The following is a 115,343-nucleotide window of genomic DNA, read 5'->3' as shown; positions in this document are numbered from 1 at the left end:
CAAGGCATCGGTAAACAGCGAGAACGCCGTCACCAGCACGGCCATCGCCGTGGCGGCGGCGGTCAGCTGCCACCATTTGCCCAGGATCAGTTCATTTTGTGCCTCGTTGAGCATGCTGCCCCACGAGACGGTACCCACCGGCACGCCAAAGCCGAGGAAGCTCAGGATCACTTCCGCCTTGATGAAGCCCACCACCAGAATCGACATTTGCACCAAGGCAACGTGACTGACGTTCGGGAAGATGTGGGAAAACATCTTGCGCCAGTGCGAGGCGCCGATGGCGTCGGCCGCCATCACGTATTCGCGCGCCTTGTGCTTGATGTATTCGGCGCGTATCAAACGGTATGGCCCTGTCCAGCCCGTCAAGCCCAGAATCAGCACGATGGTCAGCACGCCCTTTTGCTGCAGCACCGCCGCCACCGTCAAGATCATCAGGATCGACGGGATCGAGGTAAAAATGCTGTAGAACCAATTGAAAAAGTCATCGACGACGCCGCCGAAGTAGCCGGACACGGCGCCAAAAATCGTGCCCAGCACCACGGCCAGCAAGGCTGCCACCAGGCCCACGACGATCGACGTTTCGCCGCCCTTGATGGTTTTCTGCAGGATGTCGTGGCCCCACTTGTCGGCGCCGAACGGCAGGGTTGCCGCCTTGTGCGTGACGAGTTTCTTGGCCTTGCCCATGCCGGCGCGCAGGGCCGTCAAGTCGTCGGCCAGCGGATCGGTGACGCCGTACATTTCCACGCCAGCCGATGGATTGCTGCCCATCTGGGCGCGCAGTTCGGCGATGTCGTCGGCCAGCGGATCGAGCACGTTGACGGGTGTCGGCGCGCTGCGCTCATCCGTCACGGGCATCGCGCCATCGGCGGCGACGTCCTTGTCGGCGCCAACGAAGGTCGGCGGCGCGTAGCTGACGGCCACTTCGTCTTCCCAGTTCGAGGCCACCAGGCCGCTGGCGGACGCCAGCACCAGCAGGAAAAAGGCGCCGACCACGGCCAGCGATACCATTGCAATCTTGTCGCCGCGCAAACGGCGCCACGCCAGGGCCCACAGGCCGGGCGATGTATGAGGTTTCGACATCGTCTCTTTCTACTTCAGTTGTACGCGAGGATCGACCGCCTGGTACAGCAGGTCGGTGAGCAGGTTGAAGAGCATGGTGGCGGCGGCAACGTACACGGTGATCGCCTTGATCACCGGAAAGTCGCTGCGCTCGACAGCCAGAATCACTTCACGCCCGATGCCGGGGATGCCGAAAAAGCGCTCGAGCAGGAATGCGCCGATCAGCAGGGCCGGCAAGTTCGACATCACATAGGTAATGATGGGAATGCCGGCATTGCGCAGCACGTGCACCCACATGATGCGGCCTTCCTTGAGGCCCTTGGCGCGCGCCGTGCGCACGTAATCCTGGTTCGCCTCGTCCAGCACGAAGGTGCGGAACAGGCGCAGGGTCGGTGCGATGGAGACGGCCAGGCCGATCAGGATCGGCAAGGTGGAATAGCGCAGCAGGTTTTCCCAGAAGCTGTCGCCCCAGCCCTGCACGGGGAACAGGCCCAGTTTATAGGCGAAGCCGTACTGGAAGACGATGATGTAGACGAGGATGGAAATCGACATGCCCACCGTACAGGCGATCATGACGGCGCGGTCCGTCAGCGAGCCGCGCACGAAGGCGATGGCCAGCGCCAGCGCCACGCCAAAAAACGTTTCCAGCACGGTCAGCGGGATCAAGACCATCATCGACGGCCCCAGGCGCGACGTGATGATGTGCGACACGGATTCCCCCGTGGCCCAGCTCTGGCCGAAGTCGAACGTGACGATCTGCTTGATGAAGATCCACAGCTGCACATAATACGGCTGGTCGACACCAAGCTGGCGGCGGATGTTGGCGATGCTTTCCGCACTAGACATCTTGCCGGCCAGGATGTAAGCAGGGTCGCCGCCCACCCAGTTAAACAGGATAAACACCAGCAGGACCACGCCCAGCATGGTGGGCAGCATCTGCCACAGGCGGCGCAGGATATAAGCAAACATAATGATTCCTTGTCGTTATAAGCTGCGCTTACTTAGCAGCAGGGGCCGGAGTAGCTACCGGCGCACCCGTGCTGTCGATATCCATGTACGCCCATTCCTGGAACAGGATCGGGTGCTTCTTGTAGCCCTGCACCGACTTTTGCGCCAGCATGTTGCGGTAGCGCGCATAGCCGATCAGGGCGCCCGCATTGACTTCCAGGCGGCGCGCCATCTTGTGGAACAGCTCGTCGCGCTCGGGGCTGGCCGGCATGGCCTGGCTGGCCGCGTACCATTTATCGTACTCGGGATCCTGGTAGCAGCCATTGTTGTTCTGGTGCGTGTTCGGGCCGTAGAACAGCTGCATGAAGTTGTCGCCGTCCGGATAGTCGGCCAGCCAGGGCGCCGTGCGCGTCTGCATCTTGCACTGCTTTTCCGTTTTTAAGATGTCGGAAAAGATCATGCGGTCGTTTTCCATGCGGATGCCCAGCGAGTTATACGTCTTGCGCCACATTTCCGCCTGCAGCACGCCATTGGCTTCGTTGCGCGAAGCGTAGCGGATCAGCAGCGGCTTGCCGTCCGGCAAGGTACGCCAGCCATCGGCACCCTTCTTGTAGCCGAATTTATCCAGCAATTTGTTCGCCAGCACGGGATCGTATTGCAGCAGGGATTTGTAGTGGGGATCGTAGCCGACGACGCCGGGCGGTATCGGATAGTCGAGGCGCTTGGCCTGGCCATTCCAGATGATGCGGATTTCCTCGTCGATATTGTGCGCCATCGCGATGGCGCGGCGCAGGGCGATCTTTTCCTTGCTGAAGCCGCCGAGGGTCGGGTCTTCCATATTCCAGTAGTAATAGCTGATTTCCGGATCAAGCAGGCGCGACAGTTGCACGCCCTTCTCGGCCAGTTCGGGACGCAGCTTGCCGTTCAGCAATGCTTTCGGCGCCAGCGGGCCATCGAGCCAGAACACGTCCGTGCCGCCGCTCTGGAAGGACAGCCAGCGCGACTGGTCTTCGATCATCACGGAAATTTCGATGCGGTCGATGGCAGGAATGCGTTTACCCTGCATCTGGCGCACGATGCGCTGGTCGTCCGGGTCGTCGCCGGCCATGAAATTCCACGTTTCCGGCAAGTGCTGCGGATTGCGGTTCAGGACGATGCGGTTGCCGCGCGTCCACTCACCGAGGGTGTAATAGCCTGTGCCGACGGGATTCGAGCCTACCTCGCCCTTCACGTCGCCGTACTTGTACACCACTTCGCGCGCCACGGCGGCCGTCGGCACATAGGCGAGGATCATGGGAAAATTGAAATCGGTCTTGGTCAGCGTGATGCGCAAGGTGTACGGGTCGAGGATTTCCAGGCCGGCCACCTTCTTGTTGAAATCGAGCTTGTTCGACTTGGCCGCTTCCTTGGCCAGATCATCGAGCCCCACTACCTTGCCTTCGAACAGCCAGCTGTGCGGCGAAGCCAGGCGCGGGTCGAACAGCCGCTTCCACGAATACACGTAATCGGCCATCGTCAGTTCGCGGCGCTTGCCGCCAAACGCGGCGTCGGGCGTGAACAGGATGCCTTTTTTCAGGCGGATGGTGTAGGTCTTGCCGTCGGCGGACACTTCCGGCATGGCGGCGGCCGCGCCGGGCACCACCTTCACGGGGCGCGCCAGGTAATCATAGGTGTACAGGGTGTCGAAGACGGCCTGCGTGATGTGGTTCGAATACAGGTCGCGCGCGGTGGCCGGATCGAAGCCCGTCTCGGCGGCCGGCAGGATATAGCGCAAGGTTTTGACCGGCGCGGCCGCGGCAGCAGGGGCGGCATCGGCGGCAACGGCCGCCAGCGGCAGGGTGGCCAGGCAGGCGAGCAGCGCCACGCGCCGCATCCATGGTGACTTCATGTAATACCCTTCATCTCGATTATCTGTCGCACCGCATTGGTGCGCTTGTACTGGCTTCCCCCTGGGATACAGGATTCCACCGCCAAAACCAGTCCATCCACGCAAGATCTATGCCTTGTTCGCAGCCAGCCGCGTCGGTGGGTTGACGAGCTGGAAAACGCGTAACGATAACGCATATTTTGCATGCCGGGCAAAAAGCTGCGGTACTTCTGGCGTGCATGGCAACAACCACCCGCGCCACCGGGGAAATATTCCGCACCGCAACATTCCCTGGATGATGCCGCGCAAAAGCGCATTGGTAGAAACCCTTACGTCCGTGAATGAGCGCACTTTCTATCGGTGGGGCGGAATACGCATAGCGCAGCGCAACATTAAGATAATTGCCAATACTGAAACATTCAGACATTATAAAAAACACTGTTGTTTCCATCCCGAAATGTCACATTTGCGCGTTGACAAGGATTCTCGGCAAGTGGTCTTATCAAGCACGGCAACGCACAGTATGCCGTTCATCCCACAGCGATTGCCGACGCAGCAATCTTTTTTAGACTAGCGACGTTGTGCCTAAAAACAGCCAACCTAGCTTTTTTCGGAGTTTCGAGAATGATGATGGAAACAGTTATGTCCCGCTCCGTACGCCTGATTTTTTCGGGTAGCGTAGCAGCGATCAGCCTTGGCATGATGGCTGCGCCGGCAATGGCGCAAGACGCCAATGTCCAACGTGTGGAAATTACCGGCTCGAGCATCAAACGAGCCACAGCCGAGACCGCGTCACCGGTACAGGTCATCACCCGCGACGACTTGATGAAATCGGGCAAGGCCACCGTCGCCGAATACCTGCAAACCCTGACCGCCGATGGCGCCGGCTCCCTGCCGACGGGCTTCGGCAACGGCTTTGCCGCCGGTTCCACGGCCATCTCGCTGCGCGGCCTGGGCGCCACCTCGACCCTGGTCTTGCTCAATGGCCGCCGCATGGCGCCATTCGCGCGGGCCGATGACGGCCAGAAAAGCTTCACCGACCTGTCCACCGTGCCGATGCAGATCGTCGAGCGCATCGAAATCCTCAAGGATGGCGCCTCTTCCACGTATGGCGCGGACGCCATCGCCGGCGTCGTCAACATCATCCTGCGCAAGGACTTCGAAGGCCTGACCCTGAAGGGCGACACGGGCATCTCCGGCGACAGCGACGCCAAACAGCACCGCGCCTCGCTGACCTTCGGCAAGGGCAACCTCGACACGGATAAATTCAACTTCGTCGTCAACGCCGAATACACCAAATCGGACATGCTGATGAACAACGAGCGGGCCGGGCGAAAATGGATAGGCAAAGCCGACCTGCGTCCGTATGGCTATGCGATCAACACCCAGTTCGCCGGCGGTTACATTAATGGCAACAACGATGCGAATGCCTCGCCAGCGGGCCTGATCCGCGACCCCGTCACCAACAACTATGTTTCGCTGCCCGGTTGCTCCACCTTGTCCGTATCTTCGCCGCAAGATCCGAAGGGTGGCTGCCTGTGGCATCACGACCAGTTCCGTTCGATGCAGCCGAAGATCGAATCGATCAACCTGTACACGCGCGGTACGTGGCAAGTCAATGCCGACACCCAGGTGTATGCGGAAGCGGGCTATTCGAAGCGCGACACGGCCTTTACCCTGATACCACCGTCGATCACGCCCACCATCGCCTTCCCGCCGAACGCCGGCAGCCCGACTGGCGTCATCAACTACGGCTCCGGCGCCGGCACCACCATCGTGCTGGCCGCCAATCACCCGCAAAATCCGTACGGCGTGCCGGTGCGCGTGCGCTACCAGGCTTTCGACGTGGGCGCCAGCACGCGCCAGGCCAACAATGAGTTCAACCGCATCGTGCTCGGCGTCAAGGGCAATGCCATGGGCTGGGACTACGATGCCGGCTATACACATTCGGAATCGAAGCTGCACCTCGATTACAGCAACATGCTGAACATGGCCGTCGTCAAGGACGCCCTGGGCAACCCGAACAGCAAATATTTCCCGTACTATATCGGCGCGCAGGCAAGCAAGAATCCCGCCTCGCTGTACGCGGCCATGGTGACCAACGCTACCTCCGACTCCACGACCAAGCTCGACATCATCGACTTCAAGGCATCGCGCGAGCTGATGCAACTGCCCGGTGGCGCCATGGGCCTGGCCGTCGGTGCGGAACACCGCCGCGACAAGCTCGACAATCCATCGTTGTCGGGCACGGAAAACGGCTCCATCAACTCCAGCTATGTTGCCGCCAAGGGCGACAGCAAGGTCTCGGCCGTATTCCTGGAAGTGCTGGCACCCGTCTTCAAGACGGTGGAACTGTCGGGCGCCTTGCGCTACGACAAATACGACCGTTTCTCGTCGACCACGCCGAAACTGGGCGCCAAGTGGACGCCGCTGAAAACCTTCGCCGTGCGCGGCACGTATTCGGAAGGCTTCCGCGCTCCGGGCCCGGCCGAAAGCAATGCCGATTCGCAATCGACCGGCACTTCGACCGTGAGCGATCCCGTGCGCTGCCCGGGCGGCACCCGCTTGCCGGGCGCCAATGCCAGCGATTGTGAACTGCAAGTGGCGGCAGTCAAGATTGGCGACCCTAGCCTGAAGCCGGAAAAATCCAAGGGCTACACCCTGGGCTTGGTATGGGATCCGTTCAACGATACCAGCCTGTCGCTGGACGGCTGGAAGATCAAGCGTGAAAACGAGATCAATCCGCTGCCGTACAACGAAGCGGCCGCCCTGCCGACCGCCATCCGCGCCGACAACAACCTGACCATCAACGGCGTTGTCACGCCGAATACGGGCACCTTGCTGATCACCAAGGCACCGTACCGCAACTCCAGCTTTACGGAGATCAAGGGTATCGACCTGGACATCAAGCAGCGCGTGCGTCTGGGCGACTATGGCCGCGCCACGTTTGGCCTGACCTGGACCCACATCGCCTCGTGGGTACGCGCCGAGTCATCCACCGTGCGCTACCAGTTCGCTGGCACGCATGGCAATTGCGATACCTCCAACTGCGCCGGCACGCCGAAGGACAAGATCAATCTCACCGGCTCGTGGGACCTGGGCAACTGGAACGTCAGCGGCGTGCTGAACTACCGTTCGGACATGAAGAACATCCTATTTGAAGGCAAGCCTTGCGCCTCCAAACTGGCCGATGGCACGTCCGCGCCAAACGGTTGCAAGATCGCGTCGTTCACCACGCTCGACCTGTCAAGCCGTTGGAATGTCAGCAAACAGCTGCAACTGTTTGCCTCGATCAACAACGTGACCGACAAGATCGCGCCGCTCGATCCGCTGACCTACGGCGGCATGAGCTACAACCCGATGGATGCCAGCGGCGCCATCGGCCGCTACTTCAAACTGGGTGCCAGCTACAAGTTTTTCTAAGCTGACACACGTATCCTGACGCAAGGCGGTGAGTAATCACCGCCTTTTTTTTCGTCTGCGACTGTGGCGCCAGTTCCCTCATCCACATGCCTATTGCGCCAGCGCAAACCTTACCTCCTGCGCGCCTGTAAAACTCCCTTGCAGGCCACTTGGCCAAACCCACGCCACAGGAGTGTCAGATGATGCCAACCCGCAGTCCCTCCCCTACCTTGCGCCTGCTGTGCGCAGCCTTGCTCGGCGCGTATGGCCATGCGGCCATGGCGCAGGACACCGACGCAGCCGGCACGCCCGCCATGCAGCGCGTCGAAGTCACCGGCTCCTCCATCAAGCGCCTCGTCGCGGAAACGGCGACGCCCTTGTCCATCTTCAAGGCCGAGGATTTCGCCAGACAGGGCTTGACGACGGCCCAGGAAGTGCTCAGCAAAATTCCCTCGAATGCATCGAGCATGGGCAGCGGCAATGCCGTTGGCGGCAATACCAGCGGCTTGCCCACGGGCGGCCAGGCCAGCGCCGACTTGCGCGGCCTGGGCGGCGACAAGACCCTGGTGCTGCTCAATGGCCGGCGCATCGCCAACCATCCGTATGACGGCGCCAGCGTCGATCTGAACATCATTCCCATCGCCGCCCTGGAACGGGTCGAAGTGCTGCGCGACGGCGCCTCGGCCATCTACGGCACGGACGCCATCGGCGGTGTCATCAACTTCATCACGAAGCGCTCCGTCAACGTCACGAACATCACCGCCGAAATCATCGCCCCCCAGCACAAGGGCGGCGACGAGCACCGCCTCAACCTGTCGACGGGCTTTGGCGAGCTCGACACGGATGGCTACAATATTTTTGGCGTGCTCGACTATCACAAGCAAAAAGTGCTGACCTCGCAGGACCGCGCCTTCTCGGCCACCGGCATCGTCCCCTCGCGCGGCCTGTCCATTACCAGCGGCACGACCTTTCCCGGCAATTACTTTGATGCGGCAGCCAATGGCGGCGACGGGCTGGCCGGCAATCCCTACGCGGCCAGCGGCTGCTTGCCGCCGCTGTCGGTGCCGGCCGTGCCGGCGAACGGCACTTGCCGCCAGGATTACACGCGCCAGATCGACGACCTGCCGGCGCAGGAACAGCTGGCCTTCTTCGGCAAGGGCGCCTTCAAGCTCGGCGGCGGCCACCTGGCCACGGTGGAATACCTGCATTCGGAAAACAAGGTGAAGGCACGCACGGCGCCGCCGCCGCAAACAGGCTTGATCCTGCCCAACTCCAGCCGATACTATCCGGGCAATGCGGGCGGTGTGCCGGCCCAGCCGGGCTTGTCGGGCCAGCCCCTGAGCGTCAACTGGCGCCCCGTGGAAGCGGGCCAGCGGCAGATCGATTCCACCGGCAAAGCCGACCGCCTGGTGCTGGCGCTGGAAGGGGAACTGGCGGGCTGGGATTACAAGACGGGACTGAGCCATGCGATCAGCAAGTCGTCGGAGAAATTTACCAACGGCTATGTGCAGGATGCGAGCTTTGCCGCTGGCGTGCTCAATGGCATCCTGAACCCGTTTGGCGTGCAGGATGCGGCCGGCAAGGCTTACCTCGACAGCACGGCCCTGCGCGGCGAAGTGCAGAATGCCAAGGTCACCACCACGGGCTTCGACCTCAAGGGCAGCCGCGACCTGATGCAGCTGGCCGGCGGCCCGCTGGCCATCGCTTTGGGCGGCGAAGTGCGGCGCGAAAAGGCCAACTTCAACGTCAACCGCGACATCGCCGGCCAGGCCGCCAGCTCCGGCTTGTCCGGCTCGCTGTCCAAACGGGGCGCGCGCACCATCCAGGCCGTCTTCGGCGAAATCAACTTGCCGCTGATCAAGGACCTGGAAGTGCAGCTGGCTGCCCGTTTCGACCATTACAGCGACGTGGGCAGCACCACCAATCCCAAACTGGCCCTGCGCTACCAGGCCAGCAGCGCGCTGGTGCTGCGCGGCTCGGCCAGCACGGGTTTCCGCGCCCCCACCCTGTTTGAAAAGAATGCGCCGCCGTCGAAGAACGATACCAACGATAGCTATGACGACCCGATTCTGTGCCCCGGCGGCGTGCCGCAACCGGGCGCCAACCCCTTGCGCGATTGCGACTTGCAGCAGTTCAAGCTGCAAGGCGGCAATGCAAACCTGAAACCGGAAAAATCCACCACCTTCGCCTTCGGCCTGGTGCTCGAACCGGTGAAGGAAGTGACCGTCGCCATCGATTACTGGAACATCCATTTGAAAGACAAGATTGCCTCCTTGCCCGAGCAATCGATCTTCGGCAACTACGAGAAATACAAGGCCTTGTTCCTGCGCAATCCCGACGGTTCACCGTACGCCATCCTCGACCTGAACGACAACCTTGGTGAAGTGAAGACTGACGGCGTCGACGTCAGCCTGAATGCGCGCCTGGGACGCGGCGCGTATGGCGATGTCAGCGTCTCGGTCGATGGCACGTGGATCCGCAAGTACGACTACCAGAACGAACGCAACGGCGCCTTCATCGCCAACGTGGGCCGCTATGCGGACAACAATCCCGTATTTCGCTGGAAGCATACGGCCGCGCTGAACTGGCGCAAGGGCAACTGGGGCGCCACCCTGTCGCAATCGTTCAAGTCCCGCTACACGGACCAGAACAATGTTGCCGACCAATACAAACACGATGTGCCGTCGTACAGCCTGCTGGGACTGTCGGGCAGTTATGCGTGGAAGGGCTTGCTCCTGACGGCCGGCGTGAAGAACCTGCTGGACAGGGAGCCACCGTTCTCGAACCAGGGCACCCTGTTCCAGAAAGGCTATGACCCGCGCTACACGGATCCGATCGGGCGCGCGTATTACCTGCGCGGCAGCTATACGTTTTAAGGGGAAAAGTTCAGGTCGACAGATAAAACAGGCAGCGCTGGCAACAGCGTGCCAGCGACAGAAAAGCGGCGCCATCAGCGATGATGTGCGCCGTTTTATTTTACGCATCTGAGCAAGTCTGACAAGGGTTCACGATACTTTATTGCTGAAGGATTATAAAAAAAACAGGAAAATGTTGCATTTCATCCAAAAAGTCCGCGCGAAATTGACAATCTGAATGGTGAATGTTTTGATGAGGGCCTTGAAAATTTACAGAATTTTCATTGGTGGATTTGTAAAAAGGCAAATAAATTGTTGGTGAGCAACAAGTTATTTCAAAATAATTGCCGCCTTTATCACAATAACAAGGAATTTCAGATGATGATAGAAAATGTAATATCGCGGTCGCTGCGCCTGATGTTTGCAGGCGGCATGGCCCTGAGCATGCACACCGCGTATGCGCAAGAAACAACAGATGGCACCATGCAACGCGTGGAAGTCACGGGTTCGAGCATCAAGCGCATCGCTTCCGAAGCGTCGCTGCCGGTGCAGTCGTTCAACCAGAAAGACATCAAGAAAACCGGCGTCACCACGGTGACCGATTTCATTCAGCAAATTCCTGCGATGCAGGGCTTCTCCGTGGCCGCCGATTCGGTTGGCGGCGGCGGCGGCGGCGTCACCACGGCCTCGATTCACGATATCGGCGCAGCCTACACGCTGGTGCTGCTGAACGGCCGCCGCGTGGCGCCATCCAATTCCGGCACCACCATCGACCTGAACTCGATCCCGCTGTCGGCCATCGAGCGCGTGGAAGTGCTGACGGACGGCGCCTCGGCACTGTATGGCGCCGACGCCATCGCCGGCGTGGTCAACTTCATCCTGAAAAAAGGCGCTTCGCCGCTGGAAATCAATGCCAAGTACTCGCGTCCTGAGGAATCGGGCGGCGCCAGCAACTCGATTTCGATCAGCAAGGGCTTCGGCGACATCGACGACGATGGCTACAGCATCTTCGTGTCGGCCAGCCATGACGAACAAAAATCGCTGAAAGCATCGCAACGCAGCTTCGCGAAAAGCGGCATCATCAATTTCAACGATCCGAAGACCGGCAAGGCGCTGCAATTCATCAACGGTTCCTCGCGTTCGGCCCCTGGCAACGCTACTGTCGATTACAACCGCACCGATCCGCTGACTGGCGCCGTGGTCATCAATCCGAAGACCGGCACGCCATTCGTCGATAGCGTCAACCTGAACCCGTACGCATTGGCCCATGGCGGCAAATGCGCCGCCAGCAACATGGATTTCTATGGCGACGGCAACTGCTATTTCGATTCGCCATCGACCATCGAAATCAATCCTGAATCGAAGCGCGACGCCATCTTCAGCTCGGGTACCGTCAAACTGGGCAAAACCGGCTTCCAGGGTTTCTATGACCTCGCTTACACCGAAGCGCGCGTCATCGCCAGCATTGCGCCGTACCCGGCCGATTTCTCCGTCGACGTCGGCTCGCCGCTGTTCAACAAATACCTGGCACCAAACCTGACGCCAGCGCAATTGGCCAACGCCACGGGCGCCGTCGCCAAATATCGCCTGTCGGAAATGGGCAACCGCGTCTACAACTACGGCACCAAAGCCACCCATATCGTTGCCGGCGTCGATGGCAATGCATTCGGCTGGGACATCAATTCCGCCGTGACCTACTCGAAAAACAAGCAGACGCAACAATACGTCAGCGGTTTCCCCCTGTCGGACAAATTCGATGCGCAATTGGCTGATGGCAACATCGACCCGTTCGCCTATCCTGTAGGCTCCATGCCGGACGCCATGCGCCAGGCACTGATGGGCACGGGCTTCAGCGGTACCTACAACACGCAAACCGTGGAAATGAAGGGCATCGATGGCCGCGCTTCGCGTCCTGTGTTCTCACTGCCAGGCGGCACGGCCATGCTGGGCGTGGGCGCCGACTACCGCAACACCTCGTACAAGGTGCAACAGGCGGACGTGGCTAAGCAGGCGCAGATCCTGTTTGACAATGCGCAAGTCGACAGCGAATACGCACGCGACAATGCGGGCGCCTACGCCGAACTGATGCTGCCGATTTCGAAGAAACTGGAAATGACCGGCTCGCTGCGTTATGACCAGATCGGCGCCATCGACAACAAGCTGACGGGCAAGACGGTTGGCAAGAAGGAAAACGCCACCACCTGGAAAATCAGCGGCAAGTATTCCGCGACCAAGAGCCTGATGTTCCGCGCCGCTGCCGGTACCGGCTTCCGCGCCGCCAGCATGCAGGAAATCGCCGGTCCGCTGGAAGACTGGGGTGTAACCGGTGGTAACTATCAATGCCCGCTGACCGCAGCGAACGGCATGGGCGGTCACCCGCTGGCCAACTATTGCGAAGGCGTGGTACGCCAACAGTTCGAAGCCTTCCAGGGCGGCAATCCGGAATTGAAACCGGAAACGTCGAAGCAGTGGAGCATCGGTACCGTGTTCGAGCCGATCGACAGCCTGTCGATGTCGTTCGACCTGTGGAACGTGCAGATCAACGATCAGGTGACCTCGGTCTCCGAAGGCTTGATCTTCAACAATCCAGCCAAGTACGCCGACCTGTTCACCGTCAAGCACATCACCTCGACGGGCAAGGACGTGCTGGCCGTCAAGCTGCTGCCAATCAACATTGGTAAAGTAGAAAACCGCGGTATCGACTACGACTTCACCCACAAGATGAAGCTGCTGGACGGCCGCCTGACGAGCCGCCTGATGGGTACCTACCTGCTGCGCTCGCGCTACACGACGCCAGGCACGAATGATCAATGGGAAACCAGCCTGAATCGTTACGGTTCGAACGACAAGGTCAGCTTCCGCAACATCATCCGCGCCACCACAACGTTTGAGACGGCCAAGTTCACGCATACGCTGAGCGCCAGCTATCGCAATGGCTACACCGATAAGGAACAGACTGAAAAAGGCTGCGCCGTGATCGTCGCCGGCAGCCCAGGCGAATGCTATGGCATCCAGCTGGAAGTGCCGAGCTACACCACCTTCGACTTCCAGACGGCTTACCGTCCGCTGAAGAACGTGGAAGTCACGGCTGGCATCCTGAACCTGTTCGACCGCGATCCGCCGTTCACCCTGCGTAACACGGGTTCGCATCAAGTGGGCTACAACCCATCGTACTCGAGCGCCCTGGGCCGCCAGTTCTACCTGAGCGGTTCCTACAAGTTCTAAGCTCACCTTGAGCTGAAAACTGAAAAGCCCGGAAAGCTAAGCTTTCCGGGCTTTTTTTCATGCTGCGCGGCACTTTATTCCGCGTCGCCCTGCAAGCGGCGCTGCTTGACGGCCGCCGCCAGGTTTTCCAGCACGGCCACGCTGGCGCTCCAGTCGATGCAGCCGTCCGTGACGGACTGGCCATAGATCAATTCCTTGCCTGGAATCAAATCCTGGCGCCCCGCCACCAGATGCGATTCCACCATCACGCCGACGATGCGGCCATCGCCGCCTGCCACCTGGCTGGCGATGTCGGCGCACACGGGGATCTGGTTTTCCGGTTTTTTCGAGCTGTTCGCATGCGAGGCGTCGATCATCAGGCGCGCCGCCAGGCCTTGTGCGGCGATGGCCTTGCACGCCTCGTCCACGCTGGCCGCGTCATAGTTCGGGGTTTTTCCGCCGCGCAAGATGATGTGGCAATCCTCGTTGCCATTGGTCGAGACGATGGCCGAGTGGCCACCCTTCGTGACGGAGAGAAAATGGTGCGGCTGCGAGGCGGCCTTGATGGCTTCCACGGCGATCTTCACATTGCCGTCCGTGCCATTCTTGAAGCCGACGGGACAGGACAATCCCGACGCCAGCTCGCGGTGCACCTGCGACTCCGTCGTGCGCGCGCCGATGGCGCCCCAGCTGATCAGGTCGGCGATGTATTGCGGGCTGATGACGTCGAGGAACTCGGTGCCGGCCGGCAAGCCCAGCTCATTGATATCGCGCAATAGTTCGCGCGCCATGCGCAAGCCGTCGTTGATGCGGAAGCTGTTGTCCATGTACGGGTCGTTGATCAGGCCCTTCCAGCCCACCGTGGTGCGCGGCTTCTCGAAGTAGACGCGCATGACGATTTCCAGTTCACCCGCGAAACGCGCGCGCTCCTTGACCAGCAGGCGCGCATATTCCATCGCCGCCTTGGTGTCGTGGATGGAGCAAGGGCCGATCACGACCATCAGGCGGTCGTCCTGGCCATGCAGGATACGGTGCAGGGCAATGCGGGCGCTGGCGGCGGTCTGTTCGGCTTGCTCCGAGCAGGCGAATTCGCGGATCAGGTGGGACGGCGGGGTCAGTTCCTTCATTTCGCGAATACGCAAATCATCGGTGCGGGGCATCATTTTCTCCAAAATTTAAGGAAGGGTAAAACATCTGGGTAAAAAAAAACCGCCATCAGTGGCGGTTTTTTAGAATTTGCTGGGATCTCGTTTTGCTGCTACGTGAACCGACCGCTACTCCACCGCCTTTGGGTTGGAATTGCTAAAGTAAAAATAAGCGGTAAAAAAGTGGCGAGCGAACATGCGAGTCATCCGTAAGTGATGAACGACTATAAACCTAAATTGCAAGGGTTGGCAAGCATATTTGTCGGCAAAGCCGCATACCGCCGCCGTTTTACACTGCATAAGCCGCAAAAAAGCATAAAAAGTTGCGCGCCGTGAATCTCGCTGTGACGCTGCACCGGGCGCCACCGCTGTGCTCGTCGTGGCAACCACGCCACGCCAGCCATTCTATCGACGACAAGCAGGACACTCCTTGATCTAGATCTACTCCCGGCATCGCCGCACGGACAAAACTCAAGGACGTATCGACGACCTTTGACTGCCTGACCTTTCCGGAGAACCGCATGATCCCTACACCATCCTTGCAATCCGCCGCCTTTTCACCACCCGGACTGGGCCTGGCGCTGGCCAGTGCACTGCTGAGCTTACCCGTCCTGGCGCAGGACGCCGCGCCCATTGCCCGCGTGGAAATCACCGGCTCGAACATCCGCCGCGCTCAGGCGGAAACGGCGTCGGCCGTGCAAACCCTGAGCGCGGCCGACATTGAAAAATCGGGCAAGTCCAGCGTGGCCGAGCTGCTGCAAACCCTGGCTGTCGACAACCAGGGCTCCGTGCCCACCACCTTCGGCAACGGCTTTGCCGCCGGCGCCTCCGGCGTGTCGCTGCGGGGCCTGGGCACGGCCTCGACCCTGGTGCTGCTGAATGGCCGCCGCGTCGCGCCGTATGGACTGGCCGATGATGGCCAGAAAGTGTTTGCCGACCTGAACATCATTCCCCTGGAAGCGGTGGAACGGGTGGAAATCCTCAAGGACGGCGCCTCGGCCATCTACGGTTCGGACGCCATCGCCGGCGTCGTCAACGTGATCCTGCGGCGCGACTACCAGGGCACGGCCATCAAGGGCAATTATGGCAAGACGAAGGAGTGGGACGGGCGCGATGCGCGCGCCGCCATCACGCACGGCTTCGGCGACATCGACAGCGACCGCTACAACGTGCTGCTGAACCTCGAATACAGCGAAAAGGCCGCCATCTGGAACCGCGACCGGGCCGGCCGGGGCGCCGTCAGCCGCAGCGACTTGCGCGACCTGGGCTTCAGCGCGCAGGAGTCGCTCAGCGGCGCGGGCGCCATCACCACCAACAATGCGGCCGGCAGCGCCGTCAACGGCAATGTGCGCAATCCCGACACGCTCGACTACTACAACCGCGGCAACCTCGCCGGTGCGGGCTTTACGCGCACCTTTCCCGGCGCCGCCTGCGGCAACTTCACCACGCATCCGCAGGGCGATCCGGGCGGCGGCTGCCTCACCGATGCTGCCCAGCAATACGGCCAGATCCAGCCAAAGCAGAAGAACATCAATTTCTTCGGCCGCGCCGCCTGGCAACTGACACCGGCCCTGCAGACATATGCCGAACTGAACGTGTATCACAGCGAGTCACACTCGGCCACCACGCCCTCGACGGTCAGCGGCTCGGTCGGCTACCCGGGCGGCCCCGTCAGCAATGCAGGCGTATCGCTGGGCGCCGCCCACCCCGACAATCCGTATTTCGGCACGGCGGCACGGCTGCGCTACCTGGCGGCCGATGTGGGGCCGCGCCTGTCGGAAGTGACCTCCACCTTCACGCGCTTTGTCGCCGGCATCAAGGGCACGCTAGCGGGCTGGGATATCGACAGCGCCTTGCTGTACTCGCAAAACAAGGTGTCGAACGACCTGGACGGCTACCTGCAGCGCGACGTCGCCTTCGCCTTGCTCAATCCCACTGCCGGCAATGTGGCGGCGGCCAGCCTGAACCCCGCGTATGCGGCCCTGCCGGCCGGCAGCCTGTGGCGCATCGCCGAAAACGCGGGTCTCAATTCCGCCGAACTGTACGCGGCCCTGTCGCCGCGCATCTCGAACGATGCCAAGACGCATATCGCGCAAATCGACTTCAAGGCCAGCCGCGAAGTGGCCAAGCTCGACGGCGGCGGCCTGGGCGTGGCCGTGGGCGCGGAATTCCGCCACGAATCGACGGAACTCAAGCCCACCACGGGCACGGAACGGGGCAATATCATTGGCCTCGGCTATTCCGCCTACAAGGGCAGCCGCAATGCCTCGGCCATCTATGCCGAGGTGCTGGCGCCCGTGCTGAAGACCGTGGAACTGTCGGGCGCCCTGCGCGCCGACCATTTCACCGACGTGGGCAATTCCTATACGCCGAAAGTGGGCGTGAAATGGACGCCCGTGCGCGAACTGGCCCTGCGCGGCACCTTCGCCAAGGGTTTCCGCGCACCCAGCGCGGCAGAAAACGGCGTCGGCGGCCTGGCCGCGTTCTCCACCGCCAGCGACCCGCTGCGCTGCGCGCTGGGCGTGGAAGTCGCTTGCGATCCGGCCTCCATCGCCGTCATCACCTCGCCCAATCCGAATCTGTCGCCCGAGCGTTCGCGCAGCTATTCCGTGGGCGCCGTGTGGGATCCACTACCGCGCACCAGCATTTCCGTCGACCTGTGGCAAATCCGCCGCAAGAATGAAATCAACCAGGAGCAAACGGACACGGCCATCGCCGAAGGCCATGTGGCGCGCGACCCGTCGACGGCTACCGGCATCGCCGGCGATCCGGGCGCCATCACGGCCGTGCTGGCCAATTATGTGAATTCGGCGCAAACGACGGTGCGCGGCATCGATATCGACGCGCGCCAGCGCTTCAGCCTGGGCAACGACTATGGCAGCCTGGTGTTCGACCTGAAATGGACGCACTTGTACAAATGGCTGCGCACGGAACAGGATGGCACGCAGCGCGATTTTGCGGGCACGCACGGCAATTGCGACGTGTCCAACTGCATGGGCACGCCGGACGACCGCATCAACCTGGGCGCCACCTGGGAACGCCGGAACTGGCGCGTCACGGCCAACGTCAACTACCGCGCGCCGCTCGATAACGTGCTGTTCAAGAATGACCCGGACGGCTGCGCCACACATTTCGCCGATGGCACGGACGCGCCGCGCGGTTGCCGCATCGCCTCGTTCACCACGGTGGACCTGACGGCCCGCTGGCTGGCCACGCCCAAGCTGGAAGTGTTTGCGACGGTGCAAAACCTGTTCGACAAGATCGCCCCGCTCGACCCGCTGACCTATGGCGCCACGGGCTACAACCCGCTCGACTACGCGGGCGCGGCCGGACGGTATATCAGTGCAGGGGTGAAATACAAGTTCTGATATGCGTCAAAGTACCGGACGTGCCGGGCATTTCAGGAACTGCAGGCTCCTAAAATGCCTGCTTCAGCACTTACGCCGTACCGCCGACGGTAATACCGTCCAGGCGCAGGGTCGGCTGCCCCACGCCCACGGGCACGCTTTGCCCTTCCTTGCCGCACACGCCGACGCCCGAGTCCAGGCGCATGTCGTTGCCGATCATGGAAACGCGGTTGAGCACGTCAGGGCCGTTGCCGATCAGGGTGGCGCCCTTCACAGGGTAGCTGAGCTTGCCGTTTTCGATCATGTACGCTTCGCTGGCCGAAAAGACGAACTTGCCATTCGTGATGTCGACCTGGCCGCCGCCGAAGTTGACGGCATACAAGCCGTTCTTGACGGATGCGAGGATCTCGCCCGGATCCTTGTCGCCGCCCAGCATATACGTGTTCGTCATGCGCGGCATGGGCAGGTGGGCGAACGATTCGCGGCGCGCATTGCCCGTCACGGGCATCTTCATCAGGCGCGCATTCATGGTGTCCTGGATGTACCCCTTCAGGATGCCATCCTCGATCAGGGTCGTGCACTGCGTGGGGTTGCCCTCATCATCGATATTCAGGGAACCGCGCCGGCCAGCCAGCGTGCCGTCGTCGACCACGGTGACGCCCTTGGCGGCAACGCGCTCGCCGATGCACCCGGAAAATGCGGACGAACCCTTGCGGTTGAAATCGCCTTCCAGGCCATGGCCGATCGCTTCGTGCAGCAGGATGCCGGGCCAGCCAGGGCCCAGCACGATGGTCATGGGGCCGGCAGGCGCCGGGCGCGCTTCCAGGTTCACCAGCGCCGAATTGACGGCGTCCGTCGCGTATTGTTCCAGCACGGCATCGCTGAAATAGTCATAGCTGAAACGCCCGCCGCCACCGGCCGAGCCCGTTTCGCGGCGGCCATTCTGTTCCGCGATCACGGTCAGCGAGACGCGCACCAGCGGACGGATGTCGGCCGCCAGCACGCCGTCGCTGCGCAGCACCAGCACTACATCGTATTCACCGGCCAGGCCCGCCATCACTTGCACCACCCGGGGATCTTTCGCCCGCGCCATCTTTTCCACGCGTTCAAGCAATTGCACCTTGGCCGTGGCGTCCAGCGAGGCGAGCGGATCGTTGGGCAGGTACAAGGAACGTCCACCCTGCGGCTGCATCTGGCCCGCAATCTTGATTTTGCCGGCGCCGGCGCGCGCAATCGTGCGCGTGGCCGCCGCCGCTTCCAGCAGGGCCCGCTCGGAAATGTCGTCGGAGTACGCAAACGCCGTCTTGTCGCCAGACACGGCGCGCACGCCCACGCCCTGGTCGATGGAAAAACTGCCCGTCTTGACGATGCCCTCTTCCAGGCTCCAGCCTTCGCTCCTGGTCGACTGGAAGTACAGGTCGGCATAGTCGACCTTGTGCGTAAACATCGTGCCCAGGGCTTTCAACAGCTTGTCTTCGTCCAGGCCAAACGGCGTGAGCAGGATATCGCGCGCCACGGCCAGGCTGGACAGATTGGGTTCAAATGGGATCATGGCTCTTTCTCACAATTCAATTCACATCGTCCGATGCGCCAGAGCCGGCAGCGACTCGCGCACGCCGGCCAAAAACAGCAGGTCGATCTCGCCGCTGACCACGCCCTCGCCTTCGGGCAACACGGCTTTCACTTCGCCCCACGGGTCGATCAGCATACTGTGGCCCCAGGTGCGGCGGCCGTTCGGATGCAGCCCGCCCTGCGCCGAGGCCAGCACATAGCACTGGTTTTCGATGGCGCGCGCGCGCAGCAGCACCTCCCAATGGGCGCTGCCCGTCGTGTGGGTAAACGCGGCCGGCACGACGATCAGTGCGCAATCGCCCATGGCGCGGTACAGTTCGGGAAAACGCAGGTCATAGCAGATGGACAGGCCGACCCGGCCGAACGGCGTCTCGATCGAGCGCACCTGCGCGCCCGGCACGATGGTGCGCGATTCATTGTACGACTCGGCGCCGCGCGTAAAACCGAACAAATGGATCTTGTCGTAGCGGCCCGCCGGTTCGCCTTGCGGGTCGTACACCAGCGTGGTATTGAGGACCTTGCCCTCTTCGCCGGAAATCAGGGGCAAGGTGCCGCCGATCAGCCAGATGCCGTGCTGGCGCGCCATCTGCGCCATGCCATCCTGGATGGGACCGCTGCCGGGCTGTTCCGCATGGGCCAGCTTGTCCGTTTCCTGCTTGCCCATGATGGCCCAGTATTCGGGCAGCACCACCAGTTGCGCGCCAGCGGCGGCGGCCTGCGCCACCAGGCGCCGCGCCGTGGCCAGGTTGTCTTCCACGGAAGGCGAGGAAATCATTTGTACTGCTGCGACTGTATGCATCATTGCCACCTTTTCTCCATTCGAACGCCTCGCCTATTTCGCCACGGCCTCCACCGCTGCGGCGGCAGGCACGGCGACAGGGTCCAATTTACCACCATCGAGCTTGGTCACGACGGGCGCTTTCCACGGGCCGGCGATCTGCATGTGATAGGTGAGCGCCTTCATCACGGGGGCGCGCAGGAACAATTGCGCCAGGAAACTACCCAGGCCGATGACGGGGTTGACGGCCAGCGCGTAGACGAGCGGCCCCGTACCCAGGTTAAATTCCGGGATCACCACCACGTGCAGATTCGTCGTTTCATTGGCGATATCGGCCGTGCCATCCATCAGCACGGTTGCCGCCACGCCGTGCATCTTGAGGTTATCGGTGCTCACCACGCCGCGCTTGATGCTGGCGTTGGCCGTGATGCCGTCGAAGGCCAGGCCTTCGGAAAATACGTCGTGGAAATCGAGTTTCAGCAAGCGGGGCAAGGCTTGCAGGCTGAGCACGCCCAACAGCTTGGCCGCGCCCGGATCCTGCTTGAGGAACTGGCCCGATTCCACGTTCATCTCGATCTGCCCCGACAGGGTGGGAATGTCGAGCGAGTACGGCAAGCCATTCCAGGCGATGTCGCCGCTCAGGCGGCCCTTGCCGCGGCGCACCGTGTCGGCAAAGCCGAAACGGTCGAGCAGCTTGCCCGCATCGACGATATCGAGGCCGAAACGCAGGCTGGTCGTGCTTTGCCCATCCTTGATGACCCATTTGCCATTGCCGCTCAGGGCGCCATCGGGATTCGACAGTTGCAGCTTGCCCACGCGCCACTCGCGCCCGCCCGCCGCCATGGTGTTATATGCTTGCAACTCCAAGCGGCCAATCTTCTTGTTGAACAGCTCGAATTGCTCGGCAACGATATCGAGCGAGGGGATCGACTGGGCGCCACTCTTTCCCTCCAGTAAATTTTTCACGTCGTTGGCAGCCGACTCCGGAATGATCAGGGACGACAGGCGCGCCGTCATCTTGCCCAGGCCGGACGGCGTTTCCAGCCACGTCACATAGCCGGACACTTGTTTCGCATCAATATTGGCTTGCCACACATCCTTCTGGTGCGTGGCGCCCACGACCACGTTTTCCAGCTTGCGCTCGCCCAGCATCAGTTCGCTGGCGCGGGCCGCCATCATGTCCGGCACCACGTATTGGGCAATATCGGGCGCATCGTCGGCGGCGCCGCTGTCGGCAGGGGCCGCGCCGCTGCCGGCGATCTCGCTGCCGGCGGCAATCCAGCTGTCCACGTCCAGGGTTTTCATGTTGACGTTGAACATCATGCCGCTGTCCGGTTCCGGCGCCGGCACGTTCACGCCGATGCCGCCGCGCACCAGTCGCCAGGCATCCTTGCCCTGCTTCTGGCGCTGGTAGCGCGCAGCGATGCCGGAGCCCAGCGCGATGCGGATATCGTCCGTGCGCAAGCCCGCGCCGTTGGCCGCATTGCCCGTCAAGGTGAATTTCACGGGCAGGCTGTCGCCGGCCGGCTTTTTCAGGGGGGCGGGGAAATCCAGCCCCAGGCCCGTCAGCGGCGACTCGACATTGACCACCACCTGGTGGTCGCGCGCCGTGATCAGGCCGCTATAGCGCGCACCGCCATTCAAATGTTTCGCCAGGCGCTGCAGCACGGGCGCCGGATACGTCTTGCGCAAGCCGTCGATGGTCATGTTGCCTGCAATCTTGACCTGGATGGAATTGTCCGCCTGCGTACCGCCCGAGATGGCCAGAGGACCGCCCAGCAGGCTGCCGCTCAAGCCATTCAGGTTGACGCCCTTTTCATTGAATTCGATCTTGCCCTGCGTGCCCAGCACGGGTGGCATGTCGTGGAACAGCACCACGTCGTTGCCCGCCAGCTGCAAGCTGCCCTGCACGGTCGACTCAAGCATGCGTTCTATTGGCAAGTGCAACTTGAGGGCCAGTTTGGCGTTGCCCGTCGCCGTCGTTTCATCCGTGAAATGCTCGATCCAGCCCAGTACGGGGCTGGCCGTTACGTACTTGAGGAATTCCTGCATCGGGCCGGCCGCGTTGCCTTCAATGTCGAGCAGGGTGTCGAACACGGTCAAATCCGGGATCACGGCTTTGACATTCGTCAAGGCCACGCCGCCCGTGGTGGCCGTGTCGCCGCGGATTTCCATGCGCGCCCGTTCGAACACGAAACTGCCCTTGATCTTGTCCGCCTGCGGCCACAGGGGCGCCTTGCCGGCCAGCGGGCCGCTTTCCGCAAATTCGCCGGGCGCGTAGTTCAGGGTCCCATTCTCGAGCTTGCCGGCCACGCGGAAGTCGCCGCGATTGCGCTGGACGGGGGTGTCGGCCTTGAAGGGGAAATGCTCGAGTTCGCCGCGCAGGCGCAGGCTGACATCGCGCGCCACGCCGCCTTCCAGCGCCCCCGTCAACCAGTGGCGCAGGTGCTCGGGCGTTTGCAGCGGCAGGTAGCGGCCGATGGTGTTGATCTGGAAATTGTCGATCGTGCCCGTGAGGTCGATCTGGCCCAGGTTCTTGCCGTCGAGCGGCAGGCGGTGCGTGCCTTGCAAGGCAACGCGCAAGCCTTGCTGGTTGAAATCGAGCTTGTCCAGCTCGACTTGCAGCATATTGGCCGCTTCAAACGTCCAGCGCGCCTGCATGGCGAACTGTTCGAACGGCATGGCCGGTTCACTCAGGTACGATGGAAACTGCAGCACCAGGTCTTGCGCATCGATATTGATGCTGCCGCCCTTGTCGTTGGCGTCGATGCTGCCGCTGAGTTTATCGAAGCCGGGAATGGCCGGTGCGGCCGCCTGCGCGGGGCTGCCCGCCGTCTTCGCCACGGCCAGGCGCGCCGGCTGGGCATTGAGGCCCAGGTCGATGAGCTTGCCGCGCAATCGGTAGCTGGCCGGTGTCGCCATCTCGCCTTCCCACTGCGCCGAAAAATCCTGCAAGCGCCCACGCGGCGCCAGGGCGTCGAGGCGCTGGCGCTGCTGCTCGCCCAGCGGCAGCTTGTCGGCCAGCGCGGCCAGGGTTTGCAAATCAAGCGACTTGGCCGTGATTTCCGTGCGCGCCGGCTTGCGCTTCGTGGCGGCAATGAAACGCTCGGACAAGGTCGTCGGCGGCAGGCTGAGGCCATCGCGTGTTTCCACCGCGAAATTCGTCAGCTCGACCTGGTGACCATTCGCGCCAAACGTCGGCTTGCCGTCCGGCACCTGCGCCGACAGCTCTTCTTTGGCCGAAATGCGCCCGCTGACCGACAGCAGATCGAGCGGCGCGATATGCTCGCCCAGCTGCGCCTGCACATCCGTCAAGCCCACGTCGGCCGTGAAGCCGGCCAAGCGCGCGTGATCCAGGCTCAACCAGGCGCGCAGGGCGCCCTTGCCCTGGCTCAGCTCGAACGGATAGTCGAGGTAGCGACGCCAGGCTGCCAGGTCGGCGTTTTTCAGGTCGGCATACAGCTCGCCTTTCCACATCGACACATCCGAGATACGCGTGCTGAAAGGCGGATGCGTGAAGTGGGCGCGCACATCGATGGGCGCGGCCAGGCTGGCGGGCGGCATGGCTTGCAAGCCCAGCCGGTGGCTGCGCCAGCGGTTGCGCAGCAGCAAGTTGACCTGGGTTAAAGCCAGCTCGGGCGTGCCGCGCGCTTCGTCCGTCCAGCGCACCTTGCCGTCGCGAATGATGATGTCATGCTGCGACAGCAGCCAGTCGGCGCCCTTGCCATCGCTCCCTTGCGTGCTGTCGATCAACACGCCGGCCACATACAGCTTGCCATCCATGCTGCGCCGCACGTCCAGATCGGGCCGCGTAATTTCCAGGGTAGTAAAACGCACGGAACCGAGCACGCTCCACCACGACACGGTGGCCGAAATGCTCGGCAGGCTCAACGCCTGGCGCCCCGCCTGGTCGCGCAGGGTCACGTCGCCGAGGAAGAGATTCGGCCGCACGCCATGCCAGGAAGCATAAATGCGCGCGATACTGACAGGGTTGCCCAGCGCGCGGCTGGCCGCCCGCTCGATATCGCCTTTGTAATAATCGATATTCGGCAAGATGGCGTAGCGCAGGAATAAAAACAGCACGGCGAAGGCAAAATACGCCAGCAGCACCAGTTTGATGGTAAAACCCAATACATGGTGGGTGGCCAGGTTGGCCATGCGATAGGCGGCACGCAGCCGCTGCCAGCGCAGGGCCAATGGCACATGTTCTGTCACGCTTGCTTCTGGCGGTTTTTGCATCAATAAGCTAATAAACTGGCCCGGCGTCAAATAATGGCAAAAATCGTCTGCATTCGTGGTGCGCGCCTGCATCCTCGCGCTTGCGTCTGAGCAAAGCCTCCCTTACCATCGTCCGGAAGAGCACGTACTGCCGGCGGCATTCGGCCAGCGGCACAATTTTACCGCATCCCCCGCCATTCGCAGCCAAGTTAAACAAGAACATGCACGCAGCATCCACGAGACAGTTACCGATACCATGAGTACACAGCCTTTGATCTCCGCCTCCCGTTTCTACCAGCGCTGGCTGGACGCCGCCCCCGAGCGCGCCGCGCAGGTAGCGCAACTGGTGCGCGCGCCGCTGGACAAGCTCGACTTTGCCGCCGAGTTGGCCGCCCAGGCGAACGCCGCCACGCCGCCGCTGCCGCCCGAGCGGGCCATGCGCCGCCTGCGCAACCTGCTCGTCTGCGGCCTGATCGCGCGCGATCTTGACGGCCAGGCCGACTTGAACGAAGTCGTCACGGCCATGACAGACTTTGCCGATTTCGCCATCCGCACGCATGTGGACGCCATCATGGCCGAGATGGTGGCCCTGCACGGCATGCCGGTCGGCGAGGAATCGGGCGAGGAACAGGCCTTGATGGTGTTGGCGATGGGCAAGCAAGGCGGCGGCGAACTCAACGTTTCGTCGGATATCGACCTGATCTTTGTGTATCCGGAAGATGGCGACACGCACGTCACCGTGCCGGGCCAGCGCAGCCTGTCCAACCACGAGTTTTTCATTCGCATGGGCAAGAAACTGATCGCCGCCCTGGCCGAGATCACGCAAGACGGTTTTACTTTCCGCGTGGACATGGCCTTGCGTCCGAACGGCAACTCGGGTCCGCTGGCCGCCAGCCTCAGCATGGTGGAGCAATACCTGATCGTGCAGGGCCGCGAATGGGAGCGCTATGCCTGGGTCAAGGCGCGCGCCGTGACGGGCAAGGCCGAGGACATCGCTTCGCTCGACGCCATCGTGCGCCCGTTCGTCTTCCGCCGCTACCTCGATTTCGGCGTCATCGACGCCATCCGCACCATGCATGGCCAGATCCGCACCGAGGTCAACCGCCAGGAGCGCTTGCACCCGGACCGCAGCAACAACGTCAAGCTGGGCCGCGGCGGCATCCGCGAAATCGAATTCCTCGCGCAAGTGTTTCAGTTGATACGGGGCGGGCGCGACGCCGAACTGCGCGAACGTTCCACGCGCGCCACCCTGCGCACGGTGGCAGACAAGGGTTTGCTGGAACCGGCCATCGTGGAACAACTGCTCGGCTCCTACACTTTCCTGCGCAACCTCGAACATCGGCTGCAGTATCTTGACGATGCGCAAACCCACACCCTGCCCGCCAACGACGCCGACCGCCTCACCGTGGCGCAGATGATGGGCTTGCCCGACACGCCCACCTTGCTGGCCCAGCTGGAAGCGCACCGCGTGTTTGTCGCCGGCCAGTTTGACGAAATGTTCAGCGACAAGAGCAGCGGCACGCCGCCGGCCGACACGGGCATCGACCCGCAGACGTCGAACGACTGCGCCGCCTCGGACCAGCAGGAAGCCATCGAGGCGCGCTTTGCCGCCCTGGGTTTCCATGAACCGGCCGCCTGTGCGCACCGCCTGCTGGCCACGTGGCAGGCGCCCCGTTTGCAATCGTTGCCCGAGGCGAGCCGCACGCGCCTCGTCGCCCTCGTCAATTCCGCCCTGCCCCTGATCACCGATTGCTCCGTGTCCAATGGTAATGCCAGCCAGCTGGCCACCCTGGGCCGGCTGCTCGATTTCCTGGAAGCGATTGCGCGCCGCTCGGCCTATCTGTCATTGTTGACAGAGTATCCACATACGCTCGAGCGCGTCGTGCGCATGGTGTGCGCCAGCGGCTGGGCCGCCACCTTCCTCACGCAACATCCGATTTTGCTCGATGAACTGCTGGACGAACGCATCCGCAACTCGGTGCCGGACCCGGCCGCGCTGGCGCTCGACCTGCAGCGCCAGCTTGACGACGCGCCCGGCGACACGGAGCGGCAGATGGATATCCTGCGCGAAACACACCATGCGCAGCTGTTCCAGTGCCTGGCGCAAGACCTGGCGGGTGACCTGAGCGTGGAAAAGCTGGCCGACTACCTGTCGCAGCTGGCCGACATCATCGTCGCCGCCACCGTGCAAGCCGTCTGGCAAACGTTACCGACGCGCCACCGCGAGGTGCCGAAATTCGCCGTCATCGCGTATGGCAAGCTGGGCGGCAAGGAACTGGGCTATGTCTCGGACCTCGACGTCATCTTCCTCTTTGACGACGACGACCAGGAAGCGCCCGGCCTGTACGCCAAGCTGGCGCAGCGCTTCATTACCTGGATGACCTCGCACACCTCGGCCGGCATCCTGTTCGACATCGACATAGCCCTGCGCCCCGACGGCGCCTCGGGCATGCTGGTCTCCAGCGTGCAGGCCTTCGAGCGCTACCAGGGCAGCGCAGCCTGGGTGTGGGAACACCAGGCGCTCACGCGCGCGCGCTTCTGCGCCGGCGACGTCAGCATCGGCAAGCATTTCGAGCGCATCCGCGACACGATCCTGCGCAAGGAACGGCCGGAAAACGGTCCGCTCCAGGGCGAAGTGGTGGCCATGCGCAAGAAAATGCTGGACGCCCACCCGCCCCGCCCCGGCAGCTTTGATCTGAAACAGGATCCAGGCGGCATGATCGACATCGAGTTCATGGTGCAATATCTGGTGCTGCAGCATGCGGCGCAGTATCCGCAGCTGACGGCCAACTCGGGCAATATCGCCCTGCTGCGCCTGTGCGGCGAGCTGGGGTTGATCGATGCCCAGCTCGCCGCCCTGGTCGCCGACGCCTACCGCGCGCTGCGCAAACTGCAGCACCAGCTGCGCCTGCAGGGGCAAGACCTGGCGCGCGTGGAACCGGAGCGCGTGCGCGCGCATGCGGACAACGTCATGCGCCTGTGGCAAGCCATCTTTGGTGCCACCGCCTGAGGCCGGCCCGAAGATGCCGCTCCATTACCTGTCGCGCCTGAGCGGATCGGCACGCGATACGCAAGCCAATCTGCAGCTGGGCTGTGTGCTGGCGCTGGTGGCCGGCGCCGTGAATGCGGGCGGCTTTCTCGCCATCGGCGGCTATACCTCGCACATGACGGGCATCGTCTCGGGCATGGCGGACGACCTGGCACTGGGCAATATCACGCTGGCGCTGGCTGCGCTGGGCGCGTGGCTGGCCTTTGTCAGCGGCGCGGCCGTGACGGCCATCATGGTGAACTGGGGCAAGCGGCGCCGGCTGCACAGCCAGTTTGCCGCCAGCCTGCTGCTGGAAGCGGCCTTGTTACTGCTGTTCGGCTTGACGGGCAATTACCTGGCCACCATGCCCGACGTGCTGGGTCCCGTCACCATCTTGCTGCTGTGCTTTGTCATGGGTTTGCAAAACGCCATCATCACCAAGATTTCGGGCGCCGTCATCCGCACCACCCACGTAACGGGCCTGTCGACCGACATCGGCATCGAGCTGGGCAAGATGGCGTATTACAACCGGCGCCACCTGCCGGACCGCATGGTGAAGGTCAACCGCGGCAAGCTGAGAACCCACAGCCTGCTGATCGCCTGCTTCTTCATCGGCGGCGTCAGCGGCGCCCTGGCCTTCAAGCACATCGGCTTTCCCGCCGCCACCATCCTGCTTGCCGGCGTACTGACCCTGCTGTCGGGCGTGCCCGTGCTGCGCGACTTGCGCCTGCTGTGGCGCTTCTACCGGCGCCGCCTGTACAGGCAGCGTTAATAAAAATATTTTTCTTAAAAGCAATATAAATCTGGCTTTAATGATAATATTTTCTTGCGCTTGGTTGACACATACTGTCTGCCGTGCGGCCTTTTGATTTGACACCCTACCGTTGTCCAATTGTGAAAGCGAGAAAAATGATTTCCATCAAAAAAGCTCTGTTTGTCTTTGCCGCTGCCGTCGGCATCGCCGCCTCGTTTGCCAGCAACGCGACCGAACATGCACGCAGACCGCCAGATACGTGCAACTATCTCTTGAACAGTTGCTATCAGGGCAATAACAATGACTGCGAACTCTGGTACGCACAGTGCGCCAACGTCGATCCTGAGTAAGCGGACGAAAGCAACAGACGAAAAAAAACGCCCCGAAGGGCGTTTTTTTCTTATGCGGTCAAAAAATTACTTGGCCGACATCAGTGCAACGGTGGTGTCAAGCATGCGGTTCGAGAAACCCCACTCGTTGTCGTACCACGACGATACTTTCACCAGACGGCCCGACACTTTGGTCAGGGTCGAATCGAAGTTCGACGAAGCCGGGTTGTGGTTGAAGTCGATCGACACCAGCGGTTCGGTCTGGTACGTCAGGATGCCTTCCAGGGCGCCTTCCGAAGCGGCCTTCATCAGGGCGTTGACTTCTTCCACGGTGGTGTCGCGCTTGGCGATGAACGACAGGTCGACCAGCGACACGTTGATGGTCGGTACGCGGATGGCGAAACCGTCCAGCTTGCCATTCAGCTCAGGCAGGACCAGGCCCACGGCGGCAGCGGCGCCCGTCTTGGTCGGGATCATGCTCATGGTGGCCGAACGGGCGCGACGCAGGTCTTCATGCATCACGTCGGACAGCACCTGGTCGTTGGTGTAGGCGTGCACGGTGGTCATCAGGCCCGTTTCGATGCCGATGGCGTCGTTGAGTGGCTTGACCAGCGGTGCCAGGCAGTTGGTGGTGCACGAAGCGTTCGAAATGACGGTATCGGTCGATTTCAGCACGGAGTGGTTCACGCCGAACACGACGGTCGCGTCGACGTCCTTGCCGCCTGGTGCCGAAATGATGACTTTTTTCGCGCCGCCCTTCAAGTGAGCCGAAGCTTTCTCTTTGGTGGTGAAGAAACCCGTGCATTCCAGCACGACGTCCACGCCCAGCTCGCCCCATGGAATTTCAGCAGGATTGCGCTGTGCGAATACGCGGATCGGATCGCCATTGACGATCATGTTGTCGCCTTCGACGGTGACCGTGCCCGGGAACTTGCCGTGCGCGGTGTCGTAGCGGGTCAGGTGGGCGTTCGATTTGGCATCGCCCAGGTCGTTGATGGCAACGATCTGGATATCCTGTTTCTTGCCGCCTTCGTAGAAAGCGCGCAATACATTACGGCCGATGCGGCCGTAGCCATTGATTGCAACTTTGATCGTCATACTCTGCTCCTGATTAAAAAAAAGGTATCAGCACAGCCCCCCGGCCAGCACATGGCCAGGGTCTGCTCAAAATCAATATTAGCCAGCGATAACGGCTTTAACCTTGGCTACGACGTTCTCGACCGTGAAGCCGAAGTGCTTGAACAGCACGCCGGCAGGCGCCGATTCGCCAAACGTGTCGATACCGACCACGGCGCCTTCCAGGCCCACGTATTTGTACCAGAAGCTGGTCACGCCCGCTTCGATGGCCACGCGCGGCACGCCGCGGGTCAGCACGCTGGCCTTGTAGGCGGCGTCCTGGCGGTCATACACGTCGGTCGACGGCATCGACACCACGCGCACGTTGATGCCTTCGGCAGCCAGCGCGCTGGCGGCGGCAACGGCCAGTTCCACTTCGGAACCGGTGGCGATCAGGATCGCCTTGGCGTCTGCCACGTCGTTCAGCACATAGCCGCCGCGGTAGATGTTCTCGATCTGTTCGGCGCTACGCTCCTGGTACGGCAGGTTCTGGCGCGAGAAGATCAGGGTCGACGGGCCATCCTTGCGGCGCACGGCGGCGCCCCAGGCAGCAGCCGACTCGACGGTGTCGCATGGACGCCAGTTGTCCAGGTTCGGGATCAGACGCATCGACGAGACATGCTCGACCGATTGGTGCGTCGGGCCGTCTTCGCCCAGGCCGATCGAGTCGTGGGTAAACACGAAGATCGAACGCAGTTTCATCAGGGCGGCCATGCGCAGGGCATTGCGGCTGTAGTCCGAGAACGTCAGGAACGTGGCGCCGAACGGGATGTAGCCGCCGTGCAGGGTGATGCCGTTCATGATGGCGCTCATGCCGAATTCACGCACGCCGTAGTTGATGTGGTTGCCAGGCTGGCCCGAACGCACGGCCACGCATTCTTTCCAGTTGGTCAGGTTCGAACCGGTCAGGTCGGCCGAGCCGCCGAGGAATTCCGGCAGGGACGAAGCCAGCGCCTGGATGGCGTTCTGGCTGGCCTTGCGGGTGGCGATGTTTTCTTTTTTCTCGACGCAGGAAGCGATCGCGGCCGACAGCGCCGTTTCAAATGCAGCAGGCAGCTCACCCTGCATGCGGCGGCTCAGTTCCGCAGCTTGCTGCGGGAATTCACGGCCGTAGGCGGCGAAACGCTCGTTCCAGTCCGCTTCCAGCAGGGCGCCTTGCTTCTTGGCATCCCAGGCAGCGTACACGTCGGCCGGCATCTCGAACGGTGCGGCATCCCAGCCGATGTATTCGCGTACGGCAGCGATTTCCTTGTCGCCCAGCGCGGCGCCGTGGACCTTGTCGCCGCCTTGCAGGTTCGGCGAACCCTTGCCGATGATGGTCTTGCAGCAGATCAGGGTTGGCTTCGATGCGGTCTTGGCGGCGGCGATGGCGGCAGCCACGGCGGCAACATCGTGGCCATCGACGGCGCGGATGACGTTCCAGCCGTACGCTTCGAAGCGCGCCGGGGTGTCGTCCGTGAACCAGCCTTCGACTTTGCCGTCGATGGAAATGCCGTTGTCATCGTACAGGGCGATCAGTTTGTTCAAGCCCAGGGTGCCGGCCAGCGCGCACACTTCGTGCGAAATACCTTCCATCAGGCAACCATCGCCGACGAAGGCGTAGGTGTAGTGGTTGACGATGTCGTAGCCAGGTTTGTTGAATTCAGCAGCCAGCAATTGCTCCGACAGGGCCATGCCGACGGCGTTGGCGATGCCCTGGCCCAGCGGGCCGGTGGTCGTCTCAATGCCCGGCGTGATATCGACTTCCGGGTGGCCCGGGGTTTTCGAATGCATCTGGCGGAACGCCTTGATGTCATCCATCGACAGCTCGTAGCCGGTCAGGTGCAGCAGCGCGTAGTGCAGCATCGAGCCATGGCCGTTCGACAACAGGAAACGGTCGCGGTTCTGCCATTTTGGATTCGCGGGATTGTGGCGGTAGTGACCACTCCACAGAGCAACTGCGATCTCGGCCATGCCCATCGGCATGCCTGGATGGCCGGAGTTGGCCTTTTGTACAGCGTCCATTGCCAGTGCGCGGATCGCATTGGCCATTTTGGTAGTCGGGAGCGTAGTTGTCATGGTGGTGTGGGTCAGTCGCGAGTTTGGGATTCGTTTGCAACAGCACGGACAGGGAAGCCGGCTGCTTTCTGTGGTCAAGTATTTTACCAGACTGGGGGGCCGCAAATTAGAATTGCGGCGTACTGGCCCGCCAAATGGCTATACTTTGACGTCTTTCCACCCCACTTATACCCCCGTTGAGGATTTGCATGCCGCGTTTTTTCTGCCCCCAGCCGCTCGTTGCCGGCACCACCATCGCCCTGCCGGAGGCTGTCGCCCACCATATCCAGGTCGTGCGCCTGGCGCCGGGCGACCTCATCACCCTGTTCAATGGCGAAGGGGGCGAAGTGCAGGCGAGCCTGGTGACGGTTGCCAAGCGCAGCGTGACAGCGGAAATCCAGACGCACGTGGCGCGCGAAGCGGAGCTGCCCTACGCCGTGACCCTGGCGCAGGCCTTACCGGAAGCGTCCAAAATGGACTGGATCATCGAAAAAGCCATCGAACTGGGCGCGGCGGGCATCGTGCCGCTGTCGGCGCAGCGCTGCGTCGTGCGCCTGTCCGCCGAACGGGCCGAGAAAAAACTCGCGCATTGGCAAGGCATTATCGTTTCCGCGTCGGAACAAAGCGGGCGCAACCGCCTGGCGCAGTTGGCGCCATTGCAAGATTTTAATAACTGGAGCCGCCAGCAAGATTTGCATAAACGCATCATTTTGACGCCACGCGCAGAGCAATCGCTGGCCGACTGGGCCCGCCACCAGCCGCCGCAGGCGATCACCGTGATGGTGGGCCCGGAAGGCGGGTTTTCGGAAGCGGAAGAAAAGGCGGCCCTGGCCGCCGGCGCCATCGGCTTGAGCATGGGCCCGCGCATCCTGCGCACGGAAACGGCGGGTCTGACGGCGCTGGCCACGCTGAGTGCCTTGTGGGGCGGGATGTAGAAACAAGCCATGCCTGCGTTTTTCTGGCTGCGGCAAGCATTTGCCTCTTTGCCTCTCTGCCTCATTGACGCATCATCTCCGTACCCCGTCAGCGCGGCACCCATGGCAGGCGGCGGCACAAAGCGCATGCAAAAAAAATACCCCGCAAGTGTCGCCACTTGCGGGGTGTTTTCTTTTGCCAGCGAACCGCTTGCGCAGGACGCTGGCTGAACAGTCAAGCCAACCAAAAGGTCAACTCAAGCTGTCGGGTTGCATCAGAACTTGTGGTTGTACTCGACCGACAATTTGACCGTGCGTGCTGCCTGCAGGGTACGGTATTCGTCGTAGTTAGCCAGAGTGCCGGTACCGGTGCCATCGTCGTAGGTTTCTTGACGAGCCGTTGCCGTTTGCGAGTTGGTCACGTTGAACACGTCAACTTTGAACTCGACACCTTTCAGTATCGATGGCTTGTAGGCCACGTTCATGTCCAGGCGCTTCTCGTATGGCATACGGCCAAGGCTGCCACGTGGGGTCGGTTTGCCGCCGCAGAAGTAGTACTCTGCGCCGTAGCCAGGACCGCCGAATGGATTGTCTTCGCCAGCATCGGCAACCGGGTTGGTGCCCAAGCAAGTTTTCGGACGACCCGATTGGATCAACAGATTGGCGCCAACCGACCACTCGTTAGTGAACTCGTAGTAGCCGAATGCTTTCAACTGATGACGACGATCGTTCGGCAGCAAGCCCATCGAATCCGGAGTGAACTCAGGGAAGTCCCAACCAGCCGAGGTACCAACGTCGGTTTGACCGGTATCGGAACGGGTTTGACCTTCCATGTTGCCGTAGCTACGCGACCACGTGTAGTTGATCTTGCCATACCAGCCATTGCGGAATGGATGTTCGGCAAACACGTCCAGAGCAGCGTACGTACGTTTCACTTTCGGGAAGCCCAGTTCTTCTTTCGACAGGTGCACATAGCGGCCGCTGCCATCGGAACCGTTCAGCCATACCGTTGCATCTTCGCCCGGATTGAAGATGAAGCAAGGAATATCCGTAGCGGAAACAGGAATGCCGTTTTTGGCAGCATACGCGCGCAGCGGACGGGTATCGCAGCTATCATCGATACCGGCGCCCAGTTTACGGTACGTCGCCTTGGCGCCAAAGTTCAGGCTAGGGTTGTAAGCCTTTTCAAAGCCCAGCGTGATTTCATCCTGGTAGTTAGGCTTGAGATCTTTGACAACAACACTGCGCACGTCCTTGCGTTGGCCGTATTCATTGTCTGGCGAGATCGGGGTATTGATGGCAACCAGGCCGGTAGGCTGGCCTTGAGCGTCGATACCGGTATAGGTAAAGTCTTGCGTAATCAAGGTCGAACGGCTGGCGGCACGTGCAGCTACCTGGGTAGGCAATTGCAGGTGATAACGACCGGCGCTACCAAATACCTTCATCGAAGCGTCGCCAAAGACGTCCCACGATGCGGCCAGACGCGGAGCGATCTGGTTTTTCACATCGATGAACTTCTCGCCGTCGCCGTTTTTGTTGGTGTATTGCTCATTACGCAAACCAGCCGTGATCAGCAAATTCTTGGTGACTTGATAACGATCTTCCAGGTATTGCGCCGATTGGGTTGCCGAAGCATCCGTCACGCTGGAGAAGTCCGACAGGCGTGCGTAGAAACCGCGCGTGCCGTAACCACCGAAATCACCGACCACGCCAGGACGACCGCCCGACAGGTTGACCGGTTTATTGGCATTTGCCAAGCCTACGGTACGATAGCTCCACGAACCGCCACCAGCACGGAACTGGCCAGCGTTAACGGAATCGATTTCGTTGTGATCGACACCGACACGCAGGGTATGGCTACCCAGCTTGTATTCCAAGTCGGCACGGAAGGATTTCACCTTATCGCTACCAGGCTTGGTGATGTTACCGGTCGCACCCGAATATTTTTGGTAGTTGCGGTACAGGTTCTGTGCGTCAAGCTCTGGTACACGACCAGCCACGGTGGAAGTGACCGAACGCAAGATGCCGTTCACGTCATAGTCTTCGTACGTGGTGCTGCGCGGTGCCTTGGAGATACCGTACAAGGTCGTGAAGACCAGATCGTCGGTGAGTTGGCCCGTGTACTTCAGCGCATTCGACTCGGCACCGTTACCGCCGCCGTTCTTGTCGTTCTGTTCCGAGTACTTGACGCCGGTCGACTTGAACGTGTCGGTGTCCAAACCATACGCACGCTGGCGGTCTTTGGTGGTATCGCCGATCGAAGTCCATTCCAGGCGATGGTTATCGGTGATATTCCAGTCAAATTTGGCCAGGTAGCGGGTTTGCTCGACACGGCGGTCGGCCCAGCCATCGCGCGCCAGGGTGGTGCTGGCAGTGCTGTTGGCGATGCCGGTCTTGGTCGCGGTTTGATCCACGGCGACAAACATGAACAGTTTATCTTCCACGATCGGGCCACCCACATACGCGCCGTAGTAGTTCTGCGTGCTCTGGCTGGTGTCACGGCGGAAATGCAGCTTGCCATCCGTATCCGGATTCACGCCCGTGTTTGGATAGTAGATATTCTTGGAATCCGAACGCATCGAGTTTGGCGTAATGGCAGCTGTTGCGCCAAACTCCCAATTATTGGTACCGCTCTTGGTCGTGACGTTGAGCACGCCACCGATGGAGCGGCCGAATTCCGCACCGAAACCACCGGTCAGCACTTGCGCTTGAGCAATCGCACCAAACGGCAATTCCGACGAGCCAAGCTGAGTCAGCGGGTTGGTGACGGGGAAACCGTTGACATAGAACGCATTTTCCGATGCGCCGCCGCCGCCGATACTCGTGCCGCCATAAGCGGAATCAGCACGCGTGGTGTTCGGCGCCAGCAAAATGATCGAACTCAAGTTCGTAGCAACTGGCAACTTATCCAGTTCCTTCGCGGTGAAGATCGCGCCATTATTGGTATTCGAGACATCGATACGATTACGGCGGCCAGTCACTTGCACGGCCTGTACTTTGGAACCAAAGGATGCATCCACACCCTGGCCAATCACAACATCCGTTTCCTTCGATTCGATAACTTTGCCGTCGCGAATCAACTCAACTTTGTAGTGACCGATAGGCAATGCCGTGACCGTGTAGCGACCACTGGCCTCTACCGCAACGGTACGCTTCAGTCCGGTATCCAGATTTTGCAGCGACACGGTCGTGCCGGCAGGCGCTTCAACCGTACCGTAAATCGTACCGGATGCGTTCGACTGTGCCATGACAGGCGCAACGACCATCGTGGACATGGCTCCTGCGCTGAACGCCAGCGCCAGCGCACGTACTAAAACAGTTTTTCTCAACATGTGGTTTCCTAATTATTAGATTAAGCGTCTCTGGTAGAGCTGCTTGGTAAATTTAAGCACTAAATCATGTTTAATACGTTTTTATTTCCGGTTTTAGTTTTTTGATGACTTGACACTCCCCCGCCACTGATAGGACAGGCTTCAGACAAAACAGGAAAAACCTACTTGCCTAAGCGATACATAAAACCATATGCGATTGTTCACTGTCAACATAGTAGAAAAATATGATGCAAAGATACAACAAAATGAATAGAGCCGAAAAATGGCAAAGGCGTCCAAGATTGTGCGGCAATGCACCAATTTGATGCGCTGCAAAAAAAATGCATATTAATATGCGAAAAATCATTGTTTAAAAACCCAAGCTGTTGTGTGTCCCTCGCGCGCATGCCCGACACCTTAAATCTTTGCGATGGCGCAGCTGTAGCCCTTGAAATGGCCTGTTTCGAGCATGCGGGATGGTCGCAGGCCTGTTGCAGATTGACAACACCACATGGAATTGAACTATTCAAATTTGAAGTTTTCAATTACATTGTATGCTCACATTTCAAGAGTATCTACATGTTTGAATATAAGTTATTACATACATCAATTACTACTAAACTCTTGAAGAAAAGTTTTTATATTCAATACCAAAATAAAGAATAAATAGAAACACAGTCCGCATTCAATTTCCACGAAATAAAAAAGTCAGCACCATCAAAAAAACCATATCTGAACAATCAAAAAAAATAACTCAAAAATGCAATGACCTCATCAATCGATGAGAATCGCATCAAATAACATCTACAGTTATTACACGCAATAATTTGAAATAAAAATCAGGCTTTGATGAAGGCTGCCAGTTCGCAGGCTCCTGCCCGTGCGCCAAGGTAAAATGTGGCAGTGCCGGCAACACGTTGCCCCGCCACGCCACGATGGCATCCCTCCCGAAGCTGCGGAAAATCCCCCCTCCCCGCATGGCTGCAGCGCTCCTTGTCCATTCAACTTGGCAAGAAAAGCCAGAATTTGCCTATACATTTATATTCAGTTTCTTCTGGCTGCTTCAACAATCTTCCGATCAGCTAGAGCACGGACGTATGTAATTTGATCTTTCAAAAATCACCCCATGCGCAAAATGAGCAATATTTAAAAACAGGCAAGAAACCCGGCCATCAATCGTTCAGACAGAGTCAGCCTATCGCATTGAAAATGCCAGCCTTGGCGGCGCAACGACAGGCTGGCGCACCCAAATGGTGCGCTGCGGGACCTCACCGTCATGCCGTGCCAGCAAGTCATGTAGCGGTGCTAACGGGGCGTCAGGGGAGGCGCCACTTCGTGCGCCGAATCCGGCCGCCGACAACATCCAGGGGACAGAAAAATGGCCCGACATCCGCCCAGGCCGCGATGCAATGCGTGCAAGAAGGAGTAAAATGCCGCCTTGCGCCGCGCCACGCGGCTGCCCACTCTCCGCTAGATACGGAGCCCTGCACTTTTCGGATAGACACCATGTTGCGACTCAACGAAGTAAAACTCCCCCTCGAACACGACGAAGCGGCCCTGCCCGCCGCCATCCTGGCGCGCCTGGGCATAGCCGCCGCCGATTTGCTCGGCTTTACCGTCTTCAAACGCAGCTATGACGCGCGCAAGCGCAGCGCCGTGGTGTTGATTTACTCGCTGCATGTGGACGTCAGGAATGAAGCGGCCGTGCTGGCGCGCCTGCAGCACGATGTGCACCTGATGCCCGCGCCCGACACCGACTATAAATTCGTCGCTGGCGGCGAACAGCTGGCCGGCCACAGCACTGAACCGCGTCCCATCGTCATCGGCACAGGCCCCTGCGGCCTGTTCGTGGCGCTGATCCTGGCGCAGATGGGCTTGCGTCCCCTCATCCTGGAACGGGGCAAGCAGGTACGCGAACGCACGGTCGACACCTTCGGCTTCTGGCGCAAGCGCGAGCTCAATCCCGAATCTAACGTGCAGTTCGGCGAAGGCGGTGCCGGCACCTTCTCGGACGGCAAGCTGTACAGCCAGATCAAGGATCCCAAGCATTACGGCCGCAAGGTGCTGACGGAATTCGTCAAGGCCGGCGCGCCAGAGGAAATCATGTATGTGAGCAAGCCGCACATCGGCACCTTCCGCCTGGTCAAGATGGTGGAAGAAATGCGCGCGAACATCGAGCAGCTGGGCGGCGAATACCGTTTCAGCAGCAAGGTGGTCGACCTCGACATCGTCCCCGGTGCCGACGGTGGCCAGGTGCGCGGCGTGGTGCTGGACAATGGCGAAACCATCGCCAGCAACCACGTCGTGCTGGCCATCGGCCACAGCGCGCGTGACACCTTCGAGATGCTGCACAAGCGCGGCGTGTACATCGAAGCGAAACCGTTCTCGATCGGCTTCCGCGTGGAACACCCGCAATCGCTGATCGACAGCTGCCGCTTCGGCCCCAGCGCCGGCCACCCGATCCTGGGCGCAGCCGACTACAAGCTGGTGCACCACGCCAGCAATGGCCGTTCCGTCTACAGCTTCTGCATGTGCCCGGGCGGCACCGTGGTGGCGGCCGCCTCGGAACCGGGCCGCCTGGTGACGAACGGCATGAGCCAGTATTCGCGCAACGAACGCAACGCCAACAGCGCCATCGTCGTCGGCATCACGCCAGCCGACTATCCGGGCGACCCGCTGGCCGGCATCGCCCTGCAGCGCGAACTGGAAGAACGCGCGTTTGCCCTGGGCGGCGGCAACTACGATGCCCCAGGGCAATTGGTCGGCGACTTCGTCGCTGGCCGCGCCTCGACGGAATTTGGCAGCGTGGTACCGTCCTACAAGCCGGCCGTGCACTTGACGGACCTGGCCCCGTCCTTGCCCGAATACGCGATCACGGCCCTGCGTGAAGCGTTTCCGGCGTTCAACAAGCAGATCAAGGGCTACTACAAGGCCGACGCCGTGCTGACGGGCGTGGAAACACGCACGTCCTCGCCGATCCGCATCAAGCGCCGCGACGACGACCTGCAAAGCCTGAATACGCGGGGACTGTTCCCCGCCGGCGAAGGCGCCGGCTATGCGGGCGGCATCCTGTCGGCAGCCGTCGACGGCATCAAGGTGGCCGAAGCGGTGGCGCTGTCGATGGCGACGCGCGGCTAGGTAGTCGCGCCCATGCGCACGCGGGGCAAGCCCTAAAAAAATGCCGGGCCCCGTGACGGGCCCGGCCGGTTTTCCAGCGTAGTCGATGGCGCCCCAAGGGGCGCCATCGTACGCTTAGAAGGTGTATTTCAAGCCTCCCGAGAAGTAACGACCCACGGCGCCAGCAAAGTCCAGCGGATTGTAGGAAACCGCACCATAGGTCAGCGGATCGAGCGGAGCACGTTTGTCGAACAAGTTCTGCACCGTGCCGAACAGCTCCAACTTCTCGTTGATCTTGTAGCGGGCATTCAGGTCGACGCTGGTGAACGAAGCGAGCTCGCAACCTGCCGGCGCATCGTCGCCATTGGCGTAATGGAAAGCGCAACCATCGGGATCGTTCTTGAAGTTAGTGTTTTTCAAGGCGCCGCGGTAGTTGGCCGTGGCCGAGACACGCAGCTTGCTGAGCTCCCAGGTCAAGCCCAGGTTGACACGGTTGTCCGGCGTTCCCATGCAGTTGCTCACATCGCAATTGCCGTGGGTACCAGCAAAGTCACGCGAGCTGCCGTCCTTTTCCGTGCGCGTGAAAGTGAACAGGTGTGTCCACTTCGCATCGAAAGTCAGCTTGCCATAACCTGCGCCCAGGTCGAAGCCTTGACGGAAGTCCAGGTCGACGCCCCGTACCTTGGTCTGGGCCGAGTTCACGTAGTTTGCCAGCACTGCCGTGATGGCGCCCGGGTCGCCAGCAATACCTGCCTGCGCGGTCGAGGGATCGCGCGCCACGTGGCCGGCGGCAATCGCCGCGTCCGTCTGTTCTTGGTTGATCTCGTTGGTACGCTTGATCTGCCAGAAGTCCACCGTCAGATTTGTCTTAGGCAATGGATCCCACACGAAGCCGATATTCGAGCTTTTCGATTTTTCCGGCGACAAAGCGGGGTTCGGCGAGGTAATGATGGCAATGGAAGCGGCCGAGCAAGCGGTGGTGACGCCGAGGGCGCAACGCAACGGATCGCTGGCCGACGAAAATGCCGCCAGGCCACCCTTGCCGTTTTCCGCAGCGCTCGGTGCACGGAAGCCCTTGGCGAACGAACCGCGCACGGCGAATTCCTTGACCGGATTCCATTTCAATCCTACCTTCGGCGTATAGGCATTGCCGACATCGGAAAAATGGTCGGCGCGAATGGCGCCCGACAGCTCGACGCCCTTCCATACCGGCGCCACCAGCTCCGTGTAGGCGGCCGTCACACTGCGGCTGCCTTCGTAAGCCGAATACCCCAGGCCGACAATATTGCCCTTGTCGGTGCCCGCTGTTGGCGCCAGTTCTGTCGATTCGTGACGATACTCCGCACCGACGGCGATACCGAGAGCGCCGCCTGGCAGCGCCATCAGCTCGCGCGATGCCTTGAAGTCGATCTGCGACATTTTGGTCGTCGCATCGTTGGAGATCGTCGGTGCCAGCGCAGCGTACAAGGCAGCCGAATTCAAGCCCGCATTTTCGCCAATGCGCCAGTAGCTGCCTGCTGGCAAAGCTGCGTAGGCCGGGTTGCTCCCTGCGGCAGCCACATTCGCGGCCGTCGGGTTCAGCAGCGCAAACATCACGTCACGCTGCAGATAGCCGGAGCGGTCATTGGACACCTTGTTTTGCGAGTACAGCAAGGCCGTATCGAAATCCCATCCGGCGACGCTGCCTTTCAGGCCCGTGACAAAGCGGGTGAACGTCGAATCGATATTGCTGACGCGAGGACCGACATCGGCCGCCAGGTAGCGAAAGCGCGCGGCTGTCCCAAAATACGGATTGTCAGGATGGCTGGCGCCCAAGGCCACGGCCGCATTGCTGACCGGACCGCCCGGGTAGCCGACGCTGCCGCTGATGCCCGACGGCGTCGTGGACGAAGACGATTTGCTGGTGAAATAGTTCGCTTCGGCATACGCCTGCACGCCCTGATTGAGCTGGAAGGTCCCGCGCAAGAAGACATTGCCAGTTTCCTGGCTCGGCTGCATCTGGCTGTACAGTTGCGCCGCATCGATCAGGCAACCGCCACCTGGATCGCCTTGTGGATGGTTGGTGAAGGTGGAGCACGCAGCACCGGGAAAGGTCCGCGTAAAGCCGACGCCATTCAAGGCACCGCGGTTGTAGTAATCAAGCGTTGTCGGATTGCGCACGTTGCCGTTGATGGCACTGCCCGCAGCATTGTTGCCCGTAATGGCTCCCGTACCGCCGAGCGCCTGTTGCGCATCAAATCCGTAATTGCGTAAATCCGAAGCGCCAATATAGCCACGGCCGGAGCGGTCACGGTTCCAGACGGCATTTTTCTTGCCATACTCAGCACTCATGACCACGTTGTACCTGTCAGTGACGATATCACCAAAGCCATGCGTCACGGCCAGGCGCACATCGGCACCATCGCTATAACCAGTCTGTCCATAGCTGGCTTTCAGGGTCGTTCCCTGAAAATCACTGCGCAGAATGATATTCACCACGCCAGCGATGGCATCGGAACCGTAAATAGCCGAAGCCCCGTCCTTCAGAATCTCGACGCGTTCGACAGCATCGGCGGGAATGATATTCAGATCAGAAAAGACCTTTTGGCCATCGTCGGCCAGCCCGTATGGCGCGATACGGCGACCATTGAGCAAAACCAGCGTGGAAGCGGTACCCAGGCCGCGCAGGGAAATACCCGATGCGCCGGCAGCAAAGCCATTGCCGAAGCTGGTAGGAACCGACCCTTGGTTATCGACTGCCAGCGTCTGGAGCAATTCCGCTACTGTCGATTTGCCCGATTTTTCAATATCTGCCCGGCTCAGGGTTTGAACAGGAGAGACACCTTCCGCCTGCGCACGACGAATATTCGACCCGGTGATCTCCACCCGTTGTACGGTAGGAGAGGCAGGTGCGGTCTCTTGTGCAAGTGCTGGCTGAGCCAGCACGCCAATGGCAATCCCTGAAAACATCAGGCGCACAGAGCGAGATAATACGGTTTCGTTAAGCATTGTTGTATCCTTGAATAAAGCAAATTTAAGAAAACCGTCATCGTTTGGATGAGGTTAATACATTGCAAATCCAACTATCCGTCTAGCTCAGCCTTCAAAACTGCATACCCGGCGACAGGCACCAAAACAGCTCGGGCGTGGCCTGCGACATCCTGCCAACCCCGCTACAAATTTACTAATACTTTGTTACAAGCTGAGAAATTTCATCAAAACATGACGTAAATTCAGTGTCAATATTTGAATTTCCAATTCATACATAGAAACAACACTCGCGACCGTTTTCACAAACATGCCTGCGCATCTTTGACGAACAATGCCTTTTGATAATAAATTTAAGAGAAGGGAAGGATGGCGGACCAGACGACGCAGGCGCGGTTAGCTGGCCAGCGGCAGCCTGATCTGTATATGACAGCCGGGCGTGCTGTCGATGGCACACACTTGGCCGCCCAGCTGCTGCACGATGGTGTAGACGATGTGCATGCCCAGGCCGGAGCCGCCCTGGCCACGCTTGGTGGTGAAAAACGGTTCAAACATGTGTTCGCGCACGGCCGGCGCCAGGCCGATGCCGTCGTCGGAAAATTCCAGCAGCAGCCAGCGCAAGGCCGCGTCCGTGTCATCCGCCTCGATGCGCGCGCGTATCGTGATGCGCCCTGGCCCGCCCTGCGGATAGCCATGGCGGGCGCTGTTCATCAGCAGGTTCGACAGGATTTGCGACAGCTTGCCGGCCGCCAGGCGCACCTGGCAATCGGGCGCAATATCGAGTTCCACACCCAGCGCCGCCTTGCGCAGTTCCGGGCTGTGCGCCGACACCAGGCCGTGCACATAGTCGTGCAGGGCCAGGTCGGCCACGTATTCGCTGACCTGATCCACGGCCAGCTGCTTGAAATTGCCGATCAGGTCGGCAGCGCGCGCCAGGTTGCGCTCGATCAAGGCGGCCGCACCTTTCAAGGATTCGGCAATGTCGATCAGTTCGGCGCGGCTGACCTTGGCACCGCCCAGCAGCTGCACCAGCTGGTCGGCATAGCTGCCCATGCTCGACGCCGCCGTCAGCGCCACGCCGATGGGCGTGTTGACCTCATGCGAGACCCCGGCCACCAGCGAACCGAGGGCCGCCATCTGCTCCTGCTCGATCAGGTTGGCTTGCGCCGCCAGCAGCGATTCGGTGCGCACGCGCACGATTTCTTCCAGCTGCTGGGTGCGTTCCTGATGCTGCAGCTCGGCCGCGCCGCGCGCCGAAAAGATCGACAGCAGCAACAGCGCCAGCAAGCGCTTGTTTTCATCGATGGGACGCGTGTCGATGGCCGACAGGATGCCCAGGGTCTTGCCGTCGGTATCGATCAGCGGCATGCCGACATAGCTTTCCGCCCGCATGTCGACGAGGAGGGTATCGAATGGAAAGCGACGCTGGATGTCGCTGCCATGAAAACACATGCTCTGGCAGGTCACGTCCTGGCAAGGCGTGTGCTGCAGGCTGTATTCGATATTCGGCTGGTAGCCGTCGCCGCCCCACAGGGCCAGGGTGCGGATGCCTTCGCTGCCATCTTCCAGGCGCACCAGGCGCCCGGCGATCACATAGTGCACGTCGAGCGCTTCGGCCAGGTCCTTGACGAGGATGCGCAGGAAGTCGTCACCCCGGGCGTGCGCCGTCGAGGCGGTAATCGAGCGCAGGGCCGCTTCCGCCAGGGTGCGCCGCTGCTCGGCATCGAACAGGGGTTCTTGCGAATTCACATCAAACAACGGAATACTCATGAATGCTCCTGCACGGCACCGGAAGCGCAGGCACACCTGCCGGCGCGGCGACTCTCAGCCATGGCCCGCCCCAGCGGACCTGCCGCGATTGTACCCCTGGCTATTGCTTAATAATACAGATACACAGGAATTTTTTACAGCCAGCCGGAACGCTTGAACAAGTAATACATATAACCGCAGACACAGCTCATCACTGCCACGGCGGCCGGATAACCGTAATGCCAGTCCAGCTCCGGCATGAACTTGAAATTCATGCCCCAGATGCCCGCAAACGCCGTAAATACGGCGAAAATAGCGGCCCAGGCCGCCAACTGCTTGTTCACTTCACTCTCGTCGATGGCCACCATCGACAGATTCACCTGGATGGCCGTGCTGATCGTGTCGCGGATGGTGTCGAGCGTGCCGTTGATGCGCGCCAGATGGTCGTGCACGTCGCGGAAATACTCCTGGGTATCGTGGCACAGCGGCGGCACCCTCCCGCCGTGCAGCTTGCCCACTGCTTCCATCAGGGGCGCCACCACGTGGCGCAAGACCATGACCTTGCGTTTCAACTGGTACAGCCGTTCGATATTGTCGCGCTCGGTGCCACGGTCGAAGATGCGGTCCTCGATCAGTTCCAGCTCCGATTCCAGCGCGTCGAGGACAGGAAAATAACGGTCGACGACGGCGTCCATCAGCGCGTACAGCACGAAGGCCGAGCCCTGGCGCAGCAAGTGCGGTTCGCGCTCGGCACGCGCGCGGACACCGAGGAAACCTTGCGAGCTGTTGCTGCGCGACGAGAGCACGTAATTGGCGCCGACAAAAATGTCGACTTCGCCCAGCACCAGTTCGTTCTCGACCATTTCCACGGTTTTCACGACGGCAAACAGGGAATCGCCATATTCCTCGATCTTCGGCCGCTGGTGGCCCCGCTGCGCGTCTTCCACCGCCAGTTCATGCAGGCAAAACTCGTGCTGCATCTGTTTCAGTTCGTCCGGCGTGGCGTCGAGCAGGGCGACCCAGACGAAACAATCGGGGCGCTCGACGTAATCGCTGATGTCGTCGATCGGCAAGTCGGCCAGTTTTTTGCCATCCTGGTAGGCCACGCAGTTAATCAGCATACAGTTCCACAATGAAAGTTAAGACCGGACGAAACAGTCCGGCAGGCGCCAGCTTACCTTATCGCCTGCAGTGTGTGTTGTGGCGTGCAAGGGACGCCGTGCGGAAAAGCGGACGGAGCGGACGCTCCGTCCGGAAGACAGATCAATCGTCCTTGGCGCCGTCGATGCCCAGTTCGGAGATCTTGCGGGTGATGGTGTTGCGGCCGATACCCAGACGCACGGCGGCGTCGTTCTTGCGTCCGTGCGTATGCTTGAGCGCCGTCTTGATCAGGGCCGACTCGAATTGCCGCCCCAGCACGGCCATGACTTCCTGCTGCCCTGCGCCCAGCATGCCAGCCGCCTGCAATTCCAGCAAGCCGATCCAGCCCGGCGGCGCGCCGTTGGCAGGCGCGGCCGCTTCGAACACCTGGCCGCCATGCGCATGAGCAACATTTGCTGGCGCCACGTCAGCGGATGCCACCGTGGCAGCGCCATCGCCCTGCCCCTGCGTCAATTCCAGCGGCAAGTCCTTGATTTCCACCGTCTGGCCCGGCGCCATGACCGTGATCCAGTTGCACAGGTTTTCCAGCTGGCGCACATTGCCGGGCAAATCGAGGCTGCTGAGGAATTGCATCGTCGGCTCGCTCATGCGTTTGGCTTCCACGCCCAGCTGACGCGCGCTTTGCACCAGGAAGTGGCGCACCAGAATGGGGATATCCTCGCGCCGCTCCCTCAAACTGGGCAAACGCAGCCGGATCACGTTCAGGCGGTGATACAAGTCTTCGCGGAACAGGCCGTCGCGCACGCGTTGCTCGAGGTTCTGGTGCGTGGCCGTAATGACGCGCACGTTCGCCTTCATGGGCTGATGGCCGCCGACACGATAGAAATGGCCATCGGACAATACGCGCAGCAAGCGCGTCTGCAAGTCGAACGGCATGTCGCCGATTTCATCGAGGAACAAAGTGCCGTTCTCGGCTTGCTCGAAACGGCCGCGGCGCGTCGTCTGGGCGCCCGTAAACGCCCCCCGTTCGTGGCCAAACAGTTCGGACTCGAGCAAATCCTTGGGGATCGCCGCCGTGTTGAGGGCGATGAAAGGCTGCGCCGCGCGCGGGCTGTGCTTGTGCAGCGCGCGCGCCACAAGTTCCTTGCCGGAACCGGATTCGCCCGTGATGAGCACGGTGACATTCGATTGCGACAGCCGGCCGATGGCGCGGAAGACTTCCTGCATGGCCGGCGCCTGGCCGAGGATTTCCGGCGTTTCGGACGGGCCTGACTCCACACTGGTCTCGCGCAGGCTTTCTTCCAGCGCGCGGCGGATCAGCTCGACAGCCTTGTCGATATCGAACGGTTTGGCCAGGTACTCGAAGGCGCCGCCCTGGAAGGCTGCGACGGCCGAATCGAGGTCGGAAAAGGCCGTGATGATGATGACCGGCAAGCCGGGAAAGCGCGACTTGACCGTCTGCAGCAATTCCAGGCCGGACGCGCCCGGCATGCGGATATCGGACACGAGCACTTGCGGCGTGTCAAATTCCAGTGCGGCGATGGCGTCGCGCGCATTGGCAAAACTCTTGGTGGCGAGATTTTCCCGCGCCAGGGCTTTTTCCAGCACCCAGCGGATTGATTCGTCGTCGTCAACTATCCAGATTGGCTTCATTAGTGTGTGCGTCCCGCAATGGATTTCATGGGTGGGATACCGCCTCGCTTATGGCAAGGGTAGAACGATCCTGAAATCGGTGTATCCAGGCCGGCTTTCGCACTCGATCACGCCCAGGTGCTGTTGCACGAAGGTTTGCGCCAAGGTCAGTCCCAGTCCGCTGCCGCCTTCCCTGCCCGACACCAGCGGGTAGAAAATCCGGTCGCGGATCTGGGGTGCGATGCCCGGTCCATTGTCAATGATATGCAAGTCTAATGCCAGGCCGTAACGGACCTTGGCCAGGGTTACCTGGCGCGCCACGCGCGTCTTGAAAATCAGCTCCGCGTCGCCCGCCTCGATGCGCTCGGCCAGGGCTTGCGCCGCGTTGTGCGCGATATTGAGCACGGTTTGTATCAATTGCTCCTTGTCGCCGCGAAACTCGGGAATCGACGCGTCGTAATCGCGCGAAATGGTCAGGCCGCTGGGGAATTCGGCCAGGATCAGGCTGCGGACCCGTTCGCACACTTCGTGGATATTCACGTCGCCCACGATATGCGGGCGGCGGTGCGGCGCCAGCAGGCGGTCGACCAGGGTTTGCAGACGGTCCGCTTCCTTGATGATGACTTGCGTGTATTCACGCAGCTCGCTCAAGTGCAGGGCCGGCAATTCCAGCTCCAGCAGCTGGGCCGCGCCGCGGATGCCGCCCAGCGGGTTCTTGATTTCATGCGCCAGATTGCGGATCAGCTCCTTGTTGACCTGGCTCTGGTCGAGGATGCGCTCCTCGCGGTCGAGTTTTAATTGCTGCACGTTTTCGCGCAGTTCGATCAGCACGCCGTCGCGCGGCGCGTCGAGCGCGCTGACGATGCTGTGCACGCGCAGCGGCTCGCGTCCCAGGCGCTCCAGGCTCAGGTCCTGGCGCAGGTCGGAAAACTTGTGTTCGAGCGCCTGCGCGCAAATGCCGGCCAGCTCCTCGGGATTCAAGAACAGCGCCGTCAGCTTTTGCCGCGACAAGGCCTTCAATGAGCTTTCCAGCAGGTTTTCCGCCGCCGCGTTGGCATAGCTGATGCGGCCGTCGCCATCGAGCAGGATCACGGCCGAGGCCAGCAAATCAAGGCCGGCCAGGTGGGCGGGACGGCTGGAATGGTTGTCTAGTGTCATGTGCTTTACCGAATATTCGCGATCTCGCGTTTCAGGGCCTCGACGTTCTGCTGTGTCCGGCCAATGTTGTCCTTCAACTGCGCCACCCGTTCCTGGTATTTCGCATAGTTACGCTCATTGCCCTGACGTTCGGGCTGGCCGCCATTGAATTCCAGCCGCTGCGCCGCCAGTTTCTGCTCTTCGCTGCGCAATTCGTCCTGCAGGATCTGGCGCCGGTCCAGGTCGCGCGCGCGCTGTTCGGCGCCATCGACCTTGGGAAACGCGCCAGCGACAGGCGCCGCCGTGGCCGCCGCCTGCGTGGCGGGCCGGGCCGGCGCGCCGGCCAGCGGCGCCGTCCTGCGTGGCGGCTCCGTCATGGCGCCCGGCAAATCGAGCAGCTGGCAATGCGCGCCAGCCCGCTTGTCCGTGTACGTCTTGTGTCCTTGCGCATCGGCGCAGACATACAGCTGCCCGTGCGCCTGTGCCGCCGCGCCCAGCAATCCTGCCATCAGCGCCATTCTGTAATGCTTGGTCAATCTTCACTCCTGTCGGCTCGTGCCGTATCAATCCTTGGCCGACTATACAACACGGTACTGGCGCCGCATTGGTACTGCATAAAAAAACGCGGGCGAGACCATCGCCTCACCCGCGTTTTTTATTCACTACCGGCATGTTGCCGGCGTGGCGCCATTACAGCGAGTAGTACATGTCGAACTCGGCAGGATGCGTGGTCATGCGCATGCGCTGTACGTCCTGCATTTTCAGTTCCAGGTAAGCGTCGATCATCGAATCGCTGAACACGCCGCCACGGGTCAGGAACTCGCGGTCCTTGTCCAGTGCGTCCAGAGCTTCTTCCAGCGAAGCGCACACGGTCGGGATCAGTGCGTCTTCTTCTGGCGGCAGATGGTACAGATCTTTCGAGGCGGCTTCGCCCGGATGGATCTTGTTGGCAACGCCATCCAGGCCAGCCATCAGCAGTGCGGCGAAGCACAGGTACGGGTTCGCCAGTGGATCCGGGAAGCGCGCTTCGACGCGGCGGCCTTTTGGATTGGCCACGTGCGGGATACGGATCGAGGCGGAACGGTTTTTCGCCGAGTACGCCAGTTTCACTGGGGCTTCGTAGCCTGGTACCAGACGCTTGTACGAGTTGGTGCCCGGGTTGGTGATCGCGTTCAGTGCCTTGGCGTGCTTGATGATGCCGCCGATGTAGTACAGGGCGAAATCGGACAGGCCGGCATAGCCGTCGCCAGCGAACAGGTTTTTGCCATCTTTCCATACGGATTGATGCACGTGCATGCCCGAACCGTTGTCGCCAACGATAGGTTTCGGCATGAAGGTAGCGGTCTTGCCGTAGCTGTGCGCCACGTTCCACACCACATATTTCAGGTTTTGCGTCCAGTCGGCGCGCTCGACCAGGGTCGAGAACTTGGTGCCGATTTCATTCTGACCGGCGCCGGCGACTTCGTGATGATGTACCTCAACCGGGATGCCCAGCGATTCCAGAATCAGGCACATTTCCGAACGCATGTCCTGGAAGCTGTCCACTGGTGGCACGGGGAAGTAACCGCCCTTGACGGTAGGACGGTGGCCGCTGTTGCCGCCTTCGATATCCTTGCCGGTCGACCACGAACCTTCGTCCGAACCGATCTTGACGAAGCAGCCCGACATGTCGATCTTCCAGCGCACGCTGTCAAAGATGAAGAATTCTGGCTCAGGGCCGAAGTAGGCGGTGTCGCCCATGCCCGACGATTTCAGGTAGGCTTCGGCGCGTTTCGCGATCGAGCGCGGGTCGCGGTCATAGCCCTTGCCGTCCGACGGTTCGATCACGTCGCACTGCATGAACAGGGTCGTTTCTTCCATGAACGGGTCGATATTGGCCGTGTTTGGATCCGGCAGCAAGATCATGTCGGACGCTTCAATGCCTTTCCAGCCAGCAATCGAAGAACCGTCAAAGGCGTGGCCCGACTCGAATTTGTCCATGTCGAAGTGCGACACGGGAACCGTCACGTGCTGCTCTTTACCACGGGTATCAGCAAAGCGGAAATCAACGAATTTGACTTCGTTTTCTTCTACCATCTTCAAGACTTCTGCGGCTGTCATTGCCATGCGTATCTCCTAAATGAATGTGGGGTGAGCCGACCTTAGTGCGTCTGGGCTGATGAAGCGAAGCAAACATTGCGTGCCACCAAAACTCATAGGGATCATAGCAGATTCCATGCCAGCTTCAGGAGCCCCCAGGTGCCAGCAATAAAATTACTGCCATCCCAGTGAAAGTTTTCATGCCCGCGATTTTCCTGCTGCGTTTGCGTCAAATCAAGAATGCACTAAGCAAGTGCAAAAAACGAATAACGCACCATTATCGTGCATTTTGTGCGAATTCCTGAAAAATGCCTCGTTGTGGTGCGTCAACTGTGCACCATCGTTTCCCGTTTGCGGGGCGCGAACGGCGCACTATAATCGACCATACCTGCCCACTTTCATCGAGGACGCCATGACCACCGCCGCCGACATCCTGACCACCGCCCGCAGCCGGGCCAACGAAGGTACGCCGTATGCCGGCGCCGTCACGCCGCAGGAAGCGTACGACCTGCTGCAGGGCGATGCCGCCGCCAAGCTCATCGACGTGCGCACGAATGCCGAGCGCGACTGGGTGGGCCGGGTCGACATCGCCGATACCCAGCATGGTGCGGTGCAGTGGGCCATCTACCCCGGTGGCGTGCCGAATCCCGACTTTCTCGCCCAGCTGGCCGCCCAGGCCGGCAAGGACGAGGTACTGCTGTTCCTGTGCCGCTCCGGCGTGCGTTCGCGCCATGCAGCCAAGCTGGCTACAGAGCACGGCTATATCAACTGCTTCGACATCCTCGAAGGCTTCGAGGGCGACAAGGATGCCGACGGCCATCGCAAGCAGATCGGCGGCTGGTGCAAGGCCGGACTGCCGTGGTTGGGCGCCTGACGCTGGCCGCATGACTATCTGAACAGTGTTTGATCTGGCGGGCCACCCTGCGGCCCGCCATCGGCTACAACCATCCATGCGCGCCCGATTTTTTCAACTGCGGCGCAAATTCTCCTTGCGAACATGTACCTTATATAGTACAACGTAGAGGTGCGTCATGGATGCTTCCGGCTTGCGGCAGATTACCCTGCTGTTCTATGCGAACGGCAATGGCGGCGAACCCGTGCGCGACTGACTCAAGTCCTTGCCAGTTGAAGAGTGCCATATGATCGGGCAGGACTTGATGCATGCGCAATGGCGCTGGCCCGTCGGCATGCCCTTGTGCCGCCATTTGGGGCAAGGATTGTCGGAAGTACGCAGCAGCCTGCCCGGCAACCGCATCGCGCGCGTGCTGATCTGCCATCACGGCGACTGCCTGGTGGCGCTGCACGGCTTTATCAAGAAAACCCGCGCCACGCCCGATGACGACCTGGCGCTGGCCCGCAAACGCTACAAGGAACTGACATGAACGCCACCGCACCCCACCTCGGCAGCAGTCTCGACGACTTCCTCAAGGAAGAAGGCATCTTCGAGCAAACGCAAAACCGCGCCATCAAGGAAGTAATCGCCTGGCAACTGACGCAGGCGATGCAGGAACAAGCGATGTCGAAGACGCGCATGGCGGCCCTGCTGCAGACGAGCCGCTCGCAGCTCGACCGCCTGCTCGACCCCAGCAGCGACGTGACGCTCTCGACCCTGGAACGGGCCGCCGCGCTGGTCGGGCGCAAGCTGTCGATCACCCTCGTTTAAGTCCTCAGGCCGGCTCGCCCACCTCGGCGGCAGGATGCTCGCCCATCAAGGTCAGGATGCGCTTGCGCACGAAATTGATGTGGCTGCGCAAGCCATACAAACCATCGGCAAACGACAGGGGAATCGAGATCTGGTTGACCATCTCCTCGATCTGGTCCAGCCGTTTCAATTGCGCCGCATACACATGCGCACGCTGCTCTGGCGGCACATCTTCCAGCGCCTGCTCCACCGTGCGCAGCTGGCCATACCAGCGGTACACGCGCGAACGGATGCGCCACACGTACAAGGGCGGCACCACGCGCGACAGCGGTAAAATCAGCGCGCCCAAGGCCACCACCAGCACCCACATGCGGTCAAAGAAATTGGCCAGCCAGAAACTCATGTAGCGCTGCAGCACGGGTGCGCCATCCTTGTAGAATTTCAGCGCTTCGGGCGCCACGGGAATTTCCGTGTAGCGCGCAGACGGGAACTGCCCCTGCTGCTGGAACCAGCCCGTGCCGCCATGGATGCCGGCCGCCGCCTGCACGAACAGGTCGATCAGGGCCGGATGCAAGTCTTCGCGCGCCACCAGGGTAGCCGTCGGTGCGATCAAATGATAATCCTGCGCGGGAATGTTCTGCCCCAGGTCGACGATGCCACGCGGCAAGACAACATGCGTGAGGAAAGGCAAGCGCCGCGTGTAGGCTTCCGCTTGCGAAAAATCAAACAGCTTGATGCCCGGCGTTTGCAGCAGCATCTGGATCAACGGCGCTTCCGGCGCCGAGCTGAACACGAGTCCGTCGATGCGCCCTTCCAGCAACTCCACCGTGGCGGGCGTGTTCTGCAAGTCGCTCACCGTCAATTCCTTCGCTTCGACGCCATTCACAGACAGCAACTGCCGGAACAGACCAGGCACGCCCGTGCCTTCCGGTCCCAGGTTGATCTTCAGGCCCTTCAATTGCGTCAGCTCCGTCACGGCCTTGTCTTCGCGCATGAACAGCCAGACGGGTTCCGTAAACAGGCTACCCAGGGAAATCAAGCCGTGGCGCTCGGCATCGTCGTGTTCCGTCGAGCCGCTTTGCACGAAAGCAATATCGGTCTTGCCCGCGTTCAGGCGCTGCAGGTTTTCCTGCGAGCCCAGCGACGGCTGCAAGGTCACCTTGATGCCGTGTTTGGCCAGGGTGGCCGCATATTTCTTTCCGAACTCTTCATAGGCGCTATTGTCCTGCCCCGTCGACAGGCTCACCTGGCGTGGCGGCGCCGGGTCGACCAGCCAGTAAGCGAGCGCGCAAAATGCGCCGACCAGCAGCAAGGTGGGACCGGCGGTGGCGAGGAAATCGCGCACGGAAAAGCGGCTGAACGCGAGGATTTTGGACATGTGGTGGCGCATAGGTTTCATGGGTGGCTACGATGCCAAGAAAACCTCAACTATGCAAGGCACTTTCGCAGGCGCGGCGTGGCCAAATCCGCTACAGTGGCAGATCAACCACCTGCCTTCTGGAGCCCCGTATGCTGAAAATTCTTGGAAAAGCCGCCTCGATCAATGTCCGCAAAGTCCTGTGGACGTGCGAGGAACTCGACCTGCCCTACGAACGCGAAGACTGGGGCAGCGGCTTTCGCGCCACGGACGACCCGGCCTTCCTGGCCCTGAACCCGAACGCCATGGTGCCCGTGCTGCTCGATGGCGACCTGGTGCTGTGGGAGTCGAACACGATATGCCGCTACCTGTGCGCCCAGGCGGGCCGCGACGACTTGCTGCCAAGCACGCCCCGCGCCCGCGCGGAAGTGGAAAAATGGATGGATTGGCAAATGGGTGACCTCAACAACAGTTGGCGCTACGCCTTCATGTCGCTGGTGCGCCACAGCCCGGCGCACCAGGATGCGGCCCAGTTGGTGGCCGGTATTGCCGGATGGAACAAGATGATGGGCGTGCTGGAACAGCAGCTGCAGCGCACGGGCGCCTTCGTCTGCGGCGAAACGTTCACCCTGGCCGATATCGTGCTGGGCCTGTCCATCAAGCGCTGGCTGATGGCGCCGATGCAGCGCCCCGACTATCCGGCCATCGCCGCCTACCACGCGCGCCTGGAAGATAAAACCGCCGTGTTTGCCGGTTAGTCCAGTTCGATTGCCTCGACCGTGCCGCCGATGACGTAGCAATCGCCATCGCGGCGCACCTCATCCAGGGTCGCCGGGTCATCGTGCGTGTAGGTGCCGTCGATATCCACGCACCACACATCGCCGAAACGCAGCAGCTTCACGCCGCAGCAGATACGGTTGATGAAGTTGCCCGGCGTCCTGACCAGCACTTCGCGCACCGCGCCCACCGTGATGGCGACCTGGCGCCAGACATTGCCTTCCAGCCCATGATTTCTCGCATGCAACACGATGCGCACGGCCTGCACGCCCCGTGGCTGGTACAGTTGCTCGATGGAAACAAGCTCGCCATCGTCGAAACGGTGGTATTGCGCAAAGATTTGCTGCGTTTGTTCCATAGGTGCTTTCTCCTCAGCAAAAAAAAACCGGCCCGCGAAGGCCGGCTTTTAGTTGCAGCAACGATTTAATTCGTACATTGCTTTGCCACGCCTTCGGCCGGCGCGGGCGGCTCGATCAGCGGCATCAGGCTCGGCGCCAGCGACACCAGCAGTTGCACGGGCAAGGCGCTGGTGAAATCGTAGTTTTTCGATTCAGGCCCGCGCACATACGCCGTCATGCTGCCATAGAAGCGCTCGCCGATATTGAAGACGAACGTGGCCGAACGGTTCACATAGCGTGACTCGATCAGGCGGCCACCGGCGCCATACACGTCGAAACGCTGGTCGCCCGTGCCCGTCTTGCCGCCCATGGGGATCGGCACGCCGTCGGCGCCGACAAATGCCGTCTTCGCCCGTTTCGCCGTGCCATCCGACACCACTTCGCGGATGGCCTTGGCGACGGCGCGTGCCACGTCCGGCGACAGCACCTGCTCCGCTTCCACCTTCGTGCCCCGCTTGACCATGGTGTCATACGGCGTGTTGGCGGCAAAATGCATGGAATCGATGCGCACGCTCGGTTTGCGCACGCCATCGTTGATGATGATGCCCATCAACTCGGCCAGCGCGGCGGGACGGTCGGCCGAGGCGCCCAAGGTCGTCGCGTAAGACGGCACGAGCGAGTCGAACGGATAGCCCATCTTCTTCCACTGGCGGTGGATTTCCAGGAAACCTTCCACTTCCAGCAAGTTGGCAATGCGGCGGTCCTGCGCGTGCTTGCGGTGCGTATTGAACAGCCATTTATAGACTTCCTGGCGTTCCTTCTCGCTGGCCGCCACCATCTGCGACAGGGTGGAGCCTTCATGCTGGCGCAGGTACGCCACCATCCACAGTTCCAGCGGATGCACGTTGGCCAGATAGCCGCGATCAGCCAGCGACCAGTTTTCCATCGCGTACTGCTGGTACATCTTGGCGACGCGCTCGGGCGGTACCTCGTTTTGCGACGTCAAGTTGGCATTGAGGAAATCGCCGAATTCCGCGACGGTTCCCTTCGGATTGACGGTGCGGAAGATATTTGCCAGGCGCACGGGCGTCGGGCGGATGCTGGCCAACAGGATTTTTTCCTGCTCGTCAACGCTCTTGCCGCGGTACTTCTGATAGAAGCGGTGCAGGAATTCGCGCCCTTCCTTGTCAGCAAAACGGCTCAGGTACTGGGCGCGGCGCGGATCGTCCGCGTCCGCCAGCAGCGAGGCCGAGGAATCGGGACGCGAAAACATGTAGTAGCGGGCCACGTCGCGCATCAGGCGCACGAACACCAGGTTGGTCGACTGGCGCAGCGCCTGCTGCACCGTCATGATGCGGCTGTCGTCGAGCTTGGAGAAGTTGCCGAAATGATGCAAGCCGCCGCCCGTGAAGAAGCCTTCGCCCGGGTTGCCCGAATATTTGCGTTCCATGGCGGCCGCCAGCATGGCGGGCAGGTTGCGCGCCTCGCCGAGTGCCAACGGTTTCAGGTAGGCAATCGCCCACTGCGACAGCAGATCCTTCGGATCGACGGCAATCTTGCCCAGCTCGGCGGCGCCCATGCCGCTGTAGCGCTGGTGCAGCTGGTCGATGATGTCCATGTACGTCACCAGGGTGCGCAGCTTGGCCGTGGAACCGAGGTCCAGCTTGGCGCCTTCGTTGATGTCGAGCGGCTGGTCGTAGTTATCGGTCTGCACGCGCAGCAAGTTGGCCTGGTCGCCCTTTTGCAGCAAGGTAAAGCTGTAGACCACGTTGGCCGGGTCGCCATTGCCCAGCATACCCTTGCCCGTCAGGCCGGCCGCTTTCGCCACTTCCGGGTCGCGCAGCTCGCGCAAGACCTTGGTGACGGCGTTTTGCGCCTGCGCGTCGAGCGTGCTGACCACTTTCAGGTCCAGGCGGTCGAGGTTGTACAAGCGCGGATCACCGAGCATGCTGGCCAGATGGTTGCGCACGGCATTCGAGGCCTTGCGCGTGACGAACGAGGTCGATGCCTCCGATTGCACGCCAGACGCCGTCGACGGGCGCAGCTTCTCGGCGATGGCCGCATTGCGCAGCTGCGGCGAGATCACGCCCGCTTGCGCCAGCAGGCGCAGATGGCTGTTGGTCAATTCTTCCAGGTCGGCGCCGCCGGCCACCAGGTAATGCGAGGGACGGCGCTGCGCGATCAGCAGGCTCAGCGCCTGCTTGTAGGCCAGCGCACTACCCGGCTGGTCCATATTACCATTGAGCAAAGTTTTCACTTCGGCAAACGGACGGCCATACCAGACCCACATGCCGTCGCCAATGCCGTTGACTTCGCCAAAACCGCTCTTTGCCGACAGCGGCACGGTATTGAGGTAATTGACGACGATCTTGCGCCGCGCTTCCATGGTGTTTTCGCCATCCTGGTAGGAGCGCAGGCTGGCCGAAATCATTTGCATCAGCTTGTCCTGCATGGAACTGGTGCGCCCGTCTTCCGAATGGCGGTACTTTTCGATCTGCGTGGCCAGGGTGCTGCCGCCGCCGCCGCGGTGGCCGCCAAACAGGTTCAGCGCCTTGTCGAGAACGGCCTTGCTCAGGCGGTCCCACTCCACGGCCGGATTGCGCTCGGGCGTGCCCGGGTCCAGCAATTCACGGTTTTCGATGAACAGCAGGCTTTGCACGAGCGCGGGCGGCGCTTCGGCGAAGCCATCGAACATGCGCTCGGGATAACTGGCCGCGAACAGCGGTGCGGCGCGGCAATCGAGGATGGTCAGACCGGCGCGGTTTTTCTCGTGATACGTGGCAAAGATGCCCCGGTCGACCAGTTGCACCATTTTCGGCGACATGCGCGCCTGCGCCGTCACGGCATAATCGCGCGCATTCAGCTTGCTAATAAAATCTGGCAAGCTGGCATAGCCGAGCCGCTCGTCATAGGGGCCGTGCTGCGGATAGCGGATGGCGCCCGCCGGTGCCGGGCCAGGCTCGACCTTGAACGCCAGCTGGCGATCCAGGCGCGTGAAAAACTCTGCCTGCAGGGCCGAGGTGCGCACTTCGCGCATGACGAACCACGCCACGCCGGCGATCAGCGCCAGCAGAATAATGGCAAAGATGGGCCAGATGCGCGAACGGCGCTTCTTCGGCGGGGTCGCCGGCGGCGGCGCCTCGGCAGCTGGATCAGAAGGGGGCCGCTCTTGCGCGGCCAGATTGACGCCTGTGTCTTTCATGGGATGCTGGGATAAGGTTGGGTTTGGACGGCGCGGGAAATGCGGTAGCGATACCGCTCCGCGCGGGATAAGACGAGGGCCAGCCAGGGCCGGTCACAACAAAGCTTGCTTAACATGATGTCCATACCGGTGAATCAAAAGAACACGTTACTGCACAGGCAGGCGACCCCGCAATGACACGCAAGGCCCCTGTTCACCATTCCACCACATCGGCATGAGAACGACTGACGAGCGCACACAAAAATCTTGCTTCATTGAAGATTTTCGCAAAAAAACAACGTCTTGGAATGTACGCTTGCGTACATAGATGCATGGCGGGCTGGACGCCGGCGAAAAAGCCGCCGGCGCCGCGCTGGCGGCAGCTCAGATGGTGGTGTATTCAGCCTGCAAGGTATCGAGTGCGGCGCACATCTGCGCGAAGGCGGCTTCAGCCTGCGCAGGCTCGCCCTTGACACCCAGTTCGATATGCCGGCGCGTCTGCGCATCGCCCACGCTGGGCAGGCTGAATACCTTGATCAGCGGAAACTCTGCCTCCAGGCGCACCATCAGCGGCGTCAGCAGGGATTCGGCCGTTTCATACACGAGCAAGGCATGTTCCGCATGCGGCACCTGGTTGAACAAATGGCTGTAATGCGTGTCGAGCACCCACTCGATCATGGGCCAGGACATGACGGGAAAGCCCGGCACGAAGTAATGCTCGCGCACGGCAAAGCCGGCAATCTTGTTGTACGGATTCGGAATCAGCTCGGCGCCTTCGACAAATTCCGCCATTTTCAGGCGGTGCAGGTTTTCCGGCGAGTTCAAATCGGCCGGCATGCCCGCCTCTGCTCCCATTTCCGTGATGCGCTGCTGGATATTCTTCTTGCCCTGCGGATGCAGCACCAGCGGCAAGCCCAGCGCATCGGCCGCCGCCTGGCGCGTATGGTCGTCCGGCGTGGCGCCGATGCCGCCAAAGCTGAAGACGATGTCGCCGCTGGCAAAGCTGCGCTTGAGCAAGGCAACCAGGCGGGCCGGCTCGTCGCCCACGTATTCCGCCCAGCTCAGCTGCAAGCCGCGTTGCTTGAGCATTTGTACTACTTTCGGGAAATGCTGGTCCGTGCGCTTGCCCGACAGGATTTCGTCGCCGATGATGATCAATCCGATAGCCATGAAGCTCCCTCGTAGAATTCGATAAAAATACTCATGCGTCCGCCGGCGCCACGTCGGTCATGCCGCGTACGCCCCGCAAACGCGACAGTGCTTCCAGGCAGTAATACTGGAACCACAGGCCCGTAAAGATAAAGATCAGCACATACAGCCAGATGGCGAACGCCGCGAGGAAGGGGAAGAACACCACCGACATCACGCCGCCCATCCACAGCATGCCCGGCACGGCGCCGGCGACGCCGGACACCATGCCGATGGCCAGCAAGGGCCAGCGCTGTTCGCGCATGATGGCGTGGCGCTCTTCCACGCTGGCGTAGTCAGCCATGGCGTCGTAGGCCATCACGCGGTACGTCAGCCAGCCCCACAGCACGGCCTGCCCTACCAGCGCGGCGGGCGGAAACGCGTACAGAGGCAGCATGAGCACCCAAACCAGGATAAACAGCAAAAACGTGGCCAGCGAGGTGGTGACGCTGCCGAGCAGGCTGCCGCCATGCTTCTTGTCCAGTTGCGGAAAATGCCGTCCGCCAATATGGCGGCCGATGGCCGGCATGGCGAACAGGCCCATGAAAATCAGCGCCGTCAAGATCATCAGCGGCAGCAGCATGAACATGGCGATCAGGGGCACGATCACGGCTTTCAGCACGCCCAGGCCAAAGGTGGACAGCACCTGGCCGCTGGTGCGGAAGAAGTCGTACTGCGTGAACAGCGCATGCAGGCTGTCGATCAGCGGCTGCAAGCCCACATACAGCAATCCGCCCCAGAGCACCAACGAGAGGATGAAGGGCGCCACGCTCAGCAGCAATATCCTGCCATGCAATTGCGACAGGAAAGCACGGCCATACGAATTCAACACATTGCGCATCAACGACGTCCTTTTCGTTTAACTCTTGCAAATTCCACCATGCGGCGCAGGCCCAGCCATTGCTGCTGCCAGAAACCGCGGCCATAGTGGCGTCCCGGCCGACCCACGCCATTGCTGTCGATGCGGGCCAGCTGGTCGCGCACGCCCGTGCGCGCATAGCCCGCCGAGAAATTCGCGGTGCCCAGCAGCATATCCCAAATCGGCAAGACGACGCCGAAGTTGCAACCACCCATGCTGCCCTTGCCCTTCGACTCGTGCCCCACGCCGATGGCGTGGTGCGTGCGATGGAAACGGGGCGAGATCAAGAGCCGCTCGCCGATGCGGCCGAAGTGTATCCTCACATTCGCGTGCTGCAAGCTTTGCAGAATGCGCGAAATCGACACCAGCAGCACGTATTGTCCCGGCGGCACGCCGATACCGAGGGCCACCAGGGCCATCACCACGTCGCGCAGGAAGTCATCGAGCAGGTGGTTGCGGTCATCGCTCCACAAGTTCATGTTTTGCTGGCTGTGATGCAGGCTGTGCAAGCCCCACCACCAGCCGAAATGGTGCGAGGCCCGGTGGTAGCAATAGTCGACAAAATCCAGAATGACAAAATAAATGATAAAACTAAGCAAGGGACTGATGCCGGGCAACAGCGATTCCAGGTTCAAGGGATGAACATTGTCGAAACGCAAGGCGCCCGCCAATGCATCCATCAGCGGATCGAGCGTGAAGAAGACCACGACAGAAAACAGGCCGATGCGGTGCAGCACCGTGTAAATGAAATCGTTCCAGCGCGCGCGCGGATCCGTCATCTTTTGCGCGGGAATCAAGGCTTCAAGCGGACGCAGCACGAGAAACAGCAGCACCAGTTCGCACAGGCCGATCAGCAGCCACTCCGTGCCCTCGAACGCTTCTTCCGTGAATTCGCCAAAGCCCAGGTGATACACGAGCGGATTGACGATGGTCTGGAACAGCCAGCCTTGCGCCGCGCCAAAAGCGTCGACCACCGTGTCGATGACGGGCGTGACGTAGCCGAGGATATCGGCGGCGATCATGGCTGGCCCTTCTTCTGCGCGTAGGCAGGATGCTCGCGCAGGGTGGCAAAGCAGAACCCCTTGTCTTGCAGGCCGGAAATCAAGGCGTCCAGGTTGGCCGGAGCCCACGGCTCCTTGCGCGACCAGATGCCCATGTGCGCAATGAAAATGTCGCCGCTGCGCAAGTTCGCCAGGGCTTTTTTCAGCAGCATGGCGTTCGGATACTTGTCGCTGGGCAGTTCATCGCCAGAATACCCGGCCGGCGCCCAACCCGCATGCTGGTAGCCGCAGGCGCTGCCGGCCGCCAGGGTGCGCGGCGACGTGTAGCCGCCCGGCGCGCGCCAGAACGGGTCAAGCTTGTGCCCGGTCAACTCCTGGAAGCGCGTATCGACGCGTCGCAATTCCTCGCAGAACTGCTTATCGGTGAAGGAAGCCAGCTTGCCGCCATCCTTGCCGAACTGGGGCTTGACCTGAATCAAGCCGTTGGCCAGATCCTTCTTCCAGTACACGTGGTCAAACGTATGCGTGCCAAATGCGTGGCCTTCGGCGACACGGGCTTTCCAGTACGGCGCCCACGAGGCATCGAGCGAATAGTCGCCGCGCGTGGTCTTTTCATTGGCCAGGAAGAAAGTTGCCTTCACATGGCGCTGATTCAGCACGTCGGCGATCAGCTGCGCTTGCGACTGGCTGCCCGTGTCGAAGGTCATGTAGATGGCGCCCTTGCAAGCGGCCGGGGTCGAAGATGCGGCCGGGGTCGATGCAGCTTGCACCGGTGCGGCGGCATGGGCGGACGACAGCATGGCGCCGGCGCACAGCAGCATGGCGGGCACGTGACCCACGAAAGTGAGGCGTTTCATCATCACACCCGCCATCACATGCGTGGCGAGTGGGTGGCGAAATACACGCCATGGGGCGAGCGGCCCACCGGTATGGTCTTGATCACCTTGCGCGTGGTCAAATCGATCACGGCTACTTTCTTGATCCAGCGCAAGGTCACCCACATGGTCTTGCCATCGGGCGTGATTTCCATGCAATCCGGACCGCCCGGCACATTGATGGTGCCCACGTTTTCCAGGGTTTGCTGGTCGATGATGTTGATCGTGTTCGACACGCGGTTCGAGACGAACGTCATGCGGTTGTCACCGAGCGCGCGGAAATTATGCGTGCCGGCGCCCGCCTTGATGCGCTTGACGGTCTTTTGCGTGCGCCAGTCGATCACTTCCACGTAATCGCTGCCCATGATGCCGACCAGCAAATACTTGCCATCGGGCGTCATCGTGATACCGGCCGGCGCGGGGCCGACAGGCATGGTCCATTTGACGGTTTGCGTGGCCAGATCGATGGCGCTGACCTGGTTGCTGCCCTGCTGCGTGATAAAAGCCATGGTGCTGTCGGCCGTGAACGCCATGTGGCTGGGCAACTTTGGCAGCGGGATGCGCTTGGCCAGGGTCAGGTTCTTGCCGTCGTAGCGGTACAGGTCGATGCGGTCCAGGCGCAGCGAGTTCGAGATGAACCACTTCTGGTCCGGCGAAAAGCCGATCTGATACGGGTCGAGGATATTGCTGATACGGCGCTGGATCTGGCCCGACACAGGGTCGAGGAAGATCAGTTCGTTGCCGACAGAACTGGCGACGATCAGCGACTTGCCGTCCGGCGTTTCCATCAAATGGTGCGGTTCCTTGCCGACGGCAAAGGTGGACAGGGGAGCATACGTTTTCTGGTCCAGCAGTTGCACCGTGGCATCACGGGAATTGAGCACCACCACCACTTCGGCTTGCGCCGTCGATATTGCGGAAACCAGGCACAGCGAGGAAAAAACAAGGCGGCGTAGACTGCGGAACATGGAAGAAATCACTGTTAAATACAAAACATGCATTTTACGTGGAACACTGTATTTATTGTGTGAAATCCCCCCTTAAATGCTGCCGGCAGCCACACATCACCATAATTTCCGTTTTTTCCCTGTGCCGGGCCTGGAATGGCGCTTTGCAACTCATTGCTCTACAATCTGAAGCTTTCATCGCCTACACAAGGATTATCATGACCACCACCACTACCGCTTCCGGCCTGCAATACATCGATACCGTCGTTGGCGAAGGCGCTGAAGCGCAAGCCGGCAACAATGTTGTCGTGCATTACACGGGCTGGCTGCAGAACGACGACGGCAGCGCCGGTTCGAAATTTGACTCGAGCAAGGACCGCAACGACCCATTCGAATTCCCGCTGGGCGCCGGCCGCGTCATTCAAGGCTGGGACGAAGGCGTACAAGGCATGAAAGTGGGCGGCAAGCGCCAGCTGATCATCCCTGCAGCACTGGGCTATGGCGCACGCGGCGCCGGCGGCGTGATTCCACCGAACGCCACCCTGATTTTCGACGTCGAACTGCTGGGCGTATAAGCACCGACTGCGCAGCGCTGAAGCGACTGTACCGGCGCCGCCCCTGTTCACGCAGCGGCGGCGTTTTTGTTTTGAGTGTGTCCTCTAATGCACGGCACGCTTTTTTCACTATGATGTCAGGCACTGCAGCACGCACGGTGGCCACTCCGCCGGGCCTGCCGCACTTTTCCAGCGATTCCATCAGCACACAGGAGCCATCATGAGTTTACAAGAGCAATTCGAACAAGCGCAGCTCGATTCCAAGACCCTGTCCGAGCGTCCGGACAATATGACCTTGTTGAAAATCTACGCCTTGTTCAAGCAAGCGTCGAGCGGCGACGCCACGGGCGAGCGTCCTGGCATGACCGACTTCGTCAACCGCGCCAAGTTCGACGCCTGGGCGGCCCTGGCCGGCACCTCGAAGGAAGATGCGCAACAGCAATACATCGACCTGATCGAAGACTTGAAGGACTGATCGTCCCTCCCCTGCCCCGGCGCCTGTCGGGGCAGTATAATTTCTGCATGACACCATCACTGATTTCCCAGGTTTCGCTGGCGCATGCCGACGACCTGCCCCGCTTGTTCGACGTCTGGCACCTGTCCGTACGCGCCACCCACGATTTCCTCGCCGATAGCGATATCGCCTTCCTGATGCCCTTCGTACGCGAAGAGCTGGCCAGAGTGACGGCCGAACGCCTGCTGCACGTGCTGCGCGCGGATGACGGCGTCGCCTATGCATTCCTGTGCGTCGAGCACGCCAAGATCGAAATGCTGTTCGTGCATCCGGACCGGCGTGGCAGCGGCGCCGGCCGCGCGCTGGTCCAGCATGCCCTCGCGGCCTTGGGCGCCACGGCAGTCGATGTCAACGAACACAACACGCAGGCGCATGGCTTTTACCGCCACCTGGGCTTTATCGTGGAAAACCGCTCGCCGCTTGACCCGTTCGGCAAGCCTTTCCCCATTTTGCACCTGAAACTGGCCGAAAACGGCTAAAAACTCACCAAAAACCACAAAAACAGGCCGTAAATGCAAAAGTGGCTACCGAATCGGTAGCCACTTTTTTTACGCCTGCATCAGCCGCAATTTACTTTTTTGCCGCCGCCAGCGCCTGCGCGATCCAGCCGTCAAATGTTTGCTGGTGGAACTTGATCCAGCCAGCCGTATGGCGGGCGATATCGGCTTGCGTGTTTTCGCCGCGGCGCATGCGCTCGTTCTGCGCATTGATGTCCGCCACCGGCAACTGCATCACTTCGAACAGCTTGGCCGCGGCCGGGTTGCTCTCCGCCCAGGCCTTGTTCGACACGATGCGCGCCGTGTTGACGGCAAAACCGTAATCGCTGCCATCGTCGAGGCGGGTATTCACCTTGTCCGGATTGGCCGAGAACGGCACTTTCAGCCAGACCACGTCCTTGCCCGGCACCAGCACGCCGCTGACCCAGTATGGCGTCCACGTGTAATACAGGATCGGTTCGCCACGCTTGTAGCGGCCCAGGGTGTCGGCGATCAGGGCCGCATAGCTGCCCTGCACGTGCGTCACCGTCTTGCGCAATTTGTATGCATCCATGTGGTTCTCGATCAGCGCTTCGCAGCCCCAGCCAGGGTTGCAACCCGTCAAGTCGGCCTTGCCATCGCCGTCATGGTCGAACAGCTTGGCCAGGGTGGGATCGCGCAACTGGTCGATATTCGTGATGTTGTACTTTTCCGCCGTAGCCTTATCGATCAGATAACCTTGCGCGGCAGGCCCCGCATACTGGCCGGTGCGCAACAGCTTGGCGTCGCCGCCCGCATTGTTATAGAAATCCTTGTGCATCGGGTCCCAGTGCACGGCCATGAAGGTGGCGTCACCGTTGGCAATGGCGATATGCGCCGTCGGATATTCCACTTCCTTGATCGGCTGCACTTCATAGCCGAGCTTTTCCAGCGCCTTGTCGACCAGCATGGTCTGGAAGGTCTCTTCCGCGATCGAGCTTTGCAGCGGCTGCACCTTGACGCCCTTGCCGGGCAATGCGTCGGCGGCCACGGCCGGCGTCTGCGCCATGGCCAGGCTGGTGGTCAGGGCCATGGCGGCGATCGCCAGGGCGGAAAACAGCTGGAACTTGCGTTGCGATTTTTGCGTCACTTTAAAATTGTCAATTTGATGCATGTGGTTCCTTTATTGTGCGTTGGCCAGCGTGGCTTGCTGTTCAACATTATTTTTCTCTGCATTGCCGCGCACCAGGCGCAGCACGAAACCGGCAGGGCCCGTCTGGTACCAGTGGCGCACGCCACGGCGTGGCTGGCCCATCGCTTGCGTCAAACGGTCCAGGGTGATGGCCAGCAGCACGATGCCCAGGCCGCCGACGGTTGCCAGGCCCATGTCCAGGCGACCAATGCCGCGCAATACCATCTGGCCCAGGCCACCAACGGCGATCATCGAGGCGATCACGACCATCGACAGCGACAGCATCAGCGACTGGTTGATACCGGCCATGATGGACGGCATGGCCAGCGGAAATTGCACGCGGGTCAGCAACTGCCACGGCGAGGCGCCATAGGCGCGCGCCGCTTCGATCAGGTCGGGACGCACCTGGCGGATACCGAGGTTGGTCAGACGCACCAGCGGCGGCAGGGCAAAGATGATCGTCACGATCACGCCTGGCGCATTACCGATACCAAACAGCATCACCACCGGCACCAGGTAGACGAAGGCAGGCGTCGTCTGCATGGCGTCGAGCAGGGGGCGCAGGATATTCTGCGCGCGGTCGCTGCTGGCAAGGAAAATACCCAGCGGCAAGCCGATGGCCAGACAGAAAGCCAGCGACGTCAATACCAGCGACAGGGTGGTCATGGCTTCGGGCCAGATGCCCAGCATCGACACGACGAGCAGCGCCAGCACGGTGCCGACGGCCAGGGTGCGGCTGGTAAATTGCCACGCCAGCAAGCCGATGATGGCGATCACCGTCAGCGACGGGGCCGCCAGCAGCACGCCTTCCACGCCGTTCAGGGTGCTATCGATCGGCGCGCGCACTGCCTGGAAGAAAGGGCGGAAATGGGCGACAACCCAGCCCAGGCCCTGGTTGATCCAGCTTTCCAGCGGCAGCGAGCCGTCGAAAATCTGCGTCAGGTGAAAGCCGGTCGCATGTTCCGGCTGCATGGCAGGCGCGGCGGCGTCCAGCCAGGCAGTGCTGGCGTCGGTCGGCGGCGTCAGCGCCCAGGGATTGATTTGCGCGGCTGGCTGTTCAACAACAGCTTCTACTGTGGAAACGGTGCTTGGGTTCATGCTTGTCCTTTCTGTTGTTGTTCGGCTATGGCTGGCGTGTCGCGGTCGAGGAACTTCAGCAAGGTTGTCTTGCTGATGGCGCCGCGGAAGCTGCCGTCATTGGCCACCACAGGGACGGCGTAAGGCAGTTGCGCCACCTGGCCGAACAGGCCGGCGACTGGCTCATCTGCATTGATGGTCTGCACGTCGGGCAGATAGGCATGCGCCAGGCCCAGCGGGCCGACATGGCCGTCGAGCGCACTGCGCAGCGAATCGGCCGAAACGACACCGAGGAACTTGCGCTGCGGATTGACGACGTAGGCAAAGGCGCGATCCTGCTCTTCCAGCATCGACAGCGCGGCGCGCGAACCGCGGCTCGGGGACTCGGACACGACGATCTGGCTCTTGCGGGCGATATCGCTGGCCTTGAATACGGCCGCCGCATCGACGCCGCGCACGAAGTTGCGCACGTAATCGTTGGCTGGTTTGCGCAGGATTTCTTCCGGCGTGCCCACTTGCACCACGTGGCCGTCTTTCATGATGGCAACGCGGTCGCCGATGCGCATGGCTTCGTCGAGGTCATGCGAAATGAAGACGATGGTGCGGCGCTTGATTTGCTGCAAGCGCAGCAGTTCCGATTGCATTTCCGTACGGATAATCGGATCGAGCGCGGAAAACGCTTCATCCATCAGCAAAATCGATGGATCGCACGCCAGCGCACGGGCCAGGCCCACGCGCTGCTGCATGCCGCCCGACAATTCGTCGGGATAGCTGGCGCCGTAGCCGTCCAGGCCCACCTGTTCCAGCGCTTGCTGAGCCAGCGCATGGCGCTCGGCCTTGGGCATGCCGGCCAGTTCCATGCCGAAAGCAGTGTTGTCGAGCACGGTAATTTGCGGCAACAGCGCGAACGACTGGAACACCATGCTGATGTCCTTGCGGCGCAGGGCGCGCAGCTGGGCGTCAGGCAAGGTATTGATGTCATTGCCGTCGATCAGGATGCGGCCGGCGGTTGGCTCGATCAAACGGTTCAGCATGCGCACCAGGGTCGACTTGCCCGAACCGGACAGGCCCATGATGACGAAAATCTCGCCCGCTTCAATGGTAAAGGTGGCGTCGAAAACGCCGATGGTGCAGTCGGTCTTGGCCAGGATATCCTGCTTGCTGGCGCCCTGATGGACGAGTTCAAGTGCTTCTTCTGGCTTGTCGCCGAACACTTTGAACACATGGTCGATAATAATTTGTTTTGCCACGATGTGGTTCTCCCTCGATTTGACGAATGGAATGAAACCCAGCAAGCTGCTAGCTTGCGGCGGGAATCAGCAAACCCTGTTGCGTCGGCTACGCCACGGCGCAAAAAGCGCACGGGAGCGACAGGTAACAGGGGGTGACACGCAATGACCAGCGGATGGCCAAAGCCGGTGCCGGGGTGCCGTGTGCGTGCTAAAAGAGGCTGTGGTTCAGGACTTTTAACAACGCTAGCGCCATGCAAATACATGGCACCAAATGTATTTGACCGAAAAAATCGACCAAGCTACTTTTAACTGGATGCGGGTGTAAAACCCGAAGAATTATTCACCACTCAGCGAGCGGAGAGTACTGCGAAGCAGAAGGTGAAACGCGGTGTAGCTGTTGTAAATATTGTAGCTGTTGTAAATATTGTAGCTGTTGTAAATATTGTAGCTGTTGTAAATATTGTAGCTGTTGTAAATATTGTAGCTGTTGTAAATATGACTCAAGTATAACGCAAAAAGCCACCAAAGTCCAATGGCTTTCCAAATAGAAATGTGCTAGCAATGTTCGCCAGCGTACAGTCAGACGTGAAAAAGGCGAAAAGCGATGTGTTTTCATCGTCTTTTCGCCCATCACTGCGACACGTTCCTAGCACCAAACATGGCGCCAGACAAGCGGGGGAAATGCCATCAAACTGACTCGGCAAACACCTTGCGCATCTTTTCGGCAATCTTGCCTTCAATGGTGGAGGCGAAGGCGCTGAGCATGAAGCCCAGCTTGATTTGCAGTTGCGCCTGCTCTTTTTCCAGGGTCAACGCCCCATCGACGCCGCTGCGCTCGAAACGCAGCACATCGCCATCCCAGGCGCACGCCAGGTCATATTCCTGGGCCAGCTTGTCGGCCACTTGCTGCGCCGCTTCGCGGGCCTTTGCTGCTGTCAGCTTATGTTGCTGAACTATATTTATATCCGCCATCAAACAATCCTTTTATTATTAAAACGGGTGCCGTACGGCCAGCATCATACCAGCCGCCACGCGGCAGCCGCAGCCATGGGGAACGCCGGTACATGGAAAAAACCGCGCTTTCCTGCGCGGCGCTTGCGCCACATCAAACCGAAATCAGCGAAGCAGGCCGACTATCTCCATTCCAGTTGCGAGTGTGTTGGAGAGCTACCATGGACCAGAAAGTCATCGTGCCGGTCGAAGCCGTGCTGACCAAATGCGTGTCCTTGCCCGTCGGCTATGTCCCTACCCCCTCGGCGCCCTACCGCGTGCACCGCAAGAATGCGCAACTGACCCTGCAGCCGGGTCGGCCGCGCCTGACCGAGGCAACGGCCCGCGACTTGGCCGCCGTGCCCGTCGGTTCGCGCGTGCTGATCTGGAAACAAGACCCGTCCGTCAGCGAACTGGGCACGCGCAAGACCTTCTTGCCCGGCCTGACTTTGCAAGGCCCGCGCGACGCGCGCATCACGTTTGGAGAGCCGGGCATCGCCCAGGTCAGCCCGAACGCCTTTGGCGACTTCATCGTCTCGCCCAACACCGACCAGTTCGACGCCGTGCACACGTTTGCCATCGTGCGCATGACGCTCACCATGTACCAGCGCGCGATGGCCAGTAACGACACGGCGCCGCCCCTGCCCTGGCAATGGAATAGCGCCAGCAATACGGCACCGCTGCGCGTGTTCCCGCACGGCTTGCCCAATGTCATGAATGCCTATTACAGCCGCAGCGACAAGGCCCTCAAGTTCGGCGACTTCATTCCCAGCGGCGCCACCGAGCGCGTCTACACCTGCCGTTCGCTCGACATCGTCTCGCATGAAACAGGACACGCCATCCTCGACGGCCTCAAGCCGAATTGGCTGCTCAACAATAATCCACCGCAGACGGGCGGCTTGCACGAATCGTTCGGCGACCTGACGGCCATCTTCCTGGCCCTGTCGCAGCTGGACCAGGTCGAAGCCGTCATCGCGCAAACCAAGTCCGACCTGCACGATAAAACCTTCCTGGCCGACCTGGCGGAACAGTTCGGCCTGGCGCTGGGCCGGCCGAACGGTTTGCGCAATGCCGACAATGACATCAAATTGTCGGAGGCTGGCACGGAAGTGCACGCCATCTCGCAAGTGTTTACCGGCGCCATCTACGACATCCTGGCCGACATCTTTGCGCATGAACGCCAGCCCCAGCTGGAAGACGACGCGGCCGTGCTGCACCGCTGCGGCGACTACCTGCGCAGCCTGGTCTTGCGCGCCCTGGTGGCGTCTCCCGACCATGCTGCCACGTACGCCGACGTGGCCGGTCAGATGCTGACCCTGGCGCAGGCCGACGGCTTTACCAGCTACCTCGATTTCATCCGCAACAGTTTTACCGTGCGCGAAGTGCTCAAGGACAATGCCATGACGGAGGATGGGCAAATGACCTTTGCCGCAGGCATCGTCGATGACGAGGGCGCCGTGCAAGACAGGCGCGCCTGCTGCGGTACCATGAACCATGCGGAATACAGCGAATCGGATCAATTGCTGGAAGCGGAGCGCGAAGCGCTGGCAGCCTGGTGCCGCAGTTACGCGCCCCGATAGATACACCTTACGCCCTACGCCGCAGGCCCGCCAGCAGTCAGCCGCAGGCGACGGCTGCCGCATCACGTTCCCAACACCGTCCTCAAGAAGGAGCAGCATGAAAATTTCAGCCCGCAGCAGCGGCGGCTTTGCCGGCCTCAGCGAACAGTACGACATTGATACGCAGGCGCACCCGGCCGGCCCCGGACTGGAAGCAGCACTGGCCAGCAGCGGCTTCTTTACGCACCCGCAGGGCACGGGCGAACAGGTGGGCGCCGATATCCCCCATTGGCAGATCACCGTCGAGGCACCCACTACGCGCCGCACCATCACGTTTGCCGAGGATGGCAGTGCTGAAAATGCACGTTGGCAACAGTTGCTGACGCAAATACGCGCCAGCGCCTGATTGTTCTGGCACTTATTTTTACCGATCTTGATTTGGGTAAAACAAAAACACCACACGACAAGCCCCTGCCTCGCCCGTCCTGCACCTTGCAGTATCGGGCGACTGTCGCTTTCTTGCCGCGTTCTTCATGCCAACGTCCCGGATAGTCGCTGAATTGCCCGCTCTGCGCGGCAACGGCACTGCCAAAAAATGAATTTGCTTATATGTATTGTATATAAGCGGGATTTGTGAGAAATAGCGAATTGCCTTAAAATACAATGCTTTGCTTTAGTATGCGCCGCCGAGGTTCCTGCAGGCGCTACAGCACCTCCCCCCAAATTGATAGGACTGTTATGACCCACGTTGTCACCGAATCCTGCATCGCCTGTCGCTATACCGACTGCGTCGATGTCTGCCCGGTAGATTGTTTCCGGGAAGGCCCGAACTTCCTGGCGATCGATCCGGACGAATGTATTGACTGCGCAGTCTGCGTGGCAGAGTGCCCGGTGAACGCGATTTTCGCGGAAGAAGACGTGCCGGGCGACCAGCAAGCCTTCATCAAGATCAACGTCGACCTGGCCCGTAACTGGCCGTCGATCACCAAGACGAAGGCGGCCTTGCCGGAAGCCGAGCAATTCAAGGACGTCAAGGACAAGCTCGACATGCTGGTGCGCTAAACGCACGGCAATGCCGCGACCGTTCCGGCGGGGAGACTCTTCTCCGTAGGGCGTGGCGGCAAAAAAACAGACAAAAAGCAGCGGAAACGCTGCTTTTTTTGCTTTTAAAGCATCGTTGCAGGTCTATCCACGCAAGTGTGGCGCGCTGTCACACCAAAGCGCAAACTGTGGACCTATGCGCGGTAATGCACATTTTGTCCTCAACAAATATCGTAGAATTGGATTATGATATTTGAGCCGATATTGGCGCTTGGAATTAAACAAGGACTATATATGCTTTACCAACTGCACGAACTGCAACGCTCCTTCCTCACTCCGGTGATGCAATGGGCAGACATGTCCTCCAAGTTATTTACCAACCCGGTTTCTCCACTGGCCCACACCCCGTTTTCGCAACGCATCGCAGCCGGCTACGAGCTGATGTACCGCCTTGGCAAAGACTACGAAAAACCACAATTCGACATCCAATCCGTTCTCGTCCAAGGCGAGAGCGTCGACATCCGCGAACACGTTGTCGTGACAAAACCGTTTTGCCGCCTGATTCACTTCAAAAAAGAAGCCACTGGCTTGCAACAGCCCAAAGTTTTGCTGGTTGCCCCCCTGTCCGGTCACCACTCGACCCTGCTGCGCGATACCGTGCGCGGCTTGCTGGCCGAGCACGATGTCTACATCACCGACTGGACGGACGCGCGCATGGTACCGCTGACGGAAGGCCCGTTCCACCTGGACGACTACATTTATTATGTACAAGAGTTCATCCGCCTGCTGGCGCCTGACTTGCACGTCATTTCCGTCTGCCAACCGACCGTGCCCGTGCTGGCCGCCATCTCGCTGATGGCGACGGCCAAAGATCCGCACATGCCGAAAACCATGACGATGATGGGCGGCCCGATCGACCCGCGCCGTTCGCCCACGCAAGTGAACAACCTGGCGACGGAAAAGAAATTCTCGTGGTTTGAAAACACCGTGATCTACGCGGTGCCGCCGAACTACCCGGGCTTTGGCCGCAAGGTGTATCCGGGCTTCCTGCAGCACGCCGGCTTCATCGCCATGAACCCGGGCCGCCACGCGCAAAGCCACCGCGAGTTCTATATGCACCTGGTGACGGGCGACGACGAGCCGGCGGAAGGCCACCGCCAGTTCTACAACGAGTACAACGCCGTGCTGGACATGCCGGCCGAGTACTACCTGGAAACCATTAAAACGGTTTTCCAGGAATTCAGCCTGCCGATGGGCACGTGGAAAGTGGGTGGCCAGCTGGTGCGGCCGCAAGACATCACGAATGTGGCGCTGTTCACGGTGGAAGGTGAGCTGGACGATATTTCCGGCGCTGGCCAGACGCAGGCGGCGCATGACCTGTGCTCGGGCATCCCTGCCGAGATGCAACAAGATTTCGTGGCGCCAAAATGTGGCCATTACGGCATCTTCTCGGGCCGCCGCTGGCGCGAGATCATTTGCCCGAAAATCGGTGAATTCATCCAGAAACACGGCTAATACACGGCATATCCATCAAAACGCCACGCCAGCTCACGCTGGCGTGGCGTTTTTTTATGCCCAGCTCATGCCCGTTCGATTTTCACCGTCGGGCGCGTATTGACAAAGATCTGCTCGACCCTCGGCTCGCCCGGCCCCGGTTTCTTCATCGCATAGCCATTCACGGGTTGCGAACGGTTCACCCACAGCGCGTAATACAGGTGGTCGGCACGCGGATCTTCCGTGTTCGGGTGGATCAGTATCGTCAGGCCCAGGCTATTGAGCTGCAGCCACGGCACGATCACAGGCAATAAATCATTCGTGAAGCCAAAGTAAAACGACGGCGTCACGTGCGGGCCGCGCGGCTCCAGATTCCAGTCGCCCAGCTCGATCTGGAAACGCTCGGCAGCCCATCGACGTATCAGCGCCGCCTTTTGATAGCTGTCTTCGTCAAAATAGATATGCGCGTGATAGCTCTCGATATCCGTGTAGGCGCGCGGTTTTGACGGCAAGGTTTCCTCGCCGGGCCGCACGCTGGCGGGGCGCGGCGTGGGCGCCGTGTCCGTATGCTCGCCCCACGGACTCTTGCCGGGTGCCGGTTTTACGCGCGCCGTTTTTACCTCCTGCGCCAGGGCTGTGCCAGCCAGGCCCGATGCGGCCAATGCCGCCACCAGGCCGCCGCCGCGCAAGACCGTGCGGCGCTGCGGCGAGAGGAGATTGGCCCATTCCAGGTCGATGGCCGCGTGTTGATTGTTGTCAGGCATAGCATTTCCTGTTGTTGATGATCAATAGAGGGATACGGAAAATCAGAACGACACCGTGGCGCGCGCGTAGTAATAGCCGCCCAGCACGCCTAATGGTCCCGAGTTATCGTAGGCGCCCGTGTATTGCGCCAGATTCGCGGCGCTGCGCGCTGCGCGCGGCACCTGGCTCGGTTTCTGGTCGAAGACATTGTTGGCGCCCACCGTCACGTTGATGCGCTTGCTGACGTCGTAGCCGAGGCTGACATCGGTCACGAAGGAGGCTTTCAACTGGTAATCGCCGCCCGTGATGGCGTTCAGGCGCTTGAGCTTGCCGTAGCGCGTCTCGCGCAGGTTGAATGTCCAGCCGGCTTTTTCATACGCTAGGGTGACGATTTCCTTGTCGCGCGGCGCCCGGTACAGCAGGTCGTACTCGGCCGACTTGCTCAGGGTGCCGATATTCGGCAAGCCTTGCAGCACGGCCGGCAGGGCCGCCTTGCCGACCAGGCTCGTGTGGTTGAGATTCGCGGCCGCCGTCCAGCGCAGCTTGCCCTCGGCCACGTGCAGCACATCTTCGGCCGTCAAGTCGATACCACGCGTGCGCGTGTCGCCCACGTTGGCAAAGTAATGCGCGACGAGGCCATTGCCTACCGTCAAACCCGCCGAACGCAGCAGGTTTTCAATGACGGTTGCTTGCGCCCCCGTCAGCGGCCGGCCGCTGCCGTCGAGCGCCACGCCCGAACTGCGGTCGATGCCGATGTTCGACGACACACCCAGACGGTCGCTGACCTTGATTTGATACGCGTCAACGGCCAGGCGCAAGGTGGGCGTAGGATTGAAGGTCAGCCCGGCCGACAGATTCGTCGATTTTTCCGGTTTTAATGCTTGCGCACCCAGTGCCCGCGCAGCGGCCGAGTTCGGCTGCGCCAGGGTATACGGCACGCCCGCATGGTCGGACGTGTTCGAATACGATTGCGTCACCAGGCTCGGTGCATGGAAACCATTGCTGACGGTGCCGCGCACGGCGACCGTGGGCGTGACGTCATAGCGGGCGGACAAACGGCCCGTCGTCTTGCTGCCGAAATCTGAATATTTCTCGGCACGCAAGGCCGTGTCGAGCAGTAATTGCGGCGTCAGTTTCGCGCCCAGGCCGATGTACGCCGCATAGCTGTGGCGCGCCGTGTCGGACGCGTCGACGGGCAGGTAGCCGGCCAGCGCCGATGAGCCGCTGCCCTGCCAGGAAGCGGGTTCGCCCGGGCTGCGCTGCTGCGTTTCATGCGAATACTCGAGACCCAGGCTCAGGTCGGCCGGCTCGCTCAAGCCCAGCGGCACGGGACGGCGCACATCGGCGTTGGTGGTCGAGCGGCTGTAGCGCTGATTGCCGATGTCAAAATCCGTCTTGCCGCCAGGATAAGTGAGCGAGTAATTGGCCGAGTGCTCCACGCCCACGTCGATATCGTCGCGGCCATACGTCGTGCTCAGGTCCCAGGACCAGCCCGCCGTCTCGCCCTTGATGCCGCCCGTCAAGGAAAAGTCGTTTTCACTCGTCGTTTCATACGGCGTGAAGCCGTCGGGATACACGGACAGCAAGCCTTTGTTGTTATTGAAAATGGTATTGGGCAGGCGGAAATTCTGCGCCGAGCGGGCATTGCGGTGCGCATACGTGCCGAAGCCGTACAGTTGCACCTCGTTCGACAGGTCATAGCCGAGGTTGGCGCTGAGCGAGGCGGTCGTGCTTTGCGGCACGCCCGTATTGCGCCACGGATTGCTGTTGCGGTTCGCTTCTGCCGGGTTGGGCGAGGCGCCGGCCGGCAGGCTGTTGTTACTTCCCAGTTTCACCGGCTGGCCATCGCTGTTGCGCACGGCCGGATACGACAGATACGCGGGATTCAGTCCGAAATTGCGCACGGCGATGCCCTGGCGCTGGACTTCGGCGCCGAAGTGGGCAAAGCCGTGTTCGCCCAGGCGCGTGCCGCCATTGATGCGCACGGAACCGTTCGTGCCGTCACCCGCGTAGGTGGAACCGAGTTGCGTGCTGAAGCTGCCCTTGTCATCCGCTTTCAGGATGATGTTGATGACGCCGGCGATGGCGTCGGAACCGTAAATGGCCGAGGCGCCGTCGCGCAGGATTTCCACGCGGGCAATGGCGCCCGTGGGAATCAGGGCCAGGTCCGTGGCGACGGAACCGGGAAAGCCATCCTCATTGACGATGGCCGTCGTATGGCGGCGCTTGCCATTCACCAGCACCAGGGTATGCGAGGGGTCGAGGTTGCGCAGCTGCCCCGCGCGCACGATGCTGCCCAGGTCGGGCTGCACGCGGGCCGGCAAGTTGAACGATGGCAAGGCCGTATCGAGCGCATCGAGCAAGTTCAACTTGCCCGTGGCTTGCAATTGCTGCGCGCTGATCACGTCGATAGGCGCTGCGCTGTTGGCCACCGTGCGGCCCGTGCCGCGCGCGCCCGTGACGATGACGGTGTCAAACGGCGCGGCGACCAACGCGCCAGCGCCATCCGGCGCCGCTTGCGCATGCGCCACGCCAGGAGCTCCCAGCACGAGCACGGCCGCCGAGACGGCGTGTGCCAGTTGCCGCAAACGGGGGACGGGGTCTTGCTTGTGAATCAATTCCAGCATACGAAAACATCCTTTCAAAGTCGTCAACACAGTGGCTGCAGACTAAAGGATGGACAAACAAACAAGAACGAATGGTTTCGTATTTAGATATTTCGTTTTGGCAACTAACAACAGCGACGCGCCGTGTCAGGGAGCGGCCGGGGCAGTCGCCAGGCTCTGGTCGAGGCGCTTCCAGTAATCGCGTTCCAGCCGGGCCGTATCGATATCGCGTGCCGCGTCGTTGAAGCGTTTTTGCTGCGCAGCACCTTCAGCATCACGCTGGAAGCACACATGCACGGGGCGCTCCTTGAAGACGGTATCGATGATGGCGATACGTTCCCGATCGGCCTTGCTGAAGTTGCGTCCCATCAGCAAGTGCTGCAGCACATGGCGCTCGATGACGATCACACGGTAACGCTTGATGAACAGTTTCTTCAGATTCGTCGCGTCGTTCAAGCCCTCTTCCGTCTTCAGCTCGCCGCGCGCCACCATGCCATCGAACTGTTCCCCATTCGAGTAGCCGGCCACGGTGCCGATGCGCAGCGGGCCCAGGTCGGCCAGGCTGGCGCCCGGCACGCCATCTTCCTTCAGGTAGGCCAGCACACCTTGCGTGCCGCCAACCGGCACAGAAAAGTGGCAGAGTTTTTCCCGTTCGGGCGTGCGCCAGACGGCCAGGAACCCGGCATAGCGGGAACTGGCCAGGCCAAACTGCATGGCGCGCTTCCAGGGGAAATATTCATATCTGACCGCATAGCCGAGACGCTCGAAGACGGCGCTGACCATGGCGCCCGACATGCCATCGGCCGGCAGGCTGCGGGAAATAAAGGGCGGCCAGTCTTCCGCCGCGAAGCGGACGATGCGCGAGCTGGCAGCGCCCGACGCCGCCATGGGCGCTGCAGCCTGCCCGTGTGCAAGGGCAAGTGCAGAGTGCATGAACAAACAGAAGGGCAAACCAACTGTCCGGAGGAAACGCATGTTTGGCTCCTATGGCCTGGCGCACCATGCAATGCAGGCGGCAACAGGACTGGCGGTCGGCTTTTTTATCACTGGCTTGATAAAAATCATGCTCCCACAAAAAAAAGAAATTGCAAAGTTGTTTATTTGCACTTTGACATTCCTAGAGGAAATAAAATACGATTGCGGCGCGCCTGCAACAGGCCTGTCATGGCGCTGGTTATCCCCTCTCACGAAACAGGTTTTTACTTGTGCACGCGCCGGATGGCCGATAATGGCGTTTTACCGTGGAAGATGACCGTGCCGTACCCTGCCCCTCCCTCACTTGCCGACCAGATCGAAGACTTGCTGCCGCAAACGCAATGCACCAAATGCGGCTACAACGGCTGCCGCCCGTATGCGGAAGCGATTGCCGCCGGCAGCGCCGACATCAACCAGTGCCCGCCGGGCGGCGCGCAAGGCATCGTGCGCCTGGCCGGCTTGCTGGGCAAAAAAGTCATCCCGCTCAATCCCGTCAACGGCCTCGAACGTCCGCGATCTGTCGCCTATATCGATGAATCGCTGTGTATTGGCTGTACCCTGTGCATCCAGGCTTGTCCGGTGGACGCCATCGTCGGCGCCGCCAAGCAGATGCATACGGTGGTCACCGATCTGTGCACGGGCTGCGACCTGTGCGTGGCGCCCTGCCCCGTCGACTGCATCGTCATGTACCCGGTCAGCGGCGACGCCACGGGCTGGGATGCCTGGAGCCAGATGGACGCCGACGATGCGCGCGCGCGCCATGATTTTCGCACGCAGCGCCTGCGCCGCGAAACAGAGGAAAACGAAGCGCGCCTGGCCGCCAAGGCCGTCGCCAAGATGCGCGAAGTGACGCAGGAAGTGCCCGTCACGCCCGATGAACAGGCGGAAAAGGAGCGCAAGCGCGCCATCATCGCCGCCGCCATGGAGCGCGCGCGCGCCAAGGCTGCTGCCGCCAGCACGGATACTGCCCAGCCAGCCCCCACCACCCTGAAAAAAGACGCATGAACGCAGCCAAACGCCTGGAAATCTTTACGCGCTTTCGCGCCGCCAATCCCTCCCCGAAAACGGAACTCGACTACACGACGCCGTTCGAGCTGCTGATCGCCGTGCTGCTGTCGGCACAGGCGACGGACGTGTCCGTCAACAAGGCGACCCGCTTGCTGTATCCGGTCGCCAATACGCCGGCCACGATACTGGCGCTGGGCGTCGACGAGCTGGCCAGCTACATCCGCACCATCGGCCTGTTCCGCACCAAGGCGAAGAACGTCATCGCCACCTGCCAGATCCTGCTGGAGCAGCACGGCGGCGAAGTGCCGCGCGACCGCGCCTCGCTGGAAGCCTTGCCCGGCGTGGGCCGCAAGACGGCGAACGTGGTCATGAACACGGCGTTTGGCGAACCGACGATGGCTGTCGACACGCATATCTTCCGCGTCTCAAACCGCACCGGCATCGCGCCAGGCAAAAATGTCGATATCGTCGAGCAAAAGCTGCTCAAATTCATACCCAAGGAATTCCTGCACGATGCCCACCACTGGCTCATCCTGCATGGCCGCTACACATGCACGGCGCGCAAGCCGCAATGCTGGAACTGCATGATTGCCGACCTGTGCGATTACAAGGACAAGTCGCCGATGCCGGCCGTGGTCTGACAACACACCTAGAGGAACGGCGACACCATGTTGCAAACGACCTTGGCTGCCCTGGCTTGCCCCGCCTGCCGACAGCCCCTGCACAGCAATATGCCAGCCGGGGCGTCGGCAGCATTGCTGGAAGCGCTATTGCGCTGTCCGGCGTGCGCGATCGACATTCCCGTCGTGCAAGGCTTTGTGCTCTTTACGGAAGCGCGGCAAGGTTGCGATGACCGGATGCTGTCGGCGTTGCGTGCCCAGCTGACACCCAGCGCCGAATATCTGTCCTTCATGCATCGCCGCCATGTGCGCCGCATTCCCGACCGTTACGCCGCATTTCAACCGTTCAATGAATCCACGCGCGCCTTTTATGCCTTGCTGGACCTGATCCGGGAGCAGTTGCAGCCTGGCGACCTCATTCTCGACACCTGGGGCCGCACGGGCTGGAGTGGCGAAATGCTGGCTGCGGCGTTTCCCGAGCAGCATGTCATTTCTGTATGGGAAGGCAATTTCGATGTGCTCGCTTACATGGGATACGCGCACTGGCTGCCCGCGGAACAGCGCGCGCCCAACCACGATATCGTTTTCTTGCCTCCTGGCAGTCCCATGCCTTTTCGCGATGGCACGTTCGCGCTGATTCATGGCCTCGATTCACTGCATCGCTATGCGCCACTGACCTTTGCCGGCGAGATGCTGCGCATCGCCTGCAGCGATGCGCCTATCCTCTTCCCGCACGTCCACCTGGCCAACAGCCAGCCCGCGCCGTACTTCGAGCGCGGCGGCAACATCGTTCACGGCCGCTGCTATCAGCAGCGCTTTGATGCTGCGCAAGCACGCGGCGCACGCAAGACGCTGGTGATGTCGGAAATGACCCTGTTCGACGCAAGCGGACCGTTGCATGGCGAACCGGACACGGCACACTACAATGGCGTGGTGGCGCTGGTGCCGCCCGCATGGGAAGGGGCGCCCCTGCGCCGGGCTGATCTCGACCTGGCCTTGCCCGCATCGCGCGCTGTCGTGAATGCCTTGCTGCGGCTCGACAGCCTGAACGGCCGCGCCATACCCGATACCGATGCGCTGGGCGGCCTGATGCAGGATTTGCTGGTGCGTCATCCTTGTTATGCGGAACGCCTGGCGCGCCTGGGGCAACAACAACTGAGCGCCGAGCAATTGCAGATCCTGTTCCAGCTGGGCCAGTTGCGCACGCTGGAACAAGTGGCGCAGCGCCTGCGCCTGCCAGTGGAATATGTTTGCCAGCAAGCCAGGAACATGGTCGATATGGAACTGCTGCAGATGGCGCCCATCAGCGGCGCCATGGCCCGTTTGCAATCCTACTATGCCAGCCAGATCGTGCGTCCACTGCCACAGGAAGAAACCTTCGAATATCTGTGGCAATTACTGCCCACGCTGTACCAGCAACGCCCGCTATTGCTGTGTGGAATGGACGAAAGCGCCTTTGGCTGGACGGAAATCGGGCTGCTCGTGCCGGCGTTGCAACGGGGCTTGCTGGCGCTGGGCGTCCGCGCTGGCGACCGCGTCGCCATGCTGTGCGCGCAGCACCCTGAAGCAGTATTGCTCAGCTGGGCCTGCTGGCGCATCGGCGCTGTCGTGGTTCCCTTGCGCAAGGAATTGACGGACACGCCCGCCTTGCTGCAACCCTTGCTGGAACGCATTGCTCCCGCCTTGCTGGTGCTCGATCATCCCCGCTATCGCGCCGCCGCATTGACGACGTGTCCGGCGCTGCTGCTCGACGATATCCGGTCTGAAGCCACGGCGATCCTGCCGCCAGACTGCGCATTGCCTGAATTGTCCGCCTTGCTGGAGGACTGGATGGACCTGCCAGCGACGCCGGCACTATCCGCACAGGCCGTCCACCCCGACGCTCCGGCCGTGATCCTGTTTACCTCTGGCAGTACTGGCGTCCCCAAGGGCGTCGTCCACAGCCAGCGTGCCCTCATGCAGAGCGGCCAGCTGGCGGCCACTGAATTTGGCTGGCACGACGGCGACATCCTGCTGTCGCTGGGCGACTGCCACACCATGAGCGGCTTGCGCAATCCCATGGTCGCCGCCCTGTTTGCCGGTGCCGGCGTGTATCTGGCCGATGAAAGCGAACGGGGGAATGTCGGCAAGACCCTGCAGGCAGCCCAACGCCATGGTGTGACCGTGCTGGCGACCGGCCCCGCCTGGCTAGCCATGCTGCAGCGGCTGCCGGCACACCTGACCCAGCACCCGGCCAGCTTGCGGCAGATCATTTCCACGGGCGCCCCCTTGCTATCGTCGCTGCACACGGCCTTGAGCCAGCGCATGCGGCTCGCCATCATCGACTATTATGGACTGACGGAGACGGGCGGCCTGTGCATGCTGTTTCAGCACCTGCCCGCTGCCACGCAGGCCAGTGGCCGCGCCGTCGGTGCCGTGGTGCAAATCTGCGATGGCAAGGACTTGCCGCTCGGGCCGGGGCAGGCAGGAGAGTTGCGCGTGCACAGCAACCAGCTGATGCTGGAATACTGGGGCGATCCCGCGCAAACGGCGTCCATCGCCCGCGATGGCTGGATCTACACGGGCGATATTGCCAGCCACGATGGCCTGGGCAACATCACCTTGCTGGGCAGACACGATGACCAGTTGAAGAACGAGTATGGCGACATCGTCCATCCCGCCCCGCTCGAACTAGCCATGTGCAGCTACCCGCTGGTACGGCAAGCGGCCGTCACTGCCGGACCGCAAGGCTTGATCGGCATGCTGGTGGTCGACGAAGGCTTCGACTTACCCGCATTTGTCGTCTTTTGCCGCCAACACGCGCAAATCGACGCCTTTCCCCGCGAATTGCGCCTGCAGGCAGCCTTGCCTTACACGGCGGCAGGAAAGCTCGACCGTCGCGCGCTGGCCCATTCAATTTCTCCATGACAGACACGCACACCATGTTCCAGACTCGTCCCACGCCGGCGCATACGCCCTTCCTGATCGGCCCCAAGTCATTGTCGCATAGCCACCTGGAGGAACAAATCCTGCAAGTGGCTGCCCGGCTGATCAACATGGAACTGCACAATAAACGCGTGCTGCTGATGGTGCGCGACGATCTGGCCTTTGCCCCTTTGCTGCTCGGTTGCATGCGGACCGGCGCGATCCCCCTGTTGCTTGATCCGGGCACCGCCGTGCGGCAGGTCACGGATTTGCTGCACCATACGCGCATCGATGCCGTCATTGCCGATACGGACCTCATCGACCTGTGGCACGCCCAGGAGGTGCCGCTGCCCACGCAGCAGATCCGCGTCGGCGCCGTCCAGGCCAAGGGAGCGCTGTTGAGCAAGTTGCTGGGCAGGCGCGCGCCCGCCGACCTGGACAACTGGCCCGGCCTGCTGGCAACGCCAGTACCAGCGTCCTTGCCGCCCGCGCGGCAGGAGGGTCCGGCCTATGTCGTCTTCACCTCCGGCAGCACGGCCCGCCCGAAAGGCGTGGAAATGCACTGGCCCGCCCTGCTCGCGCATTTGCATACCATCGGCGACCATTACGCATTGACGCCCGCTTCGCGCCTGCTGAACCTGATGCCGCTGTCGCACGCCGACGGCCTGGTGCAAGGCGTGCTGCTGGCTTACCAACGGGGCTGCACCCTGGTGCGTCCCGCGCCCTTCAGCCTCGTCGCCATCGAAGCCATTTTGATTGCCGTCTACCGCGAACAGGTAAGCCATCTGATCGCCGCGCCGACGGCGCTGGCCCTGCTGCAGCAATATGGCGCCCACCTGGCGGAAAACTTCGAGAATGGCCATTTCCGCTTCGCCATCTCCTGCAGCGCGCCGCTGAGCACTGCCACCTGGACCGGCTTCAGCCAGTGTTTCAATGTAAAACTCATCAATACCTATGGCTTGAGCGAAACGGGTGCCTGCGGCTTGTATGCAGGACCGGATGCCGCCAGCCACAAGGTCGGCAGCGTGGGCGTGCCGCGCGACATGCTGGCCAAAATCGTGCGCGACGATGGCGGCGAGGCTGGCTGCGATGAAATTGGCGAACTGTGCCTGCAAGGGGCCAACCTGATGCAGGGCTATCTGGACAATCCGCAAGCAACTGCGGCCGTGCTGCGCGACGGCTGGCTGCATACGGGCGACCTGGCGCGACGCGACAGTGATGGCATGTACTGGATCACGGGACGCCTCAAGGATGTGATCATTTGCGGCGGCTACAACCTGTCGCCGGAAGCCATCAATGGCGTACTGCTGCAGCACCCGGCCGTGCTGGAAGCCGCCACCGTCGCCTTGCCGGACCCGACCTGGGGCGAAATCCCCGTTGCCTGCGTCGTATTGCGTCCTGGCATGGAGGCGGACAGCCAGCAACTGCTGCAGCATTGCGCCCGGCATCTGGGGGCAAATGAATTGCCAAAACGCATCAGCTTTACGGGCCAATTGCCGCGCACGCCATCGGGCAAGGTCATCACGGCCCAGTTGCAGCACGCGCTTGCGCTCAGTCCGATGGAGGCAAGTGCACACGGCAACCAGCAGGAAGACATTTTTGCTCTGGCAACAGAACTCTTCCATCTCCCGGCCGGCGCCCTGAAGGGTGACTCCGGTCCCGCGAATACGCCAGGCTGGGATTCGCTGGCGCATATCAACTTCGTAATCGGCCTGGAAACCCTGTTCAAGGTACGCCTGAGTCCATCGGACGTGGTGCACATGGAAACGATGGACGCCACCGTGCAACTGATCCAGCGGTTGACGCGCTGAGATGACAAGCTCCCCGCCCCTGCGCGTCTGGCTGTACAGCGCACTCCTGGCCACGTCCATCACTGCCCTGGTTACGCTGCAATACTGGTCGCCGTGGCGCAAGCCTGACCATGCCGTTGCCGATCATACACGCGAGTTTCTCGACGCACCGGCCGATGGCAAGGTGCGCGTGCTGGGCCTGGGCTCGTCCCTGCTCTGGGCCGCCACGCCGCCCGGGCTGACACCGGCGGCACTGCCCGGCATCGACTGGATGCGCATGACCAAGCCCGGCACCGGCGTGGGTTATCTGGAACCCAGCCTCGACCTCATAGACCGCCATCCGCCGGATGTTCTGATCGTTGAAGAAAACATTCTGTTGCAGGATCCAGACAACGTGATCATGGATCAACTGCGACAAAATTTCATCTCGGCAAGCAAGGGACTGGTCTTCCAGCTTACCGGAAACGCACGCCTGGCACCGCCACAGGCCTATGTCGCACTGGTCGACCAACGCGAGTCTTTTGCGTGCGCCACCGTCCCGTCCCATATTCGACGGCGTGAAATGCTCAAAAATGCCGCCGCGATACAACTCATTTTTAACGACGCGATCGTCAACCTGCAGCTAACTGAGCGCCTGCAGCGCCTGGCGCAACGGGACGTGCACATCGTGCTGCTGGAGCTGCGCCGCGCCGAACTGGTCGAGCAAATGATCGCGCCAGAAAAACACCGCTGGTTATTACAATTACGGCAAGCACTCCCCCCTGGTAGCCATATCCGCTACCTCCGCTCACCGATTTACGCGCAGCAAGACCTGCATTGCGACGGCAGCCACATGAATGCAGCTGGCGCCCGCCTGTTTTCTCCCTGGTGGCAAGCGCAATTGCAGCAACTGCGGGACGGCCGCTAACATGGTGTGGCTGACAATTTTCGGCATGCTGTGCATGCCTGTGCTGGTCGCGCTTTACTGGCGCTTGCCGCCCGCCTGGCGGCCGTGGCTGCTGGTGGCAGGAGGCAGCGCACTGCTATGGCATGATGGCTGGATCAGCGTAGCGGCCTGGGCCGCCTTGCTGGCCTGGCTGGCCTTCATTTGCGGCCCGCAATGGCGCCGCCCGGCCCTGATGCAGACGCTGGGGCTGGCTGGCGTGTTGCTCGCCTTTATCGCCTACCAGTACGCCAAAGCCAGCCATGGCCTGGCTGCCTACCTGGGCTACGCCTTCGTGTCGCTGAAAGCCTGGCACCTGATCGCCGAACATGGCGGCGGCAGTGCGCGCGACGGCCGTGCCGGTACGACCCTCGCTTATCTGCTATTCCCGCCCACCCTGGCTGTCGGCCCGATTCAGCGCCATGACGCCTTCCGCCTGGAATTGCTGCGCGCGCGCTGGGACGGGCAACTCGCCTCGCAAGCCCTGCAACGCATGCTGTATGGTTACTGCAAGGTGGTTTTACTGGCCGGCTATCTCCTCAACTTCAAGCTCAATGGCCTGCAACTGACGACGGGGTACACCTGGCTCGATGCCTACCTGCCCTTGCTGGGCTATGGTTTGAACCTGTACTGGCAATTCTCGGGCTATTGCGATATCGCCATCAGCTTTGCCGCGCTGCTAGGCATGCGCGTACCGGAAAATTTCCATTTCCCCTTTGCTGCCCGCAATCTGCCCGATTTCTGGCGCCGCTGGCACATCACGGTGTCCGAATGGTGCCGCGATTTCGTGTTCCGGCCCATCCTGACACGCACGCGGCAATACCTGCTTGCCAGCCTGGGTAGCATGATCGTGCTTGGCTTGTGGCATGAGTTGTCGCCGCGCTACCTGGCCTGGGGCTTGCTCCATGGCGCCGGCCTGGCCATCGTCCACCTGTGGGGCAAGCATATGCCCTGGGCGGAGCCATTGCGCCGCTACGCCCTGTGGCGCGCCGTCAGCTGGTTCCTGACCTTGCAATTTGTCATACTGAGCTTCGCGCTGACGTCGACGCCGGACCTGCAGACCGCCTGGTCTTGCCTGACGGTGCTGTTCGCACCACTGTTACCTGGGAGTTAAGGTGTACCAATTTTTCTTGCGCTACCTGCCAGCACCGCTCGTGCACGGGCTCTTCACGCTATGGTATGGGGGACTGTTGCTGCTGTTGTGGCTGAAATGGCCGCTGGCCCTGGGGGTGGGGTTCCGTTACGGACAACTGTAGGCGGGGACCGATGCAGGCATCGGCCCCGTTGCCGCTTACAGCAAGACCATATTGTCGCGATGGATCAGTTCATGGCCTTCCATGTAGCCGAGGATGGACTCGATCTCGGTGGACGGCTTGCGCATGATGCGGCGCGCTTCGCCGCTCGTGTAATTGGAAAGGCCGCGCGCCACTGACACGCCATCCGCATCGACGCAGGTGATCACGGCGCCGCGGCCGAATTCGCCGTTCACGCCCGTCACGCCGATCGGCAACAGCGACTTGCCTTCCTGGCGCAGCTTTTGCACGGCGCCCGCGTCCAGCACGACGGCACCGGCCGTGTGCAGATGATCGGCCATCCACTGCTTACGCGCTGTCAATTGCCCTGTTTGTGCCCGCAACTCCGTGCCGATCGCTTCGCCCTGGGCGAGGCGGCTGAGCACGTCGCTGTCGCGGCCCCAGGCGATGATCGTGTGGGCGCCCGACTTGGCGGCGCGCTTGGCGGCGAGGATTTTCGTCAGCATGCCGCCACGTCCCAGGCTGCTGCCGGCGCCGCCGGCCATCGCTTCCAGGGCCGGATCGCCGGCGATGCCCTGCGTGATCAGGTAGGCGTTCGGGTCCTTGCGCGGGTCGGCCGAGAACAGACCGTGCTGGTCCGTCAGGATGACGAGCGCGTCGGCCTCGATCAGATTGGCCACCAGCGCGCCCAGGGTATCGTTGTCACCGAACTTGATTTCATCGGTGACAACGGTGTCGTTTTCATTGATGATCGGCACCACGCCCAGGCGCAGCAGGGTCGTCAGGGTGGAGCGGGCATTCAGGTAGCGTTCGCGGTCGGCCAGGTCGGCGTGCGTCAGCAGCACTTGCGCCGTGCCGAGGCTGTGGGCGCGGAAGCTGCTTTCATAGATTTGCGCCAGGCCCATCTGGCCGACGGCGGCGCATGCCTGCAATTCGTGGATATCGGTGGGGCGCTGCTCGAAACCGAGGCGCAGCATGCCTTCGGCGATGGCGCCGGAGCTGACGAGCACGACTTCCTTGCCCAGGGCGCGCAAGCCTGAAATCTGCGCGGCCCAGCGCGCGATGGCGGCATGGTCGAGTCCGCGGCCATCGTTGGTGACCAGCGAAGAGCCGACTTTGATGATGATACGGGTAGCTTTTTGAATCACGGAATCCATGGGGCGGCGCTCTTCACTTAATAGACGTCAGCGCGCAGGACGCAGCAGCAGCAAGGCCAGCCCCGCCGTCAACTCCATTGCGCACATGAACAACACAAAACCCTGGGGCAAGCCAAAGCTGATGGCCGCGAACAGACGGCCGGCGGGCTGCGCCAGGAGCAACATTGCTGTGATATCGCCGAGGACAGGCGGTTCGCCCTGCCGTGCCGCGAACAGCGCCAGGAGCGCGGTAGCGCCCCAGACACCGACATGCGTGGCGTAGAACTGGCTGTAGCCATTGACGCCATTGAGGAAGATGCCCATGCCGGCCGCCATTTCATCGGCGAACAACAGGCAGGCGACCGCGCTCAGCCCGTAAGCATACGCGATCAGATGCAATACACGGCGCTGCCACGCTTGCTTGCGCGCTGGCGCGGCAGCGGCCGTCTGTACCGACATCAGGGTAAAGCCTTAGTCGAGGATCTTGAAACGCGGATCATCCGGGTCGATCGACGAGATACCGCGTGCTTCTTCGGTCATCTGCGTCTCTTCGGCACGGCTTTCGCTGTGTTTCTTCTCTTCCAGATGCTGGTAAATCGCATTCACCAGTTCCGGGCAACCCTGATGGTTCAGCGCGGAAATCTCGAAGACGGGACCTTTCCAGGCAAAACGCTTGAGGAAGTCCTTGACGATCTTCTTGCGCTCTTCTTCCGGCACCATGTCGAGCTTGTTCAACACCAGCCAGCGCGGCTTGTCGACCAGCGACTCGTCGTACTTCTTCAATTCCTTGACCAGCGCCTTGGCTTCCTTGACAGGATCGACGTTGGTTTCAAACGGCGCCAGGTCGACGATGTGCAACAGCAGACCCGTGCGCTGCAAGTGGCGCAGGAATTGATGGCCCAGGCCCGCGCCTTCGGAAGCGCCTTCGATCAAGCCGGGAATATCGGCGATCACAAAGCTTTTCTCGTGCGATACGCGCACCACGCCCAGGTTCGGGTGCAGGGTAGTAAATGGATAATCGGCAATTTTCGGACGCGCATTCGAGACGGCCGAAATGAAGGTCGACTTGCCGGCGTTCGGCATGCCAAGCAGGCCAACATCGGCCAGGACTTTCAATTCCAGGCGCAGTTCGCGGCGTTCGCCTTCCTTGCCCTCGCCCTTTTGGCGTGGTGCGCGGTTGGTCGAGGACTTGAAGTGGATATTGCCCCAGCCGCCTTCGCCGCCCTTGGCCAGCATTTCGATCTGGCCGTGCTCGGTCAGATCAGCCAGGATTTCGCCGCTCGCGTTGTCGATGATCAAGGTGCCAACCGGCATGCGCAGGTGGATATCATCGGCGCCCTTGCCATAGCAATCTGCGCCACGGCCAGGCTCGCCATTGCGAGCCTTGTGCATTTTGGAGAAGCGGAAATCGACGAGCGTGTTGATATTGCGGTCGGCGACTGCCCAAATGGTGCCGCCCTTGCCGCCATCGCCGCCATCGGGACCGCCAAAAGGCCGGAATTTTTCACGGCAGAAAGAGGCGCAGCCGTTGCCGCCATCGCCCGCGATGACTTCGATTTTTGCTTCGTCGATAAACTTCATAATTTTGCCGCCATAAAACTAAAAAGGCTCTACCTTGGGCAGAGCCTTTCGATTGAAGGCTTGCGCCTTACATCATGCGATCATTGCGGAGCGAACTGGCGCCCCGCGATGAATTACGCTGGTACTGCTGCGTTAGGTACAACGGTCACGAATTGCTTCGAGCCAGCACCTTTGACAACGAACTTCACTTTGCCCGCGATCAGCGCGAACAACGTGTGGTCCTTGCCCATGCCTACGCCTTCGCCGGCGCGCACTGGCGTGCCGCGTTGACGAATGATGATGCCGCCAGCATTGATAGCTTGGCCGCCGTAGACTTTAACGCCCAGACGTTTTGATTCTGAATCACGGCCGTTTCGCGTTGTGCCGCCGCCTTTTTTATGTGCCATTTAAGACTCCTTGATAGCTGATTAATTCAAACAGCGGCGATTAGCCGTTGATCGAAACGATTTGGATTTCGGTAAAATTCTGGCGATGGCCTTGATGCTTTTGGTAGTGCTTACGACGACGCATCTTGAAAATTTTGACCTTATCATGGCGACCATGCGCCACAACCGTAACCAGTACCGTTGCACCTTCGACCAATGGAGCACCAAACTTGATGCTATCGCCCGCGCCTACTGCGAGAACTTGATCGATGGTGATTTCGGAACCAATGTCTGCCGGTATCTGTTCTACTTTAAGTTTTTCGCCAGCGACAACTTTGTATTGTTTGCCACCGGTTTTTATGACCGCGTACATGATTTGAAACCTCATCAAATGTTGAAAGAATTTGTCCCACTGCCATGAAAAGCAAGCCATGCACAACAGGGGGAACCAGCGATTATACACGGACTGATAAATTGCGTCAAAAAGTATTCACAAAGCTTGACGATCGTGGTATGTCGACAACCTGACCATCATGTCAGGCTTGCGCCGGGCAGACAGCAAAACGCGCGCCAGTGCCAACAAGATCAATCAATTGCTCTACAGTCATAGGCAAACGTCACGCACGCGCAAGCCTTGTCGTATAATCGCGGCACCCACAATCTAATGCAGGTTCGCCTTGTCTGACGCTAACAAACACGTTAACCAAAACACCATCGTGCAAACGATTGCCGCCGATATGGACGCAGTCAATACGGTGATCCGCCAAAAGTTGCACTCCGATGTGATTCTGATCAACCAGATCGCTGAATACATCATCAGCGCAGGCGGCAAACGCATCCGTCCCGTGCTGATCTTGCTGGTGGCCAATGCCCACGCCTATCGCGGCACGGCGCACCATGAACTGGCCGCCGTGGTCGAATTCATCCACACGGCCACCCTGCTGCACGACGACGTCGTCGATGAATCGTCGATGCGCCGCGGACGCCAGACGGCCAACGCCCTGTTCGGCAATGCCGCCTCCGTGCTGGTGGGCGACTTCCTGCACTCGCGCTCGTTCCAGCTGATGGTGTCGCTGAATAATATGCGCGTCATGCAAATCCTCTCCGACGCCACCAACGTGATCGCCGAAGGCGAAGTGCTGCAGTTGCTGAACATGCACGATCCGGACGTGACGCAAGAGAGCTACCTGAACGTCATCCGCTCGAAAACGGCCAAGCTGTTCGAAGCGTCGGCGCAACTGGGCGCCCTGATCGCCGGCGCCAGCGAAGACGACATCGAAGCGGCTGCCGAATACGGCCGCTCGCTGGGCACGGCCTTCCAGCTGATCGACGACGTGCTCGACTATGCAGGCGACGCCGCCGAAATCGGCAAGAACGTGGGCGACGACTTGCGCGAAGGCAAACCGACCATGCCGCTGATCTGGCTGATGGAAAACGGTACGCCGGAGCAACGCGAACTGGTGCGCAGCTGCATCGAGCAAGGCGACGAACAACATTTCGACGCCATCCTGGCCGCCATCACCAATAGTGGCGCCCTCGACTACACGCGCAAGCAGGCGGAAATCGCCGGCCAGCGCGCCGGCGATGCCATCGCCGGCTGGCCGGACAGCGTCTACAAGCAATCCATGCTGCAACTGTGCTCGTTTGCCGTGGACCGCAATCACTGATCGCGTTTAGGTTAGAGCGAAGACAACGGCGCCAATGGCGCCGTTTTTTTATTGCTTTGCTACTTGCGCTCATGCTCCATCGCCGCGCCCGCCAACTCCTGCACGATGGCCGGCGCCGCTTCCAGCCGTTCGCTGTAGCGGCTGCCCAGATACTCGCGGCGGTCGCGCACCAGCAGGGTGAATTTATACAGCTCTTCCATCACGTCGACCAGGCGCGCGTAATACGGCGACGGCTTCATGCGGCCGTCATCGTCGAATTCCTGATACGCCTTGGCCACCGAAGACTGGTTCGGAATCGTTACCATGCGCATCCAGCGTCCCAGCACGCGCAAGCCATTGACGGCATTGAACGATTGCGAGCCGCCCGATACTTGCATCACGGCAAGGGTCCGCCCCTGCGTGGGCCGCACGCTGCCCGTTTCCAGCGGCAGCCAGTCGATCTGCGATTTAAACACGCCCGTGACAGCGCCATGCCGCTCGGGGCTGCACCACACTTGCCCTTCCGACCACAGCGACAGTTCACGCAACTCCTGCACCTTCGGATGCTCGGGCGACACACTGTCGACCATGGGCAAGCCATGCGGGTCGAACACCCGCGTGTCGGCGCCAAAGTGGCGCAGGATGCGCTCCGCTTCCAGGGTCAGCAACTTGCTGTACGAACGCTCGCGCAAGGAACCGTACAGCAACAGGATACGCGGTGCATGCGTGGACACATTGACCGGCGCCAATTTATCCAGGCTGGGCACGTCCAGGTGGGCGGCACTGATATTCGGCAACTCTTCCATTTATGCCACCGGCTTGCCGTCGGCGCCGACCACGGCCTGGCCGTCTTCCTTGGCAAACGCGCCTTGCTGCGGCAGCGGCAGGATCTCCAGCACTTTTTCCGATGGCCGGCACAGGCGCACGCCCAGTTCCGTGACGACGATGGGGCGGTTGATCAAGATAGGATGGGCTTGCATGGCGTCGAGCAGGGTTGCGTCCGGCAAATCCGGATTGGCCAAGCCCAGCTCGTCGTACAGGGCGCCCTTGTCGCGCATCACCGCGCGCACGGACAGGCCCGCACGCTGGATCAGGTCGACCAGTTCCTCGCGCGATGGCGGATGCTTGACGTAATCGATGATGACGGGTTCGACACCCGTGTTGCGGATCAGGGCCAGGGTATTGCGCGAGGTGCCGCACGCCGTGTTGTGGTAAATCGTGATCGTCATGTCGTGATGTCCTTCGGTAAAGTAGATTCAGTGACGCAGCAAGGTGCGCCAGCGCAGCAGTTCTCGGTCAAGAAAGCCAGCAAGCCGTTCATGCCCGCATAGTTGGCCGCATAGATGATGGAACGGCCCGCCTTGCTTGCCGTCACCAGATTGGCGTGCGCCAGTTCTTTCAAGTGAAACGACAGGGACGAAGGCGCAATCGCCAGCGCTTCGGCAATTTTCGTCGCGGCCATGCCTTGCGGCCCCGCTTGCACCAGCAGGCGGAACACGGCCAGCCGCGATTCCTGTGCCAGCGCAGCCAGGGCCGCGATGGCGGCAACATTCGTCAGCGGCGCCGCCCCGCTCGCTATTGTCTGTGTATTTTCCATATTTCAATAATAGTCGAATTATTGAATCATTTCAAGCGACACGTCTTGGCTACCCATCTTACGTAACCTAGCGCACCGACTGTCATGATCAATCGGTCTACCTTGATGAAAAAATCACTGCGATTGGCATTCCCATGACACGCTCGACACCCCTGAAAATCCTCGGCTGGAGCCTGGCCGCCCTGCTGGCCCTGGTCGCCATTGTGGTCATCTTGGTGCTGACCTTCGACTGGAACCGCGCCCGCCCCTACATCAACGAAAAGGTGTCGGAAAGCACGGGCCGTACCTTCGTCATCGGCGGCGATTTACAGGTGAAATGGAAGCAAGGGTTGAAAACGGAGCCGGGCTGGCGCCGCTACGTGCCGCGCCCCATCATCAGCGCGCAGGACGTGCACATGAGCAACCCTGAGTGGGCGACGGCCGGCCCGCAACTGGCCAGCGCGAAACGCATCGACGTGGCCATCCATCCGCTGCCCCTGCTGCAGCACAGGCTGGTGCTGACGGATCTGGCCCTAGCCTCTCCCAACATTGCCTTGCAGCGGCGCGCCGATGGCAGCAATAGCTGGACCTTGAAGGACAATGGCCCTTCGGCATGGGACGTGGAAATCCAGCGCATGGCCTTCGGTGACGGCGTCATCCGCTACCTCGACGAGGGCATCGCGCTGGACATGCACGCCAAGGTCAGCTCGACGGCACCCGACGCCACGCCGGGCGATGCACCAGGCAATGCGCCCGTGCAGAAATACGGCATCGCCTTCACCCTGGGCGGCACCTACCGCAAGGCGCCCGTGACGGGTGGCGGCAAGGCGGGCGCCGTGCTGACATTGACTGATAACAACACCGTGTATCCCGTGCAGGCGCATGCCGTGCTGGGCAAGAACAAGGCCAGTATCGATGGCACCCTGACGGACCCGCGCTCGCTGTCGGGCATCGATTTGCAGCTGAGCCTGGCCGGCGCCAGCATGGCGGATCTGTATCCGCTGACGGGCGTGCTGCTGCCGGAAACGCCGGACTACGCCACAAAGGGTCGCCTGCTGGGCAAGAAAGACGGCGCCACCTGGAACTGGATCTATCAAAACTTCAAGGGCACGGTGGGCCAGAGCGACCTGGGCGGCACCCTGCAATACCTGCCGCGCCAGCCGCGTCCCCTGCTGCGCGGCGAAGTGACGTCGCAGCAATTGCGCCTGGAAGACCTGGGTCCCACCATCGGCGCCGACAGCAATGCCCAAAAACAGGCGCGCGGCAAGGCGCCCGTGCAACCGGACAACAAAGCCTTGCCCGTGGAACAGTTCAACACGGCCAAATGGAATGCGCTCGATGCCGACGTCAAATTCACGGGCAAAAAACTGGTGCGCACGCACGATATCCCGCTCAACGACATCGTCGCCAACATCCACATGAAAGACAAGGTGCTGAGTTTGACGCCGCTCAACTTCGGCATGGCCGGCGGCGACATCACCTCGAACATCACGCTCGACGGCCGCCAAAAGACCATCGCCGCGCAAGCCAAGGTAGCGGCGCGCCACCTCAAGATACGCGAACTGTTTCCCAAGCTGCAATCGATGCAAGCGAGTTTCGGTGAAGTGTATGGCGACGCGGCACTGACGGGCCACGGCAATTCCGTCTCGGCCATGCTGGCCAGCGCGAATGGCGAACTGGCGGCCACCGTCAGCGAAGGCTCCGTCAGCCAATTCATGCTGGAACTGGCGGGCTTGAACCTGGCCAACGCCGTCTTCGTGAAAATCTTTGGCGACAAGCAAGTCCACCTGAATTGCCTGGCCAGCGACTTCGCCGTCACGAATGGCCAGGCCAACGTGCGCCGCTTCGTGCTCGACACGGACACGGCCGTGGTCAATGTCACGGGCAACGTCAACCTGGCCCACGAAACCCTGGACCTGGACGTGCGCCCCCGTACCAAGGGTGCCCGCATCATCACCTTGCGCACGCCGCTGTACGCGAAAGGCACGTTCAAGAACCCGGACGTTGGCCCGCAAAAAGGCCCGCTGGCCCTGAAAGCCGGCGCCGCCGTGGCCCTGGCCACCGTCGTCACGCCGCTGGCCGCCCTGCTGCCGCTGGTCAACGTCGACAAAGCCCCCGACACGGACTGCGCCGCCGTCATGGCGCAAGCCAACGCCACCCGCAAAGCCCCGACTTCGCCGGCAACAAATGCGCCCGCCAAGAAAGTGAGCGAGGCGGAGATCAAGAAAGCCCAGCAGGAAAAGAAATAAGCAGGCTTGCAACGAACAGGCTTGATACAGCCGCTTGAAAGCCGCTCCGCCATCTGCTGTAATGAAGGAGCGGGGTGTGGCTCAGCCTGGTAGAGCGCTGCGTTCGGGACGCAGAGGCCGGAGGTTCGAATCCTCTCACCCCGACCAGCCTTTTTCCCTCACTGGGCCGGCTTGAACTGCTTGCACCTTGACCTGCGCGTTGGCGTGCCGCCAGGAAATATGATATTAATTACATCATTAATTTCCTAGTCACTTCTCGCGCAAGGGCTTGACCGATGTCTTTCCTGATAGTTCTGGCCGCACTGGCCTTCCTCATGCTGGCCGCCTACCGCGGCTACAGCGTGATCCTGTTTGCGCCTGTCGCTGCACTGGGCGCCGTGCTGCTTACCGATCCGTCCGCCGTGCCGGCTGTCTTCAGCGGCATCTTCATGGAAAAGATGGTCGGCTTTATCAAGCTGTATTTCCCCGTCTTTTTGCTGGGCGCCGTGTTCGGCAAGCTGATTGAGCTGTCCGGCTTTTCCCAGTCCATCGTCGTGGCCGCCATCCGCTATATCGGCAGTGCGCGCGCGAATGCCGTCATCGTTGCCGTGTGCGCAGCCCTGACTTACGGCGGCGTGTCGCTGTTCGTGGTGGTGTTTGCCGTGTACCCGTTTGCGGCTGAACTGTACCGCCAGAGCAATATCCCCAAGCGGCTGATGCCGGGCGCCATCGCCCTGGGCGCGTTTTCCTTCACCATGGATACCTTGCCCGGCACGCCGCAAATCCAGAACATCATCCCCACCACCTTTTTCAATACGACCGGCTGGGCCGCGCCGTGGCTGGGCACTATCGGCGCCGTGCTGACGGTGATCATGGGACTGGCTTTCCTCGAATGGCGCCGGCGTTCCGTCATGGCGACGGGCGAGGGCTATGGGGCCGAGGCCGACAAGGCCACAGCCGACGAGGGCGACTTGCCCCATCCGCTGCTGTCGGTAGCGCCTCTGGTGCTGGTCGGCGTGGCCAACTTTGCGCTGACCAAGCTGATCCCGCACTGGTATGGCGACAGCTATATGCTCACCGCCGAGGCGTTGCCAGGACTGCACGCGCCCGTGTCGACGTCGATCGCCTCAGTGACAGGCATCTGGGCCGTGGAAGGCGCCTTGCTGCTGGGTATCTTGCTCGTCTGCGCGACGGCCTTCGGGCGCATCCGCGCCGCCTTTGCCGAAGGCACCAAGGCGGCCGTGGGCGGCGCCTTGCTGGCGGCCATGAATACGGCGTCCGAATATGGCTTTGGCGGCGTCATCGCGGCCCTGCCCGGCTTCCTTGCCGTCAGCAACACCTTGCGCAGCGTGCCCGATCCGCTCGTCAACGCGGCCGTGTCCGTGACGACCCTGGCCGGCATCACGGGATCGGCCTCGGGCGGCATGAGCATCGCGCTGGCGGCCATGTCAGACAGTTTTATCCAGGCCGCGCAGCAGGCGCACATCCCGCTGGAAGTGATGCACCGCGTGGTGGCCATGGCCAGCGGCGGCATGGATACCTTGCCGCACAATGGCGCCGTGATCACCCTGCTGGCCGTCACAGGCCTCACGCACCGCCAGTCCTACCGCGACATTTTCGGCATCACCGTCATCAAGACGGTGGCCGTGTTTTTAGTGATCGGTATTTACTACCTGACAGGGCTGGTATGATCGCGTCTTCGCCGACGCTCACTCGCACCGCTCCATGAATCATTTCCAGGTATTGATCGCTGCGGTCTCGGCCGTGGTGCTGTTTTTGTACAGCTTGCAAGCTTTCAGCCGTGAACTGCAAGCGATGGGCGGCGCCGGCATGCAAGCCTGGCTGGCGCGAGTCACCACCAACCGCTGGTACGGCTTTCTCGTCGGCGCCATCGCCACGGCGCTGGTGCAGTCGAGCAGCGCCACGACGGCGCTGGCCATCGCCCTCGTCGATGCACAAGTGATCAGCTTTGCGGGCAGTTTGGCAATCCTCTTGGGTGCGAATGTCGGCACGACGGCCACGGCCTGGCTGGTGTCGATGAAGCTGACGGGCATCGGCCCGCTGTTCATCATTGCCGGCGCCCTCGTCTCCAGCCTGCCCAGCAAGATACAGGCGCTGGGCAAGGCGGCGTTTTACTTTGGCTTGATCTTCTTCGCCCTGGACCTGATCTCGAGCGAACTCAAGCCGCTGCAGGCGCAACCGTGGTTTGTCGATACCCTGGCGCAGGCGCGCGAACCGTGGATCGCCTTGCTGATGGGCGCGCTATTTACGGCGCTGGTGCAATCGAGCAGCGTATCCACCGGCCTGGCCATCGTGCTGACGCAGCACCAGCTGATCCCGGCCGAAGCGGCCATCGCCATCGTCGTGGGCGCGAATGTCGGCTCTACCTCGACGGCGCTGCTGTCAAGCCTGCAGATGAGCGCCAACGCGCAAGCCACGGCCAAGGCCAACTTCCTGTTCAACCTGGCCGGCGCGTTGGCCTTCTTCCCCTTCATTCCCGCCCTGTCGAACGCCTTGCTGCCGCTGGCCGGCACAGCCGTGGCGGCCGCGCACCTGATTTTCAACCTGTGCGTTGGACTGTGTTTCCTCGTGTTCCTGCCCTACCTCCAGCCGCGCCTGATGCGCTGGCTGAAGGCGGCTCCCGCCTGAGTCTATTTCACGGCCGGCGCGGTACCCACCGGCTGCGCCGGCTTGAACACATGGCTGATGCCCATGGTCAGCAGCGGACCGGCCAGTGCCAGATAAGAACTGTCCACCCCGTACGGATTACCTGCCAGGAACCAGCCGATGGTGGCGATCACGGAGACGATCACGCCGACAAAGGCACCGCGCGGCGTGCCGAATTTCGGCGCATAAAAAGCCATCAGCACCAGCACGGCCAGGGTGGCGCGCAGGGCCTTGCCGAGGAAGGCGATCATCAGCAATTTTTCCGCATACAGCGCCAGCACCAGCGGCAGCAATCCCGCCACGACGATGGCGATGCGCAGGAACATCAGCGATTTCGCGTCATTCTTCGCCTTGTTGTACCAGGGATCGTAAAAATCCTTCATGGCCAGGGTGGCCGATGCCAGGGTGGTGGCGGAAATGCCGCCGAACAGGGCGCCGGCCAGGCCGACGATCATGATGCTGGCGGAAAATGCCGGCATGTGGGCGATCAGGGTCGGGAAGGCATCGATCGACTTCATGCCCGGATACAGCACGGCGCTGCACATGCCGATCAGGGCCGCCATCAGGCCGAACGGGATCATCAGCGACGACACGTAATAGCAGGCGCGCTTGGCCACGGCCGGATTGTCCGTGCTGACCAGGGCCTGGATCACGTATTGCGTGGCGAAGATGGAACCGATGCCGCCGATCATCCAGGCGATGATCTGGCCCCAGCCGATCTCGACCCAGTTGAACATCTTGGCCGGCAGTTGCGCCTGCAGTGCGCCGATGCCGCCTGTCGCTTCCAGCGCATACGCCAGCGCCAGGATCACGCCCAGATACTTGACGATGGAGTGGGCGAAATTGGTGTACACCACCGAGCGCATGCCGCCCAGGCTGACATAGATCACGGTGATGGCGCCCACCAGCAAGATGGCCACCGTCTTGTTGATATGCAGCACGGCTGCCAGCACGGCGCCGCCACTCGCGTACAGGGCCACGGCAACGATGCTCAGCGCAACGATGGTGAGGATGGAGGCCGCATAGCGCACGGGTTCGCCGTAGGTTTGCGCAAGGATGCCGGAAATCGTCGACTGCCCGCTTTCCTTGTATTTTTTCACCAGCACGATGGCCAGCAGCAAGAAGCCCAGCGACAGCGCCACCAGATTCCAGGCGGCGGAAATGCCCAGTTCATAACCCTTCTGGGCCGTGCCGATGCTGACGGAGCTGCCGATGAATTCCGACAGCAGCAGCGCGCCGATCAGGTAGGCGGGATAGTTGCGCCCGCCCGCCGTCATGCCCTCGGCGCTGTTGGCATGCTTGCGCACGCTATAGGTAATGTACGACATGAGGGCGAAATAGCCCACCGTGACCGCGGCGATAATGATCAATCTGTTTTCCATCCGTCTACTCCAAGTCTGCTTTTCTTATTATTATTTTTCAAGAAAGCTTCCCCTGCCGCATGCCGGTCTTGCCGGCAGCGGTGCTCAGGAAAAACTACATTCCTGCCGTACCGATACGGTACAGCAAGCCTCACACTAAAAAATTCCGCAACTGCGCTGTAAACAGGTCTGCCGCCTCGATGTTCGAAATATGCGAGGCGGGCAGGCTTGCCAGGCGGGCGCCCGCGATCTGCTGCTGCAGCCAGCGCGCGTCGTCGATGGTGGTCACGGGATCGTGTTCGCCCGCGATGATCAGGGTCGGCACGGTGATCGTGCCGACGCCAGCGTGCAAGTCCGCCTGGGCCAGCACGTCGCAGCAGGCCGCGTAGCCGCCCGCATCCTGGCCGCGCAAGGTGCCGACCAGGCGCGCCACCGTGTCCGCTTCACGCGCGATAAACTGCGGCGTGAACCAGCGCGCGGCGGCGCTATCGGCCACCGCGGCCATGCCGTCGCGGCGCACTTGCTCCGCCCGCAACTGCCATGGCGCGGCGCCGCCGATGCGCGCCGCCGTATTCGCCAGCACGAGCTGCGTCAAACGTCGCGGCTGGTGAACGCCCAGCCACTGGCCCGTCAAGCCGCCCATGGAAATGCCGCAGAATGCAGCGCGTTCGATATCGAGGTGGTCGAGCAGCGCCACCACGTCCAGCCCCAACCGCTCGATGCCGAACGGCGCGCCGCCGCTCGCCGACTGGCCATGGCCGCGCGTGTCGTAGCGCACGACAAAAAAGTCGCCGGCCAGCGCGGCCGCCTGCGCATCCCACATGGACAGGTCCGTGCCAAGGGAATTCGACAGGACCAGGCAAGGCTTGCGGCGCTCGCCATCCGTGCGGTAATGCAGGCCGATACCATCCACCGCGCACGTTTTCCCGACAATGTCGTTGCCTATCATTAGATGTCTCCTCAGGAATCGTCGTCGCGCACGGACGAAGGATGGCGGCACAGCGGCATCACGTCGATCTGCATGTAGGGGAACAAAGGCAGGGAGGTGAGCAAGTTGTGCAACTCGTCCACGCTGTCCACATCGAAAACGCTGATGTTGGCGTACTGGCCGGCGATGCGCCACAGGTGGCGCCACTTGCCCTCGTGCTGCAGGCGCTGCGCCAGTTCCTTTTCCGTCTGCTTGAGCTGCGCCGCCTGCTCGGTGGGCATGCTCAATGGCAGGCTTACGTTCATGCGTACATGGAATAACATGGTTTCTCCCTTATTGACGCTGCATGGAACGCAGCTTGTCGGTATCGATCTCGACGCCCAGGCCCGGACCCGTCGGCACCTGCAGCATGAAGTCGCGGTACACGAGCGGCTCGCGCAAGACTTCCTGCGTCAGCAGCAGTGGCCCGAACAGTTCCGTACCCCAGGCCAGTTCGGCAAACGTGGAGCAGACGTGGGCCGTGGCGGCCGTGCCGACGCCGCCTTCGAGCATAGTGCCGCCGTACAGGCCGACGCCGGCCAGGCGCGCCACGGTGGCCACTTCCAGCGCGGGCAGCAAGCCACCCGACTGGGTGATTTTCACCGCAAACACGTCGGCCGCGTCGGCCTGGGCCAGCGCCAGCGCATCGGCGGGACCATGCAAGGCTTCGTCAGCCATGATGGCCACGTCGAAGCGCTGCTTCAGGCGCGCCAGCGCGGCGCGGTTGCCCGCCTTGACCGGTTGTTCGATCAAGTCGATGCCGCCCGCTTCCAGCGCGGCGATGCCGCGCACGGCGTCCGTCTCGCTCCAGGCCTGGTTGACGTCAACGCGCACGCTGGCCCGTTCGCCCAGCGCCCGCTTGATCTCCAGTACGTGGGCCACGTCATCCATCACGTCGCGCAAGCCGATCTTCAGCTTGAAGATGCGGTGACGGCGCAGTTCCAGCATTTTTTCCCCTTCGGCGATATCGCGCGCCGTGTCGCCGCTGGCCAGCACCCAGGCCACGGGCAGCGCATCGCGCACGCGGCCGCCCAGCAATTCCGACAGCGGCACATTCAGGCGGCGCGCCTGGGCGTCCAGCAGGGCCGTTTCGATCGCGCACTTGGCGAAGCGGTTGCCCTGGATGAGCTTGCGCACCCTGGCCATGGCCTTGGCCACTTCGCTCGCTTCCATGCCGACCAGCAGCGGCGCGATATAGGTGTCGATATTCGTCTTGATGCTTTCCGGGCTTTCGCCGCCGTAGCCCAAGCCGCCGATGGTGGTCGCTTCGCCCCAGCCCGTGATGCCATCGGCGCAGCGCAGCCGCACCAGCACCAGGGTTTGCGTATTCATGGTCGCGACGGACATGCGGTGCGGGCGAATGGTTGGCACATCGACCAGGTAGGTCTCGATATTTTGAATCATATTTATTCCGTATAATTCTGTGGAGTGGTTACACGATATTCCCCGAATCTCCCCACGTCCAACACCGAGTTGGTATCAAACCTATACCTGAAAGGTATGAAGATGGAATTACGGCACTTGCGCTACTTCGTTGCGGTCGCGGAGGAAAGGAACTTCACGCGGGCCGCCGCGCGCCTGCACATCGCGCAGCCGCCGCTGAGCCGACAGATGCAGCAGCTGGAAGAAATCCTGGGCGTGGTGCTGATCGAAAAGGGGTCACGGCCCTTGCGGCTGACGGAAGCGGGCGAGTTTTTCCTCGCCCATGCGCGGCCCCTGCTCGATCAGGTACGCGACCTGCAGGCGATGACGCAGCGCGTGGGCAAGCTGGAACGCACGCTGTCGATCGGCTTCGTCGCCTCGACCCTGTATGGGGAATTGCCCGACATCGTGCACCGCTTTTGCGAGCGCCATCCCGAAGTCGACGTGAGCCTGCATGAAATGACGACGGTGCAGCAGTTGAAGGCCCTGAAGGAAGGCCGCATCGACGTGGGATTCGGACGATTGAAAAGCGAAGATCCCAGTATCCGCCGCATCCTGCTGCGCGAAGAGCGCCTGGTGGTGGCGCTGCCGCCCGGCCACCGGCTGGCCAGGGGGGAAGGCGGATTGCGCCTGACTGACCTGGTGCACGAAACCCTGCTCGTGTATCCGAAAGCACCCCGTCCCAGCTTTGCCGACCAGGTGCTGGCCATGTTCAGCGAAGGCAATGTCACGCCAGGCCCCGTCACGGAAGTGCGCGAGCTGCAGATTTCCATGGGACTGGTGGCGGCCGGCCAGGGTATTTCCATCGTGCCGGAAAGCGTGCAAGCCATGCACCACCGGAACGTCGTGTACCGCAAGCTGGACGACAAGCATGCGTTCTCGCCCATTTTATTCAGCATGCGGCATATGGACCGCTCGCCGGAACTGGAAAACCTCCTCGCCGCCGTATACTCGATCTACGATGAACACGGCATCGCGCACGTCAAGGAAAGCCTGTAGCAGTGACTACGCCGCGTCGGCCAGCAATGTCGGGCGCAGCGCGCGAATGCGCAGTTCCGTGAAATAGCCGCCCGCCTCGTTGTAGCGCAGGTAGTAACGGCCGCAGTTCAGGCAGCGGGCCACCTGGCTCAGATTGGCGGGATAGTAGCGCGGGGCGATGGGTGCATCCGCACTGTCGTAGCGCGTGCCGTGCGGGTGGTACTCGGCAAACGTCGGTTCCTCGTACGGGTCTTCGCGCAGGGTGCCGACTTCTTCAAAGCGGTCCAGCTCCAGCGAAGTGGGAAGGCGCTGCCAGGCGTCCAGCGGGACGGCGCAGCAGCTGCATTTTTTTGTCACCAGCGCCGACGCGGCGGCCAGTGCGGACAAAGCGGGAAAGTCGATGAATACCATGGTTCAGCCTATGCAAAGGGGCGGCCCATGGCAACGAGCCTGGCCGCGCCCTTTCATTCTAGCCCAGCAAGCGATTTGCCATGTGCCCCGTCATCTTGCCGCCCGGCGCCAGCGGCCGTGCCGCACCAGGATCAGCTCGAGCAGCATCAGCATGCCGCCGGAGACGAGCAGCAGCGGCATCAGCGCGCACATGCCGGCCGCCACCAGCCAGGCCAGCGCAGAAGGCGAGGTCCAGGCGCCAGGTAGCAGCCTGGGCAAGCCCAGCGAGCCAGGCAAGCGCCGCTTGAAAAACATCAACCAGCCCGACACCAGCGAGAACAGCACGCTGGCGCCGAACAGCAGCAGCAAGGCCTGGTTCCACCAGCCGAATTCGCCGCGGTGGAATGGAATGCCGATGGCCGTCGCCTTGCCGAACGCCGTCTGCGCCTCCCACCCTGCATAGTACAAAGGCTTGCCGCTGTAGGCATCGAATTGCAGGTCGAAGCGCAAGGTGGGCTGGCTGCGGTCGGCCATGGTGGCGCGCCACACATCGTCCTGGCTGGCCGGCGCCGTCAATTGCACGGCGATGGCGGGCGCATGACTGCGCGCCACTTGCCACGCATCCTGCCAGTCGAGCGGCGCGCCCGCCTCGGTCGAATGCAGACCGCGCGGCACGGGCGGCGGCGCCTGGCCGCTGACGTCGCGCAGCGCGCGGATGCGCCCGCCCGCCTGCTGGCTCCACGTCAGCCCTGTCGTCAGGATCACGGCGCTGACGATGCCGAGCGCCACGCCAAGAAAAGCATGCCACTGGCGCCAGCCATTGCGGCCCCGCGCGCCCCGCTTCGGCAAGCCCGATTGCGCGCCGCGCGGCCACCACAGGGCCACACCCGTCACCAGCATCACCATCAGCCAGCTGGCCGCCAGCTCGATCATCCAGCGCCAGCCATCATTCTGCAGCAGGCGCGAATGCAGCTTTTTCGCCCAGTTGCCAAAGCGCTCGCTGCTGGCCAGGCTGCCCAGCACGCGCGCGTCATACGGATTCACATACACGATGATGGCTTGCGCGGGCAGGCCAAACTTCGGCATGGCCGGCGCGGCATGTCCGCCATGGCCCGCATGTTCATCCTGCGCGCCGCCGGGCGGCGCAAAAGCCACCTGCACCGCGTCATCCGGTTGAAACGGCGGCACCACGTGCTGCACCGTCCAGCCGCGCGGCGCGGCCCGCTCCGCTGCCGCCACGGCGGCGTCCAGCGGCAGCATCGAGTCCTGCGGCGCCACATGATCGAGGTGCTGGTACAGCCTTGCCTCGATCTGCGGCGTGAACACATACAACATGCCCGTCAGGGTGGCCACCAGGGCAAACGGCGAGGCGATCAGCGCGGCCCAGAAGTGGATGCGCCAGTACAGGCTTTTGCGCCGCGCGATAAGAAAGGTGTGATCGTCCATGGCTATCCTCACAGTGCGTTGAAGGTATAGCCCAGGCCCAGCATCACGCTGCGCGGCGCGCCGGGCGTGTACTGGTTCTGCGTATTGGCCGCGTAGCTGCCCGTGCCCGCGTAACTGCTGCTGGCCGAATCGGCATAGCGTTTATCTGCCAAGTTGCGCACCTGCGCCCACGCTTCCAGCCCGCGCGCGAGCTGATAGCTGGCGCGCAGGTTCAGCAAGGCGTGGCCCTGGTACTCCACCGTGTTGGCATTGTTCATCCAGTAGCGGCCCTGGTGCACGGCTTCGAGCGCGATACGGGCGCCGGCCACGGGCTTGTAGCCGATCTCGATCGAAGTGATGTCGCGCGGCGCCTGCGGCATGGTGCGGCCGCTGTAATCGAGGGTGGACGACACCTGGTAGCGCAGGTAGCGGTGGCGCGCGATGGCCGTGGCGAAGCGCGCGTCGAACGGGCCGCTGTCGTAGTTCAGGCCCAGCTCCAGGCCTTCGCTGCGCGTGCGCCCCGCATTGCGGTTTTCGCTGTTGCCCGGCGAGAGCGTGTAGCTGACGATGGTGTCGCGCCCGTCGAGCCGGTACAGGGCCGTGTCGAGTTTCAAGCGGCCCTGCAAAAAGGCCCAGCGCAAGCCCAGTTCATAGTTGTTGTAGACGGACGGCTGCAAGTCGGCGATGCCCGTCTTGCCATACAGTTGGCTCACCTCGGGCGGCGTGAAGCCCTGGCTGACGTTCGCATACGCGCTGCCCGCATGGCCAATGGCGTAGGTAGCGCCCAGCTTCGGGCTCACATGCGAAAAGCTGCGCGACTCGTCGGGCGCACCGTAATTGACGCTGCCGCCAGGCGCCAGCTTGTTATGGTAGTCGTAGCGGATGGCGTCCGAGCGCCCGCCCAGCACCACGCGCGTACCGGCCAGCGGCGTAAATTCCCATTGCGCGAAGACGGCCGTATTGAGGATATCCGTCTGGTAGTCGCGCACGCCCTGCGGGTTGCTCGCATTGGCCAGCGAATAGCGCAGGTAGCGGCCCGTGGCCGCATCGCGCACGATGGACAGGTTATCGCTGACAAAGGGATTGTCGCTCTTGTCGACATACACGCCGGCAATCAGGCGCGAACGCAGCCACGCGAATTCCTGCTGGTGTTTCACGTCCAGCCCCAGCGAATCGACGTGGTTGTTGTTGATGACGCCCTTGCACAGCATGCCCGCGCAGCTGCCGATGGAGTACGCGGGAATCTGCCCATGGTCGTTCTTGCGCGTAAACACGGTGACGGTGCTCGTGCCATTGGCCGTCGTCGCGCCTTCCCACGCCAGATTCATGCGCGTGGTCTTGTCCTTGCGGTAGGTGAACGTGTTCAGGCTCTTGCCAGGATTGCTGCGGTAATCATTCTCGAACAGGCTGCCCGTCATGGCCGCATCGAGATCCGTGTGGACGATGGTGGCGCGCAGCTGCGAGGTGGGGCTGAGCGCATAGTCGGCGCGCAGCGAGAACGAATCCTTGTCGCCATAGCTGTACTCTTGCCAGTTGTCGCGCGAGCGGCGCGAACTGTAGTGGGAAAAGCGCAATCCCAGCGGGGCCCAGGTATCGCTGGCGGACGTATCGTAGCGGGTGTAGCCGGCCACGTTATCGCGTCGCACACCCACCTTGGCCGTCGGCGTCGCGCTGGCGCCGGCCGTGAGAAAATTGACGGCGCCACCGACGGCATTGCTGCCATACAGCGAGGATGCGGCGCCCTTCACCACTTCCACGCCGCTGGCGCCCGCCATGTTCATCTCGTTGAGCGAGTTATGGTTGAAGACACCCAGCGGGCGGATGGGAATGCCGTCTTCCAGGTACTGATAGACGGCATTCGTGCCGATGGGCTGGCGGATGCTCATGCTGTGCTGCTCGTTGCCCAGGTCATTCCAGTACACGCCGGCAATGCGGTTGAGGATATCGCCCATGGTCTTGGGCTTGTCGCGTTCCAGGTTTTTGGCGTTGACCACGCCGATGGCCTGCGGCGTCTCGGACAGCCACGATTGCGCGCGCGAGCCGGAAACGACGACGGTGTCGATGCCGTGGTCTGCTTGATCAGTTTGCTGCGCCCGCGCGCAGGGGTAAGCCACGGTGATGGCGACGGCCAGCACCAATAATGTCTTGTTCATGTGATTCTCGTTTAAGTGTGCGGATGCGGCGCGTCACACCGCAAGGTGGACAGCGCCAACATTGAAAATGCAAAAACTTAAACGAGGGCGGGCGGCGCGCGCGATTGCGCGGTGGACCAGATGAACAGGGGGGATGGGGACTGGTAGTACAGTGCCGGGAAAATGGCCGTGCCGCTGGCCACAGGCAGCGGCAGCACGGGGTTCGTCGGCGGCAGGCCGACGGAACCCGCATGCGTGGAACAGAAGGCGCAATGCTCCATCTGCATGGCCTTGCCGCCGGATTTTTCGTCGGCGGCGCCGTCATCATCGGCCTGCACAAGCTGAACGAAGCGGATGCCGGCCACCGAGCAGATTTCGGCCCAGCCGGAGCCGGACTCCTGCTTGGCGTTGGCGACGGCCTGGGAAATCGATGGCGCGAGCGCCGCCAGCAGGATCGCAAAGCAGGCGATCCAGGCGGCGAAGCGGCGCGTGAACAAGGTCATTCCCATGGCCGCATTTTACCAGCGGCCGCCGGGACTGGATAGCGGAAAGCGGCTCAGGCGGCCGGACAGGCGGCGTTGCCGTTGTCAAAAGCGCGCACCACGCTCGCCGTATCGGCGGCGATGCGGCTCACGGCGCGGCGATGGCCGAGCACCAGTTCATCGTAGCCGGCACCCACTTTTTCATTGGCTATCGTGCGGCAAGTGACTACCTTGCTGCTGGCCAGCTGGCGCACGCTCCACACGGCGTCGATCAGCGCGTACTGTCCCATCACCGATTCAAAACGCTGCACGTTGGTACTGATGCGGTACACGGGCAAGTTGTCCGGATGCGGCGTGCGGAATACATCGATGGCGCCCAGATCGTTCGTCACCGCCGTCGACAGGGCCTGGCCGATCTCGCCGGCCAGCGGCCCCGCCCAGCGCTGCTGCTCCAGCAATTCGATGCGGCCCGATGGCGCCGTCACAACAAACTGGTTGCGGCTCACCTGCTGCGGCACGCTGACGGCCAGCACCTCGACATAGTATTTGACGGGTTTGGCCGGCTGCGCGTCGGCGCCGCCACTGAGCGTATAGAAATGCTCGGGCCGTGGCGTGGAGCAGGCGCCCAGCAGGCTGGCCGCCAGCAGCGCGGAAAAAATTGGCTTCATCATTTTTTTTCATCTCCTTTTTTACCGCGGATCAAGGACTCGGGATGACGTTCCAGGTAGTCCGACAGCGCGTTCAGCGATTGCAGGGTTTGCGTCAACTGCTGCAAGGCCTGGCGCACGTCCGACTGCAGCGGCGAATCCTTTTGCAGCACCTGTTCGGCCGTACCGAAGGTCTGTTTCGCCGCCGTCAGGGTATCGCGCATCTCCGGCACCACCTGGCCATCGAGCTGCTTGAACAGGGTATTGGCTTGCTTGATCGTGGCGTTCAGGTTGCTGCCGATTTCCGCGTACGGCACCTGGTCCAGCTTGCGGGCGATGCTGGCGATCTGCGTCTGCAGTTCATCGAGGGTATTCGGCACGGTCGGCACTTCCAGCGGATACTTGTTCAACTCCAGCGTCACCTTCGGCGCTTTCGGGAAGAAGTCCAGCGCGATATACAACTGGCTGGTCAGCAGGTTGCCCGTGCGTAGCTGCGCGCGCAAGCCACGGCTGACCATGCGTTCGAGCAGCTGGTGACCGGCCGAGCCTTCCTCATCGTCGACAGCGGCCTTGAAGCGCATGCCCAGGCGAGCCGGATACAGATTGACGGTGACGGGCATGCGGAAGTTCTTCTTCACAGGATCGAACTCGATGCCCACCGAACGCACCTCGCCCAGCACGATCCCGCGGAAGTCCACCGTGGCGCCAGGCTGCAAGCCGCGCAGCGACTGGTCGAAATAGAACACGGTGGTGATCGCCTCGCCATCGGGTTCGCGCATGGCGCTGGCCTCGTCGGCCGCCAGGCGGAAATTGGTATTGGCCGGCGCCGGCTCCTCCGGCTTGCGGCCATTTTCCGCCTCGAAGGCAATGCCGCCCACCAGCATCGCCGCCAGCGACTGCGTATTCAATTTGAAGCCGTTGGAATCCAAGCGCACGTCGACGCCGCTGGCATGCCACCAGCGCGCATTCTTGCCGACGAACTGGTCGTACGGCGCATTCACGAAGACGGACATGGTGATGCCGTTGCCATCCTTGTCCAGCGCGAAGCTGACCACCTTGCCCACGCGCAGGCGGTGGAAGAACAGGGGCGAGCCCACGTCGACGGAGCCGAGACTGTCCGCATGCAGGGTGTACAGCTTGCCCTTCTGGTCACCGGCCACGGCGGGCGGACTCTCCATGCCGAGGAAATTCTCCTTTTTGGCTTCCGACTTGCCCGTATCGACGCCGATGTAGGCACCCGACAGCAAGGTGCCCAGGCCCGTCACGCCGCTGGCGCCGATCTGCGGGCGCACCACCCAGAAGCGCGAATCGGCGGTGGCGAACCGGCGCGCTTCCTTGCTCATGTCGATCGTGACCAGCACCTTGCTCAAGTCCTCGCCCAGAGTGATGGCGCGCACCTGGCCGATATCGACATCCTTGTATTTGACCTTGGTCTTGCCCGGCTCCAGTCCTTCGGCGCTCTTGAAGCTGACCGTCACCGTGGGTCCCTGGTCGAGGATGGACTTGGCGGCCAGGCCGGCGCCGATCAGCGCGGCCAGCAGCGGAATGAGCCATACCAGCGACGGCAGCCAGCGGCTGGCCGGATCCACATCGGGTTCGGGCAGAGGCCGCGCGCCGGTTTCGGCAAGGTCGCCCGTTTCTTTGTCAGCCATGCTGTTCTCCAATCACTGTATTGTTTCCGGTATTTGCTGCACTGCTGCGTTTTTCATCCTCGGCCGCCTTGTCGTCGACGGGGTCCCAGATCAGGCGCGGGTCGAACTGCATCGCCGCCAGCATGGTCAGCACCACCACGGCGCCAAAGGCCAGCGCGCCGGGGCCGGCCGTGATCACGGCCAGCGACTTGAAGCGCACCAGCGCCACCGTCAGGGTGACGACAAAGATGTCGAGCATGGACCAGCGGCCGATGAATTCGACCATGCGGTACAAGATGGTGCGCTGGCGCGGCCGCCACCGCGAGCGCCGCTGCGCCGTAAACGCCAGCAGCGCCAGCACGCCCAGTTTCAGCATCGGCACGACCACGCTGGCGATGAAAATGATGATGGCCAGGCCTTTCGAGCCGCTGGTCCAGAACAGCACCACACCGCTCATGATGGTGTCGTCCTGCGCGCCGAACAGCGATTGCGTCACCATCACGGGCAGCAGGTTGGCGGGAATGTAGAGGATCATGGCGGCGATCAGCAGGGCCCAAGTGCGGTTGATGCTGTCCGGTTTGCGCACGTGCAGGGCCGTGCCGCAGCGCACGCACGCCAGGTGCTTGCCCTTGCTCCGGGGCGGTGCCACCAGCCCGCAGGCATGGCAGGGCAACACTTTCTCGCCCGGTGCGAAGGCCTTGTAGCGGATGCCGGGCAGCGCTTGGCGGGTCAGGTCGTCGCCCAGGTTCCACAGGGCCTTGGGGTCGAACGAGACGACGATGGCCAGCATCAGGGTCAGCGCGCCAAACGCGAACAAGCCCGGTTGCGGCAGCACCGTGGCCAGGCTGGTCATCTTGACGACGGTGATCAGGATGCCAATCATCAGCACCTCCGTCATGCCCCACTCGCGCGCCGTCTGCACGGCGCGCAGCACGCGGTTGAAGCCCGGTACCTTGACGCCGCCGCGCAGGCCCAGAGCCACATACAGCAGGGAACCGAGTTCGATGGCGGGAAAGAGGATGGTAAACAGGAAGACCATCGTCGCGACGATGTGCATCTGCTCGGACCACAGCACGCGGATGGAACCGAGCAAGGTGGCGCTGGAAGTGAGACCATTGACGTCGAGTTCGACGATGGGGAAAAACTGGGCGATCAGGAAGACAAAGGCGGCGCCCAGGGTCAGTGCCACCACCTTGGTCAATTCGGCCGATGCGCCGCGCGCGTGCGCGCCCCGGTATAGCACCGAGCGGCAACGGATGCAGCGCGCCTTTTCGCGTGGACGCAGCGGACGTTTGCGGTACAGCACGCCGCAGTCATGACAGCTAATCAGGTCGTATCGGTGCACAGTATGAAGTTTGCCGGCGCCCGAAGCGCGACTTTCCCATGTTAATACCAGCCATCATGACAGAGTTGGCATTTTCCTGCACTACGGCACTATTCTTTTTCACTCCCCCGCAACAGCGCCTCCACGGCGCGGCCGATTTGCAGTACCCGATCGTCGGCGCCCGCCAGGCCGCAGATGCCCAGGCCCACGGGCAGCTCACCCTCTGCATGGCATGGCAGCGACAGCGCGCAGCCGTCGAGGAAGTTGATCACGCTGGCGTTGCGCAGCACCAGGCCATTCGTGGCAAAGAAGGTGGCGTCATCCGCTTCCAGCGGCGCGACTTCCGGCGCGAGAATCGCCACGCTGGGCATCAGCCAGGAGTCGAATGGCGCCAGACGCTGCTTCGCGATGGCGATCAGGCGCGCGCGCGCATCGAGCAAGTCGATGTAGTCAGCCGCGCCCTGCTGCTGGCCACGGCGGATGCGCGCCGCCACGCGCTGGTCGTATTGCGCGCCCTTCTCTTCCAGCAGCGCCCTGTGCCAGTGCCAGGCTTCCGCCGCCACCAGTCCACCGCCGCCATTGATCGTCGGTAGCTCCAGCAATTCGGGAAAGTCGAACTGCTCCACCAGGGCCCCGGCTTGCCGCAGTTTGTCCAGCGCGGCATCGAAAGCCTGCTGCACCTGCGGCGCCACATGCGTGCCGACGTAGTCAAGGGTAAAGCCGAAGCGCAAGCCTTTCAGTGCTGGCGCCTGCGCGCCGATGTCATTGCCCGACAAGGCCGCGTACAACATGGCGCAGCAGTCGACGCTGTGTGCGATGGGGCCGGCCGAATCGAGGGAGCGCGACAGAGGCACCGTGCCGGCCAGCGACACGGAAGCCGCCGTCGGCTTGAAACCCGTCAGGCCGCAAAAGGCGGACGGGATGCGGATCGAGCCGCCCGTGTCCGTGCCCAGCGCACCGGCCGCCATCGCCAACGCCACCGTCACGGCACCGCCCGAGGTGGAGCCGCCCGCGACCCGTTCGCGGTCGTGCGGATTGCGCGGCGTGCCGTAATGGGGATTCAATCCCAGGCCGGAAAACGCGAATTCGCTCATGTTGGTGCGGCCCAGCAGGATGGCGCCGGCCGCGCGCAGGCGCGCCACGGCAAGCGCATCGGCAGCGGCGGGCGGGGCGTCAGCCAGCGCCAGCGAGGTGGCGCTGCTGACCTGCCCCCTGACGTCAAACAGATCCTTGATAGAGATGGGCACGCCGGCCAGTGGCGAAGGCACCAGGCCTGCGGCGCGTGCCGCATCACTGGCACGGGCCTCGGCCAGCGCCTGCTCTCCATCAAGGCTGACATAGGCATGGCCGCCCTGCGCCTGATGCGCCTCGGCGCGTGCCAGCATGCGTTGCGTCAGTTCCACGCTGGTGATGCGGCCGGCGGCCAGGTCGGCGGCCAGTTCACGGATGGTCTTGGTCATTGCATTTATCCTTCCACGGGCAGGGTTTGCACGGCATAGCGGTGCTGCAGGCGGCGCTGCAAAGCTGGATCATACAGCTCCAGTTCGAAGGCGTCGCCATGGCCCATTTCGCCGATGATGGGCTGCGTGCCGCAGAACATGGCGCTGCCCACCGGCAGGGTCGCCTGCCCCGTGTAGCGCAAGATCAGGTCCTCCGGCGACAGCATGCGCGTCACGGGACCATCCTGGTACAGGGCCGGCACGCCGGCGCGCTCGCGCCAGGAGCGCATCTGCAACTGGTCCCAGTGGCCGGCCACGTCGGCATAGCGCCACAGGGTGTCGCCTACGGGCTTGCCGCACATCTGCTTGGACACCGTCACGCCATAGCTTTCCACCTTGCGGTCCGTATGATCGGAGCCGATGCCCACCAGCAGGCCGTATGCCGTGGAAAACAGCACGAATTCCGCCTCGCCGGACGAATCGCTGCCCGGCACTTCGATGGCGGCGTCGCTGGAGAGCAGGGCCGCAGAGACCCGGTAAAACGTCGGCACGCTTTTCGGACGCGCCACGCCGATGGCTTCCAGTTCGGCGATATGGTGCTCCACCATCGCCATGTCGCGGCCCGTCCAGCCGGCGATGATGAGGTGATCGATGTCGAAGGTGACGGGGCCGTGGCCGGCCAGGTTGAAGGTATGGGTGGTCATGATTTTCTTATTCCTCAAGGGGGCCGCGGCCCGTTTCTCTGGCCGCAAAGACGGCGGCGCCGGTGATCAGCAAGGCGGCCGCCACATACAGCGAGACGGCCATGGTGCTGTTGTACGAGCGATACAGGCTGGCGATGACGAGCGGCGCGAAACCGCCGCCGATGACGCCGGCCAGGGTGTAGGCCAGCGAAGACCCCGCATAGCGTACCTTGGTAGGGAACTGCTCGATGACGAAGGCGGCCTGCGGACCGTACATGATGGCGTGGATGACCAGGCCCACGACGACGGCCGTGACGATGGCGGCCGGGCTGGCCGTGTCTAACAAGGTAAAGAAGGCAAACGCCCACACGAGACCCAGGATGGCGCCCAGCGCATACACGGGACGGCGGCCGATCTTGTCCGACAGCGCGCCAAACACGGGCACCGCCAATGCATTGCAGGCCGTGCCGATCATGATGGCGGTCAGTGCCAGCGTCGACGACAGGTGCAGCACCGTCGTCACGTACGTCAGGGTGAACACCACCACCAGTGCATACAGCACGTCCGAGCCGATGCGCACGCCGCCGGCGATCAGCAAACGGCGCCAATAGAGGCGCAGCACGTCACCGATCGGCGCTTCCGCCTTCGCATCCTGCTGATCGAGTTCCTTGAACAGCGGAGTTTCCTCGATGCCGCTGCGTATCCACATGCCGAACGCCACCAGCAGCAGGCTGGCGATGAATGGCATGCGCCAGCCCCAGTCCATGAATGCTTCATGCGGCAGCAGGTAGGTGATCAGGCCAATGCAGCCGGTCGCCAGCAAGGTGCCAAACGAGGGACCCACCTGCGTCCACGAAGCGTTGCGGCCCCGCTTGTCCGGCGCGCCGTGTTCGACGGAGATCAGCACGGCGCCCGCCCATTCGCCGCCGAGCGCGATGCCCTGCACGAAGCGCAGCGCCACCAGCAGGACCGGGCTCCAGATGCCGGCCGTCGCATAAGTCGGCAAGAGGCCCATCAGGCCCGTTGTCACGCCCATCAGCATCAGGGTCACCACCAGCACCCAGCGACGTCCCAGCTTGTCGCCCAGGTGACCGAAGATCACGCCGCCGATGGGACGCGAGATATAGCCGACGGCATACGTGGAAAAGGCCAGGATGGTGCCCGTCAGCGGGTCGAACGAGGGAAAGAACAGGTGGTTGAAGATCAGTGCGGCCATGGTGTTGTAGACGGTGAAGTCATACCATTCCAGGGTCGTTCCGACCATGCTGGCCGTGGCCAGGCGGCCCGTCTTGGCCGTCGTAGCCTTCTCGCCCGGTGCCTGGGCCGCCGGATGCGCAGCGTTCGTATATGTGCTCATTGCCTACCTCTCTCGTCAGTTTTATTGCAGGCCCGGCGCAGGATGCTTTGCCCTGCGCCGTGGCCCGTGTCTCGTGTTATCCGTGCCGGCAAGATGCGCGCGGCAATGTCAGGCCGCGTGCAGGTCGGCCTCGCGCAGTTGCCAGGACAGTTGCAGGATGGCTGCCTCGGCGCCATCAAGGCCCAGCGCCGCGCTGGCGGCATCGGCGGCCGCCGCGGCGGCGCTTTCCGACGAGGCGTCGATCAGGAAAATCGGATCGAGCACGCGGCCCTCCTTCTGCTCCGCAGGCAGGGGGCCGGACAGCTTCGCGTCAGGTGTCAGCAGGCGCGTGGCAATGACGCCGTCGATCTGCAACAGCTTTGTTCCCAGCGTCGCCAAGCCTGCCACGGCTTGCGCATCCTGGCCAATGGCGGGCGCGCCCAGGCGCAGCACGGCCAGCCAGGCGCCCGTGCCCATGCCCGTTTCCGCCTCGATGGCGCAGACGCGGCGCATCGGATCGACCATACGCTGCAAGTTCGTCACCGACCATGGCGTCTGCTGGCCGAAAGCCTTGAAGTAGTCAGTAGTCTGGAAGGCGCCCAGCGAATCGGTGCGGTACAGGCCCAGGTACTTGCGGGGACCGCGCACACTCTGGTAGCGCGTACCGCTGACAAAGCCGGGAATGCGCACGCGCTCTTCCACGTGTTCGCGGTCGTACCAGCGGTTGAAATCGCGTTCGTGTTCGGGGTCGGCGCTGGTCCAGACAAACAGGATGCCTGGCAAGGTGGGGGACGTCGTCATGATGGTTCCGTTCTGCGTTATGGATGGTGTGCCAACCCAGAATAGGTGGCGCGCCATCACTTGGCAAACGGGTTATTCTGAACGCGACTGATAAGTTTTTCTTGTGGATCGCCGAGGTGGCAGCAACTTATAACAGCAATTTAATTGTCACGCCCGAACACCGGCGCCATATTCCTCACCCAGTCCCAGAGTGAACCTGGCCGCCTCCTCGCACGCCAGCATGGCCACCAACTGGATCGCTTCCGTCGTGAGGTCTTCACTGTAGCTGATGACGATGCGCTGCGGCGCAAGGCTGCTGGTGCAGGGAATCAGGGCAATGTGGCCCTGCTCGATTTCCTCGCGCAGGGGCGCCAGCGGCAGCACGGCGATGCCGAAACCCGCTTTGACCAGGCGCACGATGGCGGAGATCGAGCTGACGCAGTGGACGCGGCCCAACTGCACGCCCTCATCCTGGCACAACGCCTTCAAGGCGGAATGCGGCTGCGAGCCCCGGTTCATGGTGATGATCGGGTGCTGCGCCAGTTGCGCCACCGTGAAGGGCTTGCCCGTGTCGGGCCAGTCGGCAGCCCTGCCGGCCCAGCCCATGGCGATGGCGCCGCTGCCCGTACTGCGGATATGGTCGCCCGTCAGCATGTCCGTCTGCAGCGCAATATCGAGCTCGCCCTGTTGCAGCTGTTCGTGCAGGCGGCGCGTCGATTCCGACGTCAATTGAATTTCGATGCCCGGATAGCGCTCCTGCACGCGCTGCAGGAACGGGATCAGCCAGGTATGCACGATGGTTTCGATGACCCCGATGCGCACTTCGCCCGTGATCAGCGCGGGCGAGGAATTGGCTGCGTACATGTCGCGGCACAGTTCCAGCATGCGCTCGGCGTACACGAGCAGGTTACGCCCGGCGAAGGTCAGGCGGATTTCACGCGCGTCGCGGTCGAACAAACGCGTGCCGAAATCCTGCTCCAGCGAGGCGATGCGATTGGAAATGGCCGCCTGCGTGATGTGCAGCTTGTCGGCCGCCGTGCGAAAACTGCCCAACCGTGCAGCCCAGACAAACGCTTCGAGAAAACGGGTATTCAATGGCGCTCTTCTTCACATAAGGTGTGGTCGCCCCATTGTAAGCCAAAGCGCCCCGTCCTATTTCTCCGCCAGGAAGTCCAGCAAGGTCAGGGCGACGATCTTGCTGGCCTTGCGCAAGTCGTCCAATGCCAGGCGTTCATCGGCCTTCTTCGCATTCGATTCTGGCACCGTGCGCGGGCCGGCGCCATACAGCACGGCGGGGATGCCCCGCTCGCCATACAGGCGCGCATCCGCATACAGGGGCGTGCCGACGGCGGGAATCGTCTCGCCCAGAATCGCCTGCGCATTCCTTTGCAGACTGCCGACCAGCTGCTCGGAACCGGGCAAGGGGCGCAGCGCGTGCGACAGCAGCAGGCGGCGGATCTCGATGCGGATGCCCGGCTCGCCGTGCACGGCGTCCTCGATCAGCGCGCGCACCTGCGCTTCCACCGCCACCGGATCTTCTTCCGGAATCATGCGGCGATCCATCTTCATGACGACCTTGCCCGGCACCACATTGGTATTCGTGCCGCCGTCGATGCGCCCCACCAGCATGGTGGGCGAGTCGATGCCGACCACTTTCGATTTGATCTTTTTCAGCTCCGGCAGCTGTCCATAGATCGCATTGAGTATCTTGTTGGCCGCCTGCAGCGCGTCGTGCCCCGTCTCCGGCATGGAGCCGTGGCCGGACTTGCCGTGCACGGTGATTTCCAGCTGCAGGCAGGCGTTGTGCGCCGTGACGATACCGTAGCTGAAACCGGCGGCGATGACGAAATCGGGCTTCGTCAGCTGCTGTTCCAGCAGCCAGCCCGGTCCCAGCAAGCCGCCGAATTCCTCGTCGTACGTAAAATGCAGTTCCAGCTGGCCTTTGAGTGGGATACCCAGCGCCTCCAGGGCGCGCGCGGCAAACACATAGGTGGCGAAATCGCCCTTCGACACGGCCGTCGCGCGGCCGTAGATATAGCCGCCGTCGATCTGGCCGCCATACGGCGGATACGTCCAGTTGTCGCCGGGCGGCACCACGTCGCCATGCGCATTCAGGGCCACGGTCGGCCCGCCTGCACCATAAGGCCGGCGCACGATCAGATTGGTGATGCTCTGCATGCCGTAGGCCTCGACCTGGTCGGCAGGCACAGCGTGCTTTTCAGCGTGCCAGCCATATGCCTGCAGCAATTGGGCCACCAGATCCGCATGCGGCGCGTTATTGCCGGGCGGCGTATCCGTCGGCTGCTGCACCACCTGCTGTAAAAAGGCGACTTCCTCGTCGAAGTGCTCGTCGATCCAGGCCGTGATTTTTTCTGCGTGCGTAGTC

The 115,343-nt window shown here is 61.7% G+C and carries 91 protein-coding genes and 1 tRNA gene (3 of these 92 running past the window's edge); 34 read left to right on the top strand and 58 right to left on the bottom strand.

Annotated elements, in window-relative coordinates; translation table 11 throughout:
• The 3 genes in view from AC3IQ7_RS06630 to AC3IQ7_RS06620 are tightly spaced (at most 28 nt apart) and all read right to left on the bottom strand, a layout consistent with a single transcriptional unit that may run on beyond the window.
• Positions 1-1,080 carry the 5' portion of an ABC transporter permease gene (locus AC3IQ7_RS06630; RefSeq protein ID WP_035825181.1) on the bottom strand. The gene continues 30 nt to the left of window position 1, outside the view, so 1,080 of the gene's 1,110 nt are visible here — the first part of the coding sequence; the start codon lies at positions 1,078-1,080; its stop codon lies off the left edge, out of view.
• Between the two features lie 9 nt (positions 1,081-1,089).
• A complete protein-coding gene (locus tag AC3IQ7_RS06625) occupies positions 1,090-2,028 on the bottom strand; it encodes an ABC transporter permease (RefSeq protein ID WP_034782513.1) in 939 nt (312 codons plus the stop codon).
• 28 nt (positions 2,029-2,056) lie between these two features.
• Positions 2,057-3,895: an ABC transporter substrate-binding protein gene (locus tag AC3IQ7_RS06620; RefSeq protein WP_489208665.1), complete on the bottom strand. Its 1,839-nt coding sequence runs from the start codon at positions 3,893-3,895 to the stop codon at positions 2,057-2,059.
• Between the two features lie 621 nt (positions 3,896-4,516).
• Between AC3IQ7_RS06620 and AC3IQ7_RS06615 the strand changes: the two genes are divergently transcribed.
• From AC3IQ7_RS06615 to AC3IQ7_RS06605, 3 genes are all read left to right on the top strand, one after another.
• A complete protein-coding gene (locus tag AC3IQ7_RS06615; RefSeq protein ID WP_322427406.1) occupies positions 4,517-7,297 on the top strand; it encodes a TonB-dependent receptor in 2,781 nt (926 codons plus the stop codon).
• Between the two features lie 179 nt (positions 7,298-7,476).
• On the top strand, positions 7,477-10,152 hold the full coding sequence (locus AC3IQ7_RS06610; RefSeq protein ID WP_489208664.1) for a TonB-dependent receptor: 2,676 nt from the start codon (positions 7,477-7,479) through the stop codon (positions 10,150-10,152).
• 357 nt (positions 10,153-10,509) lie between these two features.
• Positions 10,510-13,356, top strand: coding sequence for a TonB-dependent receptor (locus AC3IQ7_RS06605; RefSeq protein WP_489208663.1), 2,847 nt, complete (start codon positions 10,510-10,512; stop codon positions 13,354-13,356).
• Positions 13,357-13,430: 74 nt separating this feature from the next.
• Here AC3IQ7_RS06605 and aroG read toward each other — a convergent pair whose 3' ends face one another.
• A complete protein-coding gene (aroG, locus tag AC3IQ7_RS06600; RefSeq protein ID WP_086146852.1) occupies positions 13,431-14,495 on the bottom strand; it encodes a 3-deoxy-7-phosphoheptulonate synthase AroG in 1,065 nt (354 codons plus the stop codon).
• A gap of 506 nt (positions 14,496-15,001) precedes the next feature.
• Between aroG and AC3IQ7_RS06595 the strand changes: the two genes are divergently transcribed.
• Positions 15,002-17,848 carry a TonB-dependent receptor gene (locus AC3IQ7_RS06595; RefSeq protein WP_489208662.1) on the top strand — a complete coding sequence of 949 codons (2,847 nt, stop codon included), beginning with the start codon at positions 15,002-15,004 and terminating at the stop codon, positions 17,846-17,848.
• Between the two features lie 70 nt (positions 17,849-17,918).
• Here AC3IQ7_RS06595 and tldD read toward each other — a convergent pair whose 3' ends face one another.
• From tldD to AC3IQ7_RS06580, 3 genes are read right to left on the bottom strand one after another with little or no spacing between them, the layout of a single operon-like run.
• Entirely contained in the window at positions 17,919-19,379 is a 1,461-nt protein-coding gene (gene tldD / locus AC3IQ7_RS06590; RefSeq protein WP_099379395.1) for a metalloprotease TldD, read from the bottom strand.
• A 21-nt stretch (positions 19,380-19,400) separates the two neighbouring features.
• Positions 19,401-20,201 carry a carbon-nitrogen hydrolase family protein gene (locus AC3IQ7_RS06585; RefSeq protein WP_099379394.1) on the bottom strand — a complete coding sequence of 267 codons (801 nt, stop codon included), beginning with the start codon at positions 20,199-20,201 and terminating at the stop codon, positions 19,401-19,403.
• A 30-nt stretch (positions 20,202-20,231) separates the two neighbouring features.
• Positions 20,232-24,392, bottom strand: a complete 4,161-nt coding sequence (locus AC3IQ7_RS06580; RefSeq protein ID WP_489208661.1) for a YhdP family protein — start codon at positions 24,390-24,392, stop codon at positions 20,232-20,234.
• 259 nt (positions 24,393-24,651) lie between these two features.
• Here AC3IQ7_RS06580 and glnE point away from each other — a divergent pair, with 259 nt between their 5' ends.
• The 3 genes from glnE to AC3IQ7_RS06565 all read left to right on the top strand — a co-directional run bounded on the left by glnE (position 24,652) and on the right by AC3IQ7_RS06565 (position 28,527).
• Positions 24,652-27,405, top strand: coding sequence for a bifunctional [glutamate--ammonia ligase]-adenylyl-L-tyrosine phosphorylase/[glutamate--ammonia-ligase] adenylyltransferase (glnE, locus tag AC3IQ7_RS06575; RefSeq protein WP_489208660.1), 2,754 nt, complete (start codon positions 24,652-24,654; stop codon positions 27,403-27,405).
• A 13-nt stretch (positions 27,406-27,418) separates the two neighbouring features.
• Positions 27,419-28,195, top strand: coding sequence for a YoaK family protein (locus tag AC3IQ7_RS06570; protein ID WP_099379392.1), 777 nt, complete (start codon positions 27,419-27,421; stop codon positions 28,193-28,195).
• Positions 28,196-28,332: 137 nt separating this feature from the next.
• Positions 28,333-28,527: a hypothetical protein gene (locus AC3IQ7_RS06565; protein WP_099379391.1), complete on the top strand. Its 195-nt coding sequence runs from the start codon at positions 28,333-28,335 to the stop codon at positions 28,525-28,527.
• 66 nt (positions 28,528-28,593) lie between these two features.
• Here the strand turns inward: AC3IQ7_RS06565 and gap are convergent, their stop codons facing one another.
• Complete coding sequence (gap, locus tag AC3IQ7_RS06560) at positions 28,594-29,604, bottom strand: type I glyceraldehyde-3-phosphate dehydrogenase (RefSeq protein WP_010395244.1); 1,011 nt, start codon at positions 29,602-29,604, stop codon at positions 28,594-28,596.
• Positions 29,605-29,682: 78 nt separating this feature from the next.
• The gene (gene tkt / locus AC3IQ7_RS06555) at positions 29,683-31,680 is read right to left on the bottom strand and encodes a transketolase (RefSeq protein ID WP_099379390.1); all 1,998 of its coding nucleotides are present in this window, start codon (positions 31,678-31,680) and stop codon (positions 29,683-29,685) included.
• A 188-nt stretch (positions 31,681-31,868) separates the two neighbouring features.
• Here tkt and AC3IQ7_RS06550 point away from each other — a divergent pair, with 188 nt between their 5' ends.
• Positions 31,869-32,594 (top strand): 16S rRNA (uracil(1498)-N(3))-methyltransferase, encoded by a 726-nt coding sequence (locus tag AC3IQ7_RS06550; RefSeq protein ID WP_489208659.1) that lies wholly within the window; start codon positions 31,869-31,871, stop codon positions 32,592-32,594.
• Positions 32,595-32,848: 254 nt separating this feature from the next.
• Here AC3IQ7_RS06550 and AC3IQ7_RS06545 read toward each other — a convergent pair whose 3' ends face one another.
• Complete coding sequence (locus AC3IQ7_RS06545; protein ID WP_489208658.1) at positions 32,849-35,905, bottom strand: TonB-dependent receptor; 3,057 nt, start codon at positions 35,903-35,905, stop codon at positions 32,849-32,851.
• Positions 35,906-37,390: 1,485 nt separating this feature from the next.
• Here AC3IQ7_RS06545 and AC3IQ7_RS06540 point away from each other — a divergent pair.
• Positions 37,391-39,022, top strand: a complete 1,632-nt coding sequence (locus tag AC3IQ7_RS06540) for an NAD(P)/FAD-dependent oxidoreductase (protein WP_489208657.1) — start codon at positions 37,391-37,393, stop codon at positions 39,020-39,022.
• 114 nt (positions 39,023-39,136) lie between these two features.
• On the opposite strand, the gene AC3IQ7_RS06535 is transcribed toward AC3IQ7_RS06540, so the two are convergent.
• The 7 genes from AC3IQ7_RS06535 to glnA all read right to left on the bottom strand — a co-directional run bounded on the left by AC3IQ7_RS06535 (position 39,137) and on the right by glnA (position 49,693).
• Positions 39,137-41,989 carry a TonB-dependent receptor gene (locus tag AC3IQ7_RS06535; RefSeq protein WP_099379386.1) on the bottom strand — a complete coding sequence of 951 codons (2,853 nt, stop codon included), beginning with the start codon at positions 41,987-41,989 and terminating at the stop codon, positions 39,137-39,139.
• A gap of 375 nt (positions 41,990-42,364) precedes the next feature.
• Entirely contained in the window at positions 42,365-43,738 is a 1,374-nt protein-coding gene (locus AC3IQ7_RS06530; protein ID WP_322427394.1) for a GAF domain-containing sensor histidine kinase, read from the bottom strand.
• 134 nt (positions 43,739-43,872) lie between these two features.
• Positions 43,873-44,838: a magnesium/cobalt transporter CorA gene (corA, locus tag AC3IQ7_RS06525; protein ID WP_034760218.1), complete on the bottom strand. Its 966-nt coding sequence runs from the start codon at positions 44,836-44,838 to the stop codon at positions 43,873-43,875.
• A gap of 142 nt (positions 44,839-44,980) precedes the next feature.
• Positions 44,981-46,471, bottom strand: a complete 1,491-nt coding sequence (gene ntrC / locus AC3IQ7_RS06520) for a nitrogen regulation protein NR(I) (protein WP_099379384.1) — start codon at positions 46,469-46,471, stop codon at positions 44,981-44,983.
• Positions 46,472-46,519: 48 nt separating this feature from the next.
• On the bottom strand, positions 46,520-47,608 hold the full coding sequence (glnL, locus tag AC3IQ7_RS06515; RefSeq protein WP_035825143.1) for a nitrogen regulation protein NR(II): 1,089 nt from the start codon (positions 47,606-47,608) through the stop codon (positions 46,520-46,522).
• Between the two features lie 5 nt (positions 47,609-47,613).
• Positions 47,614-48,096, bottom strand: a complete 483-nt coding sequence (locus tag AC3IQ7_RS06510) for a DUF4124 domain-containing protein (protein WP_489210398.1) — start codon at positions 48,094-48,096, stop codon at positions 47,614-47,616.
• A gap of 181 nt (positions 48,097-48,277) precedes the next feature.
• Positions 48,278-49,693 (bottom strand): type I glutamate--ammonia ligase, encoded by a 1,416-nt coding sequence (gene glnA / locus AC3IQ7_RS06505; protein WP_029496182.1) that lies wholly within the window; start codon positions 49,691-49,693, stop codon positions 48,278-48,280.
• A 385-nt stretch (positions 49,694-50,078) separates the two neighbouring features.
• On the opposite strand from glnA, the gene AC3IQ7_RS06500 reads away from it, so the two are divergent.
• The 3 genes from AC3IQ7_RS06500 to AC3IQ7_RS06490 all read left to right on the top strand — a co-directional run bounded on the left by AC3IQ7_RS06500 (position 50,079) and on the right by AC3IQ7_RS06490 (position 51,329).
• Positions 50,079-50,540 (top strand): rhodanese-like domain-containing protein, encoded by a 462-nt coding sequence (locus tag AC3IQ7_RS06500; protein WP_099379382.1) that lies wholly within the window; start codon positions 50,079-50,081, stop codon positions 50,538-50,540.
• Between the two features lie 244 nt (positions 50,541-50,784).
• Positions 50,785-51,048 (top strand): type II toxin-antitoxin system RelE/ParE family toxin, encoded by a 264-nt coding sequence (locus AC3IQ7_RS06495; RefSeq protein WP_489208656.1) that lies wholly within the window; start codon positions 50,785-50,787, stop codon positions 51,046-51,048.
• Positions 51,045-51,329 carry an XRE family transcriptional regulator gene (locus tag AC3IQ7_RS06490; RefSeq protein ID WP_099760471.1) on the top strand — a complete coding sequence of 95 codons (285 nt, stop codon included), beginning with the start codon at positions 51,045-51,047 and terminating at the stop codon, positions 51,327-51,329. The genes AC3IQ7_RS06495 and AC3IQ7_RS06490 overlap by 4 nt, the downstream gene beginning before the upstream one ends.
• A gap of 4 nt (positions 51,330-51,333) precedes the next feature.
• Here AC3IQ7_RS06490 and AC3IQ7_RS06485 read toward each other — a convergent pair whose 3' ends face one another.
• Complete coding sequence (locus AC3IQ7_RS06485) at positions 51,334-52,686, bottom strand: TAXI family TRAP transporter solute-binding subunit (protein ID WP_489208655.1); 1,353 nt, start codon at positions 52,684-52,686, stop codon at positions 51,334-51,336.
• A gap of 131 nt (positions 52,687-52,817) precedes the next feature.
• Here AC3IQ7_RS06485 and AC3IQ7_RS06480 point away from each other — a divergent pair, with 131 nt between their 5' ends.
• Positions 52,818-53,423: a glutathione S-transferase family protein gene (locus tag AC3IQ7_RS06480; protein ID WP_099379379.1), complete on the top strand. Its 606-nt coding sequence runs from the start codon at positions 52,818-52,820 to the stop codon at positions 53,421-53,423.
• Here AC3IQ7_RS06480 and AC3IQ7_RS06475 read toward each other — a convergent pair.
• From AC3IQ7_RS06475 to AC3IQ7_RS06445, 7 genes are all read right to left on the bottom strand, one after another.
• On the bottom strand, positions 53,420-53,800 hold the full coding sequence (locus tag AC3IQ7_RS06475) for a hypothetical protein (RefSeq protein ID WP_489208654.1): 381 nt from the start codon (positions 53,798-53,800) through the stop codon (positions 53,420-53,422). The genes AC3IQ7_RS06480 and AC3IQ7_RS06475 overlap by 4 nt on opposite strands.
• Positions 53,801-53,865: 65 nt before the next feature.
• Positions 53,866-56,982: a transglycosylase domain-containing protein gene (locus AC3IQ7_RS06470; RefSeq protein ID WP_489208653.1), complete on the bottom strand. Its 3,117-nt coding sequence runs from the start codon at positions 56,980-56,982 to the stop codon at positions 53,866-53,868.
• A 363-nt stretch (positions 56,983-57,345) separates the two neighbouring features.
• Positions 57,346-58,131 carry a competence/damage-inducible protein A gene (locus AC3IQ7_RS06465; protein ID WP_489208652.1) on the bottom strand — a complete coding sequence of 262 codons (786 nt, stop codon included), beginning with the start codon at positions 58,129-58,131 and terminating at the stop codon, positions 57,346-57,348.
• 31 nt (positions 58,132-58,162) lie between these two features.
• On the bottom strand, positions 58,163-58,990 hold the full coding sequence (locus AC3IQ7_RS06460; protein ID WP_489208651.1) for an EI24 domain-containing protein: 828 nt from the start codon (positions 58,988-58,990) through the stop codon (positions 58,163-58,165).
• Entirely contained in the window at positions 58,990-60,030 is a 1,041-nt protein-coding gene (locus AC3IQ7_RS06455) for a sterol desaturase family protein (protein ID WP_489208650.1), read from the bottom strand. Before AC3IQ7_RS06455 ends, AC3IQ7_RS06460 begins: the two co-directional genes overlap by 1 nt.
• A complete protein-coding gene (locus AC3IQ7_RS06450) occupies positions 60,027-60,869 on the bottom strand; it encodes a polysaccharide deacetylase family protein (RefSeq protein ID WP_489208649.1) in 843 nt (280 codons plus the stop codon). Before AC3IQ7_RS06450 ends, AC3IQ7_RS06455 begins: the two co-directional genes overlap by 4 nt.
• A gap of 11 nt (positions 60,870-60,880) precedes the next feature.
• Positions 60,881-61,852 (bottom strand): YVTN family beta-propeller repeat protein, encoded by a 972-nt coding sequence (locus AC3IQ7_RS06445; protein ID WP_322427382.1) that lies wholly within the window; start codon positions 61,850-61,852, stop codon positions 60,881-60,883.
• 197 nt (positions 61,853-62,049) lie between these two features.
• On the opposite strand from AC3IQ7_RS06445, the gene AC3IQ7_RS06440 reads away from it, so the two are divergent.
• From AC3IQ7_RS06440 to AC3IQ7_RS06430, 3 genes are all read left to right on the top strand, one after another.
• On the top strand, positions 62,050-62,406 hold the full coding sequence (locus tag AC3IQ7_RS06440) for an FKBP-type peptidyl-prolyl cis-trans isomerase (protein ID WP_034760263.1): 357 nt from the start codon (positions 62,050-62,052) through the stop codon (positions 62,404-62,406).
• Between the two features lie 199 nt (positions 62,407-62,605).
• Positions 62,606-62,860 (top strand): acyl-CoA-binding protein, encoded by a 255-nt coding sequence (locus AC3IQ7_RS06435; RefSeq protein WP_034760268.1) that lies wholly within the window; start codon positions 62,606-62,608, stop codon positions 62,858-62,860.
• 47 nt (positions 62,861-62,907) lie between these two features.
• The gene (locus AC3IQ7_RS06430) at positions 62,908-63,378 is read left to right on the top strand and encodes a GNAT family N-acetyltransferase (RefSeq protein ID WP_489208648.1); all 471 of its coding nucleotides are present in this window, start codon (positions 62,908-62,910) and stop codon (positions 63,376-63,378) included.
• 91 nt (positions 63,379-63,469) lie between these two features.
• Here the strand turns inward: AC3IQ7_RS06430 and proX are convergent, their stop codons facing one another.
• From proX to proV, 3 genes are read right to left on the bottom strand one after another with little or no spacing between them, the layout of a single operon-like run.
• Positions 63,470-64,528, bottom strand: coding sequence for a glycine betaine/L-proline ABC transporter substrate-binding protein ProX (gene proX / locus AC3IQ7_RS06425; RefSeq protein ID WP_099379373.1), 1,059 nt, complete (start codon positions 64,526-64,528; stop codon positions 63,470-63,472).
• A 9-nt stretch (positions 64,529-64,537) separates the two neighbouring features.
• Complete coding sequence (gene proW / locus AC3IQ7_RS06420; RefSeq protein WP_489208647.1) at positions 64,538-65,644, bottom strand: glycine betaine/L-proline ABC transporter permease ProW; 1,107 nt, start codon at positions 65,642-65,644, stop codon at positions 64,538-64,540.
• A complete protein-coding gene (proV, locus tag AC3IQ7_RS06415; protein ID WP_099379417.1) occupies positions 65,641-66,873 on the bottom strand; it encodes a glycine betaine/L-proline ABC transporter ATP-binding protein ProV in 1,233 nt (410 codons plus the stop codon). The genes proW and proV overlap by 4 nt, the downstream gene beginning before the upstream one ends.
• Before the next feature lie 360 nt (positions 66,874-67,233).
• Between proV and AC3IQ7_RS06410 the strand changes: the two genes are divergently transcribed.
• Positions 67,234-67,365: a hypothetical protein gene (locus AC3IQ7_RS06410; RefSeq protein WP_489208646.1), complete on the top strand. Its 132-nt coding sequence runs from the start codon at positions 67,234-67,236 to the stop codon at positions 67,363-67,365.
• Between the two features lie 177 nt (positions 67,366-67,542).
• Here the strand turns inward: AC3IQ7_RS06410 and AC3IQ7_RS06405 are convergent, their stop codons facing one another.
• Positions 67,543-67,827 carry a polyhydroxyalkanoic acid system family protein gene (locus AC3IQ7_RS06405; RefSeq protein WP_489208645.1) on the bottom strand — a complete coding sequence of 95 codons (285 nt, stop codon included), beginning with the start codon at positions 67,825-67,827 and terminating at the stop codon, positions 67,543-67,545.
• A 200-nt stretch (positions 67,828-68,027) separates the two neighbouring features.
• Between AC3IQ7_RS06405 and AC3IQ7_RS06400 the strand changes: the two genes are divergently transcribed.
• The 4 genes from AC3IQ7_RS06400 to AC3IQ7_RS06385 all read left to right on the top strand — a co-directional run bounded on the left by AC3IQ7_RS06400 (position 68,028) and on the right by AC3IQ7_RS06385 (position 71,960).
• Entirely contained in the window at positions 68,028-69,425 is a 1,398-nt protein-coding gene (locus AC3IQ7_RS06400; protein WP_489208644.1) for a hypothetical protein, read from the top strand.
• Between the two features lie 97 nt (positions 69,426-69,522).
• Entirely contained in the window at positions 69,523-69,810 is a 288-nt protein-coding gene (locus AC3IQ7_RS06395; RefSeq protein ID WP_099379369.1) for a protealysin inhibitor emfourin, read from the top strand.
• Positions 69,811-70,142: 332 nt separating this feature from the next.
• Positions 70,143-70,466: a ferredoxin FdxA gene (fdxA, locus tag AC3IQ7_RS06390; RefSeq protein WP_034782458.1), complete on the top strand. Its 324-nt coding sequence runs from the start codon at positions 70,143-70,145 to the stop codon at positions 70,464-70,466.
• A 273-nt stretch (positions 70,467-70,739) separates the two neighbouring features.
• Entirely contained in the window at positions 70,740-71,960 is a 1,221-nt protein-coding gene (locus AC3IQ7_RS06385; RefSeq protein ID WP_070260064.1) for a polyhydroxyalkanoate depolymerase, read from the top strand.
• Positions 71,961-72,025: 65 nt separating this feature from the next.
• On the opposite strand, the gene AC3IQ7_RS06380 is transcribed toward AC3IQ7_RS06385, so the two are convergent.
• From AC3IQ7_RS06380 to AC3IQ7_RS06370, 3 genes are all read right to left on the bottom strand, one after another.
• Positions 72,026-72,703, bottom strand: coding sequence for a DOPA 4,5-dioxygenase family protein (locus AC3IQ7_RS06380; protein ID WP_099379367.1), 678 nt, complete (start codon positions 72,701-72,703; stop codon positions 72,026-72,028).
• A gap of 42 nt (positions 72,704-72,745) precedes the next feature.
• Positions 72,746-75,310: a TonB-dependent receptor plug domain-containing protein gene (locus AC3IQ7_RS06375; RefSeq protein WP_489208643.1), complete on the bottom strand. Its 2,565-nt coding sequence runs from the start codon at positions 75,308-75,310 to the stop codon at positions 72,746-72,748.
• A gap of 126 nt (positions 75,311-75,436) precedes the next feature.
• A complete protein-coding gene (locus AC3IQ7_RS06370) occupies positions 75,437-76,177 on the bottom strand; it encodes a substrate-binding periplasmic protein (RefSeq protein ID WP_099379365.1) in 741 nt (246 codons plus the stop codon).
• A 43-nt stretch (positions 76,178-76,220) separates the two neighbouring features.
• On the opposite strand from AC3IQ7_RS06370, the gene AC3IQ7_RS06365 reads away from it, so the two are divergent.
• Genes AC3IQ7_RS06365 through AC3IQ7_RS06335 form a run of 7 tightly spaced genes read left to right on the top strand, consistent with a single transcriptional unit; the run spans position 76,221 to position 84,622 of the window.
• Positions 76,221-76,541 (top strand): hypothetical protein, encoded by a 321-nt coding sequence (locus AC3IQ7_RS06365; RefSeq protein WP_489208642.1) that lies wholly within the window; start codon positions 76,221-76,223, stop codon positions 76,539-76,541.
• Entirely contained in the window at positions 76,538-77,269 is a 732-nt protein-coding gene (gene rsxB / locus AC3IQ7_RS06360; RefSeq protein ID WP_489208641.1) for an electron transport complex subunit RsxB, read from the top strand. Before AC3IQ7_RS06365 ends, rsxB begins: the two co-directional genes overlap by 4 nt.
• Positions 77,266-77,913, top strand: coding sequence for an endonuclease III (gene nth / locus AC3IQ7_RS06355; protein WP_034782448.1), 648 nt, complete (start codon positions 77,266-77,268; stop codon positions 77,911-77,913). The genes rsxB and nth overlap by 4 nt, the downstream gene beginning before the upstream one ends.
• A gap of 27 nt (positions 77,914-77,940) precedes the next feature.
• On the top strand, positions 77,941-80,799 hold the full coding sequence (locus AC3IQ7_RS06350) for a class I adenylate-forming enzyme family protein (RefSeq protein WP_489208640.1): 2,859 nt from the start codon (positions 77,941-77,943) through the stop codon (positions 80,797-80,799).
• On the top strand, positions 80,796-82,607 hold the full coding sequence (locus tag AC3IQ7_RS06345) for an AMP-binding protein (protein ID WP_489208639.1): 1,812 nt from the start codon (positions 80,796-80,798) through the stop codon (positions 82,605-82,607). Before AC3IQ7_RS06350 ends, AC3IQ7_RS06345 begins: the two co-directional genes overlap by 4 nt.
• A 1-nt stretch (position 82,608) precedes the next feature.
• A complete protein-coding gene (locus tag AC3IQ7_RS06340) occupies positions 82,609-83,493 on the top strand; it encodes a hypothetical protein (protein ID WP_489208638.1) in 885 nt (294 codons plus the stop codon).
• A 1-nt stretch (position 83,494) separates the two neighbouring features.
• Positions 83,495-84,622, top strand: a complete 1,128-nt coding sequence (locus AC3IQ7_RS06335; protein WP_489208637.1) for an MBOAT family O-acyltransferase — start codon at positions 83,495-83,497, stop codon at positions 84,620-84,622.
• Between the two features lie 177 nt (positions 84,623-84,799).
• Here the strand turns inward: AC3IQ7_RS06335 and proB are convergent, their stop codons facing one another.
• From proB to rplU, 5 genes are all read right to left on the bottom strand, one after another.
• Complete coding sequence (gene proB, locus AC3IQ7_RS06330; protein WP_099379358.1) at positions 84,800-85,918, bottom strand: glutamate 5-kinase; 1,119 nt, start codon at positions 85,916-85,918, stop codon at positions 84,800-84,802.
• Positions 85,919-85,945: 27 nt separating this feature from the next.
• Positions 85,946-86,356, bottom strand: a complete 411-nt coding sequence (locus AC3IQ7_RS06325) for a hypothetical protein (protein ID WP_099379357.1) — start codon at positions 86,354-86,356, stop codon at positions 85,946-85,948.
• Between the two features lie 12 nt (positions 86,357-86,368).
• On the bottom strand, positions 86,369-87,478 hold the full coding sequence (obgE, locus tag AC3IQ7_RS06320) for a GTPase ObgE (protein WP_099379356.1): 1,110 nt from the start codon (positions 87,476-87,478) through the stop codon (positions 86,369-86,371).
• A 113-nt stretch (positions 87,479-87,591) separates the two neighbouring features.
• A complete protein-coding gene (gene rpmA / locus AC3IQ7_RS06315; protein ID WP_010395157.1) occupies positions 87,592-87,864 on the bottom strand; it encodes a 50S ribosomal protein L27 in 273 nt (90 codons plus the stop codon).
• A gap of 40 nt (positions 87,865-87,904) precedes the next feature.
• Positions 87,905-88,216 (bottom strand): 50S ribosomal protein L21, encoded by a 312-nt coding sequence (gene rplU / locus AC3IQ7_RS06310; RefSeq protein WP_034754730.1) that lies wholly within the window; start codon positions 88,214-88,216, stop codon positions 87,905-87,907.
• Positions 88,217-88,520: 304 nt separating this feature from the next.
• On the opposite strand from rplU, the gene ispB reads away from it, so the two are divergent.
• Entirely contained in the window at positions 88,521-89,510 is a 990-nt protein-coding gene (gene ispB / locus AC3IQ7_RS06305) for an octaprenyl diphosphate synthase (RefSeq protein ID WP_489208636.1), read from the top strand.
• A gap of 59 nt (positions 89,511-89,569) precedes the next feature.
• Here the strand turns inward: ispB and arsH are convergent, their stop codons facing one another.
• The 3 genes from arsH to AC3IQ7_RS06290 are packed head-to-tail and all read right to left on the bottom strand — an operon-like array spanning position 89,570 to position 91,086.
• Positions 89,570-90,295: an arsenical resistance protein ArsH gene (gene arsH / locus AC3IQ7_RS06300; protein ID WP_489208635.1), complete on the bottom strand. Its 726-nt coding sequence runs from the start codon at positions 90,293-90,295 to the stop codon at positions 89,570-89,572.
• Positions 90,296-90,718, bottom strand: coding sequence for an arsenate reductase (glutaredoxin) (gene arsC / locus AC3IQ7_RS06295; protein ID WP_099379353.1), 423 nt, complete (start codon positions 90,716-90,718; stop codon positions 90,296-90,298).
• A complete protein-coding gene (locus AC3IQ7_RS06290) occupies positions 90,715-91,086 on the bottom strand; it encodes an ArsR/SmtB family transcription factor (protein WP_322427376.1) in 372 nt (123 codons plus the stop codon). The genes arsC and AC3IQ7_RS06290 overlap by 4 nt, the downstream gene beginning before the upstream one ends.
• A gap of 134 nt (positions 91,087-91,220) precedes the next feature.
• Here AC3IQ7_RS06290 and AC3IQ7_RS06285 point away from each other — a divergent pair, with 134 nt between their 5' ends.
• From AC3IQ7_RS06285 to AC3IQ7_RS06270, 4 genes are all read left to right on the top strand, one after another.
• Positions 91,221-93,314, top strand: a complete 2,094-nt coding sequence (locus AC3IQ7_RS06285) for an AsmA family protein (RefSeq protein ID WP_489208634.1) — start codon at positions 91,221-91,223, stop codon at positions 93,312-93,314.
• 70 nt (positions 93,315-93,384) lie between these two features.
• Positions 93,385-93,461: transfer RNA gene (locus AC3IQ7_RS06280), tRNA-Pro, on the top strand.
• A 128-nt stretch (positions 93,462-93,589) separates the two neighbouring features.
• Complete coding sequence (locus AC3IQ7_RS06275) at positions 93,590-94,984, top strand: GntP family permease (protein WP_322427374.1); 1,395 nt, start codon at positions 93,590-93,592, stop codon at positions 94,982-94,984.
• A gap of 34 nt (positions 94,985-95,018) precedes the next feature.
• Positions 95,019-95,942, top strand: coding sequence for a Na/Pi cotransporter family protein (locus AC3IQ7_RS06270; protein WP_489208633.1), 924 nt, complete (start codon positions 95,019-95,021; stop codon positions 95,940-95,942).
• A 2-nt stretch (positions 95,943-95,944) separates the two neighbouring features.
• On the opposite strand, the gene AC3IQ7_RS06265 is transcribed toward AC3IQ7_RS06270, so the two are convergent.
• The 4 genes from AC3IQ7_RS06265 to AC3IQ7_RS06250 form a co-directional block, all read right to left on the bottom strand.
• Entirely contained in the window at positions 95,945-97,342 is a 1,398-nt protein-coding gene (locus tag AC3IQ7_RS06265; protein WP_099379349.1) for a sodium:solute symporter family protein, read from the bottom strand.
• 130 nt (positions 97,343-97,472) lie between these two features.
• Complete coding sequence (pcaD, locus tag AC3IQ7_RS06260) at positions 97,473-98,270, bottom strand: 3-oxoadipate enol-lactonase (protein ID WP_099379348.1); 798 nt, start codon at positions 98,268-98,270, stop codon at positions 97,473-97,475.
• A gap of 11 nt (positions 98,271-98,281) precedes the next feature.
• Positions 98,282-98,572: a muconolactone Delta-isomerase gene (gene catC, locus AC3IQ7_RS06255; RefSeq protein WP_489208632.1), complete on the bottom strand. Its 291-nt coding sequence runs from the start codon at positions 98,570-98,572 to the stop codon at positions 98,282-98,284.
• Between the two features lie 10 nt (positions 98,573-98,582).
• Positions 98,583-99,692 carry a muconate/chloromuconate family cycloisomerase gene (locus AC3IQ7_RS06250; RefSeq protein WP_489208631.1) on the bottom strand — a complete coding sequence of 370 codons (1,110 nt, stop codon included), beginning with the start codon at positions 99,690-99,692 and terminating at the stop codon, positions 98,583-98,585.
• A 102-nt stretch (positions 99,693-99,794) separates the two neighbouring features.
• Here AC3IQ7_RS06250 and AC3IQ7_RS06245 point away from each other — a divergent pair, with 102 nt between their 5' ends.
• Positions 99,795-100,709, top strand: a complete 915-nt coding sequence (locus tag AC3IQ7_RS06245) for a LysR family transcriptional regulator (protein WP_099379415.1) — start codon at positions 99,795-99,797, stop codon at positions 100,707-100,709.
• Positions 100,710-100,715: 6 nt separating this feature from the next.
• On the opposite strand, the gene AC3IQ7_RS06240 is transcribed toward AC3IQ7_RS06245, so the two are convergent.
• Positions 100,716-101,099, bottom strand: coding sequence for a hypothetical protein (locus tag AC3IQ7_RS06240; RefSeq protein ID WP_099379345.1), 384 nt, complete (start codon positions 101,097-101,099; stop codon positions 100,716-100,718).
• A gap of 90 nt (positions 101,100-101,189) precedes the next feature.
• A complete protein-coding gene (locus AC3IQ7_RS06235) occupies positions 101,190-102,524 on the bottom strand; it encodes a PepSY-associated TM helix domain-containing protein (RefSeq protein WP_489208630.1) in 1,335 nt (444 codons plus the stop codon).
• 8 nt (positions 102,525-102,532) lie between these two features.
• Complete coding sequence (locus tag AC3IQ7_RS06230; protein WP_489208629.1) at positions 102,533-104,656, bottom strand: TonB-dependent receptor family protein; 2,124 nt, start codon at positions 104,654-104,656, stop codon at positions 102,533-102,535.
• Between the two features lie 77 nt (positions 104,657-104,733).
• A complete protein-coding gene (locus AC3IQ7_RS06225) occupies positions 104,734-105,144 on the bottom strand; it encodes a DUF2946 domain-containing protein (protein WP_233516250.1) in 411 nt (136 codons plus the stop codon).
• A 47-nt stretch (positions 105,145-105,191) separates the two neighbouring features.
• Positions 105,192-105,788 carry a PqiC family protein gene (locus AC3IQ7_RS06220; RefSeq protein ID WP_489208628.1) on the bottom strand — a complete coding sequence of 199 codons (597 nt, stop codon included), beginning with the start codon at positions 105,786-105,788 and terminating at the stop codon, positions 105,192-105,194.
• Positions 105,785-107,416 carry a PqiB family protein gene (locus AC3IQ7_RS06215; RefSeq protein WP_099379341.1) on the bottom strand — a complete coding sequence of 544 codons (1,632 nt, stop codon included), beginning with the start codon at positions 107,414-107,416 and terminating at the stop codon, positions 105,785-105,787. Before AC3IQ7_RS06215 ends, AC3IQ7_RS06220 begins: the two co-directional genes overlap by 4 nt.
• Positions 107,409-108,701 (bottom strand): paraquat-inducible protein A, encoded by a 1,293-nt coding sequence (locus tag AC3IQ7_RS06210; RefSeq protein WP_489208627.1) that lies wholly within the window; start codon positions 108,699-108,701, stop codon positions 107,409-107,411. The genes AC3IQ7_RS06215 and AC3IQ7_RS06210 overlap by 8 nt, the downstream gene beginning before the upstream one ends.
• Before the next feature lie 128 nt (positions 108,702-108,829).
• On the bottom strand, positions 108,830-110,179 hold the full coding sequence (locus tag AC3IQ7_RS06205) for an amidase (RefSeq protein WP_489208626.1): 1,350 nt from the start codon (positions 110,177-110,179) through the stop codon (positions 108,830-108,832).
• A 5-nt stretch (positions 110,180-110,184) separates the two neighbouring features.
• Positions 110,185-110,862, bottom strand: coding sequence for a DUF2848 domain-containing protein (locus tag AC3IQ7_RS06200; RefSeq protein ID WP_219311135.1), 678 nt, complete (start codon positions 110,860-110,862; stop codon positions 110,185-110,187).
• Between the two features lie 7 nt (positions 110,863-110,869).
• Positions 110,870-112,198, bottom strand: a complete 1,329-nt coding sequence (locus AC3IQ7_RS06195; protein WP_489208625.1) for an MFS transporter — start codon at positions 112,196-112,198, stop codon at positions 110,870-110,872.
• A 108-nt stretch (positions 112,199-112,306) separates the two neighbouring features.
• Positions 112,307-112,978 (bottom strand): DUF4286 family protein, encoded by a 672-nt coding sequence (locus AC3IQ7_RS06190; RefSeq protein ID WP_099379336.1) that lies wholly within the window; start codon positions 112,976-112,978, stop codon positions 112,307-112,309.
• Positions 112,979-113,125: 147 nt separating this feature from the next.
• On the bottom strand, positions 113,126-114,052 hold the full coding sequence (locus tag AC3IQ7_RS06185) for a LysR family transcriptional regulator (RefSeq protein ID WP_099379335.1): 927 nt from the start codon (positions 114,050-114,052) through the stop codon (positions 113,126-113,128).
• A 57-nt stretch (positions 114,053-114,109) separates the two neighbouring features.
• Positions 114,110-115,343: the 3' portion of a M20/M25/M40 family metallo-hydrolase gene (locus AC3IQ7_RS06180; RefSeq protein ID WP_489208624.1), read on the bottom strand. It continues 2 nt past the right edge of the window; only the last 1,234 of its 1,236 coding nucleotides appear in the window; its start codon straddles the right edge of the window (only 1 of its three bases is visible, at position 115,343); the stop codon is at positions 114,110-114,112.
• A protein-coding gene (locus AC3IQ7_RS06175) for a urate hydroxylase PuuD (protein WP_489208623.1) crosses the window boundary here: on the bottom strand, positions 115,342-115,343 show a 2-nt sliver of it. It continues 1,231 nt past the right edge of the window; only 2 of the gene's 1,233 nt are visible here; the start codon falls outside the window, past its right edge; its stop codon straddles the right edge of the window (only 2 of its three bases are visible, at positions 115,342-115,343). The genes AC3IQ7_RS06180 and AC3IQ7_RS06175 overlap by 4 nt, the downstream gene beginning before the upstream one ends.

It is taken from the genome of Janthinobacterium sp. GL_088, assembly GCF_057837845.1.
The sequence above is the reverse complement of the archived record's forward strand: the minus strand, read 5'-3'. Positions and strand labels throughout refer to the sequence as shown.

Bases quoted from the DNA above. Each gene is read 5' to 3' on its own strand.
- AC3IQ7_RS06625 (WP_034782513.1), bottom strand. From the start codon at position 2,028: ATGTTTGCTTATATCCTGCGCCGCCTGTGGCAGATGCTGCCCACCATG.
- AC3IQ7_RS06620 (WP_489208665.1), bottom strand. From the start codon at position 3,895: ATGAAGTCACCATGGATGCGGCGCGTGGCGCTGCTCGCCTGCCTGGCC.
- AC3IQ7_RS06615 (WP_322427406.1), top strand. From the start codon at position 4,517: ATGTCCCGCTCCGTACGCCTGATTTTTTCGGGTAGCGTAGCAGCGATC.
- AC3IQ7_RS06610 (WP_489208664.1), top strand. From the start codon at position 7,477: ATGATGCCAACCCGCAGTCCCTCCCCTACCTTGCGCCTGCTGTGCGCA.
- AC3IQ7_RS06605 (WP_489208663.1), top strand. From the start codon at position 10,510: ATGATGATAGAAAATGTAATATCGCGGTCGCTGCGCCTGATGTTTGCA.
- aroG (WP_086146852.1), bottom strand. From the start codon at position 14,495: ATGCCCCGCACCGATGATTTGCGTATTCGCGAAATGAAGGAACTGACC.
- AC3IQ7_RS06595 (WP_489208662.1), top strand. From the start codon at position 15,002: ATGATCCCTACACCATCCTTGCAATCCGCCGCCTTTTCACCACCCGGA.
- tldD (WP_099379395.1), bottom strand. From the start codon at position 19,379: ATGATCCCATTTGAACCCAATCTGTCCAGCCTGGCCGTGGCGCGCGAT.
- AC3IQ7_RS06585 (WP_099379394.1), bottom strand. From the start codon at position 20,201: ATGATGCATACAGTCGCAGCAGTACAAATGATTTCCTCGCCTTCCGTG.
- glnE (WP_489208660.1), top strand. From the start codon at position 24,652: ATGAGTACACAGCCTTTGATCTCCGCCTCCCGTTTCTACCAGCGCTGG.
- AC3IQ7_RS06570 (WP_099379392.1), top strand. From the start codon at position 27,419: ATGCCGCTCCATTACCTGTCGCGCCTGAGCGGATCGGCACGCGATACG.
- AC3IQ7_RS06565 (WP_099379391.1), top strand. From the start codon at position 28,333: ATGATTTCCATCAAAAAAGCTCTGTTTGTCTTTGCCGCTGCCGTCGGC.
- gap (WP_010395244.1), bottom strand. From the start codon at position 29,604: ATGACGATCAAAGTTGCAATCAATGGCTACGGCCGCATCGGCCGTAAT.
- tkt (WP_099379390.1), bottom strand. From the start codon at position 31,680: ATGACAACTACGCTCCCGACTACCAAAATGGCCAATGCGATCCGCGCA.
- AC3IQ7_RS06550 (WP_489208659.1), top strand. From the start codon at position 31,869: ATGCCGCGTTTTTTCTGCCCCCAGCCGCTCGTTGCCGGCACCACCATC.
- AC3IQ7_RS06545 (WP_489208658.1), bottom strand. From the start codon at position 35,905: ATGTTGAGAAAAACTGTTTTAGTACGTGCGCTGGCGCTGGCGTTCAGC.
- AC3IQ7_RS06540 (WP_489208657.1), top strand. From the start codon at position 37,391: ATGTTGCGACTCAACGAAGTAAAACTCCCCCTCGAACACGACGAAGCG.
- AC3IQ7_RS06535 (WP_099379386.1), bottom strand. From the start codon at position 41,989: ATGCTTAACGAAACCGTATTATCTCGCTCTGTGCGCCTGATGTTTTCA.
- AC3IQ7_RS06530 (WP_322427394.1), bottom strand. From the start codon at position 43,738: ATGAGTATTCCGTTGTTTGATGTGAATTCGCAAGAACCCCTGTTCGAT.
- corA (WP_034760218.1), bottom strand. From the start codon at position 44,838: ATGCTGATTAACTGCGTGGCCTACCAGGATGGCAAAAAACTGGCCGAC.
- ntrC (WP_099379384.1), bottom strand. From the start codon at position 46,471: ATGAAGCCAATCTGGATAGTTGACGACGACGAATCAATCCGCTGGGTG.
- glnL (WP_035825143.1), bottom strand. From the start codon at position 47,608: ATGACACTAGACAACCATTCCAGCCGTCCCGCCCACCTGGCCGGCCTT.
- AC3IQ7_RS06510 (WP_489210398.1), bottom strand. From the start codon at position 48,096: ATGGCAGGATTGCTGGGCGCGGCGGCACAGGCGCACGGGCAGCTGTAT.
- glnA (WP_029496182.1), bottom strand. From the start codon at position 49,693: ATGGCAATGACAGCCGCAGAAGTCTTGAAGATGGTAGAAGAAAACGAA.
- AC3IQ7_RS06500 (WP_099379382.1), top strand. From the start codon at position 50,079: ATGACCACCGCCGCCGACATCCTGACCACCGCCCGCAGCCGGGCCAAC.
- AC3IQ7_RS06490 (WP_099760471.1), top strand. From the start codon at position 51,045: ATGAACGCCACCGCACCCCACCTCGGCAGCAGTCTCGACGACTTCCTC.
- AC3IQ7_RS06485 (WP_489208655.1), bottom strand. From the start codon at position 52,686: ATGTCCAAAATCCTCGCGTTCAGCCGCTTTTCCGTGCGCGATTTCCTC.
- AC3IQ7_RS06480 (WP_099379379.1), top strand. From the start codon at position 52,818: ATGCTGAAAATTCTTGGAAAAGCCGCCTCGATCAATGTCCGCAAAGTC.
- AC3IQ7_RS06475 (WP_489208654.1), bottom strand. From the start codon at position 53,800: ATGGAACAAACGCAGCAAATCTTTGCGCAATACCACCGTTTCGACGAT.
- AC3IQ7_RS06470 (WP_489208653.1), bottom strand. From the start codon at position 56,982: ATGAAAGACACAGGCGTCAATCTGGCCGCGCAAGAGCGGCCCCCTTCT.
- AC3IQ7_RS06465 (WP_489208652.1), bottom strand. From the start codon at position 58,131: ATGGCTATCGGATTGATCATCATCGGCGACGAAATCCTGTCGGGCAAG.
- AC3IQ7_RS06460 (WP_489208651.1), bottom strand. From the start codon at position 58,990: ATGCGCAATGTGTTGAATTCGTATGGCCGTGCTTTCCTGTCGCAATTG.
- AC3IQ7_RS06455 (WP_489208650.1), bottom strand. From the start codon at position 60,030: ATGATCGCCGCCGATATCCTCGGCTACGTCACGCCCGTCATCGACACG.
- AC3IQ7_RS06450 (WP_489208649.1), bottom strand. From the start codon at position 60,869: ATGATGAAACGCCTCACTTTCGTGGGTCACGTGCCCGCCATGCTGCTG.
- AC3IQ7_RS06445 (WP_322427382.1), bottom strand. From the start codon at position 61,852: ATGTTCCGCAGTCTACGCCGCCTTGTTTTTTCCTCGCTGTGCCTGGTT.
- AC3IQ7_RS06440 (WP_034760263.1), top strand. From the start codon at position 62,050: ATGACCACCACCACTACCGCTTCCGGCCTGCAATACATCGATACCGTC.
- AC3IQ7_RS06435 (WP_034760268.1), top strand. From the start codon at position 62,606: ATGAGTTTACAAGAGCAATTCGAACAAGCGCAGCTCGATTCCAAGACC.
- AC3IQ7_RS06430 (WP_489208648.1), top strand. From the start codon at position 62,908: ATGACACCATCACTGATTTCCCAGGTTTCGCTGGCGCATGCCGACGAC.
- proX (WP_099379373.1), bottom strand. From the start codon at position 64,528: ATGCATCAAATTGACAATTTTAAAGTGACGCAAAAATCGCAACGCAAG.
- proW (WP_489208647.1), bottom strand. From the start codon at position 65,644: ATGAACCCAAGCACCGTTTCCACAGTAGAAGCTGTTGTTGAACAGCCA.
- AC3IQ7_RS06405 (WP_489208645.1), bottom strand. From the start codon at position 67,827: ATGGCGGATATAAATATAGTTCAGCAACATAAGCTGACAGCAGCAAAG.
- AC3IQ7_RS06400 (WP_489208644.1), top strand. From the start codon at position 68,028: ATGGACCAGAAAGTCATCGTGCCGGTCGAAGCCGTGCTGACCAAATGC.
- AC3IQ7_RS06395 (WP_099379369.1), top strand. From the start codon at position 69,523: ATGAAAATTTCAGCCCGCAGCAGCGGCGGCTTTGCCGGCCTCAGCGAA.
- fdxA (WP_034782458.1), top strand. From the start codon at position 70,143: ATGACCCACGTTGTCACCGAATCCTGCATCGCCTGTCGCTATACCGAC.
- AC3IQ7_RS06385 (WP_070260064.1), top strand. From the start codon at position 70,740: ATGCTTTACCAACTGCACGAACTGCAACGCTCCTTCCTCACTCCGGTG.
- AC3IQ7_RS06380 (WP_099379367.1), bottom strand. From the start codon at position 72,703: ATGCCTGACAACAATCAACACGCGGCCATCGACCTGGAATGGGCCAAT.
- AC3IQ7_RS06375 (WP_489208643.1), bottom strand. From the start codon at position 75,310: ATGCTGGAATTGATTCACAAGCAAGACCCCGTCCCCCGTTTGCGGCAA.
- AC3IQ7_RS06370 (WP_099379365.1), bottom strand. From the start codon at position 76,177: ATGGCGGCGTCGGGCGCTGCCAGCTCGCGCATCGTCCGCTTCGCGGCG.
- AC3IQ7_RS06365 (WP_489208642.1), top strand. From the start codon at position 76,221: ATGAACAAACAGAAGGGCAAACCAACTGTCCGGAGGAAACGCATGTTT.
- rsxB (WP_489208641.1), top strand. From the start codon at position 76,538: ATGACCGTGCCGTACCCTGCCCCTCCCTCACTTGCCGACCAGATCGAA.
- nth (WP_034782448.1), top strand. From the start codon at position 77,266: ATGAACGCAGCCAAACGCCTGGAAATCTTTACGCGCTTTCGCGCCGCC.
- AC3IQ7_RS06350 (WP_489208640.1), top strand. From the start codon at position 77,941: ATGTTGCAAACGACCTTGGCTGCCCTGGCTTGCCCCGCCTGCCGACAG.
- AC3IQ7_RS06345 (WP_489208639.1), top strand. From the start codon at position 80,796: ATGACAGACACGCACACCATGTTCCAGACTCGTCCCACGCCGGCGCAT.
- AC3IQ7_RS06340 (WP_489208638.1), top strand. From the start codon at position 82,609: ATGACAAGCTCCCCGCCCCTGCGCGTCTGGCTGTACAGCGCACTCCTG.
- AC3IQ7_RS06335 (WP_489208637.1), top strand. From the start codon at position 83,495: ATGGTGTGGCTGACAATTTTCGGCATGCTGTGCATGCCTGTGCTGGTC.
- proB (WP_099379358.1), bottom strand. From the start codon at position 85,918: ATGGATTCCGTGATTCAAAAAGCTACCCGTATCATCATCAAAGTCGGC.
- AC3IQ7_RS06325 (WP_099379357.1), bottom strand. From the start codon at position 86,356: ATGTCGGTACAGACGGCCGCTGCCGCGCCAGCGCGCAAGCAAGCGTGG.
- obgE (WP_099379356.1), bottom strand. From the start codon at position 87,478: ATGAAGTTTATCGACGAAGCAAAAATCGAAGTCATCGCGGGCGATGGC.
- rpmA (WP_010395157.1), bottom strand. From the start codon at position 87,864: ATGGCACATAAAAAAGGCGGCGGCACAACGCGAAACGGCCGTGATTCA.
- rplU (WP_034754730.1), bottom strand. From the start codon at position 88,216: ATGTACGCGGTCATAAAAACCGGTGGCAAACAATACAAAGTTGTCGCT.
- arsH (WP_489208635.1), bottom strand. From the start codon at position 90,295: ATGGAAGAGTTGCCGAATATCAGTGCCGCCCACCTGGACGTGCCCAGC.
- arsC (WP_099379353.1), bottom strand. From the start codon at position 90,718: ATGACGATCACGATTTACCACAACACGGCGTGCGGCACCTCGCGCAAT.
- AC3IQ7_RS06290 (WP_322427376.1), bottom strand. From the start codon at position 91,086: ATGGAAAATACACAGACAATAGCGAGCGGGGCGGCGCCGCTGACGAAT.
- AC3IQ7_RS06285 (WP_489208634.1), top strand. From the start codon at position 91,221: ATGACACGCTCGACACCCCTGAAAATCCTCGGCTGGAGCCTGGCCGCC.
- AC3IQ7_RS06275 (WP_322427374.1), top strand. From the start codon at position 93,590: ATGTCTTTCCTGATAGTTCTGGCCGCACTGGCCTTCCTCATGCTGGCC.
- AC3IQ7_RS06270 (WP_489208633.1), top strand. From the start codon at position 95,019: ATGAATCATTTCCAGGTATTGATCGCTGCGGTCTCGGCCGTGGTGCTG.
- AC3IQ7_RS06265 (WP_099379349.1), bottom strand. From the start codon at position 97,342: ATGGAAAACAGATTGATCATTATCGCCGCGGTCACGGTGGGCTATTTC.
- pcaD (WP_099379348.1), bottom strand. From the start codon at position 98,270: ATGATAGGCAACGACATTGTCGGGAAAACGTGCGCGGTGGATGGTATC.
- catC (WP_489208632.1), bottom strand. From the start codon at position 98,572: ATGTTATTCCATGTACGCATGAACGTAAGCCTGCCATTGAGCATGCCC.
- AC3IQ7_RS06250 (WP_489208631.1), bottom strand. From the start codon at position 99,692: ATGATTCAAAATATCGAGACCTACCTGGTCGATGTGCCAACCATTCGC.
- AC3IQ7_RS06245 (WP_099379415.1), top strand. From the start codon at position 99,795: ATGGAATTACGGCACTTGCGCTACTTCGTTGCGGTCGCGGAGGAAAGG.
- AC3IQ7_RS06240 (WP_099379345.1), bottom strand. From the start codon at position 101,099: ATGGTATTCATCGACTTTCCCGCTTTGTCCGCACTGGCCGCCGCGTCG.
- AC3IQ7_RS06235 (WP_489208630.1), bottom strand. From the start codon at position 102,524: ATGGACGATCACACCTTTCTTATCGCGCGGCGCAAAAGCCTGTACTGG.
- AC3IQ7_RS06230 (WP_489208629.1), bottom strand. From the start codon at position 104,656: ATGAACAAGACATTATTGGTGCTGGCCGTCGCCATCACCGTGGCTTAC.
- AC3IQ7_RS06225 (WP_233516250.1), bottom strand. From the start codon at position 105,144: ATGGGAATGACCTTGTTCACGCGCCGCTTCGCCGCCTGGATCGCCTGC.
- AC3IQ7_RS06220 (WP_489208628.1), bottom strand. From the start codon at position 105,788: ATGATGAAGCCAATTTTTTCCGCGCTGCTGGCGGCCAGCCTGCTGGGC.
- AC3IQ7_RS06215 (WP_099379341.1), bottom strand. From the start codon at position 107,416: ATGGCTGACAAAGAAACGGGCGACCTTGCCGAAACCGGCGCGCGGCCT.
- AC3IQ7_RS06205 (WP_489208626.1), bottom strand. From the start codon at position 110,179: ATGACCAAGACCATCCGTGAACTGGCCGCCGACCTGGCCGCCGGCCGC.
- AC3IQ7_RS06200 (WP_219311135.1), bottom strand. From the start codon at position 110,862: ATGACCACCCATACCTTCAACCTGGCCGGCCACGGCCCCGTCACCTTC.
- AC3IQ7_RS06195 (WP_489208625.1), bottom strand. From the start codon at position 112,198: ATGAGCACATATACGAACGCTGCGCATCCGGCGGCCCAGGCACCGGGC.
- AC3IQ7_RS06190 (WP_099379336.1), bottom strand. From the start codon at position 112,978: ATGACGACGTCCCCCACCTTGCCAGGCATCCTGTTTGTCTGGACCAGC.